The sequence below is a fragment of the Vibrio sp. Hal054 genome, from assembly GCF_037162405.1.
GTDB classification, from domain to species: domain Bacteria; phylum Pseudomonadota; class Gammaproteobacteria; order Enterobacterales; family Vibrionaceae; genus Vibrio; species Vibrio diazotrophicus.
On the sequence record NZ_JARLUT010000001.1, the window covers coordinates 1,730,143 to 1,845,485 of the forward strand.

Genomic DNA, 115,343 nt, shown 5'->3' on the forward strand with positions numbered 1-115,343 from the left:
ACCATCCTGAAGCTCCGGATCCCTATTATTGGCGCCCTGATTGGTTACATATTGCGGAAGATGCCTTGGGCTTACACCCGAAACAACCATTGGACGTCAAAGAAGGTCAGACGCCCACAGAAGAAGATGCAAAGAAAGCCATCGTTAAACATCTCAACGAAAATCAAAATTAGCCACTACTGACGACTAAGTGCGTTGATGAAAAGCCTCCTATTGCGGAGGTTTTTCTCTATCTATGAGTTCAATTTTGTGAACTACAGAACCTTTCCTTAAGATTTTTTCGCTTTCTTAAGTTTTCCTTAAGTTACTCACTGCACTATCCACCTCACAAAGACACTGCTGTCCCCTATCAACTAACTGAATGAGTAGGTGAGCATTATGACAAAACTCGCTTTTGCCTCTTTTGCTGGATTACTTTTAATTCACACTTCAGCACATGCATTCACGAATGATCCGTTCGCAGACAGTGATTCTCCAATACAGGCTTCTTCAAACGTTGAGCACACGGTCTACACCACAAACAAAACCAGCGGGTTAGATTTTTCATCAGTGGCAGCGTCAACCTTAGTCGGGTATCTAGATGAAAATAGCGATAGCGACTTCTTACCTAATGCGGTTGCTGCAATCGCTCTTTCGGCAGGGCTACAGTACACAGTCGACACCCAAGTCAACGCTATTTCAGATGTAAAAATAACCCCTTATTTTAATGGTAGCGAAACAGGCATTAGTCTTTCATTTTCATTTCAATGATCACTCTTATTCAGATCCTGATTGAACAAAACTGTTCACTGCATAATCCGGTACTCTCAAACTACTTTCGTAAACAAATTGGTAACACTTTTCTGCTTCATTTCCTGCAAAATACAATGGTCTTTTCATAAGAAAAGCGACCTTTAAGCATTAATCATCAAGCAAGTTAAATTATTTTGAAATTTTCTAAAGACCACTGTTGTCAGCGTTGGTACAGAAAGGTATAAATACGATAAATTTGACTGGTTTTACCCTCCACCTAACTTACATGGATGAGCATTATGTTTGAAAAAGTTGTCGCGGCCCCTGCTGACCCTATTCTTGGTTTGACTGAAGAGTTTAAAAAAGACCCTCGTGCTGAGAAAATTAACCTGGGCGTTGGTATTTACAAAAATGAAGCAGGTCAAACCCCTGTTTTAGCTACCGTTAAAAAAGCAGAAGCAGCTCTACTTGAATCTGAAAAAACAAAATCTTATCTAACTATCGAAGGTACTGCAGAGTACGGTTTGGCAGTACAAAAACTGCTATTCGGTGCAGACTCAGACATCGTGACTAAACAGCTAGCAAAAACAGCTCAGGCGCCGGGCGGTACTGGTGCTCTACGTGTGGCGGGTGAGTTCATCAAACGTCAGCTCGGTAATGTGAAAGTGTGGATCAGTAACCCAACTTGGGCTAACCACAACGGTGTCTTCTCTGCCGCTGGTCTAGAAGTTGCTCAATACTCTTACTATAACGCAGAAGCGAAAGACAAAGATTTCGCTGCTATGGTTGCAGACCTAGAGAAAGCTGCTGCGGGTGACGTTGTACTGTTACACGGATGCTGCCATAACCCTACGGGTATTGATCCAACAGCGGAAGAGTGGGAAACGCTAGCAAAACTTGTGGCTGATAAAGGCCTTCTTCCGATGTTTGACTTTGCATACCAAGGTTTTGCAAAAGGCGTTGAAGAAGATGCTGAAGGTTTACGTATTTTCGCTAAATACAACAGCGAAATTCTAGTCGCAAGCTCGTTCTCTAAAAACTTTGGTTTGTACAACGAGCGTGTTGGTGCATTCACTCTAGTAGCACCTTCATCTGAAGTAGCAGAAACAGCTTTCTCTCAAGTTAAAGCTATCATCCGTTCTATCTACTCTAACCCACCAGCACACGGTGCAGCAGTAGTAACGCACATTCTTAACAACGCTGAACTGCGTGCAGAATGGGAAGCGGAAGTCGCGGAAATGCGTGAACGTATTCAAGAAATGCGCGAACTGTTCGTAGCGACTCTGAAAGAGCAAGGTGTGACAGCAGACTTTAGCTTTATCGAACGTCAAAACGGTATGTTCTCTTTCTCTGGTCTAAACAAAGAGCAAGTAGCTCGTTTGAAAGAAGAGCTAGGCATCTACATCGTAGGCTCTGGCCGTATCAGCGTAGCAGGCATGACGAAGTCAAATATGCTTCCTCTATGCCAAGGTATTAAAGCAGTACTTTAATCCTTATCAGACAAGTAAAAGCCGACCATAGGGTCGGCTTTTTTGTGCAGATTTTTTGAAACTAATAATTGAACTTGACTAGGATACCCGCTTCTCGAATCGATGAGTTTCGCTCACCATCTCGGTAAGAGATGAAACCACCGAGAGCAAACTTCGGATAGAAATAGTAATCACCGCTAAGTGTGTAGATATTTTCGTCCAGCCATTTATTTCTTAGGGTCTCAGCAAACAGTGACGTTTCTAATTTTTCGGTAACAGCGTACCTTAAACCAAGGTCTACGCTATATACAAAGTCTGTTTCTTTATCGCCAGCATCTATTCTCAATGCACCAATTTTACCGTTGGTAACCAAATCCAGTTTATCAGCCAATAACCAGCGATAACCTAAACCAACTCTGAGTAGATAGTGATCAATAGTGACATTATTAGGGTGAACAAACCGAGAACCATAATCGGCACTCCAAAGAAGGTCACTATTATCAAACTTATGGTTTATTCCGATAACTGCTGCACTTGCATTGTCGCCATCAGTTGAATTAGAACGATATGAACCAGAACTGACACTTCCATATGCATAGTCGTACTGAAGCGGAGTCGCTTCAGTTAGCTCATGTGAAAAAACAGATGAAGATAGCAACACCGACGAGATAAGTACTGCCCATTTTTTCATCAACAACTCCTTGAATTTCCTGCCTCACTCAAATTAGCTTAGTCGAATCTGGCAAAAGATTTTGAGATATCGCCTTAGAATCTGCGTTCGAAGGAAAAGTCGTGTACAATTTATATTTTCTTGTGTTGACAGACTCTTACGTTCATTACGTCCACATAACGCATCTTTCAAGGAGCCTATATGGAAGCCGAGCTATCAGAAATTAAAAATTTCCTTAGCCAACACCTCCCTTTCTCTGAGTTACCAGAAGAAACTCTAGAACACATCGCTCACCATATAGAAATTGCTTACTACAGACAGGACACACCGATCATCCATCTTGGCGATCATATCCAAGACCTCTATATGATTCGCAGTGGCACGGTTGAAGTCTATCGACGTAAAGGTGAACTCTATAACCGTTTAACCGAAGGCGGACTGTTCGGCCAGATGGGGTTACTCACCAACAATAAAGTTCGTTTTCCTGTCACCGCAATTGAAGACACGCTCGTTTACTGCATACCAGAATCTGTTTTCCAGTCACTCTATGAAGACCACGATTCTTTTGCAGATTATGTAGAAGTAGAAGATAACGCTCGCCTTCGCCAAGCTGTGTCGAACAGTTCAGAACAAAATGACTTAACCACGTCAAAAGTAAAACGTATTTTGACTGGTGAAGCGCCTTACGTATTTAAAGATGCCACCATACAACAAGCAGCAATCAAAATGGCAGAGGAAAATGACTCTTCGCTATTGGTGATCGACCCTGAAATCCTCGAAGATAACGAAGACGACCAGAGCCCGGTCATCGGCATCGTCACAGAAAAAGACTTATGCCATCGAGTGTTGGCAACGGGTATTGATCATCAAGCACCTATCACTGATGTTATGACGTCAGAAGTCATGTTCTTAGATCACAACGCTTATGTTTATGAAGCGATGTTAATGATGCTTCGTTACAACGTGCATCACCTACCTGTAGTAAAAGACAAAAAGCCGATTGGCATTCTCAACATCACTGACATCATTCGTTACGAGTCCCAAAACTCGCTGTTACTGGTCAGTAGTATATTCCAACAAAACAGCGTCGAAGACTTAGCGACACTATCTAAACAGGTTAAAGATGCTTTTGTCCGGCTTGTAAATGAGGACGCCAACTCCCATATGGTCGGTACGGCAATGTCGACCATTGGTCGCAGTTTTAAACAACGTATTTTGGAGCTGGCGGAAGAGACTTTTGGCCCTCCCCTATTCCTTATTGCTTCTTGGCACTTGGCTCGATGGGAAGGGATGAACAACTCGTCGTGACCGATCAGGATAACGCCATCATTCTAGACGATAGCTACAACGAAGAAGCCCACGGCGAGTATTTTGCCAATCTAGCCAAGTTTGTGTGTGATGCTTTGGACCAGTGCGGTTACAGCTATTGTACTGGTGATATTATGGCGACCAATCCAATGTGGCGAATGACTCGTCAGGAATGGGAAGCATGCTTTGCAGATTGGATAGACAATCCGAACCCTAAAGCATTGCTGAATGCTTCCATATTCTTCGATTTAGACGGTGTTTATGGTCGTTTAAAGTGGGCAGAAATGCTCAATGGCTTCATCGTTCGGCGCGCACGCAGGAACAATCGCTTTTTGGCTTGTTTGGCACGTAATGCATTAAACCGTACGCCACCTCTCGGCTTCTTCAAGAGTTTTGTCATGGAGAAAGATGGCCGTCACAACAACTCTATCAACCTTAAGCGACGCGGTACCGCCCCTCTTGCGGATTTAATACGTGTACACGCATTAGCTGTCGGTTCTCGTGCCAAAAACTCATTTGAACGTCTCGACAACGTTATCGACGCAGGTATTTTGCCTAAAGGCAGAGGTGAAGACTTACGTGATGCACTTGAGTTCATCTCTATGGTTCGTATTCGCCACCAAGCGTTTGATGTAGAGAACGATATCGAAGCGGATAACAATATCGAACCTGAGAATCTTTCTGAATTTGAAAGACGTAACTTAAAAGATGCCTTCCAGATTCTAAGTAACGCTCAGAACTTCTTGAAATACCGCTATCAGGCCAGTAACAACTTTAAATAAGGGACACCATGAAACGTCTGTTTCAGGCGCCAAGTATTGACTGGCCCTACAAATATCAAAGTAAAAGGAACGTAGTGACTCACCCGTTGCTGCAAAGCTTTTACCAATCAGAAATGACCGATGGAAATACGCCGATTGGAGATATTGAATTCATCGCAATGGACTTCGAGACCACAGGGTTGGATTCCGATAAAGACGATATCATCACCATTGGTATTGTGCCTTTTACTCTTAACCGCATTTATCTCAATCGAGCAAAGCACTGGATAGTGCGCCCAAGACAAAAACTGGATGAGAATTCAGTAGTAATACATGGCATCACTCACAGTGACATCATCGATGCTCCAGATCTGTCTGAGATTATGGCTGAAGTGCTCGCCGAGTTGTCAGGTAAAATTATGGTGGTTCATTATCGACACATCGAACGTGAATTTCTCGATAAAGCTTTAAAGCTCAGAATCGGAGAAGGCATCGAATTCCCCGTTGTGGATACTATGGAAATTGAATCGCTGATTCAGAAAAGAACCACCAACGGATTATGGAATAAATTAAGAGGTAGGAAACCAGAGTCGGTTCGCCTTGGGCAATCAAGAACTCGCTATGGCCTGCCCGCTTACACGCCTCACCACGCCCTGACAGACGCTGTCGCTACCGCAGAACTGTTCCAAGCCCAGATTGCTTATCATTACAACCCACTCCTAACTATCAGGACACTTTGGCGTTAATGTATGGACTGATGTTTGTTGTTTGCGATAACAAACAAGCACAAAAAAGCCGACTTTTCAGTCGGCTTTTGCTTTAGGTTGTGTCACTTAACGTTTAAAGGTTTCAGTACGTAAACCCATCACTAAGCTGACACACATCAGCAATAGTACAAACGTAAATGGTAATGCAGTTGAAATCGCCCCAGCTTGCAGCGCTTGTACCGCTTCTGTACCACCAATCCAAAGCAATGCAATCGCAATCAGGCCTTCCATCATTGCCCAGAACACGCGTTGAGCGACAGGAGAGTCAAGCTTACCACCAGCGGTAATACTATCGATAACCAATGAGCCTGAATCTGAAGAGGTAATAAAGAATACCAATACCAGAATAACCGCAATCATCGACAACACAGTACCGTAAGGTAGGCTATCAAACATCTGGAACATAGCCAGAGAAACATCTGTTAAGCCATGCGAACCGAGCTCACCAACTTTGTCGACAACTTGTTCAACAGCCAAACCACCAAATACAGACATCCAAATCAGAGTAACTACAGTTGGAACAATCAGAACCGCAGTAATAAATTCACGAATTGTACGGCCTCGAGATACGCGTGCGATAAACATACCTACAAATGGTGACCATGAAATCCACCAAGCCCAGTAGAACACAGTCCAGCCTTGGAACCACGCTTCGTCTGAACGACCGTGCGGATTACTTAGCGGAAGAATGTTTTCAATGTATGACATTAACGTGGTTGGAATCGAGGCAAATGTAACGGCGTAGCCAATCAGTGCTACTAGTATCAGTAGCAGGAACGCAACAACCATGTTGATGTTAGAAATAACTTTAACACCACCATCAATACCGCGGATAACAGAAATAGTCGCCAACAGTGTTACCACGATAATGACCGTTACCTGTAGCCCAATACCAGCGTCGATACCAAACACATGGTGAATACCACTCGCGGCTTGCTGTGCACCAAGACCTAACGACGTTGCAAGACCAAACAGAGTCGCAATTACCGCCAGAATATCCACAATGTGCCCTGCCCAACCCCATGCTCGATCACCGAGTATTGGGTAAAAGATAGAACGAATAGAAAGCGGCAGCCCCTTGTTATAACAGAAGAACGCTAGAGACAGAGCCACAACACCGTAGATCGCCCAAGGGTGTAAACCCCAGTGGAACATGGTTGCACCCAGTGCAAGCTTAGCTGCTTCTGGTGAATTAGCCGCGACACCAAGTGGTGTCTCGTACCATCCGGTAAAATAAGCAACAGGCTCAGCCACACTCCAGAACATCAAGCCTATACCCATACCCGCTGCAAATAGCATAGAGAGCCATGAGATAAAGGAATGATCTGCCACAGCATCATCACCACCCAAACGAATTTTACCGTATGGAGAGACAATTAGAGCCAAGCAGAAAAGAACAAAAATGTTACCTGCCCAAATAAATAGCCAGTCAAATGATCCAATGATCTGCCACTTCAGACCGTCCAATGCGGATTTAGCTGTATCTGCGTCAACAAATAAAATCGTCAATAAAAAGAGTAATATTAAGCCGGCGCTTATACCAAATACAGAGTTGTGGACATCAAATCCCCACTTCTGAACGTTGTCTTGACCTACCGTATAGTCGGTACTGTCAATACTGTATTTATCAATACCTTTTGTCATTTGTCCTCTCTTTGAATCAATCTAAATTGAACTCAAATAACTATGAGTAAGAAGTAAGTTCTTACTGAAGTCACAAAAATTACTTTGTACTCATAACTATTAACTCAACAATAAGAGGCCTATATTGTACACATGCCCATTTACAAATCTACAAACAGCTTAAAATAAACACAATATTAATATGAAATCACGTTTGAACGACCAATGTTTCACCGCAAAACGCACAACTAATCGTTTGTGCACGAAACATTATTGCATTTTAAGCCACTTCTACATTGCCTCTTTGTAGAGATAAAAAGTATGACGTCTATGCTTTTCAATAACGTCTAACTGCGGTATTGTCGCGCTAGAAAATTACACCGCTTTTACTGGGTAGCTAACCGTGGAAAAACATGAAGAAGTTCTAGTGGCAATTCGCCAAATCATCAGAGCCATCGATCTACACTCTAAGAAGCTTAGCAAAGATGCAGGCTTAACGGGGCCACAACTTATTCTTATGCGTGCGATTCAAGAGTTAGGCGAAGTCACAATCCGAGAACTCTCCAAGCACACCAATATGAGTCAAGCCACTGCCACAACCATACTTGATCGTCTTGAGCGAAACGGTTACGTACAGCGTATTCGTAGCGTCGAAGATAAGCGGAAGGTTCATGCCCATCTCACCGAAACCGGAAAAGTATTGTTGGCCCAAGCTCCAGCACCGCTGCAAGAGAGCTTTGTTAAGCGTTTTCAAACCTTGGCAGATTGGGAACAAAGCTTATTACTCTCTTCCGTTCAAAGACTTTCTTCAATGATGAATGCGGAAAACATCGATGTCGCACCACTACTTGAAATCGGTAGTATCACTAAGAATGAAGAATAGATGATTTGATGAAAAAAGGTTGGGATATCCCAACCTTTTTTATTTTTAATTACAGACAATTAAGTACGGTTATTCCAACAGACCGTGTTGCACCGCGTACTTAGCCAGTTCCGCAGTTGAGTGAATATCCAGCTTATGTTTGATATTTTGTCGATGCGTTTCAACGGTGCGATAACTAATGCTTAGTAGCGACGCAATTTTCTTACTACTACAACCTTGAGCAACCAGCTTCAAAACGGCTTCTTCCCTACGACTCAGAGGGTTAGGCTTATTCGCAGTAGGAGTAATCTCTCCAGTGAACAGAGTTTGGGTGACCGATTCGCAAAAATAGGTAGAACCTTGATTCACCGTTTTGATCGCCTGAACCATCTTAGAAGCTGAAATTTCTTTGAGCATATAACCCACGGCTCCTGCCTGCATCACTTTCATTATGTATTCGCGATTGTCATGCATAGTCAGCATCAGCACCTTTGCATCGGGTACTTCTTCTTTGATTAAGCGAGTCGCATCAATGCCATTCATTATCGGCATGCTGACGTCCATCAATATAACGTCCGGCTGGTGTTGTTTCACCACATCCAACGCTTCAAGACCGTTACTTGCAGTGGCGACAACTTGAATTTCTGGCTCCAATTCAAGACGCGCCATAAAACCTTCCAGTACCACCTGATGGTCATCGACAATGACAACTCTAATTGGTTTTTCCATACACTAATCCATCCAATCGCAATAACACGGTAATCTCTGTGCCAAAACCAGCCTCACTGATTAACTCAAACTCACCGCCAATAAACTCGACTCGCTCACGCATATTACGTAAACCTATGCCTCGTTTGTTAAGTGCTTCTTTAACGTTAAAACCAATACCATCATCCCTCACCATCAACTGAAGCATATTACCCATTTGATGGAGAATCACCGTTACCTTCTTCGCTTGTGAGTGTTTGCGAATATTATTTAGAGACTCCTGCACAACACGATATAAGGTTGTTGCCGCTTCTGACTTCAATTTCTCTGGTTTGGTATCAAACAAGGTCTCGATTTGAATACTTGAGTGCGCCTGAAAATCTTCCAGTAGTGTCACAAGCGCGGCTTGCAAACCAATATCGTCCAATGCGCTGGGGCGTAAATTGTGCGAAATACGCCGGACTTCATTAATTGCTGTCATCAACGATTGCTGCGCTTTTTCAACATGCAAAACTAAGGCATCTCCTTGCAGTTTATGATCGAGCAGCTCTAAATGACATTTACTCGATACCAGTAACTGGTTGATGCCATCATGAAGTTCACGTGCCAAATGTTTCTTTTCATCTTCCTGAAACATCACTGTTTTGTGTGCCAGTTCTTTTAAGTTCTTATCCGCAAGACGATGTTCATGAAGGTTAATCGCCAGCGTTAGCACAATAATCACGGCCACTGTCACGGCCAGAATCACCATCACTGAGAAGAAGGTTGTCTCAATATTCTTATTTATCGCTGATTGCATCGACGCGACTTCTTGTCTTACGTCTTCAATATAAAGGCCAGTGCCAACCATCCATTGCCACTTATCCAGCCAAGCTACATAGCTAAGTTTAGGTACAATCTCTTTGGTTGAGGGCTTTTGCCATAAATACTGATGAAAACCGCCGCCTGACTGAGCCTGAAAAAGCAGTGCTTCAATCAAGAAGTCTCCTTCTTTATCCTGCAAGCGCAGTAAATCCTGGCCGATTAATTCTGGTTGGATTGGGTGAACTAAATTGACACCTTTACCATCGTAGGCAAAAAAGTATCCGTCAGAGCCATAACGAAGCTTAGTCAAAATGGCCTTCACTTCTTCTTGCGCTTGTTCTGTGGTTAAAGAATCGTTGTTATAGATATGAGCAATCGAATCCAGTGCGAGGTCCACACTGTCTTTAAGCGCTGTTTCACGCGCTTTGATTAAATTGATGCGAAAAATTTCGACTTCACGCTGACCGAGTGTTTTCGCCTGATGAATAGAGATCCAACTAATACTTGCTGTCACAAGCAGCAGGGGCAATAACGTCAGCAGTATCAGTTTGGCTTTTAGAGGCATTCCGTTTCCCAAAGATCTCTATGCAAAAATAAAAACAGCTTACTGGCCGTCGATAGTTCGACAATCAGTAAGCTGCAATACTTTAGCAACTTCTAAGGTGTGTTTGACCAAATCGTTATACAACCAAGAATTGGATCACATTCCGTAGAATTCAGGGAAGACTAAAATCGATACCAACACCAGTATTTGAATCGCAATAAATGGCATTACACCTCGATAAATATCCATAGTGGTGACCGATTTCGGGGCAACCCCTTTTAAATAGAACAGACTAAAACCAAATGGCGGAGTTAAGAAAGATGTCTGCAAGTTCATCGCAACTAAGATACCAAACCACGTCATTTCAATACCAAGTGTGCTCGCAACAGGCGCCAAAATCGGCACTATGATGAAACAGATTTCGACGAAATCGATAAAGAAGCCGAGAATCAAAATGACAATCATTGTCGCAATGAGGAAACCCCACTTGTCACCGGGAATCGCTAACATCCACTCTTCGACTAAAATGTCGCCCCCAGTGTAGGTAAACGCCATTGAGAACGCAGTCGCACCAAGCAAAATTGCGAATACCATTGCAGTCACGTTTACGGTCTCTTTAGATGCTTCGTAAACCATCTTCCAGCTAAATTGACCATAAAGCATCGCAAGAATAAGAGCACCAGCACCACCCAATGCGGCAGACTCAGTTGGAGTGGCAACACCCGCAAAAATGGAACCAAGAACCACGATAATCAGTGCTAGTGGCGGTATCACTGCTTTTAAAGCAGTAATCACTTCTTCTCTACGGGAAATCGAATCATCTCGACCAATAGGCATGGCTGCTTCTGGGTTCAATTTTGAGTAAATCAAAATGTAAACGATATAAGCGCCAACCAAGACCAAACCCGGCCACAATGCCGCTTGGAATAAGTCGCCGACAGGGACACCTAATACATCACCTAGCAAGATCAAAACGATCGAAGGTGGAATAATTTGCCCCAGCGTTCCCGACGCACAAATCGTTCCGCACGCAAGGCCTTTGTCATAATTGTATTTAAGCATAACAGGCAATGAGATAAGCCCCATAGCCACCACTGATGCACCAACAACACCGGTTGATGCGGCAAGTAGAGCACCCACTAGCACGGTTGAAATGGCAATACCACCACGCACGCCACCAAACAGGCGTCCCATAGATTCCAGCAACTGCTCAGCTAAGCGTGTTTTTTGCAGTACCAAACCCATAAATACAAACAGCGGCACGGCCATCAACACGGTGTTTTGCATGATGGATTGAATTCGATATGGCATAAAAGCAAACATTTCGATGCCTTCCGCCCATACCCCAAATATCAGTGCGATTCCTCCGAAGGTAAAAGCAACGGGGAAACCTAAAAGTAGTGCAAACAGCGCTACAAAGAACATCACGATTCCGATCATTGTTTTTTCCTTTTACTTCGAATCTTTAAAGTTGGTATGCAAAAGCTGTGGGTTCACGATTCGGTTCAGCGAGTGCAGAATCATGCCGATACCACTCATTGCCATGAAGAAGAACGCCACTGAAATTAGGCTTTTAATGATCCATCGATAAGGTAAACCGCCCGGATCACCTGAGGTTTCCCCAAGTTCATAACTCTCTTTGGCATAATCAATACCGAAGTAAGCCACCAGTAGGCAGAATGGTAGTAGCAGGATAAGAGTGCCTAATAGATCGATGACCGCTTGCGCTTTGTTCGACAGTTGCTCGTAGAAGATGTCGACTCGAACATGACCACCCGCTTTTAGCGCATAAGGAATACCAAGCATGAACACGGCAGAGAACAGGTGCCATTCGAGCTCTTGAAAGGCAATAGATACGTCATTAAACGCGTATCGCATGACAACGTCGTAAACCACGTTCGCCACAAGCAGTACGAATAGAATGCTGGATAACCAACCAAGAAAATCGCTAATACGATTAAACAGTCTTTCGATATAGATGAGACTTCTCATTCCCGACTCCATGGAATTTGCAAATATGCTCCGCTTAACCCAGTGAATCCGGAATGAGCTAGCGGAGCTTAGTTATATTTTTCTTGGGCTTCTCAGCAGCTTTAAATTAAAACTACTGTGCTTCGTTGTTTAGGTACGCACGCATAGAGATATCCGTCCACTGGCGAACATCTTTCAGATAGTTTGCTTGTGACTCTTGAATCTCTTTCGCTAGTGGATCTTTAGCTGCGTGATCTGCAAGTAGGCGACCATTTGCGTCACGAAGTGCTTTGATAACTTCAGGCGGGAAGTCTTTTACTTTTACGTCTGGATATTCAGTTTTAATTGAAACCCAGTTCTTACCACTTTCATGTACAGATTGTGCATACATGTCGTAAGCAGCCGTACGCATCGCAATACGCAAGATTTCACGTAGATCTTCAGGCAATTTTTCCCAAGTACGTTTGTTTACTAGGAACTGCAACTCAGTTGCTGGCTCATGCCAACCTGTGTAGTAGTAAGGAGCGATTTTGTGGAAACCCATACGCAGGTCAAGAGATGGGCCTACCCACTCAAGAGCGTCAATTGTGCGGCGTTCTAAAGATGTGTACAGTTCACCCGGTGCAATGTTGGTTGGTTTTGCGCCTAACTCAGCCAAAACTTCACCAGCGAAACCCGGAATACGCATTTTCAGACCTTGAAGATCTTCTAGTGAATTGATTTCTTTTTGGAACCAGCCACCCATCTGGATATCGGTATTACCGCCAGGGAATGAAAGCATGTTGTGAGGTTCATACACTTTCTCCATCAGCTCCATACCACCGCCATGATAGAACCAAGCGTACTGTTCAGGTGCAGTCATACCGAAAGGCATAGAAGTGAAATAAAGCGTATTTGGAACTTTGCCCTTCCAGTAATAAGACGCTGAGTGACCCAAGTCATACTGACCTGATTTCACCATATCGAATACACCTAACGGCGCTTTGTGTTTATTCGCAGAGTCGATGCGAATTTGCAGGCGGCCGTTTGACATCTTTTCTGCCATTGCAGCCATATTTTTTGTTGTATCACCGAAAATCGGGAAGTTCGGGCCCCAAGTTTCAGCTAGTTTTAAGCGATACACTTTCTCATCAGCAGACGCTGATGTTGACAGCAAAGCAAAGCACGCTGTAAGCGCAACCATACTCGTTGTCATAACTCGTTTTACAGATTGATGAATCAGACTCATTGTTCACGTCCTTTTGTTATTGGTCAGTGCAGTGGTACTTCAGTAGCACTTCAGTTCACTACATACTTTGGGTGAACTTTCATCAATAAAAAATGAGCATGATTACGCAAAGAAATAACATCAGCAGCGGTATATAAAACCATCGTCTTACGTAGTAATACGTAGGATATATAACATCACTGTTCTATCTAATTCTTTTAAAAGGTATTTACATAAACTGGAATATTCGGCCTCTGTGCTTCTACGTAATTACTTTCACAGACATGAAGTTTGCGTTTTGTTTTCGAAACTGTGACAGAGCGCCGTAAGTGCTATATAGAATTCTATATAGGTCTGAGAAGTGAAAATGAAAAAGCCCCGGTAATACCGAGGCCTTAGAGATTGAAGCTGCGAAGTGAACTACACCGCTTTGTAGATAACTTTGTTACCCGCTAACTGCTCTTTCACTACAAGATTTTCTTCAAGTAGTTTTTTAAGTGCGCCTGTTGCCCAAGAAGCCGCTTTTGCGTCTTCCTGACCAGCTTCTAGGCCAATAGACTTAGGATTAATGCCTTCCGCATTTTTAGCAACAATATCAAGAACCTGTTGTTGCTTAGGCGTTAATTCTACGTCAACTTTAATCGCTGCTGCTTGAGCAACAACTTTTTCAACCGCTGGTTTAGCTACTTTTTTCTCTACAACTTTCTTTTCAGCTGCAGGTTTCGCAGTTTTCGTTGCTGAAGATAGGTTCGCTACAGTCGCTTTAACACGCTTTTGCAGTTTAGCCTGCACTTTGCGCTTATGAGCAAGTCTCATCGAGTATGTCTCCATTTCACTGCTTTAATCGCAGTGGTGAAAATTTGAAGCGCGTTTTATATCAAAATTCTGCTGTCATTTGTAGCATTGAGGTCAACTTCTCCCGCAAAAATGCATCTATCGCACGTTTATGACTACAATTTATACAAGGACGTTTTTGATTATCACAGTTGCAATACTGGGGATAAACACAGTTTTATAGAGAGTGTATGTGGTTTCTATGCAGAGTATTCATATCGCCAATCATCACTTTGACTTACGTTCTCCTTATGCGAAATGGGTAGGCATTGCGGCTGCTTTATTGGCTTTGGGGTTTGTTATTTGGTCACCCAGTTGGCGACAAGCCTTAGTCGCGGTGATCGCTATTGGTGTGTTGTTGGTTGTTGGCTACTGGCTGATCAGAAAAAGCCAAGTTGGCTATACCTTTACCGCTACTCATTTTCAGCAGCATCTGTTTCGAGGCGGTTGGGTTTTGCGTTGGAATAACATCAGTAAAATCGGCATTTGTACTTTCGAGCAAGACGGATGGCATCATCCGTTGCCATGGATTGGTATCAAGCTAAGACGCTACTCTCCTTATCTTGACAGTATTTGTCCGCGTATCGCCTCTGAAATACTGCTCAGCCAGCGTGCTCTGCTCTATCTTGGCGCACGACAAAAAAATCAAGAAACGAAGTTTGAGGATATGGTGTTGGATGCTCAGCAGTACAAAGAATCTGCAACTAAAAGCTACTCAGGCTTAATGGCTATGTTGGCAAACAGAATGAAGTATCAACGCCAATATTACGATTACGACGTTTTTATCTCGGCGAATGATTTAGACAGAAGTGCGGAAGAGTTTGTAGGGCTAGCTCGGCGCTATCTTGCAGCAGCCGAGCCAAAGAATACTGATCAGTAAAGCGGCATTTCATCAGCCACGTAATGATTGTGTAATCGTTCATGACCAAATGTTGATTTAGGTCCGTGCCCCGGAATAAAAGTCACATCATTACCTAATGGCCAAAGCTTGGTTTTGATCGAGTTCAGCAAATCACCGTGATTACCCTGAGGGAAATCAGTACGACCGATACTGCCATGGAAAAGTACATCACCAACAAAAGCCAGTCGCGCTTCTTCACTGAATAAAACCACATGTCCCGGAGTATGACCCGGAGTGTGAATAACTTGAAGAGTCTGTTTACCGAAGGTCACTGTGTCACCTTCATCTAACCATCTGTTTGGCTCAAATGCTTCTGTAAGCGGGAAGCCGAACATTTGGCTTTGACCTTCTAAACCTTGTAGCCAGAAGTTATCCGCTTTATGTGGACCAACAATATCGACATTGCCAAGCTGATCGGCCAATGATTCTGTACCACCAACATGATCTAAGTGACCATGAGTAAGCACGATGTGAACCACTTTCACTCCCAGCTCATCAATCATAGCTTTCAATTGTTTGACGTCACCACCCGGATCGACAACAACGCCTTCCATGGTTTCATCACACCAAACGATTGAACAGTTTTGAGCGAAGTGAGTCACAGGGACAACTTGATATTGTAAAGACATAAAACAAACCTTGTTCGATATTCGAAATTGTTCGAACTATGCCACTAGAGCCGTAGTTTGACAAGCTACGAGCCTTGCCAGTTGCGGACTGGGCCTGTATCTATGTGTACAAAGCCACTGCGAGGATAATACCCAACGCCACCCGCTTTTAGGCTTAATGCCACTTCATGGACTTGTTTCAATGAAACGCCATCCAAACGGAAATCAAAGGCCTTACCCATCATATGGAAGCTCTTCTGCGCAACACCATTTGAGTTTTGACGAAGCATTTCATTGGTTGCCGGAGAGCGGTAACCAGAAATAATCTGTACCTCTGCCTCACTGCCGATTAAGGTTTGAATACGGGTTAATTGGTCGAATAGCCCTTTGTCCATAGGATGAACTTCGTTGCGACGAAAATCGCGGCAAATATGGTTGAGTCTTTTCAGTTCTGAACGCACATAACGATGACCATTGAAATAGCAACTTTCTAACGTTTCACCCGTGTGCAGGTTATTCAGTGCCAAAACACGAGGTTCATCTGGAAGAGAGGCTTGAGCAAGGCTTGGCGAACAAGCCGCTACCACTAAACCACTTCCAGCAAATTTCAAAAAATCACGTCGAGAAACAATCAAACCAACACCTTTACTACTGATTAAATTTCAAACAGAGGGCGAAACTTAACGGACTCGCCAGTGAAGGTCAAATGCATAATTTGTGCACAAAATCGCCTTACACGGCGATTGTGTGCATTAGTGCTTGAACATAAAGAAAAACTTTAATATGTAAATTTTGAGTAAACTTTGAAGTAAATAACATAGGCCAGCGCTTAATTGCCAACCTTTGCCTGTCATCCACGAGCTTGTGCATCGAAGCGGTAAACATCATCCCTGTACTGAAGACTTCCACCTTCATACCAAACGGTTTGGTAAATGATATGAACTGGGATTCGCTTCTTCAGCGCAATAGACTTATTGCTTGGGTTCTGTTCATCTTTCAATTTGGACTCATCAATTCCCTGAGTTTCAAAAATCTTAGCAGCAAAAATAGACGCATCCTGCACACGGATACAGCCAGAGCTGAATGCTCTTGATGGGCTGCTAAACAGATGCTTGCTTGGTGTATCGTGCAAATAAATGGCTCTGGCATTTGGCGTATTAAATTTGTACAACCCCAATGCATTTTGACGCCCTGATTGCTGACGCATTCGGTATGGGAATGTATCTGGGTCTACGCTTGTCCAATCGATCCCTTTCGGATCTAAGATTTTGTCTGAGGTCCAGCTCTTAATGATATCGATATTATGTCGGCTGAAGTAATTAGCATCCCTCTTCGCCAATGGAAGAATGTCTTCCACCATAATTTTTCTCGGAACATTCCAAGTGGGATTTAAAATCACGGAATCGAGCTTAATAGACATCAAAGGCGTCGGACGTTTAACACTACCCACGACCACTTTCGATGAAAATACGGGTTTACCTGAATACCAGTACTTCATATCAAACCCAGGAATGTTCACCACGATCACAGTGTCTTCTTCCTGTGACCATAAGCGGCTGCGCTCGGCATTCAAAGCCAGAAGAGCCAAGCGGGACTTAACAGAAAGGTTGAGCCATTTTAACGTGTCGGGACCGATGATTCCGTCAGACTTAAGACCATGCATTCGTTGAAATCGCTTAACCACTTTCACCAGACTGTTGTCATACCAGGTGACACTGTCACTCACTTGACTCATATCGATGCTCACCAGTGATAAGCGATGAATTAGCAGCTCTCTATCATCAAGCCTATCCCCCGGCTTTATTAAACCTTTTTGGTTATAGCGAGGAATGATCTCAGACTCTTTCTCAAGCAGAGTATTGTATGCAGTCATCAAAGGCTTGTATGAAGCGTCACTCGGCGTGTATGACTGAACCAGTTCACCAATACCGTTCGTCGCCACAGCAACTTCCAAAGAAACAAAGGCGTTTTCACTAGGGAGTGGTAAGTTGTATGTCAGCTTTTTGCCTTCAAAAAACCACTGTTGCCCAAGTTTTGCAGCCTGCTCAGCGTAACTCAAATACATGATAAGAGTATCAGTCGCTAACAGGTCGTATTCAAACCAAGTATTTTGCTCGCGATATTTTTGCAAATACCCTAAACGGCCATCAAATAGCGGACTAATACCTGCACGATGGATAACTTCAAGCTGCTGCTCAAACTTTTGAATGGTAGCTAAATCGATCCAAATAAGCTGAGCGTTATTTTCCTGATAAATTCGCTCAACTCTCTGCGGATACGCTAACAGTGACAAAACCGGTGAATCAGGTTCAATCCAACCTAATTCAGAAAGCCGTTTTTCTGCTGCTGAAATCGATACACTGAACAGAAGTAGCAACACTGCAAAAAAACGATTTTTCTTCATATAAAGACGCCTAACTCAACAACCTATAGATTGAGTATGGCAAAAAATGAGTCAATTGTTATGACAAAATTAAACAATTGCTGACCAGTGATTATCCCATTGCACATTTGATACACTTGTTGCCGCGCCATGAGGATATTGGTTTCTCACTACCATCCCAGCACCGGAGCTTACCTGAAACTGCTCATCATGCACAACAACACCTGAAGCATCGGGTAAAGGAGCGAGTTCAACTAAGCGATGAGTTTCCTTCGACCAAATACCGTAGCAATTCCCGACGGGAGACGTAGCCAATATCCATTTATCCGTGGCCGCTATGCTTGCAATATAGTGATTAAAATGAGCCCACTCTTCAGGTTCAGCAAGTAAAGGCTGCATTTCCCCGCCACGGGTATGCATGGCAATTAATGATGCTGTGTCTTCCGGTTGCCCACGATATTGTTGTCCGCACAACACGGTTTCACTTCCGTCATGAGCAAGGTGACGAATACTCAAATGGTGATCCGGTAATGCAACCTGCTCTAGCACTTTGCCATTCATAGACAGATAAGTAAGACTCGGCTGCATTGTCTCTATATTTAAAGGCTCTCGGCCGTTGGTATGAACGCCACCCACACCAATCGCTAAGGAGTTGTCTGGCATCATGATCACCTCATGTGGACCAATACCAAACCCTGTCAGTTCATCGGTTTTCTTGTAGCCCTTTTGAACGTCATAAACACCAATGATACCCCTACTGGTTCCTCTTTCACCTTCGGTAGCAAACAACCATAAGCCATCATTGGAATAGACGCCATGACCGTAATAGTGTCGCTGAGAACCAGACGAATTGAGCGCTATCATCTCGCCACTCTGATAGTCAAAAACCATCATGAACTCACCCGGACGACGGCCAAAAGCAACGGCTTGACTCATATGTGGATGAATAGCGACCCCATGTCCTCTGGCAGGTAAAGGCAACTGACGAATCGCTTGCCCCTGTTTATCGGCAACTACAGCGCTAAACTGGTTGCGGCTTGTCACGGCACAACCAATGAGTGCTGGTTGATTTTTATTCCCGTTGCTTGCACAACCAAACGGAAATATTGGTGTGCAAACACCGAAGAGAGCCGCTTTTAGTAGCGAGCGGCGAGTGTTATCAGTCACCATCGGTTGCATTGAATCCTATCACTACGTCTAGTTCCACAGAGACTTCGTCATGTAACAAATACTTAAGTTGTTCCATTTTGTTGTACTGAGAAAGCACGGTTCGATATCCCTCTTTTGTTTGCAACAGGTCGAACAAACTTCCCTCTTCAGGCCATGTTGCCAAAAGGTTTGCATATTGGGTTTTCACTCGTTCTGCCAAATCGACCAGTCCACGATCTCTCAGCATTTTGTCTAAACCATTACCATTAGATAAATACAGCGCTTGCATCGCTTCAATGTTGGCTTTTAGGTTGAACAGAGACGTTTTAGAGCGCCATGATTCAGAGAAATATGGGCGAGGTTTACCAATATTCGCTAAAGGACGGCTTAACTTAGACATAGAGAATTCTAACTGATTGGATAGCAGCGCTATGTATTCCGATGTCCACGTTTTCTCATCCAGTTTTGTCCAAGGGTTTGTACGCCACGCTTTTTCAATCGTGTCGGCTCTGTTTACCAGATTTTCACTGATTGCTGTTGCTGACATACATGCCTTAACCTTCGAAGTGGTCAGAGGCGATTTAGAATCGTAGAGCATCCATTCAATAGCACCAAGCCCTTGTACCGTCACACTGTTTTCTGCAATTTCGGAAGCCGTCCAAACTTTATCCTGCTTTGTAAGTGCGCCCATTTTCAGACCTGTAGTGTTTTTCTTATCTGGCCAAAATTGCACATTCCAACTTTGAGCAAGAGCGTCAGCAGGACCTCTCTCCTGACCTTGTAAAGCCATCCACGCAAGCATAGTGCTATGCCATTGCTGTTTGATCTCCCCGATATCCACGGAATCTGCCTGACAATACTCATAAAACATCTCGGCTAATGAATCGGCTTGTAAAGAAAAATGATCTGCTGCTTGATACTCCACCAAATAAGTAGCTTGGCTTACGTGTTGAGTTTGCTGCGCATGCGAAGCTGTTTGGCTTGTCTGACACGCCATTAAGCTCAGTACCAATATGCTTGGCAAAAAAAGTTTGAAGGTCATATAAACACCTAACAAAGAATGACTTTATAAAGAATTTAGAAATGCGATTAAGGATTCGCGTTCTTGCTTATTGAACTGAAGTACTTTTTCTTTGACTGGTTGAGCTTCGCCCCCGTGCCAAAGCACCGCTTCCATAAGATTTCGTGCTCGTCCATCATGTAGGAAGTACGTATGGTTATTCACTTCCTCTGTATAGCCGATGCCCCATAGCGGTGGCGTTCGCCACTCATTTCCTGATGCAAGAGCTTCAGGTCGGCCATCACTTAATCCCTCACCCATATCGTGTAATAACAAATCTGTATATGGATGAATAGTTTGTTCTGACAGTGCAGGTCTAGATTCCACTTTTGCGGTTTTAACCTCTGTTTTGTGGCAGCTATTACATCCTACTTCAGCGAACAGCTTTTTACCGTGTTGAACTTTTGGGCCATCAACGTTTCGGCGCACAGGTACCGCTAAGTGTTGCGAATAGAACTCAACGAAATCGAGTATATTATCGCTCACTTCTGGTTCACCACCGTTAGGCACTTGACGACAAAGTGTTTGGTGCACACTGCAGTTTTCTTTTGGGAATAAACGGCTGGTCAACCCTAAATCACCATTGAACGCTGCGGCATTTTGTTGCATCAACGATGGTTGCCCTGCTTTCCAGCCAAAACGTCCAACGACTTTTTTCTCTTCGCGGACATCCCAAACTCGGTTTACACGACCAGAGATTCCATCACCATTAGCGTCGTTCTCATCTTGCCAAGAAAGAATCGTCTGCTCAGGAATGGCTTCTAACAGGCCTAAACCAATCATAGGCGGAGCGACACGCGCAGAATATTGAGTCTTCGGATGTAAGGCGCCATACCCTAAATTTTGAATAGAAAGATTCGGTTTACGTAAAAGTACTGGAGTGCCATCCGCAAACTTAACCACCACTTCGTCGTAAGTAATATGAATCGAACCTTCGGCTTTTTTCCCTGGCAGGGCAAAATCTTGCAGTTGGTCACCGTAAACCGGTTCAGGTACTACACCTGCTTTGTCATATATGGCTTTTTGTGCAGCTGTTTCTGCTGGAATGCTCAAACGCACAAGCATCGAAACCGCTTGGGTATCATTGGCTTCTGGAGGGTGACCACGTCCGTCTTTGATATGACAGTTCTGACAACCATTAGTGTTGAAAAGAGGACCGAGACCATCACGAGCATCTGTTGATGAAGGAGCAGGCACCCAAGGATTACGGAAAAAACTGTTACCCACGCTAAAGTCCAAACGTTTTGCCATTGGCAAGTTTGATGCAGGCAGAGAATAAGCATTAGGGCCGGCTTTCGTTGTACTGGTACTGCCACCAGATTTCACGTCTTCAGCCACCGCATGGCAAGAGGCCAAACTCAGCAGTAGTGCTGAAAAATACGACTTCATTACGTCTTTCTCATCGTTTAAAAAGCAAGAAACCCAATCCGTCACACCTCATGTTAAAGGTCTAAAGATTGGGTATAAATGAGCTCTCTTTTTGTGGGGTGAATCTTGTTAAGAGAGCTCAGTCTGCCATCGAGATTAAAATTCGTGGTCAGCGTTATCCGGATTGAGACTATCGATACCGATAATGCCTGCTGCACGCTCAATAGAAGCCGTTTGAGCCACTAAACCATCGATAGCTTTATTGACTAATGCGTTGCCCTCAGCGTTGTCTGCAGCAATTAACTGATCAAAGTGTTGATTGTTTTGTTCTGCTGATTTCACTAACTCACCAACTTCTGCACGAGAAACTTCAAATTGAGCCAGAATGTCTTTCGCGGCCGCTGAATCTTTGTCTGCAACCAAATCATTGATGCTTGGACCAGAAATTTTAGATCCGTCTACACGTGAATATGAGCCCGTATAGACGTTGTAAATGCCTTGCTCATTAAAGTAATGAGAGTTGTGCGTATTGTCTGAGAAACAATCGTGCTCGTCTTCAGTTGAATTCGCTTCAAGCGCCACTTTCATACGCTCACCAGCTAACTCACCAAGAGATAACGAACCCATACCAAACAACATTTTACGAATGCCGTTTGTTGCTGATTCTGAAAGTAGTTCCTGACGGTAATTACCTTTTTCCGATGCTGACCACTGCTTTTCCATCCACTCAAGATCTTGAACCAAAAGCTGAACAGCCGCTTTTAGGTATTGGGCACGACGGTCACAGTTGCCGTTAGTACACGCTGCACCTTGAACGTAATCTGTATAAGGACGAGCGCCAGCGCCAGGGTTAGTGCCGTTTAGATCTTGGCCCCATAGCAAAAATTCAATTGCGTGGTACCCAGATGCAACGTTAGCTTCCGAACCACCAACTTCGTTCAGGCTGGCGATTAAATCAGGGGTAATAGTAGATGCATCAATTGTCGTTGCACCGATCGTGATCGCTTTATTACCGATAATGTTTGCACTTGCGCCTTCATTACCAAGTTCATATTGGTAATCTGTCGCAACGTAATCGATCAGACCTTCATCCAAAGGCCAAGCGTTTAGCTGCCCTTCCCAGTCATCAACAACGGCGTTACCAAAACGGAAAACTTCAGACTGTTGGTACGGTACACGCGCTGCTAACCACGCTTTTTTAACGTCTTGCAATTTTGCTTCTGACGGTGCTGATAGAAAAGTATCTACTGACTTTTCAAGACCTTTAGCTGTAGATAATGAATCAGCAAACACTGCGTGAGCAATATCTGCATAGTTTTCTACAACTTGTTGTTGAGTAACTGCGGCCATACTTGCAGCACTGGCTAAAGCTAAAGAAGCGGCGATAGATTGGACTAAAAACGATTTCACTTTCATTGAAGCATCCTTGTTGAGCAACTTTATATTGTTAGTGCTAATTATTCTCATTTGCACTACTAGTTACGCATCATACAAATTTACAATTTATTTGCAAGCTGTAACAAAAAAAACCTCACCGAAGTGAGGTTTTTTTATGCAAAAGTGATGAGCTATTAAAGTTTTAAGTCGTGCTTTCCGTGTGAGACTTTGGCTTTCAAATAGTTTTCATTGCCCGACTTGATGTGAGCTGCCGTGTTGACGACTTCAACAATCTCGATGCCATGTTGTTTTAGTTCATTGACTTTCTTAGGATTATTAGTCACTAAGCGGATCTTACTGATACCTAAAGCTTTCAACATTTGCGCAGCTTCAGTGAAATCACGTAGGTCATCGCCGAAGCCCAAATGATTGTTGGCTTCATAGGTATTCATACCTTGGCTTTGTAAACGATAAGCATCGATCTTGTTATAAAGGCCAATGCCACGGCCCTCTTGACGCAAATAGAGAATGATTCCGCCAAATTCGCCCATTTTTTCGATGGTTTCTTCTAGTTGCTCACCACAATCGCAACGCGACGAATGGAAAACATCACCAGTTAAACACTCAGAGTGCATACGAACCAATGGAATCTCTTGAGACTTATCAACGGATTTGAAGATAACAGCAACGTGCTCTTTGTCTGTTTCTAACCCTTTGAAAGAGAGGATTTCAGCATCAATGCTACTTTTAGCGCCGACTTTAAAGTCAACTCTGGCTCTTACTTCCGCCATATCTGTACTCACTTTACTCAAACATTACTTATGCACAGTCGTTAATAATTTATCTTCTTCTCATACTTAGCAAAGCGAATCGCTCTGCCACATTGAGAGTCCATGCATTCGAATCAGTTAATCTTGCCATAACTATGGGGATTGACCCGCCAGTTTTCAATGAAAAGATCATAATCTGTTTATCCACTCAAGTAACTTATAGAAACGCGCTCTGTAAGATTCATTAAGCTTTGTTGTTATAATATAACAATTTCGAAAAACGGCAATAAAAAACCCAGCTGTATTAAGCTGGGTATAAAGCACTAGATTGACTTAGCTTTTCTGAGCTTTCTTCCACACGGTGAAGTCAATCCAAATTTGTTCTAGCTCTTTCAATTCTTCCGCAGTTAATAACGATAGCGTTGATTTAGACTGAGTCGAAGTATATGGCTGCAGAGAACTAATTTGTTCATGAAAAGCTTCTTTCAATTTATAAATCATCAGTTGGTCCACTGCCTCAATCCATTAATAAGCATTAATTCTCAAAAATAATACCATTTAAAATTCAATTTTGTGACAAAAAACATATTAATGGAACTATCATCACACTTTACATTTGATTTTTTATAGGTGTTATTTTTGATCCAAAATATTCAAATAGATCAATTACCTTGGCTTTGTGATCACCTAAATGAACCAGCTAAAAAATGACGCTTTATTCATATTCACTTCACTCTAATGCCACTTCATATAAACCACTCTTTACATTTCATACATTAATAAATACTAATATTTCATTTATTAATGATTTGATATCACATAGAGTTTCAAATATACGCAAATATCGCTTTCTAAAGTGGTATCGCTGTTTTTTAGATGAAAAAAAACCGAGTATTTAATACTCGGCTTTTTATATAGTGAAGATTATTTATTCTGAATCAGATTCGCTATCAGTTTCAGAATCATCACTCTCAATTTCAACGCTATCCGCTGACTCTACTGACGAATCTAAAACTTCATCACCCTCTTCCCCTTCAGGAAGTTCAGTTTCTTCAATTTCTTCGATTCGTTGTAGCCCAACAACTTTCTCATCTTCCGCTGTACGGATAAGTGTTACACCTTGAGTGTTACGGCCAACTTGGCTCACTTCGCCAACACGAGTACGTACAAGCGTACCTGCGTTAGTAATCATCATGAACTCGTCGCCTTCTTCCACTTGAACCGCACCGATAACGAGACCGTTACGCTCTGAGACTTTGATCGACACAACACCTTGTGTTGCACGGCTCTTCGCTGGGTATTCACTTAGAACAGTACGCTTACCATAACCATTTTCCGTTACTGTCAGTATGTTACCGTCAGTCTTAGGAACGATTAGAGAAACGATTTGATCCTCGCCGTTCAGCTTCATACCACGAACACCAGCTGCAGTACGTCCCATCGCACGAACTTGTTGTTCGTTGAAGCGGACAACTTTACCTGATTGCGAGAACAACATGATGTCGTTGTTGCCGTCTGTAATATCAACGCCGATTAGAGAGTCTTCATCACGTAGGTTAAGAGCTATCAGACCGTTTGCACGCACGTTGGCGAACTGATCCAAAGACGTCTTCTTAACAGTACCGTCACCCGTTGCCATAAAGATAAATTTATCTTCACTGAACTCAGTTACAGGCAGAATCGCTGTAATACGTTCATTTTCTTCTAGCGGCAGTAAGTTAACAATTGGCTTACCACGAGCAGTACGGCTCGCTAATGGCAATTGATACGTCTTCAGACGGTATGTCTTACCACGCGTAGAGAAACATAGAATGTTGTCATGAGTGTTCGCAACGAGTAGACGTTCGATATAATCTTCGTCTTTCATGCGTGTTGCACTCTTACCACGGCCACCACGACGTTGAGATTCATAGTCGCTTAGAAGCTGATACTTCACATAGCCTTCGTGAGATAGAGTCACAACAACATCTTCACGAGCAATCAGCTCTTCCATATCAATATCATGGCTTGCAGCTGTGATTTCTGTGCGACGTGCGTCACCAAAAGCATCACGAACCGTTTCTAGCTCTTCACGGATCACTTCCATCAAGCGCTCAGTGCTGCCAAGAATATGCAGTAGCTCTGCAATTTCTTCTAGAAGCTGTTTGTATTCATCAAGAATCTTCTCGTGTTCTAGACCCGTTAAACGGTGTAAACGAAGTTCTAGAATCGCCTGAGCTTGTTGCTCAGTTAAGAAATATTGACCATCACGAATACCGTATTGAGCTTCAAGCCACTCTGGACGAGCCGCATCTGTACCAGCACGCTCAAGCATTGCCGCTACGTTGCCTAGATCCCAGCCTCGTGAAATCAAACCAACTTTAGCTTCTGCTGGTGTTGGAGCCTTACGGATCAACTCGATGATTGCATCGATATTTGCCAGTGCTAGTGCCAAACCTTCGAGGATATGAGCACGCTCACGAGCTTTACGTAATTCAAAAATAGTACGACGAGTCACCACTTCACGGCGGTGGTCTACGAAGCACTTAATCATCTCTTTCAGGTTAAACAGTTTTGGTTGGCCATGTTCAAGGGCAACCATGTTAATCCCGAAAGTGGTTTGAAGTTGAGTGTTTGCATATAGGTTGTTCAGAACAACTTCACCAACTGCATCACGTCTACATTCAATAACAATACGCATACCATCTTTATCAGATTCGTCACGTAGTGCGCTGATGCCTTCAACTTTTTTATCTTTTACTAGTTCCGCAATTTTCTCAATCAAGCGAGCTTTGTTCACTTGATACGGAATTTCAGAAACGATGATGGTTTCTTTGCCACTCTTATCTGCTTCAATATCAGCTTTAGAGCGCATGTAAACTTTACCGCGACCAGTCTTATAGGCATCAATGATACCTTTACGACCACTAATCAATGCTGCGGTTGGGAAATCTGGTCCTGGAATGTAATCCATCAACTCATCAATAGTGATGTCTTCATTTTCGATGAATGCCAAGCATCCATTCACAACTTCAGTTAAGTTGTGTGGCGGAATATTGGTCGCCATACCTACTGCGATACCTGACGAACCGTTCACAAGCAGGTTAGGAACTTTCGTTGGCAGTACAGCAGGAATCTGCTCAGTACCATCGTAGTTGTCTACGTAATCAACCGTTTCTTTATCTAAATCAGCCAACAGTTCATGGGCTATTTTAGCCATACGAACTTCGGTATAACGCATTGCCGCAGCAGAGTCGCCATCGATAGAACCGAAGTTACCTTGACCATCCGCTAGCATATAGCGCAGTGAGAACGGCTGTGCCATACGTACGATAGTATCGTATACAGCACTGTCACCATGTGGGTGATATTTACCGATTACGTCACCTACCACACGGGCAGATTTCTTATATGGTTTATTCCAATCGTTGCCCAATACGTTCATAGCAAATAGAACGCGGCGGTGTACTGGTTTTAGACCATCACGCACATCTGGAAGAGCACGACCAACGATAACTGACATCGCATAGTCTAGGTATGAACCTCGAAGCTCATCTTCAATGTTTACGGGCGTGATCTCTTTAGCTAGATCGCTCATAGAGCCTTTATCCCTCTATAGTTTGATCGGTATATCCAGACAGTGAACTATTACTATAAATAAGCCGAATAGACACTGTTTTCCAATTTCCAGATATTATTGATACTTATAAGGTGAAAAAATATAACACAACTTATAACGGTTCGGCATAACTTTCATTGCCCTTTTATCAGGTTGTGATGTTTGTTGCCTCTAAAATGTGGAGAAATTACACACTTCTCCCATATCCAACTGATAAATGGTTAATTTTTGCCCATATATTTACTAAACAATCAATTCTTGTTTAAACAAATAGAGAACAACTGGTTTGATTTACTCATAACGTTATAATGCCAACGTAACCACGGATGAGTATTAAAGGCAAATTCACTATGACGACAACTCAAAATCAAAACGTCGACCCTAACGAAATAAAAAAATTCGAGGACATGGCCTCTCGTTGGTGGGATCTAGAAGGCGAATTCAAACCTCTTCACCAGATTAACCCTCTTCGTCTCAATTATGTTCTAGACAAAGCGGATGGTCTTTTCGGCAAGAAAGTGTTGGACGTGGGCTGCGGTGGTGGCATTTTAGCGGAAAGCATGGCTCGCGAAGGTGCGGAAGTTACGGGCTTAGATATGGGCAAAGAGCCTTTGGAAGTCGCTCGTCTCCACGCGTTAGAAACTGGAACTAAGCTCACTTATATCCAGAGTACAATCGAAGACCACGCAAAAGAAAACCCACAAACCTATGATGTGGTGACTTGTATGGAAATGCTGGAACACGTTCCAGACCCGCTTTCCGTAGTTAAGTCTTGTGCTGCATTGGTCAAACCGAACGGTCACGTCTTCTTCTCTACCTTGAACCGCAACATTAAATCGTATCTTTTTGCCATTGTTGGTGCTGAGAAGCTAATGAAGATTGTCCCTGAAGGTACTCACGACCACGAGAAGTTCATTCGTCCTTCTGAGCTGCTTAAAATGGTCGATCAAACACACCTTAAAGAACAAGGTATCACTGGTTTACTTTACAACCCGCTGACTGACGCATATCGCTTAGGGAAAAATGTTGATGTGAACTACATCGTTCACACGCGTTTGTTCTGATCACAAAGTTGAGGGTTTTTTAACCCTCAACTACTTCGAGAAACATTTCATTTTTATGCACGATTTTCGTGCATTCTGTTCCATTTTGAATCAACTAAATTTGGCTCGAATTTTTAGTTAAAGATCAAGGAAATTTTTTTTGATCGGTTACGAATAAACCAATCTTGAAAGCTCGATTTTTTACAATCAACTCTGTTCTTAGATCATCAGTTAGTGGCTACTAACGTTTTTTTTCATTTTCAAAGTTATCCACAAAGTTTCCCCTAAACTGTAACTTGCATTAAAGGGGTTATAGCACTATGTTGTAACTCGAACACTGATGCACCCCTATATGTAGTGTCTAAGCCACTAGATATAGGACGAGCATAATCACAAAACCGTTAATAATTTTACAAGAATTACATATAAAAACGGTTTTAATCAGTTTTGTTAGGGAAATGAAGCAGAATGAACCAACAACTCACTGTCACAAAGCGTGATGGCCGCAAAGAAACTATTGATCTGGATAAGATCCACCGAGTGATCACATGGGCTGCTGAAGGTCTACAAAATGTCTCTGTATCACAAGTGGAACTTCGTGCTCACATCCAGTTCTACGATGGCATTACCACATCAGACATTCATGAAACGATTATTAAATCAGCAGCTGACCTGATCTCTGAAGAGAGCCCAGATTACCAATATTTGGCTGCGCGATTAGCGGTATTCCATCTACGCAAAAAAGCTTATGGTCAATATGAGCCACCAACACTATTAGAACATGTTTCTTCAATGGTTGAGAAAGGCAAATACGACAAGCACTTAATGGAAGATTACACGCGTGAAGATTTCATCAAGCTAGACAGCTTTATCGATCACCGTCGTGACTTAAACTTCTCTTATGCTGCTGTAAAACAGCTTGAAGGTAAGTACTTTGTACAGAACCGAGTGACAGGCCAAATTTATGAGAGTGCTCAGTTCCTTTACATTCTTGTAGCGGCATGTTTGTTTGCGAAGTATCCAAAAGACACTCGTTTGGATTACATCAAGCGTTTCTATGATGCGACGTCAACATTCAAGATTTCCCTACCTACACCAATTATGTCTGGTGTGCGTACGCCTACCCGCCAGTTCAGCTCATGTGTACTGATCGAGTGTGGCGACAGCTTAGATTCTATTAACGCAACAGCGAGCTCAATTGTTCGTTACGTTTCTCAACGCGCAGGTATTGGTATCAACGCTGGTCGTATTCGTGCATTGGGCTCAGAAATCCGTGGTGGTGAAGCTTTCCACACAGGTTGTATTCCATTCTACAAATACTTCCAAACAGCAGTGAAATGTTGTTCTCAAGGTGGTGTTCGTGGTGGCGCAGCAACGGTGTTTTACCCTCTATGGCACGGTGAAGCTCAGTCACTATTAGTTCTTAAGAACAACCGTGGTGTTGAAGAAAACCGTGTTCGTCATATGGACTATGGTGTTCAGCTAAACAAACTGATGTACCAACGTTTAGTGGAAGGCGGAAACATTACTCTGTTCTCACCTTCTGACGTACCTGGACTTTACGATGCGTTCTTCCAAGATCAAGACGAATTCGAACGTCTATATGTGAAGTACGAGAACGATGCTTCGATTAAGAAGACAACCGTTAAAGCTCTTGAAATGTTCACGCTACTAATGCAAGAACGTGCTTCTACAGGTCGTATTTACATTCAGAACGTTGACCACTGTAATACTCACAGCCCGTTTGATGCGAGCGTGGCTCCAGTACGTCAATCAAACCTATGTTTGGAAATTGCACTGCCAACCAAACCTTTAACTAATGTTGAAGATGACAATGGTGAAATTGCACTTTGTACTCTGTCTGCATTCAACCTAGGTTCGATTGAAAATCTAGACGATTTTGAAGAGCTAGCAGACCTAGTGGTTCGTGCACTTGATGCTTTGTTAGATTATCAAGACTACCCACTACCAGCCGCTTATAAGTCAACGATGAATCGTCGTACGCTAGGCGTAGGTGTGATTAACTACGCATACTACCTAGCGAAGAATGGCGTTAAATACTCAGACGGCAGTGCAAACGCTCTAACGCACCGTACTTTTGAAGCTATGCAATACTACTTGCTAAAAGCTTCTGTACAGCTCGCGAAAGAACACGGTAAGTGTCCTTTATTTGACGAAACAAATTACGCGAAGGGCTTGCTACCAATTGATACGTACAAGCGCGACCTAGATAAAATCTGTGATGAAGAACTTCATTATGATTGGGACGCACTACGTACAGAGATCTTGGAGCACGGTCTACGTAACTCAACTCTGACTGCACTGATGCCATCTGAGACATCTTCTCAGATTTCGAATGCAACTAACGGTATCGAACCACCTCGTGGTTACGTATCAGTAAAAGCATCAAAAGACGGCATTTTGAAGCAAGTTGTACCAGAGTTCCTAAAATACAAAGAAAACTACGAGTTGCTTTGGAACATCGGTTCTAACGATGGTTATCTACACCTAGTTGGTATCATGCAGAAGTTCGTTGACCAAGCTATTTCAGCGAACACCAACTACGACCCTAGCAATTTTGAGTCTGGCAAAGTGCCAATGAAGAAACTGCTTCAGGATCTGCTGACTGCATACAAGTTTGGTGTGAAGACGCTGTACTACCATAACACTCGTGATGGTGCGAAAGACGATCAAAAAGACGTGGTGCAGCCACAAGATGACGACTGCGCAGGTGGCGGTTGCAAGATCTAATCTGATTGACTCGAATTTTTAACTGATTTGAATGCCCTTTGACGAAGGCAAAGGGCAAAATGGATGACAGCAAATGGCTTACAGTACTTTTACTCAGAAAAAGAATAACCAACTTAAAGAACCAATGTTTCTTGGTCAGCCAGTTAACGTGGCTCGCTATGACCAACAAAAATACGACATTTTTGAAAAGTTGATCGAAAAGCAACTTTCGTTCTTCTGGCGTCCTGAAGAAGTTGACGTTTCAAGTGACCGTATTGATTACAACAAGTTACCTGATCATGAAAAGCATATTTTCATCTCGAACTTAAAGTATCAGACTCTTCTTGATTCAATCCAAGGGCGTAGTCCTAACGTTGCTCTACTTCCATTGGTTTCACTACCAGAATTGGAAACGTGGATTGAAACGTGGTCTTTCTCAGAAACAATTCACTCTCGTTCGTACACGCACATTATCCGTAACATCGTTAATGACCCTGCGGTTGTGTTTGACGATATCGTAGAAAATGAACACATCATTAAACGTGCGAAAGACATCGCGCATTACTACGACAATCTGATCCAGTTAACCAACGATTATCACCGTTACGGCGAAGGTACACACACGGTTAATGGCGAAACAATCAAAGTAAGCCTGTCTGGACTTAAGAAGCAGCTATACCTGTGCTTGATGTCTGTAAACGCGCTAGAAGCGATTCGTTTCTACGTAAGTTTTGCGTGTTCATTCGCTTTCGCAGAACGTGAGCTGATGGAAGGTAACGCGAAAATCATCAAGCTTATCGCTCGTGACGAAGCGCTGCACCTTACTGGTACTCAGCACATGATCAATCTGCTTCGCAACGGCATGGACGATTTTGAGTTCTTACAAATTGCAGAAGAGTGCAAACAAGAGTGTTTTGACTTATTTAAAGCTGCAGCAGAACAAGAAAAAGAGTGGTCTGAATACCTGTTCAAAGATGGATCTATGATTGGTCTGAACAAAGATATTCTTTCTCAATACGTTGAGTACATCACGAACATCCGTATGCAAGCTGTGGGTCTTGATGCGGCATACCCGAATGCAACCAGCAACCCTATTCCATGGATCAACGCATGGTTATCATCTGATAACGTTCAAGTTGCTCCACAGGAAGCAGAAATCAGCTCATACCTCGTTGGTCAAATCGATAACGAAGTTGGCGCAGACGATTTCGAGGGCTTTGAGCTGTAATGGCAACGGTCAAAATCAACAAAATAATCACTATTGAATCTAACCCGTCAAACACATTGCTAGAAACAATGGAACAGGCTGGGTTAGAACCGGAATACAACTGCCGAGATGGCCATTGTGGAGCGTGTCGTTGCACGCTTCTCTCCGGCGAAGTCGAATATGTTGGTTTTGCAATGGCGTATACGCAAAGCAATGAAATTTTGCCTTGCATATGTAAAGCAAAAACGCCAGTTGAACTATCCGATGTGCATTACCAGCCGAAAGCGAAACGAGCATAATCCCGCGTTATTTGTTCGCACAAGCAGGATAAATTGAAGCCAGAGCTAAGCTCTGGCTTTATTCATTCCAAATAGAATTTCATCTGCCGTTCCCATAGAAACGGATTTATGACCGATTTCCCTACCGCCATCATCATACAAAGACAAGCGATAGCCAGGATAGCTTGAATTGTTATTGTCGACTGGCGCATGACGCCAAAGTGAAACAACATCATAATCCTCACCACTACCGGTAAGTGCTTCTCCTAACACTACTTTTTGGCTTGCAATTTCGTACCACACTAAGATTTTTGATTGTGAAAACATATCCAGCCTCCTGCCGAAGTCACAGCGACGAGCTTTCAGTTTACAAACAAAATTGAGAAATTTTGGACTCATTTGTGAGACGAATTTTTACCTCTCTTAAAATCATCGGTTTAGATCTTAGACAATTTACGCATATGAAAAGAGATAATGTCGATTTCGGTAATAAGCCAATTATTCATCAGCTTATTACCATTCATCGTACGGAAAATAAAACTAGCGGAATTCAAGGTGTGCAAATCAACCCAAAACACTACTTGGAAGATACATGTCTTTAACCGTCGTCACTGAACTGTACTTGGCGAGAATAGGTTTACCTTCCAAATAACGACGCAACATATCAGCGGCAATAGTACCGATGATTTGCTTCTGTTCTCCAGAAGCATAAGCGCGGTTGAACTTCACTGTTTGTCCCCACTCTCCTTGCGGAGCAGACAAAGAAACAGTGAAATGGTCTTCATTGAGCATGCCCGTTACAAGGGAAAGATCAGTGGCGCACTTTTCTTTCGTTGCTGCCGCCAAAGCAAAAGAAGCAGCCAACGGATCCTGATGCCCCAAACCTTCCTCAGCTTTATGGCTGAGAATCCAGCTATGCCCACTAAGCTTCTCGATTTCGGCATTACTTAAAAGCCAATTGGATAGCCAACCTTTAGTTGATTGCTCAGCCAAAGCAAGCGACATCCCTTTCTCAGCCATAAGATGTCCGATATGTTCAAGCATCGGTTCATCAACACTCACAACATGTTGCTCTAAATGCGAGTAAATCATTTGTAGCAGCTTTACACGCGTATCTAAGTCATTGCGTGGGCCAAACAACTTCACTTCAATAAACGGCAAATAAGAGCGGTAACCAAGCACGTATCCTTGAGGAAGGTGAAGTTTATCCAACTTGTCGGATATACCCGACTCCGTCGTGCCAAATGTATAGAGACGACTACACTCTAAACCAGCCTGTTGTGGATACTGCTTTTTCAGATCTGGCAATATCTGTTCACTGGCCATGAGCTTAAACTCTTTTGGAACACCCGGAGTGAAGTAGAACCAGCAGTCATTGATTTGAACCTTAAAGCCGCAAGCTGTGCCTATTGGGTTATCGAGAATGATCGCTTTCTCAGGCAACATGGCTTGTTTAATGTTACTTTCCGGCATTTTGATTTTACGCTGAGCAAAAAAGGTTTCTAGCTTCTCTAGCCATTCAGGAAACAGTTTGAGTTCTTGCTCAGCGGCCAATGCTGCGCATTCCGAACTTAGATCATCGGTCGTTGGTCCTAGGCCACCGTTCACTACCACTACATCTGCGTTGAAGCTCAGCATTAATAGCTCTTCGACTAGTGAAGTTTTTGCATCCCCTACCGTTGAGCGTTTGTTTAACGCAAAACCATTTTGGAAAAACTCTCGCGATAACCAAGCTGCATTGGTATCAACGATGTCTCCATGCAACACTTCCTCACCAGTGCTTAACATTGCAACTTTGAGCATATTCTTACCTTTAATATATTTACCTAACCTATACTCGGTTATATGGCATTCACTATATCCTCTGGAATGTGTTATTTCTCCAGAAGTTTTCCGTTTATGTGCAATTTGATGTTTCCATGTTCAAGACTTTAATGGATAATTGTGACAGTGATCATTAAAAACAGTGCCTTGGAGCCTTTTGTGCTAAAGAAAACCATCACAGCCCTCACGTTATCAATGTCAGCTTGTGCAAATGCAAGCACGTACTTTGACCAACAACCTCTTGAACTTGAATACTCAGTAAACTGTGCTGATTCTTTATGTGCTTTTAATTCTCCGCTTTCTTATCAAGCACCTTCTCCGTTTTCAATGAGTCTGTCTGAACAGCAAGACTTGCAGATTGATCAGCCACTTCCTCGTTATCTGACGGTATCTAGCGAAAAAGACGCTGAATACCTAAGACAGCAAACCTATACCATTCTAGGATTGAGTGTTGCGACCGTTGCACTTATGACACTTCTTCCTGAATCTGTCACTAAATGGGATGAAGAAGATCGCGACCTTAGCGGCTTAGGCAAAAAATGGAAAGACAATGTCTCATCTGGTCCAGTATGGGACAGAGATGAACACTACCTAAACTACATCATGCACCCCTATTTTGGCGGCGTGTACTACACTGCAGCGCGTCATGCTGGTTACAACGAATTTCAGTCTTTCTTGTATTCGTTCACTATGTCCGCATTCTTCTGGGAATACGGCGTAGAAGCGTTTGCAGAAGTACCGTCCTATCAAGACCTTTTCATCACGCCATTCTTTGGTGCGGTTGTGGGTGAGATCATGTTCGAGACAGAGCAAGAAATCGTCGCCAATGGCGGTGAAGTTCTAGGTTCTGAAACCGTGGGTGATATTAGCTTGTTCTTCCTGAACCCTGTTGGTCATATTCACGGCTGGGTGAGTAATGCTTGGGGTGGCTCAGCAGAACTTCAGCTGCAAACGGACCCTTGGTATGGTAATAACGATGCTGCGAACTTTGCGCTAAGTTCAGGCGTACCTTACGACGATCAGTTCTACTCTTTGAACTTCAAAGTAACGTTCTAATCTCAATGATTGATATTTAAAAGCGCTGTATCGGCGCTTTTAAATACTCTCCCCCAACTCAATTCGGTAGCCAAGATCAATGCACTCTTGGTATTCCTTTTCGCCATTGAGTCGATTCATGATCTCTCTTGCCGCAATCAGGCCGATTTTTTCACGTGGTGTCACCACTGTGGCTAACCTTGGTGTCATAGCCTGACTAATATCGTGCCCATGGAAACCTGCGATAGAAATTTGGTTAGGAACAGAGATGTTGCGCCTTACACACTCATAAAACGCACCAATCGCTAAGTCATCGTTGGTACAAAATATGCCGTCAACCTTGGGATGTTTTTCAATTGCATCACCCAATAACTTTGCACCCAAAGTAAACGATGAGGCCGCTTCCGTTTGCAGAGCCAAAGGTTCTAAACCAGCGTCATTCATCGCCTGATTAAAACCAGACATTTTTTGACGGGTACGTTCATCCATTCGTGCGGCTAAATAGACAATCTGTTTGCATCCTTTTGCCAACATAGCCTTGGTCATATCCTTCGCGGCGGAGAAATTGTCAAAACCCACCGCTTGTTCAATTCTCGGGGAGATAGAATCCATAATTTCTACCACCGGAATAGACGCGGTTTGCAGCATTTTTTTTACTCGTTCTGTGTGAACATTTTCAGAAAGGATAATAGCGTCCACGTTATAGGAGAGTAATGAAGCCACACTCTGCTCTTCCAGCTCAGAGCTATAACCATAGTGCGCAAGCATAGTTTGGTAGCCAGCAGGCCCAGTCACTTGCTCAATACCTCGAATAACTTCTGCAAAGACTTGGTTAGTTAAAGACGGAACAAGAACGCCAATCGCATGGCTTTTCGCATTCGACAAAATATCAGGAGCACGATTGGGGATATAGCCCAGCTCCTCGACAGCTGCGAGCACTTTCTCTTGTACCGCAGGAGATACAGAATTGGGATCACGTAGACAGCGACTGACTGTCATTTTAGTCACTCCGACTAAATTCGCTACATCCTGAAGCGTCGGGCGTTTTTTCTTACTAACCATAAATAAATATTCTCTTTGTTACTGGTAACATTGTACTCAAGAGCTCAATAGAGAAATAGGTTTAATCGCACTTATTTATTTGACTCTGTTATCAAAAAAGCGCCCAGATAAAAGGCGCTTATTGATTAACGTTTAGTTTCTAGTCGAGTTTCACTTTCCCAAAGCAAATGAAACTTATCCGTAGATGGCTCATCCACCCGCGCATAAGTATGCGCACCAAAGTAATCTCGCTGCGCTTGCAGCAAATTCGCCGGAGATAGTGAGCTCGACAAAGCATCGTAGTAATTCAATGCCGAAGTCATTGCTGGCATAGCAACACCGGATAATATTGCCTGAGCACTGCAGGTTCTCCAGCCTAATACACGCTTGGAAAGCTGCTCAATGAAATCTTCGGCAAATAACAGATGCTCAAGTTCAGAATTATGCTCATATACAGCGGAAATGTTTTGCAAGAATGCAGCACGAATAATACAGCCAGAACGCCAGATTTTCGCAATGTCTGAGAAATTGAGCTGCCAGCCCTCAAGCTCTGATTTACTCTTGAGTAAGTCAAACCCTTGGGCATAAGTGACTAATTTCGCGCAATACAAACCATCCTCTAGTGCTTTCAGAGCTTGTGTCTTGTCTTCTAAACAAGTTTGCTTCACTGAAGGCAATATGGAAGAGGCTTTTACTCGACGCCCTTTGTTAGCGCTTAATGCTCGAGCAAACACAGCCTGAGCGATCGTTGTCGCAGGGCTCCCCATCTGCAACGCATTGACCGCTGTCCAAAGCCCAGTACCTTTTTGCTCCGCGACATCCAGAATCATATCCACCAACGAGTTGCCCGTTCTTGGATCGTGTTGCTTGAGTATGTCTGCACTGATTTCCATCAGATAGCTGTTAAGTGTACCTTGATTCCAAACCGTAAACACTTCACCAATTTCGGTGGCTGACATCTGCAAAACTTGGCGCATGTACTGATACGCTTCACAGATAATTTGCATATCGGCATATTCAATGCCGTTGTGCACCATCTTCACGTAATGCCCTGCCCCAGCCGGACCTAAATATGCAGCACATGCTTCGCCTGACTGATGAGAATCGATGGATAAACCGTTCGCATCTACTTTAGCGGCAATTGCAGTCCACATAGGTTCAACGTGCTTCCATGCGATAGGATCGCCACTTGCCATTAAAGATGGGCCGTGACGTGCACCTTGTTCACCGCCAGAAACAGCAGTACTGAAGAATCGCAGACGACCAGCAAACACCTCTTCTCTACGTTCAGAGTCGGTCCACAAACTGTTGCCAGTATCAATAACAATGTCTTGCGCTTCCAAGCCATTTTGCAGCAGTTGCTCGATGACTTGATCAACGATTTCGCCTGCAGGAACCGATAAGGCAATCACTCTTGGTGTTGCCAAGCAAGAGAGCAAGTCCTTTAGGTTCTGCGCTATTTTGAACTGCCCTTTATTCGGATTTAAGGAGAGTTCTTGAGCTTCTTTATCCGCTCGTAGGCAGTGGCTTTGGCTTAAGTCAAACCCCACCACTGAAAACCCGTGGTCAACCAGATTAAGCGCAAGACTTTTGCCCATCACGCCTAATCCAACCATTGCAATCTGATAACTCAAGCGCTTTCTCCTTTATTGCGAAGCCCTTGAAGCGCCTGCTCTAATACCTCTTCCATAGATGAGGATACATCAACAAAAATGGCTTCGTCAGCTTCTGGTTCAATCAAAGTATCAAACTGACTTTTCAACATCTTCTCACCATGGAAATAGTGATTTGCGCGCTGTGACAAACGAGCCCAAATCGTGTCGTAGTCACCTTGCAAATAGACAATAGCTAAGTCCTGATTGTTGTTGCGTAGAATGTCTCTGTATTCGGGTTTCAAAGCAGAACAAGCGATCACCGCAGACTCATGCTCTAAAAACAGGCTATTCAAACGTTGCAGCCAACCAATACGGTCTTCATCAGTAAGAGGAATCCCTTGTCTCATCTTTTCTACACTCTGTTCAGAGTGGTAGTCATCACCATCAAAGAATTTCAGGTTCAATGCTTTTGCGATAGCGCTGCCAACTGAGCTCTTACCGCAACCTGAAACGCCCATAACCAATATTTTCTTTGGGTCCATTGAACACACTTCCCTAGACTACTCTCACCGTAGCCGCCTTACTAAATTCAATAAAATGGGTTGCTTTTATTTCCACCACATAGCGAGCTGCGGGAAAGCAATGACCAAACCCAGAACAAAAATTTGCATGAAGATAAATGGAATCAGTGACTGGAATATCTCGCCTAAACTGATTTCTTTTGGCGCTACCGATTTAAGATAGAATGCCGCCGGACCAAATGGTGGTGATAAGAAAGAAACCTGCATGTTCAGACAGAACACGACACCAAACCAAATCGGGTCAAATCCTAGATTCGTGATAATAGGTACGAAAATTGGCATGGTTAGCAGTGCAACACCCACCCAGTCCAAGAACATACCTAGTACGAGTAGAATCACCATCATAATGAACAGTGTTGCGAATGCGCTGCCGCCAGAAAGCGTAAGAATGGTTTCTTCAACGAAGTCGATGCCGCCCATCAGGTTGTAAATCCCAACCAACGCACTCGCACCGATACCAATCCAGATGATCATCCCGCAGGTGCGCATTGTCGCCATCGCACTCTCTTGCAGCATCTTCCAGCTCATTTCTTTACGGATTACCGCGCTGATCATGATACCAACAACACCAAGAGCTGAAGCTTCAGTTACAGATGCGACACCGGTATAAATACTGCCGAGAACCACTGCCACTGATAACAGTGGGAAGAAAAGTGCTTTGAAGTAGCTTGGCTTATTGTCGTCTTCTAAATCTTCATCACTAAAATCAGGTGCCAGAGCAGGATTGATATAACAACGAATCAATACATAAGCGATGTAACAAGCCGCCAGAATAAATGCAGGGATAAATGCCGCTTTAAACAGATCACCAATCGATACACTTGCGGTCATACCGTAGATGATAAGAACGATACTTGGCGGAAGCATAGTACCTAGCGCGCCACCCGCACACGTTGTACCAATAGCAAGCTTACGGTCATAGCCCAAGCGAAGCATTTGTGGCAGAGCCAGAATACCCAACAGAACGGTTTCACCACCGATAACGCCAGACATTGATGCCAGCAAAACCGCTACCAATAGCGTTTGAACTGCTACACCACCGCGAACTTTACGCCCTACAGACTTCATTGCGTCAAACAGATCTTTCGCGATACCCGAGCGATCCAACATAGCTGCCATTAATACGAACATCGGAATGGCTAAGAAAATATAGTCCGATGCAAAGCTATACATACGGCTGGTGACCAAAGGAATCGCGTCAACACCAAACCAGCCTAGAGTAAATACGATAGCGACAAAACAGGTAACAAACGCAAGCTGCATACCGGTCAGCAATAAGCCGATCATCATGACCAGCATTAGCAAGCTGCCCCATTCAATACCAATAGAAGATAAATCAAACATCGTGTTTATTCCTTAAGGCTTGAATCTCTTGAATCATATGCAGAACAAACTGCACTACCAAAATGACCAAAGTGATAAAAATAACCGCTTTAAGCAGCGCAGGATAAGGCGGGTTGAAAGCTGAACCAGATGTTTCTAAACGCATCTCTCCCCATGGTGCAAACCATGCGCTTTCTACCGTGATATATGAGGCATAAGCCATCATTAGTGCGAACGCCAAACCGACAATGTGGTGAACCATATTGAGATAGTGTTTAGCGCGCTTTGAAACATTGTCGTAGATAAGAACCACTCGAACGTGCTTGTTCGAGGCCATTGCATACACACCACCGAACACAAACAAACACCCGCCGATAAAGGCTGCGGTTTCATGCACCCACGTCGTTGGAGCGTCAAAAACGTAGCGCATAACAACTTCGTAGAAAGAAATCGCAACAGTCAAAAGAAACAGCAAGCTAAGGGTGTTTCCGATACGTATGATTGCTCGGTCTAATGCATTCTTTGGCTGATCATCAAGGTGTGATGTAGCCTGTAGCTTATTCTCGCTCATAACGAACTCTTTTAGTGAAATGAGAGAGGGCCAAAACACCCTCTCTAAATAAAGGAAGTACTTCGATTACAGTAGGTCGTTCTTCTCTAGGAACGTAGTCACTGATTCGTAAACCTTTTGTGCATTTGGTGAACGCTCAGCAAATACTTTCCATTGTTCACGAGCGATAGAACGGAACTTCTTGCGCTCTTCATCAGACCAGTTGTGAATCGTGATGTTTGGATTCGCGTTCGCTTCTTTTACTGCCGCTTGGTCAGCAATTTTTAACTGTGTTGTAATGTCGTAAGAGAAATCACGTACAGATGTCTTGAGGATTTGTTGCAAATCTTCAGGCATCTTGTCCCATTTCTTCTGACTAATAGAGATATCGATCAGCGGTAGAGAGTGGAAGCCAGGTTGAACTGGGTGAGCCGCTACATCGTTCATACCCGCTTTTTGGTTTGTAGAGAATACTGTGTAGTCCGCTGCATCAATAACGCCTTTGCTTAGACCAGTGAATACTTCTGAACCCGGTAGGTTAACTGGAGTTGCACCTGCTGCTGCAAAAACTTGTTGAACCAGACCTTCTGGAGCACGTAGTTTCAGACCTTTCAGATCAGCAACGCTATCAAGCGGCTTTTTAGAAACGAGAGATTCAACACCCGTAGTCGATGCACCAACGAACTTAACGCCGTAAGGTTTGTAAAGCTCAGTTAGAAGCTCGTTACCACCGCCGTAGTTCATGTATTGAAGAAGTTGAGTCGTGTCAGACCAAGCGCCAACCATGTTACCTAATAGGCCGAATGCTGGATCTTGACCAGAGAAGAACTCAGTAGCAGTTACGTGGCCATCAAGAATACCCATTTTGATTGAGCTTAGAGTTTCTGTATGTTTTACCACTGCACCAACAGGTAACAAGTCAATGTCGATACGTCCACCAGACATTTTTTCAACGTTATCTGCCCATACTTGCTGAATTTGGAAATTGCGGTCACCCGATGGATCTGAAGACTGAATTTTCAGTTTGAAATCAGCCGCCATCGCTGACATGGACACTAGGCCCGTCACAGCAGTAGCGATAAGCGTTCTCGTCATAGCTTTCATTTGTCTATCCTTATTTGCTTCACGTAAATACCGGATTATATTTTTATGTTACCGGTAACCTTGAGCCTTAATGTTACCGGTAACTGTTACTAAAAGTCTATGCGGATGATCACAGGATTTAAACATTAATTAACAAACTTCTTATTTTTATAAGGAAGCCATTAACAGGTTTGGCGGGTATTGCTCTGAACAAATGTGCAGAGGGTTAAATAAATGAAATTATTAGAATATCGCGACATCAAAAAATTGACCTTGGTCAAGTCTCGAACCCATATAACGCCTAAACTCAAATAGAAAAGTGATTTTGTAATGATGTTCGGAGGCCGTATATGACTTGTACCTTTATTGTAAGTTTCGTAGGAAAAGCAACACCCTCAACAATCAAATCTTTGGCCGCTGCGACAAATGAAAAAAGTGGTAAGTGGCTCATTAGCAAAGTGAATTTTATTGAAGACCAAGTTGCTGCTGTTATCAAAATTGAAATACCAGAAGAAAATGCAGATGTCGTCAAAGAAGCATTTTATGCCACACCTGATCTGCTGGTAAAAATTGTCGATGTTGCTGAACACGTACAACTCGAAGATAAAATCTACCAACTTCGTATTGATTCTAACGACCGCTACGGCGTAGTTAACGAGATCACCCATGTTCTTGATGCACAAGAAGTGCAGATTCTGGATATGGATTGTCAGCGCGTGTTTATCGCTGGCGGCGGTGGCGTAAGCTCTAGCTTATTTACTGCAAACTTAGCTGTGCGTTTACCTGTTGAACGTCAATTGAATGATGTGGTCAGCGAGCTGGAATCTTTAAGCGAAGATACTCGTGTTATCGTTGAGTCATAAACTTATTTGAATCATAAGATTAGCTGACTTATAAAACTGAGCTGCATAAAAAAACCACCCTTTCTCTTTTAAGAAATGGGTGGTTTTTTATTGCTCGATAAGTCTTATTTAACAGACCATTGAGAAAGCGAACGTTTGAAGTCTTGGTAGCCAAACTCGTTCAATTTTTGAATGTCGCCATTACTGCGCTCGCAGTAAACAGAAGGCATCTTCAAGCCATTGAACCAGTTAAGTTTCACCATGGTGTAACCCGCACTGTCCAAGATATGAAGCTTCTGACCAATTTGTAGTGGCTGATCAAACTTAGCGATACAGAATTGATCACCAGCCAAACATGAACATGAACCAATCACGTATTCATGCTCGCCAGATTCACTGGCTTCCAGTACTGAAGCAGGCTCATTGTAGATAAGTGTATCTAGACGGTGTGCTTCGGTCGCAGAGTCAACAATCGCTGTCTTCATGCCGTTTTCGACGATATCAACAACCGTTACCACAAGGTCAGTGGTTTTAGTGATTACCGCTTCGCCTGGCTCTAGGTATAGTTGCACACCGTGTTTTTCAGAAAATGCTTTAAGCGCTAGACCCAGTTTTTCTACATCGTAACCTGGCCATGTAAAGAATACGCCGCCGCCCATGCTCACCCAATCCAGTTTGTTTAGGTATTCACCAAAACGCTCTGAAATAGCATCCAGCAGGCCGATGAAAGCATCCACATCTTTGTTTTCACAGTTCATGTGGAACATCACACCATTGATCGTATCGAATACTGAACCATCAATGTGGTCAGCCTGAACACCAAGGCGAGAGAATTTACGAGCTGGGTTAGCAAGGTCTTGACCTGCGTAGCTGACACCTGGGTTAAGGCGCAAACCGATTGACGCTTTGCCTTCCACAAGGTGACGGTATGCAGAGAGTTGAGACTGTGAGTTGAAGATCATCTTGTCGCAGATGTCTGCCACTTCTTTAACGTCATCTTCGCTGTAGCCTACGCTGTATGCGTGAGTTTCACCGCCGAAAGTCTCGTAGCCAAGCTTTACTTCAAAAGGACCAGAACTGGTTGTGCCATCTAAGTATGGCTTGATGATGTCAAATACGCCCCAAGTAGAAAAACACTTCAGCGCCAGTACCAGTTTTACACCCGAAATCTCTTTCAGACGTTTTGCAATTTCCAAATTGGCGATCAGTTTTGACTCATCAATCATAAAGTAAGGAGTTTTCAATTCACTCTTTTGCATCTTGTTTATTTCCTGCGTATTGCCTTAGCAACACTTCATCAATCGCAAAATGGAAAAAACAGCCATCACCTGAGTGACGGCTGTCTTCAACTATTAACTATCCATCTACCCTCTCATAAGAGGTGGATTATTTAAGGATATGAATCTCTGGCTGAGCTGGTTGAAGTTCAAGAACTTCCCAGTTCAAACCAATAGATGGCATAGTTTCTAGGAACGGATCCGGATTAAGCTGTTCCATGTTGAACACGCCTGAATCAGCCCATTCACCACGGAAGAATTGCAATGCAGCAGTAATCGCTGGAACACCAGTAGTGTAAGCAATTGCTTGATGCTCTACATCTTTGTAAGCCACTTCGTGGTCTGCATTGTTGTAGATAAATACACTGCGTTGCTCACCATTCTTCTTACCTTGAACCCAAGTACCGATACAGGTTAAACCAGTGTAACCCGGAGCCAAAGAGGTCGGGTCTGGTAGCATGGCTTTCAGAACTTGCAGAGGTTGCACAACCGTACCGTCTTGTAGAGTTAACGGTTCAGGGCTTAGCAAACCAATGTCACGCATGCAGTTGAAGTAGTTCAAGTAGCGGTCGCCGAAGCCCATCCAGAATTCAATGCGTTTTGCAGGAATGAATTCTTTTAGAGAACGAACTTCATCGTGTGCCATTGAGTACACTTTGAACGGACCACATTTTGGAAAATCGAATTCCAGCATACGAGTATGACAAGGAACGGTTTTCCACTCACCCTCTTCCCAATAGAAAGAATCACCTTGGATTTCAAGCATGTTCGTTTCTGGGTCAAAGTTGGTTGCGAACTTCTTACCGTGATCACCCGCGTTGATGTCCATAACGTCGATAGTGTCGATTTCATCGAACAGATGCTTCGCCGCATAGGCAGCAAACACACTAACAACACCCGGATCGAAACCAGCGCCAAGAATACCTGTGATGCCTGCTTGTTTGAACTTTTCGCGGAAAGCCCATTGCGGATCATAAGCTTCTGGTACTTGCTGACCTTCAGAGCAAAGGTCAACAGCCACCGATGTATCTAAGTAAGATACTTTTGCCTGATAACACGCTTCCATAATTGGAACATTGACCCATGGAGGACCAGCGTTAATCACTAAATCAGGCTTCACTTCTTCAATCAACGCAACTAATGAATCAACATCACTAGCGTTAACTGCACGAGCTTCTAGCTTCTTAGTAGAATCTTTTAAGTTATTTTTACCCTTAATCGATTCAATGATCTTCTCACACTTCCCGATAGAACGAGAAGCAATGGTAATATCACCCAGCACGTCGTTGTTTTGAGCTGCTTTATGCGCGACAACCCAACCAACACCGCCCGCACCAATCTGTAGAATTGACATTTATCCGTTACCTTTATTTCGCTAGCTCTGACGCTAGAGTTTCAATTTTAGCCAGTAGAGATTCGAAGTCCGAAATCTTCAAGCATGGGTTCAAGATTGTGAATTTCAAGGCAGTTTTGCCATCCACAATGGTTTCGCCTAGTACAGCGATACCACGTACCAGCGCTTCCATTCGAACTGCTTTGTTAAGCTCATCGAAATCTGTCGCTTGGCTGTCTACCGCGCGGAATAACACGGTTGACAAAGATGGTTCAGCCAAAAGCTCGAAGGCTTTATGCTGACGAACCAAATCAGCCACTTGTAGAGTTTGGTCTAACAAATGGTCGTACATTGCGCCTAGTTGTTTAGGACCGACGTTTTGCATCGTCATAAACACTTTCAAGGCATCAAAGCGTTTTGTCGTAGAGATAGACTTATCAACCAAGTTCGGCAGAGTGTCATGCTCACGGTTCAAGTAATCTGCATGGTGAAGCAGGTACTTGAAGTTATTTTTATCGTTTAGAAGTAGCGCACCACAGCTGATTGTTTGGAAGAACAATTTGTGGAAGTCTACGCTTACTGACTGTGCACGTTCTACGCCTTTCAAACGATCTTTGTGGCTGCTTAGAATCAACGCACCGCCGTATGCGCCGTCTACGTGCATCCATAGGTCGTGTTTCTCTGCAACATCAGCAATCGTCGCTAAATCATCGATAGCACCGTGGTCAGTCGTACCCGCAGTACCTACAACTGCAAATGGAATCAAACCTTCAGCTTTAGCTTGTTCAACCGCAGCTTCTAGTTTTGCTACATCCATAGTGCCGTTTGGAAGCGCGTCTACAGCAAGAATCGCTTTCTCACCAAGACCCATCCAAGATGCTGATTTTTGTACTGTGAAGTGTGACTTCTTAGAACAAATAATACGTAGTTTGTCTGCGTAATCAGGTAGACCTAGCTTCTGAATAGAGTGACCGCTTAGTTTGTCCGCAATCCAGTCACGAGCCAACATTAGACCCATCTGGTTACTTTGCGTACCACCGCTCGTTACGATACCGTCCGCTTTAGCGCCTAGCTCGTACTTCTCACACATCCAATCAACCACTTTCTGCTCAACGAATGTCGCTGCAGAAGATTGATCCCATGAATCCATTGATTGGTTTAGAGAACCAATAATCGTTTCTGCCACAACAGATGGCATCAATGGTGGTGTATGTAAGTGAGCAATACAGTCAGGGTGTTGAACCATAATTGAGTTCTTAACCACTAGCTCTGCAGTGTCTGAAATCACTTCTTTTAGTGACGCGTTCTTGTTATCAAGATCAACCGCATAAATGGCTTCTTCCAACGCTTTTGGATTCATACCAGAATATGGCGCGTTCACTTCTTCAAATACCGCTTTCATTGCAGCAGTTGTGTGATTCATTACACGTGCAAATTCTGCGCTGCCCATTGAACCTGTGTGGATGAAGTGCTTCTTCCACTCTTGGTTGCTTGGCTCTGGGTCTTTATGACCGCCACCAGCAGCAAGAATTGCTTCTTCTAGCGTACGTAATGCGAAGTCGATTTGCTCGAAAGAGATAATCAATGGCGGAAGGAAACGAATAACCGAACCGTCACGACCACCTTTCTCTACCATCAAACCACGCTCAAGAGCTGCACGTTGAATAGCCAGTGTTAGTTGCGGTGCAGATTTAGGCTCACCGAACTTGTTTAGCTCGCCGCTTGGATCTTGAATTTCAAGACCTAACATCAAACCTTTACCACGTACTTCTGCAACGCAGTTCACGCGGCTTTGAATTTTCTCTAACCCCATGCGTAGATATTGGCCCGCAATGTTTGCGTGCTCTACGAGGTTATCACGAGTGATGATTTCTAGTGCTTTAGCACCTGACACCATAGCTAGCTGGTTACCACGGAAAGTACCGGTGTGCTCACCTGGTTTCCATGTATCAAACTTTTTGTTGATAACCAGAATCGCCATTGGTAGACCGCCACCAATCGCTTTAGATAGACATAGTACGTCTGGAATAATTCCCGCTTCTTCAAACGCGAAGTTGTAGCCAGATTTACCTACACCACATTGGATCTCATCAAAGATCAATAGAATACCGTGCTCATCACAGATACGACGTAGTTCACGTAGGAAATGTGCAGGAGCTGGGATAACACCGCCTTCACCTTGAACTGGCTCAACGATAATCGCAGCAGGTTTCATGATGCCAGCTTCGTCGTCGTTCAGAAGACGTTCAATGTAACGAATGCTCGCTTTCGCTCCTTCTTCGCCACCTAGGCCAAACGGGCAACGTAGGCTGTATGGGAAAGGCATAAAGTGAACATCTGACATCAAACCAGTACGACGAGCTTTCGTGTTCAGGTTACCCATCATGCCCATAGTACCGTTAGTCATACCATGGTACGCACCACGGAACGCAAACATGGTATTACGACCAGTTGTCTGTTTAGCGAGCTTAATCGCCGCTTCAACAGCGTCTGCACCAGATGGACCACAGAACTGAATAACACAGTCGTCACCAAGTTCAGAAGGAAGAAAACCTTTTACTGCTTTAATAAAGTCAGTTTTAGATTTTGTTGGAATATCAAGTGTTTGATATGGCAAACCAGAATCAAGCTGTTGCTTAAGCGCTTGGTTAATCTCTGGATGGTTGTAACCTAAAGCCAGAGTACCCGCACCCGCCAAACAATCTAGGAAGATTTGGCCACGTGTATCTTCTACTAAACAGCCATAAGCTTGTTTAATAGCGATAGGTAGACGACGTGGGTAAGAACGAACTTCTGATTCATGCGCAGCTTGGTCAAGCAACACTTCATCCGGAGTCAGATCATACAATCCGTCTAGTACTGGAATTTGGTTAGACATAATGGTTGCGATAGTGTTATCGACTTCAAAGGCTGTACTCATCTTCATCACCTTGAAAAATAATAATTTCCGTTCATTTCCCACACGTCAGTAAAAGAGAGAAATGACAAATAGCAAAAAATTCCGAATGCATTAAGCAAATACGGAATACGGGTCATCAGATTGATGACGATTAACTAAATCAGAGGTTCAAGGTTCTGTAATGCTGCTGTCTTGATAAACAGGGCATTCTGGAAGTACAAAGCTGATTCGTGGTTGTAGTTTAAATGAAATCAATGTTGGGTATCCCATTCACATGCTGTTCCCACAGCAAGAGTATCCCGTCTATCAGTAAAAGGACTTACTGATACCTACCCTACGTAATGTCACAATCAGCCTGAATGGTCATTACGCGTATCCCCCAGAAACTCTGTCTGAGATTGGGGCGGAAATTAACATAAAACAGTGGCTTTTTGCAATATGAAATCATGTGAAAATAATGCTCTTTATTACAAATCAAACACATAATATTGAGCAAATAATTGGTACTGAATTCGAGATAAAGAAAGCCCCTGCTTGGCAGGGGCTTCTTGGGGTAAGTTCTTTCACAAAATTTATACTGTTTCTGTATTCACTTTTACAAGGCTATTTAATATATCTGCTGCTTCCATACCTGCAATATCAGCATATATGTCCTCAATGATAATTGTTTGAGACTCACTAGCTCCATGCTCCACTGTCAACACGACATCTTCGTTATCAACGGAACTGATAGTCACTTTGCCTAAAAGGTCGCTGATGTCCGTCGTTTCTGTGTCATCATCTAATATTGAGGTTAGATCAACCTTATCGACCCCAAACTCAAAGTTTTTGATGATATCAGTACTATTATCTAGAGCAGAATCAAGCCAAGTGAAGATATTAGAACGATCATCTCCTTCAAGCGTATCGTCACCAGTATCTGCATAAACGATATTGACCCCGTTTTCGACATCTAAAGTTACCTCGTAAGTAACTACGTTATCATCCTCATCTACAGGCATCGCCCCTTCAGAATCAACTACCGTGTACTCAAATGTAGGGTCATTAACAACCGCTTCTTCACCTGATATATAAGTAACAACATAATTAGAGCCAGAATTACCATCATTCGTATGTTCAGAAGGATAAAACTCTATTCGAACAATAGGGTTATCATCTGAAACAGAATAGACCCCTTCGGAGCTTTGACTTAATGAACCATTTCCGTAATTGTATGGCTCTGAAGAGGTACCATCAAGGTAGGTATATACTACGGTGGCCATATGATTGCTATTTAAGCCATCGATTCCGAAATCTACTGAGTAAAGAGGATTATCACTTAAATCAAAAATAAGGGTTTCGCCGCTACCAATACCATTACCACTATCTACACCGAAACCAATACCTTGGTTATTTTCTGAATTCCCAGGATTCGTTTCTAAAGTTACCTGACCTTTATTATCACCATGCGTACTAGTCGCAGATACTGTAACAACGGCGCCATTAACAAGTTTAAAAGAATAAACCCCAGCCCCCGCTTCTTCTACGTTATCAATACTCATTGTAAAGTCTGAAGGGTCATCAGCTTTGTAATAAATAGAATTAGGGTCGTATGCTGTCGCATCAACAGCACCATATAAGTTAGAGTCTTCTATTCTTGTGTAGCTATCACCATCTTTAACATACAAACTGCCGTATTCAGGTAGCGCTGTTAAATAAATAGACAACGTTTGGTTAGAGTATAAATCTTGGTTTGCGTCATGCTGTGAATCTGACTCAGGCTCATAGCCAGCTCTATAGGTAGGATTTTGCGAGAAGAAATCAACATCCTCGTCCGAAATATGGTCTCCCTCAGTGTTTACACCAGTTTCAAATACCACCTGAATATAATCGCTTTCACTACCAACACTTACAGTGAAGTCTTCACCTTTCGGAGCCTCGTTCACATTGCGTTCGTATAAATTAACCGTTGCATAAACGGGTTCACCATAAGTCTCGCTACCTTCTTCACCAAATACATCTCTAACAGATACAGTAATTTGGTGGTCATTATCTGCATCTTCGTAATTGGCATACAGCTCAGCAGCTAAGGCCGTAAGACTAATTTCACCTGTTTCGGGGTTAATCTCATATAAATCAAAAGTTTGATTATCTACTGTGACGGAAATATTTTCGGTGATAGCGTAGATCAAGTTTTCATTATCAACATCGGAAGCCTGAACTTTACCAATTACGTCATCTTTATCGCTATTTTCGTCGTAGTAAAAACTATATGTCGCAATAGTAGGATCTTCTCCTTCAACAGCTTCAGCTTCGTCGAAAGAGTTGCCTGGATTATATCCATCCTCAGAAGTTGCGTCGGTATAAATTGTCCCCTCAAAGACCGGAGCATCATTAGTACCATTAATTTTCACATCAACTTTGTGAGTTGCTCCTTCATCTGATGTAACTTCAAAAGATAAGGTTAATGAGTCACCAGTGTTCATGCTGTTAAAAGCATCACTTGCCTCAAACTTCCAACCACTTTCTGTATAAGTCAACGTACCGAAATCTTCCGGATTATCAAAGCCATCTGGCAAACTGAAATCACCAACTTGATTAACACTCGTAGGCGCATATGCACCGAGAACAAACTCAGGAATATCACCGGCTTCAGGCACTTGAACTGCTATATCTACCATTACTGGTGAATCTGTTTCATTAACTTCTTCTAAAACATATGAACCGCTAACTTGATTCGACTCTTCAAGATAGACAGTGGCAATTGCACTTCCACCGTTGATATCAGTCACTGTCACTTCTATGGTATGTGAGTTATCAGCTAAACCACCTTCACCTGATTCATCTTCAAAATCATTAGTGAATGCCTGAGCTCCTTCGTTGGTAAGGTAGATGTTGCCATTGCTATCGATACCATACGCATCGTAGTCAACACCATCTATAGTTACCGTAACATTGTTTGTGATTTCATAGGTCAATGTTGCGTCATCACTATCGACATCAGTAGCGGCGACTTGCCCGACGACAGCGCCAGTAGGTGAATTTTCCTGATAAGTGAAATAGTAGCTATAGTTTGTATCTCCACCTTCTTCAGAATCATCAACAAAGTAATTGTCATCTTCTGCGTCTTCAGAAGTGTATTCACTTTCAGTAAAAACCGGCAGGATATTAGGAACATCTTCTACAGCAAACGGAGTTGTCGCAATGGTTGGCGGCTCATCTTGCACCAAATCTTCATTCAAACTTTCTGTCTGACTAAGACTACTTCTGGCAAAACCTTCTGTACTAAAAGCAGTTGCAGCAATTAGGCTTGCCAGTTGCATGATAACCGTACCACTAGTGCCCAGAGCAGAACCATTAGTTCCACCAGCCGCAGTTGCCTGATCCGGATTCAATGTTGGGTCTACACCATCCTCTAATTGAGCAATGATGTTCGCAATCTCTGCATCAAAATCGAGATTAAGTGGGGTTTGACCTTCATCACCCAAAACTTCTTGAGCAGTGACTTGAGGATTAGCACCATCTCCAACGGTAACAACAACCTCACCGGGAGCAGGCTGAGCACCAGCGATAAGTTCTCGAATTTGACCTTGCCTATCAATGACCAAAGTTATGTTAGCTAACATAAACTGGCTGAGTGTACGTGCATTCATGAGCCTATTCCCTATGTGCGTATCGATAACACGTATGAGCACCCTCTATACATTTTGCTTCTTCTCAGGTGTTCACACGCCACTGCGTGAGCGGTTTTTCATGCTTTAACATTAGTAATGGCTAATTGCACATTCAACTCATTTAGTAGAGTGAAGAACCAAACATCAACTAAGGTTTCAATATATAAGGAAAATTATCATTGGTACTTTCTTGAACTAAACTCACAAAATCCTATTTTATAAACTAAGCTTGCTTAAACTAAGGCATGACCTTTGGACGCTCGCCACCTACAAAATGAAGTATCTCAATGGTCGAGTAAGAGATAATTCCATACTTAAGGAGCTTCATAGTGAAACGGAACCTTTCATTCTTAACAGGATGTTTGATACTGGCTTCCGCCTCTGCTCACGCACAAACACTCGAGCAAGCAGTGGCAATCGCTTTTTCAAATAATCCTGATATCAAGGCTAGCTACAATCAATACGTCAGTACAGTGAATGACAGCAAAGCGTCAGGAGGAAAGTATCTGCCAACTATCGACTTAGATGCAGGTATTGGGTACGAAGGTATTCGTCCGGCATCAACAAGTGGACGTGAAGATACCGACCTCACCAGAAAAGAAGCAAGCATCATCCTTAATCAATTGTTATGGGATGGTAATGGTACGCTCAACGATATGGATAGAACGGCCGCCGAAGCCGAATCCACGAGATTACAACTGTTAGATGATGCATCGAACTTGGCGCTACAGGTAACCGACGTTTATTTAAACGCAGTGAAAGCGACAGAAATTCTCGCCCTTTCGGAAAGTAACCTAGCGGTTCACATAGACATTTATCGCGACATTAAAAAGCGAGTCGACTCAGGTGTAGGCTCAACGGCAGATTTAACTCAAGTAGAAGCTCGTATTGCCAAAGCTCAAGGCAACCTGCTTGCGGCTCAAAATAACCTTTTTGATACTCATACCCAGTTTCGCCGCTTAGTAGGACAAGAGCCACTAGGGTTAATTTACCCTCGCGCCGATGAATCTAAGATTCCTTTGTCCCTGTCAGATGCGTTAGTCGAGGCATTTGATAAACACCCTGTGATCAAAATTGCCAAAACAGATGTAGATGCTGCTCGTTTCCAATACAAGCAATCTAAAGCTCCTTACTACCCCACCTTTTCCATCGAAGCTCGTCAAACATGGCGAGACGATGCCGGTGGTTATGAAGGTGATGCGGATGAAACCGTGGCGATGCTGCGGATGAGATATAACCTTTATAACGGCGGCAGCGATAGCGACCGTAGTGAAAGTTCAGCTTATCAACTGAATAAAGCAAAAGACTTACGAGATAGCGCTTATCGTCAAATCGAAGAGAGCTTACGGTTGTCTTGGAGTGCGTTGGATTTAACACTCCAGCAGAAAAACTTCCTTGCTGACCATGTAGACTCTGCGGCACAAACGGTTATTGCGTACGAAAAGCAATACGGCATTGGCCAACGAACCTTACTAGACTTATTGAACACCGAAAATGAGCTGTTTGAAGCTCGCAAAGAATACCTCGATGCTCACTATTCTGAACAGTACGCCAAGTATCGTGTGATGAACGCGACTGGCGTATTAATAGACGCGCTTTTGGTTGATGTTCCCGAAGAGTGGACCAAGGAAGTGGAGTATTAATTATGAAGAAGAACATTCTATCACTAGCAATACTCGCTGGTCTTACCCTATCGATGTCAGTTTATAGTGCTGAAGAGTACGAATACATGGCAACACCTACGGCCAACCAAATTGCCGATCTACAAGATGATGACCAAGATGGTGTAGTCAATGGTCGCGATATTTGTCCTGGAACACCTTCGGGTTCTGAAGTGGATAATGATGGCTGTGGGGAAGTAAGACGCGCACAAGACCAACGTCAACTGCGTATTTTGTTTGCCAATGACTCCTATGAGATTAACCCCGTCTTCGCCAGCCAGATTCAAACCATGGCGGATTTTTTGAAGATATACAAATCTGCATCCATTGAAATCCAAGGCTACACCAGCAAAGTGGGTACAGATGAATACAATTTGGAGCTATCGAAAAAACGGGCAGAAGCCGTTGAGCAAAAACTTCTTTCCTATGATATCAGCCCTAACCGAGTCAGAATTGTTGGGTATGGTGAAAGTCGTTTAGAGGATGAAGGCGATGATCCTGCGGCGCATGCAGTAAACCGAAAAGTCACTGCAACTGTGGTCGGTCTAAAGGAAAAAGTTGTCGAAGAATGGACCATATTCTCAACACTCCAAAAGCGCTAGGGTAATCAACATACTGGTCGCTTAATATTTAGATGTATTCAGATACAAACAGAAAAGCCCCTCAGACTGAGTCGAGGGGCTTTCTATTTTACATAAATCGATAGCTAAACTTCGATTATGCTGATTTTTTCTTTGGCAATGAAACACTCAGCAAGAAGTAACCGACGACCGCTGCCAAGGTTGAACCCATCAAGATACCAAGACGAGCATAAGTATCGAAATTCACGAAGTCAGCGCCAAACGCCAGCGATGAAATGAAGATCGACATAGTAAAACCGATACCACACAGCACAGACACGGCGAAAATATGTCTCATACCCACGCCTTCTGGTAATTTTGCAATACCAAGTTTTACCGCAACCCAGCTGAAGCTAAAGATACCTAACGGTTTACCAATAAACAGACCTAACGCTACACCTAGCGGCAGAGCTTGAGCCAGACCACTCAGTGAAACACCTTCGAGAGAAATACCTGCGTTAGCGAATGCGAACAGAGGTAAAATACCGAAAGCTACGTAGGAATGAAGACCATGTTCTAAGTGCTTAAGCGGTGAATGCTCTTTGTCTTTTCCTTTCAGTGGAATAGAGAAACCAATCACGACACCGGCTAGTGTTGCGTGAACACCGGACTTCAATACCGCTACCCAAAGAATGAAACCAACGATCAAGTAAGCGCTAATCTTGGTCACATGCTTAGCATTCATAAAAAACAGTACTGCCGTCATTAGGAAGCCAACGGCCAACGCCATAGTAGATAAGTCACCGCTGTAAAACAGTGCAATAATCACGACAACACCCAAGTCATCAATAATTGCCAAAGCAAGCAAGAACACTTTCAAACTGATTGGAACGCGACTACCCAGTAACGCCATAATACCCAAAGCAAATGCGATATCCGTTGCCGCAGGAATAGCCCAGCCTTGAATTGCCGTTTCGTTTGAAATGTTAAACATGACATAAATAAGTGCAGGGGCAAGCATACCACCTACGGCAGCAATTGCCGGGAAAATGGCAGTTTCACGCGATTTCAGAGCCCCCTCAAGCAACTCGCGTTTTACCTCAAGACCGATCAACAGGAAGAAAATAGCCATCAAGCCATCGTTGATCCAGTGTGAAACAGACATCCCCAAAATGTATGTGTGAAGACCCGCTTGGTAGAACTCATTAAGCGGAGAATTGGCAATTACCATAGCTACAGCTGCTGCAATTACCAGGATTATGCCACCAGCAGACTCCATTTTTAAAAAGTCGCGAATGATATCAGTCATTTATCGTCCTTATAATTTCGTTATGTCGATACATGAATCAGAACAGATACACAGGAGTTTAGTACTTTAGAACATTCTTGAACAATCGCTTGTAATGACTCAACACATCGGATTTTCCGAAACAAATGAACATTTCGCACATATATTCCGTATTAATTACTATTTGGTAAGTATAGGAAAGAATTAATGGTCTAAACAAAGTTAGTTATTGAAATATCTCACCTCCTGATATGGAAAAAGGAGCATTAGCTCCTTTTTAATCTTCATTTTTCACACAACAGTTAATAACCAGTTAACTGCATATAGCCATGTGCGATATCAGAACCAGTGGTATTTATTGCCCCTTCCCAGTAAGGAACGATGAAAGGCAACCAAGATTGTTTGTTCACTGGAGTTGTCTTCAGGTCGATATTGTATCTGGGTACCATGATACGCCATTCCAAAGGCATTACTCTACCTCCTTCTATGACCGTTTTATTGAGAGGCAGGATAACAATGTCTTTGTTATCTAAAACGATGGTTTTTTCTTTTGAAGATAAGGTACCAAACAGATATGGAAGCTCTTCGTCATGTCGATAACGATTTACTGACAAAGTGGTATCGTCATCCAGTTTCAAGACAAACTTGTCCCAACCCTGTTGCGTATTCGACATCAAACCTGTGCCCCACTCTTTGCTCATGAAAGCAGTGCCTTCAACGGCTATCGGGTCAGTCTCTTTCGTCAACTTCAACTGACCATAAACCTTAAGAAATGGTGCTTGCAGATTGTAAGTCGCTGTAGGTTCTGTCTCGTGTTTTGTTTGAAAGCCTTGTTCTCCGGGTAGCACGTACGGGCCATCCAAATCACTGTATAACGATAAACTAAACGTGTCCGTTTTAACATCAAGATGCCCGGGGAAAGGATTTCTACCCAGCGATCGCCAAGTCCAATCATCAATCCACATGCGCAGTGGCAAAGCACTCACTCCAGCTTGGCCAATACCACCGCGGGCAACACGCTGCTCTCGCCAAATCTTTCTGTCGGTCGATATCACCACCGATGAGAAATAAACTTGTGAATTTAACCAGCCGAGTTCCTCGACTCGCTCGTCATGAGCAATACGGAAATAGCTCCACTGAACAGAGTAAGGATGACCTTTTTTGTCACGCACATTAGCAAAAAAATGGAACCACTCATGCTGATGCTGCGGATGAAATGAAGAATCGTCCGGTAGAACGACAGGATTGTTAGGTAACACTGGCGCGAAAGCATGCTTCACATCCGCAGACAAAAGCGAGCTTAACTCACGGTTTGGTTCCACATCGTCTTCAAATTTGTAATCGCGAAAAACAATACTCGCTATTGAAACTATTGCGGCAAGGATTAAGAAACCAATCAAGTATTTGAGGCTGACTCGAACTTTCATTACAAAGCGTCCCTCAATGACTTCATCGGTGACTTACGAAGTAAACGGATAATAGGTAGAGCTCCTGCAACGATCAGCGCTAGCATCGAAAGAATGGCCGTTTTTACATAAGTTATAGGAGAAACTATCAGTTCCATTGTCCAACCAAAAGAGTGACGAATCACCACATCTATAACCAGTTTCGCCAGACCTAAGCCTAGTGGCATCGCAATCAGCATCGATATCAAACCAAAAACAAACAATTGTAATGCACCTAAGCCAACCAATTCTTTTCCAGACACCCCTAAACAACGCAGCAATGCAATGTGTTTCTGGCGAGAAAGTTCACCAGCCAATGTTGCAAAAAAGATTCCGCATACGGCGATAAGCAAAGTAATGTTGCCTAAGGTATCAGCAATCACAAATGTACGGTCAAAAACGCGCATTGCCTGACGGTGAATCGCGCTGTTATCCATGAGTCGTTCAGCATCAAGGTGGAAAGCCGAATGCAGACGACTATTCAGCTTCTCACCGACTGCGCCTTCATTCAAAACAATAGCTAAAGCGACATCACCGGTGCCTGCAAAAGCGTGTAACCAGTTCGCATGTGACATCATGACTTGGTTGTAAGGGTTACCATAATCATAATAAACACCGACAATTTGCCAGCCAGCGCCAAGAGGCTCAGAGAGATCTACCGTATCGCCCGGTTTCAGGTTCAGTTTGATGGCCATCGATTCACTGATCATGATGCCTTTAGAGTGATGCAAGTAGTACCAGTAGTTAGGAACACCCAGTTTCACCGTCAATGAGTTCGCCTCACCTTCGGAATCACCCGTGCTCACGACTTGCAAGGTACCTTTGTTGGAAGGAAATTCTCTTTCCCAACGCCACCATACGTTTTTCACTTCAGCCTGATTACTTAACCAGCCACTGATCATAGAGGCTGAGCTGTTAGTCGGATACAGATACATGTCTGCGGCTAATCGCTGATTAAGCCACTTATCAGTCGTATCTCGAAAGCTGCCCACCATAGTAACCACGCCGATATTGGCTGCCATGGCAATCATAAATGCCATAGTAGCAACACCACGATAGCTCATACTTGCCGCTGCATCGGCAAAAAACCAGCGAGCTTTTACCCAACGTAAACTGTAGGAAAAGCTATTAAACAGCTTCCAGATAACGAATGGAGTAAACAGCGCGGCACTCACTAACATTAAAGCAATAATTGTATAGCCCGATGATTGTGTTTTTGGCGCTTGATAAATGGCGATGGCAGCGACAGCTAGAGCTCCACCAATAAAGGCCTGAATACTGAATTCAGAACCGGCAAATCTTGCAAGCGACAAACGAGTACTTAAACGAATAGGCTGAGATTTTAATAAACGCACCAGCGGCCAAGCGCAAGAAGCAAAAGCACCGCACACCGCCATAAGCAAACTGTAACTGCTCCACTCCCAATCCCACTGAATCGAAAGACCTACATTCGCGTTGTACAAATCGGCCAGACTGACAGACACGGAAGGAATTAACTTGTTTGCCAATAAGAGACCTAAGCCATTACCGCAAATCCAGCTTACAAACACTAACGCAAAGAGTTCGAGCATCAGAGCCTGCGCCAGTTGCCAGCCATTCACGCCGGTTTGGCGTAACATACCAACTAAACGCTGGCGCTGTATAAGCGAAAGAGACATCGCTTGGTAGAAAATAAACAACCCGACCAAGAAAGATAGCATGCCCATCGCCGTCAGATTCATGTGGAAAGCTTTAGTAAGAGATTCCAATTCTGAACGTGTACTGCGAACCAATATCATCCCATTTGGCAAACTAGCGGCCAGTTTTTCAAGTTTGTCGTCAGGCATGGGACCGCATGCAATAACTGAAAAACCGGAACTTTTCTTCAGTTGTCGAACCAAAGACATATCAGAAACTAAACGAGTGCCACTCACCATCCCCTGACGATCAATAAGCAACGGACCAAGTTGTTCACCATCATGCAATTGAATCATATCGCCATCTTCCCAGCCTTGGTGAGCAGCTAGCTCTTGCCCAACCATAACCGGATAAGGTGGTTGCATCAGTTTTAGTGCGCTGATTTCGCTCAGTGTTTTTTTACCCATCACAGGAACAACAGCCAGCGGATCAATGCCAAGCAACGTCACGTCTGTACCGAGTTTTGTTGTAAAGCGGTAGCTGTCAAAAGGAACACATTGATGGAAACCATCACGGCGTAACTGAATATAGAAACCTTGGGGAATTTTATTGGCGACTTGTTTCGTACGAATACGGTAAGGCAAAGGGTTGGCAAAAAGCTTTTCACCACTTTCATAACTTTGACGAGCGTGTTGGTTAATCGCTGTAACACCAACAAGAAGAGAAATACCAAGAGTAAGACCAAACCAGACGAGAATGATCTGCAGAGGATAACGACGATAGTGACCGAGTAGTGCTTTAACTACGGGCCATAACATGAAGGTGTCCTCCTTGAAGACGAATACATCCTTCCATATGCTTTGCGACTTTCTCACTGTGGGTCACAAGAAACAGCGTACATTTAAGCTGTCTTGCCAGTGTAGTCAGTAGTCTCATGACCGCTTCTGCGTTACGTTCATCTAAACTACCTGTAGGTTCATCAGCTAGCAGGATTTTCGGTTCCATATATAAAGCACGTGCAATAGCAGCCCTTTGCTGCTGACCGCCCGACGCCTCTTCAGGATATCGACCTAACAGTGGCATTAGATCAAGCGCAGAAATGATCTGACGCCATAATCCGGTATCTTCTGGTAAGCCTTTTAGCTGACGGCAAAAACGGATGTTATCGGCAATATTTAGCGTAGGAAGGAGGTTAAACTGCTGGAAAATATGACCGATGTTGTTACGACGATAAGCCGTTCTTTGGAATTCTGAAGTATTGTGCATCGCGAAATCTGGGAACCAAATTTCACCGGAGTCCACAACGTCTAAGCCAGCAATAAGGTTTAACAGCGTACTTTTACCAGAACCGCTTTCGCCCATTAGAGCCAGTTGATCGCCTTGATGAATCGTCAGTTCAGCGCCCTGCAGCACAGGATGGAATTCACCACCATCTACATATCCTTTGCTCAGGTTTACCAGCTGTAACATCAATCATCACCGTAGACTAAAATTGGACTCAGAATCTACACTAATTCCCTTTCAGTAGGAAGTATTTTGCGGCGTACTTACACCGAGTTGTTGTAAAATGCAGCAACTCGGTAGACAAAATTCAACTTCCGATTAAATTTCGCATCCACTTCTTACTTCTCACGCGATAAAAGCACCCAACCCACTTCACGACCTCTTCACTTAAAAACAACAAGTAGATCCATTCAGGGCTGGCATTAAGGTAAAGCGCGGCGAAAGCAGCAAGCGGAATACCAACAACCCATTGGGCAATTAAATCCTGACCTAGACAGAACTTCACATCACCGCCGGCTCGCAGTACACCGACAATCGCCACCATGGGTATTGAACGAAGTACGATACCCAAACTCAATATCAGCATAAATTCTTCAACAAGAACTCTAGTCTCTTCCGTTAGTGCACTAAACGAATTAAGAATCGGAATTTGCAGCAGATACAACAAGCCAGACATAAAAATCGCGGTGATAAAGTTAGCACCAATCACACCAATAGCTTGGTAGTAAACTGCTTCATAATTTCGCGCGCCAAGCTGGTTACCAATTAATACTGCGGCGGCGTTAGACAACCCTATCAGCAGACTCAGTGAAATAGATTCGACCGGAGTCATGACAGATAGCGCAGCAAGGCCTTGCACACCAGTTTGTCCCATGATCGCGTGATAAACAAATAACCCGCCAGACCATGCAAGGAAGTTGAACGTAGTTGGCAGCGATAGTTTTAAAAATCGAACCACATTGTTTAGCTCGACCACTTTGCAAAGGTCTTCATAGCGGAACGCAAGTAGGTGTTTCTTGCTGTAAAGATAACCGTAGAGGCACGCGACTTCTATCGCTCCACTTAGCACCGTCGCAATAGCCGCACCCTTAATACCCAAAGCCGGAGCGCCTAATTTGCCGAAGATGAAAACCCAGTTCAGTAATACGTTCGAGGCAATACCAATCGCACTAAAGAAAGTACTGATCCCCGGCTTGTGCATCGCTCGAAGCCCGACAGCCATACTATTTGCGCTGGCAATGGCAAACATGCTTACGGAAGTAATCACCAAGTACTGGCTACCAAGTTCATTGACCATTTCTGAATCTGTGGTCAACGCCATAATGTCGTGCGGAAAGATGACAAACAGGACAACCGTAAACAAAGCAAATATCATCGACATTAGCCACGTCAAAGCTGTACTGCTTCTCAGCCCATCGCGATCACCAGCACCCCAGAATTGCGCGGAAAGCAAAGCGCCACCCGCTGAGATACCAATCAACATAATGGTGGAGACAAATGTAGCTCGCGCAGCGACACCAACGGCAGCAATTTCAGCTTCGCCTAATTGGCCAAGCATTAACACATCGACCAATCCACGGCTCGATAGCAGCAACATTTGTAAGCTGATAGGAAGCGCAATCGCAATTAAGCGACGCAAGAAATCTCCTTTTGTATGGAGCAAAACTTGGGATAACAGAGACAAACGACACCCCTAGAGACAAAGGATTGATAGAAAGAGAAAAAGTAAGCGGCTATTATACTCATTAGTGCATAATCTAACCAACATAAAGCAAGGATAATGAATGAAAAAAGTACTCGTGCTTGGCGCATCTGGCTATGTTGGTTCACAGCTATTACCCTTACTGCTCAACGAAGGTTATGAAGTCACCGCCGCGGCTCGGCACATTGACTACTTACAAGCGCGAGTAGCGCCCCATCCAAAACTGACCATCACCTATCTCGACCTTGCAGATAAAAAGGCAACGATGGACTTGGTTCCACAGTTTGATCTGGTGTTCTTCTTAGTTCATGGCATGGCTCAAGGTCATGACTTTGCAGAGTATGAACTCTCTTTAGCTAATAATTTCAAACAGGCGCTGGATATCAGTCAGGTAAAGCACGTAATTTATCTCAGTGCACTTCAGCCACAAACTGGGAATTCGGAGCACTTAAAGGCACGCCAACAGACGGGTGAAATACTGAGGAAAAGCCATGTACCAGTTACAGAACTGCGTGCTGGCGTCATTATTGGGCCGGGTTCTGCCGCTTTTGAAATCATGCGCGATTTCGTTTACAACCTGCCCGTTCTTATTACACCGAAATGGGTGGATTCAAAAGCCAACCCGATTGCATTGGAAAATTTGAATCACTACCTGCTGCAACTTGCCAAAGAACAACCGACTTCGCATCAGCTTTATCAGGCCGGAGGCCCAGATACTCTCTCCTATCGCGAGCAGTTTCAGGTCATTTGTGACCTCGCAAACAAACCGTTTCGCTTATGGTCAACATCACTGCTTACCCCGCAAATGGCCTCTTACTGGTTAGGGGTTGTTACTTCTGTTCCTTCAAATATTGGCCGTGCTCTGCTTGCAGGTTTAGAACATGACTACATAGCGGAATCAGATCAGCTAACTGCGCTTTATCCACAAACCCTGATTCCCTATCGTGATGCGGTTCGAAGCACTATCGAGCATGAAGGGACATTTGTTCGCAGCAAGGTTTGGGGCTTTGAGCCTAACGCATTAAAGAGATGGCAACCGGGTTTTGGCTATTATCCAAAACAGGCTGGCGCAACAATAGAAACAGATTTAACCAACCGTGAATTATGGAAAATCATTAAAACTATCGGCAGTAGAGATGAAGGTTACTTTTTTGCTAACACTCTTTGGCGTATCAGAGAATGGCTAGATATATTCTTTGGTGGTGGGCGACCAGTTCGACGCAGCCCCGAAGGTCCAGAGCTCAAAGTTGGAGACTATATTGATTCATGGAAAGTTATACGCTGTGAACCTAATGAATTTCTATCGCTGTTTTTCGGTATGAAAGGCCCCGGTTTAGGGCGATTAGAATTCACCATTAAAGACCATGGCGACAAGCGCGAACTGAACGTTACCGCTTGGTGGCATCCTCAAGGTTTTCTCGGCCTCATGTACTGGTTTGTAATGATGCCTGCACACCTGTTTATCTTTAACGGCATGGTTAAAGCAATAGTCAAGAAAGCGGATAGTCAGAAAAGCAAAAGTTAAACCATAACTAAAGTGTAAAAAAGGCTCTGAGATTTCTCGCAGAGCCTTTTCATAACACGATAGTAAGCCGTTATTCAGCTTTGAATGACAACGGAATTTCAGCCAGTTGTTTGCCCTGATTAGCAGGAAAAACAAGATATTCGCCGTGATATTTTACGTTCGACTTATAGTCAGTTTGCTTATGAACCATAAATCCGGCTGCGCTTGCCATTTCAACAAACTGAGCATGATTTCCACGCACAAACCAGTTCATCGGCTTCACCATTAGTTCGCCATCAAAACAAGATTCGCACTGCACTGAACATAAAGCTAACGAGTTTTGACCGTCGGTAAAGATCTGCACTTTGCCAACACCAACAAGAGGCTCAGAAGTAGAAACTTCCCAATCCGCCTGCTCCATTTGGTCTAAAAACGCTTCAATCTTTTTATCTGTGATGACGTTATTTGTTTCACTTTCAAAAAAGCTTTTATAAAAAGCTGAGATGCGTTTGAAAGTAAACAGGAGCTCTGATTGATTGCCTTTAGAGCGCCCAGCCTTTAGCCAACGAGTTAAATCATCGACTACGCAACGATCAAAGCGCTGTGCTTTAATCGCTTTAGACACCCAGTGAACAAGAAAATGGTTGTTGGCAACTGGCGCATTAACCAGCTTCCCAGATTCATGCTCAGCGGTTAATTCACCCAGTGCTGAGTTAACGACATTTTGAATTTCTAAGTAATATTCTGACACTATGCTTTTCTTCCTAATGTCCAATAAAAGGTTGCTGAAAGTACTGAACAGGCTGACATGACCAAAATCATTGGCCATGCCACACCGCTAGGCATTGCTGCTACAACAGCACCAATCACCGAACCGGTGCCAAATCTTAGCGTTCCCGCTAGTGACGATGCCGTACCCGCCATTCTTGGATAACGGCTTAATAATAGAGCCATAGAGTTACTGCCGATGGTTGAGATCGTACCTACAAACATCACTACAAATGGCACTGTACCCCACAGTCCCCAGTTCATTAGCCAGCTGATGAACAGGCCAAAGCCCGCCATTAACTGAATGAACAGACCAAAACGCAACATGGCATGAGAACCGACTTTCTTGACGAAACGTCCGTTAAGGCTGGTCATAGCAATCATTGCCACAATGTTAAGACCAAACAGATAACCGAACTCACTTGGGCTAACGCCATACAAATCAATATAAACGAATGAGCCTGCGGTCAGGAATGCAAACATACCGGCAAACGAGAACGCGCCAGAGAATATCAGCCCCATCGCAAAGCCAGCACGGCACAGCTGTACATAATTGCGAATGGTACTACGGAAATGCAGAGGTTGACGATTCTCGGCTGAAAGCGTTTCTGGAATTTTCCATAACACCATCGCAATAACAACCAAGGCAAAGCTTGCCAATACCCAGAATATCGAACGCCAGCCAAACCACACGGCTAAGTGTCCACCGATCATGGGTGCCGCTAACGGAGCCAAAGTGATCACTAGAGTGACGAATGACATCGCACGTGCGAAATCTTCGCGGTCATACATATCTCGCACAACCGCCTGAATCACTACCGCCGCTGCAGCACCAGCAAATCCTTGCGCAGTACGGACGTAAGTTAATGCATCAATACCATTGGTGGTAGCACTCACAATAGAAGCGATAGCAAATAGGGCTATACCCACTAGCATCACAGGTCGGCGACCATAACTGTCGGCCAGTGGACCATGCAGTAACTGACCAATAGCAAAACCAGCGGTGTAAGCAGTCAGCGTAATTTGCACCGCACCCGCGCTCACACCTAAATCTTTGGCTATCGCAGGCATAGCCGGTAGATACATATCAATAGCAAGAGGCGTCAATGCGCCTATCGCTCCTAATACGATAAACATTACAAAGCTGATTTTAGCGGCGTCACTAGCGGGCGACGTAGTATTCGAAGTCATATATCTCCGTTCGATGTTAGAACCAGTGCATCACGTGAATGACGCACTCAATAATAGCTTAAAGGAAGGACACGAAGTCCAAGCTACGAGAACTGTGAGGAATGTTTTCTTGTAGAGGAAGCAGAGGCTTCCTCATGATTCACTTGTATGACAAGAGCAAACAAGTAAATCCGCAATTACTTCCAGATTGAAGCAACTTCTTCTTCGGTAAGATAGCGATACTCGCCAGGTTCTAATGACTCATCCAGAACGATGTTACCTACTCGTTCACGGTGAAGCCCCACGACCTTATTACCTAGCGCTGCAAACATTCGTTTCACTTGATGATACTTACCTTCATGAATGGTCAGCAGTACTTGCTTCTCATCAATCACTTCCATTTGTGCAGGAAGTGTCAACTCGCGTTCATTACGTAGCTCAATGCCTGTTGCAAACTTCTCTTGATAGTCAGGCTGAATAGGGTCATCAAGCCAGACACGGTACAATTTGTCACATTTGTGCTTTGGTGAAGTAATACGGTGCGACCATTGACCATCATCCGTGATAAGCACTAAGCCCGTCGTATCGACATCCAATCGCCCTGCAAAATGCAAGTCACGCATATTTACTTCATCAAGCAGAACAAAAGCTGTGTGGTTGAAACCGTCTTCGTGCGAGCAAACATAACCTTGTGGCTTGTAAAGCATGATGTAACGCGGACCGCTGATTCTGATTTCACGTCCTTGCCATTCCACATCAGACTGTTCTGTTACTTTAAACGACCCGACTTTCTGAACAACACCGTCAACGGTGACTTCGCCACTTTTAAGAATTTGAGTCGACTCTTTACGCGTTGTTCCTAGCGCGTCACACAAAAATTTATCTAAACGCATGAATACCTCATCTGCTTGAAGTCGGGTATTATACGCAAGTCACTCAAATTAGTTGAGCTATTTCACAGAATTATTCGCCCAATTGCATGTATACACTTCGCCCATACCAAGCAGACTCAGTTAAAGCTGTTATTCACTACTTTCGCAAGCATTCCACACCAGCAGTCTTAGTGCTGCCAACGGGTGCGGGCAAAAGCTTGGTGATTGCAGAACTGGCAAGATTAGCGAAAGGTCGTGTTCTGGTGCTTGCTCACGTAAAAGAGCTGGTTGAGCAAAACCATGCGAAGTATGAAGGCTATGGTTTAACCGGTTCGATTTTCTCGGCGGGTTTGGGGCGAAAAGAAACCGATCAACAAGTGGTGTTTGCGTCCGTGCAATCTGTGGTGCGTAATTTAGATTCGTTTAAAAACCAATTTTCCCTACTGGTTATCGATGAGTGCCACCGCGTTCCTGACGATAAGAGCAGCAGCTATCAGAAAGTGATTGCTCATCTTCTAGAGCTAAATCCGGGAATGAAAGTGCTAGGTTTAACGGCGACACCTTATCGCTTAGGGATGGGCTGGATTTATCAGTACCATACTCGCGGACTGGTGCGTAGCGAAGAGCCACGTTTCTTCCGCGACTGCATCTTCGAGTTGCCTATACAGTATTTACTGGATGAGGGATTTTTAACTCACGCCCGTTTAATTGACGCGCCCGTTCTCAGCTATGACTTTTCACAGCTCAAACCCGCTAATACCGGACGATATAAAGAATCTGAACTGGATTTGGTCATCGAACAGTCCAAGCGAGCAACACCGCAGATCGTGGCTCAAATTATCGAGCTTTCCAAAGACAAACAAGGTGTGATGGTTTTTGCTGCCACCGTGCGTCATGCGCAAGAGATCATGGGGTTATTGCCTGAAGCTCAGTCTGCACTAGTGATTGGTGACACCCCTTCTCCAGAACGTGACCGTATTATTCAGGCATTTAAACAGCGTGAAATTAAGTATCTGGTCAACGTGTCAGTACTGACAACTGGGTTTGACGCACCACACGTAGACTTGATTGCCATTCTGAGACCGACAGAATCCGTCAGTTTGTATCAACAAATTGTTGGGCGTGGGCTTCGTTTATCTGAAGGCAAAAATGAGTGTCTCGTGCTCGACTATGCAGGTAACACCTACGATCTTTATCAACCCGAAGTTGGCGACCCTAAACCTGATTCCAGCAGCGAAATTATCACTATTCCTTGCCCCGCTTGCGGATTCAACAACAACTTCTGGGGCAAGCTTGACGCAAACGGCTTTCTCATTGAGCACTATGGACGAAAATGCCAAGGCTACTTCACCGATGAAGACACCAACGAGCGCGAGCATTGTGGATACCGCTTCAGAGCCAAGTACTGCGGTGAGTGCGGTGCAGACAACGATATCGCTGCGCGCATCTGCCACGAGTGTGATGCCACATTAGTCGACCCAGACAAAAAGCTTAAAGAAGCGTTGAACCTCAAAGATGCCTTGGTTTTCGAATGTTTAAACATGGATTTGAGTGTTCATAAAGATGATAAAGGCAAGTCGCAGTTAAGAGTGACTTATATTGGTGACAACAATGCTCAAGTTCATGAATTCTGGGCATTGACCACACCCAAACAAAAAGCCGTGTTTAAAGAACGCTTTGTTCGCCCACATTTGGCAGACAGACACCGTCCTTTCGAAGAGGCTTCGCCGTCAAAAGTGGTCGATAATCAACATCGCTTCCGTCCACCACAGTTTGTGATCGCTCGAAAATCTGGCCGCTTCTGGAAAATGCGCGACAAAATATTCGCAGATGAGCTAGTGTAACTTCCAACTCTTTAAGGACGATTGAATTCACATCCTATTCATATTGCGATTTTTATACTGCACCAATCATGACGTAACGGACGCTTCACATGCTTAATTCAAAACTCCATACCGCTACTTTGATTGCTCTTCTAACGGGCTTTTGTTCTGCAGGTGTAACCTCACTGGCCTTTGCCGAGCAGCCTGTGCTTAACGATCCCATTCAAGATACCTACAAAGAAGGGACTCAAGTCAAAATAGACGAAGATCAGGATGAAGTGTACGCCGCGGTACAAAAAGGACTGATCAAACCCTTTTCAGAACTGTACGCAGCTATAAACAATGAACTTTATGGTCGCCTTATTAAAGTCGAGCTTGAAGAAGATGACGATGAATGGATCTACGATTTAAAATTAGTTCATGAAGATAAAGTGATACGTGTTGAATACAACGCGACAACTCTTGAGCTAATGTCTATCAAAGGTAGAGACGTGCTTAGCATAATAAAAAACCGAGACGCGCAATGAAGATTCTTGTAGTTGAAGACGACCAAAAACTCAGTGAACAAATTACAACAGCACTAGAGGACGCTGGCTGGGTGCCAGAAGCTTCTTATGACGGCGAAGACGCACTATACAGAGCAACGACCGAAGAATGGGACTGTATCGTTCTTGACTTGGGTCTGCCTAAGCTAGACGGTATCTCGGTACTAAATAACCTGCGCGACCAGCAAATCAATACACCTGTTATCATTCTCAGCGCCCGCGACACACTCACTCAACGCGTCGAAGGTTTAAATGCAGGTGCGGACGATTACCTAACCAAACCCTTTGAACTGGTTGAACTGATTGCACGAATTCGTTCCCAATTACGCCGTGCTTCCGGTAACGCATCACCGGTTTTACAAGTTGGGAACTTAAGTCTCGACACCAGAAGTTCTGTTGTGATGTGGAAAGACCAACCGCTAAACCTCACTGCATTGGAATACAAAGTGATCGCTTATTTCATGCATAATCCAGATAAAGTCATCTCACGTACTGAATTAGTTGAACACATCTACAAACAAGATTTCGACCGAGACTCCAACACAATAGAAGTGTTCATTGGCCGAATTCGCAAAAAAGTGGCGCCTGATGTAATCAAAACAGTGAGAGGTTTGGGGTATCAATTGCATGCCCAATAAACACATTTCGTTAAGACACTCTCCGTTAAAACACCTTAGTATTAAAAACCGCTTACTGCTGGCTGCGATCCTTTGGCTGAGCGCCATGATACTTGCTGCCGGTTATCTTATCCCTAGCATGGTAAAAGACTACTTGGTTGAAGATGCCCAAAGTCAGTTGCGTCTTTCAATGGATGAACTCACCGCTAATTTGGACGCAGATAGTAACGGCAGACTTAGTCTTAGCCGCCGTCTTTCCGATCCCAGATTCAACCAACCCTACAGCGGTGTTTATTGGTCTATGACTATTGGTGAGAACCGTGGCGAAAACTCCATCCGCTCTCGCTCACTTTGGGACAAAACACTGATCAAAGAGCAACACGGGCACAAAACCCTTTATAAGGGAGCAAAAGGCGAAAACTTAGTTGTTCTCACTCAAAGCATCTATTTGCCTGAGTATTCTCGTCCAATACAAATCATCGTTGGTATGGATGAGTCGCCGATTCAAGAGACTCTCAAACAAGTCATTGGTCAACTTTGGATCATTCTCGCCCTGCTCTTTTCCGGCGTACTGATACTGATTAGCGCACAGATTTCTTGGTCATTATGGCCGCTTGGAAAAATGCAAAAAGAACTCGCTTTGCTGCGCAAAGGTGAACAGTCCAGTCTCAATGAAAATTATCCAAAAGAAGTTTACCCGCTGGTAAAAGATCTCAACGCACTGCTGTTCCACTATCAAGAGCTACTCGAGCGTGCACGCAACCATGCGGGAAATTTATCTCATGCCTTAAAAACTCCGCTTTCTGTGCTTAAAAACGAAGTGGCAAAACTGAGTGATGAACAGAAGCAGGCATTGCAAGAACCTATCGAACAAATCCAGCAACACATTGATTACCACCTGGGCCGTGCGCGCATGGCAGGCGCAGCAAACATACTTGCAGTGAAAACCTTACCCAGCGAGCGAGTGGATGCCATCTCAATGGCTTTTGATAAAGTTTATGCAGCGCGAGAAATCACCTTAGTCAACGAGTTGGACTCCAATCTTTGTGTGGCAGTAGAACCGACAGACTTCGATGAAATGATCGGTAACTTGCTCGAAAACAGTTACAAGTGGACAAACTCACTCATACGGGTTTACAGCGTTGCTGAAGGTAAAGAGCGGATCAATATCTGTATTGAAGATGATGGCGCAGGTATCAGTGAAGAAGATATAGAACATGCAATAAAGCGCGGAATTCGGTTAGATGAAACCGTACCGGGAACAGGTTTAGGACTCAATATAGTTAGCGAAATGGCACACAGCTATCGAGGGAAATTAGCGCTCTCAAAAGGGCAATTAGGCGGCTTAAAAGCAACCTTAACGCTACCTGTACCAACCACTTGATGAATCCTTGCTCAATAAGGGATTCATCTGGATAAGATTCACCTCAGTAGCGACTTTTTTATTGCTACATCTCTGATTGAATGATAGTATCCGCGCTCGTTTTGATAGACATACTTGATTTATCAAACGTTATTACAACACAAGGTCGCATTGTGTTGTGCATCCAATTTTTACTAATTTTGAGAGTAAATACTATGAAATTTGAAGCAGTAGTACGTACTGAACTAGGTAAAGGTGCGAGCCGCCGCCTACGTCACGCTGGCCTATTCCCTGCTATCGTTTACGGTGGTGAGGCAGCGCCTGTATCAATCACTCTAAACCACGACGAAATCATTAACCAAATGGATAAGCCTGAGTTCTACGAAGGTATCGTTCTAGTGATTGATGGTGCTGAAGTTAAGGTTAAGCCACAAGACGTACAACGTCACGTGTTTAAGCCAAAAGTTGAGCACATGGACTTCATCCGTATCTAATTCCCCACCAAGGAATTAGCTGGATAGAATCCACCTTTTGCATATATAAGATAAATCAGCCTTACCATCTGATAAGTCTAAAAATTCGAAACCCCGATGCTACCAACATCGGGGTTTCACCGTTTTGGAAGCTCCAAAAGTCAATTCATAGCACCTACGATCTACCCACTCTTCTCAACTTAAACCTCTTCTTTAATCAAATAAAACTCTGCAACCAATGACCATTTAAAAGTTATTATTTTGTTAATACCAAATATAGTGATTACTATTAGATGACGAACCGAGAGGCGATAGTCTTATTGCTCTTTAGAGATAGTGGTCATAGCTGAAGTAAGCCTCATAACAAAACTTCGCGCAGTCTAACTTTGTGGCTGCACAAATATCAGTGAAGGAAACATAAGTTATGCTCAAAGGATTACGAAACTTAACCGTGGTCATTACGCTGGCTGCTGCACCTATTGTGGTCGCTCAAACAATCACAATGACCGATTTAAACTCCAATAAAAGCGCGGGCACTATTGAACTCTCTGAGAGCAAATACGGAGTCGTATTTATTCCGAATCTTTCAGGTATCACGCCTGGGGCACATGGATTCCATGTGCATACCAATCCCTCGTGTGACAGTACACAAAAAGATGGAAAAACTTTGCTAGGCGGCGGTGCCGGCGGTCATTACGACCCCAAAGGCACAGGTAAACATGGATATCCGTGGACAGATGATAATCACTTAGGTGACTTACCCGCGTTATACGTTGGAATGGATAATAAAGCCGTCCAGCCTGTAGTCGCTCCACGTATAAAACTTTCCGACTTAAAAGGCAGAGCTCTGATGATTCACGCAGGTGGTGACAATCATTCTGATATGCCTTCTGCGCTAGGAGGTGGCGGCGCTCGTGTCGTTTGTGGTGTTATAGATTAAGGCGTTAACAACACAAAGCTTTGCAATAATCGTCGAGGTTGCGTTAGCACCCTCGACAAGTTTAAATCTTTATTGCTTCTGGCTTTGATGGCTTATATCCAACAAAACTTGGCAGATATCCTCAAATGTTGGTCGAGCCATAATTTCAGGAGCCAAACACTGAGAAACCAGTGTGTCTAAATTCTTTCTAACATCTTCAGCTAATTCATCACAGCGCGCTATCAACTCTTCCAACAAACATCCGAATGCTCTTGCCTCTAAACGTTGCAGCCTCGCCGCCTGATAAGATTCTTCTGCATCAAAAAAGGAAGCTGCACCATAGTCACTCAGCAGTGCCTCACCCGATGGAGTTGTCAGTATGTTATGAGCATACAAATCACCATGCATTACACCTTGTTGATGGAGATGATTTACAGCGTCCGCAATAGCGCCTGCAACTTTAAACAACGCTGAAGTGGAAAACTGCTTGTCTGAGGAATAAACATCACGTGTACAAGATTCAAGACTTGGCGGCTGAGCCAAGTTATTAAACTCATCAGGGATAAGTTCCATTACAAGTCCATCTGTACCGGAAGGATGATGCTGAATACGTCCAAGAGTCTGCGTTAAAGCATAATGTTGGCCAGCTTTCATAGTTGAGGCCATCTCGCACATTGGCAAACCGTCACTGGTCATTGCGCCTTTAAACAGTTTAACGGCAACCGGATGGCTAGCCTCTTCACGAGACAAACTAGCACGATAGATCAAGCCTGATGCGCCTTCACCGAGCAATTCATTCATATCTAGTTGATGCCAATTAATGCCCGCTATCGAGTTTTCTAAAGCTTGTGTTTCCAAACGCTCTGAAAAAGGATTTCCGGCATAAGCTAGCCAAGTTAACTTGGGCAAAGTGAATATCCACTCAGGCAGTACTTCAAGCTTGTTCGCTGACATGCGGATCAATTCCAAACGATGGCAGAGAGCTAAAGATTCAGGCAAAGAGGAAAGCTGGTTTCCCGCCAACATCAGTTTCTGCAGCCTAGAACATTGTCCAATGTTTTCAGGCAAGGATTGAACACGATTATCCGTCAAAATAAGCCAGCGCAGCTGAGCAGGTAAAGAGGCGGCGGGGACATCTGCAATCTGATTGGATTTAAAACCCACCATACTTAGCGAGTTGCATCGTCCTAGTACTTCGGGTAATTGTGTAAATTGATTCTGTGAACAAAAAATAACTTTGAGATTGATGAGTTGTTCCAGATCATCTGGAAGTGACGAGAGTTGATTCCCTGTCAGGTCAAGAATCTCTAACGTATCCGACAACGAGAAAATTTCGCGAGGAAACTCAGTTAAACCACAGGATAGCTTCAGTCGACGAAGGCCTTGTAACTCTCCAGAGCGCAATTGTTCAAGTGTGTGCATTATATAACTCGATCAAAAAGAAACACGCGGTAGCGGCGTTCCTAAATTCAAAAAGGGTTGGATTATAACTTAATCGCTTTGGTTACGTAACACGAAGCAAGCCATCGTAGCGAGAATCAGAACTGACTATTTTGGGTAGAGTTATACAGTAACAAGGACTAGCAATAGACTGATTTTATAACCCTACCCTTTATCAGACAGTGGTTTCACCGTTTTAGGCTATAACTAGTATCTCCCCATCCCATGGAACACTCCACCGAATAGAGCCATTAGTAACGAAATTATTAGGCTCAAAATAATGAAGGCCGGAATTGAGGCAATGGCAAACTTCACCATAAATACAACCATCGACATAAATGGCATTTTGATATCGACAACCGTCACTTCCTGTTTACCGTTTTCTTGGGACATAGCACTTTCCTTGCAATTAAAAATCAGTGATTACGTTAACGTAATCAGTTTAGTAGTTCTTTGATATAACTACGATTTTCATTTCAGTCAAAATTCAAAAAAATAAATATGGAGATGTGTTGCTTAACAATGCCACAAAGCTGGAGACACAGGAAAAAGTACCTACAAATAATACTTACTGAGAGTTTTATTGATCTATGTACCTTCTTCACGCGATAGCCGTCTCAAAGCTTACATTCTAAGTTCAGGTTTTATTGGCTACCAAAGCTCTCAGTGTTCATTTATGTATACTGGCTCAACCGTCCTTATATCTCGTTCAATAACTGCAACGCACAGAAAACTAATAGAGAGAAGCGAATGTTCAGAATACTACTCAAAATCGGAGTACTTTTTATCGTCGTCAGTGCGGCTGCCTACTTAGCAAAAATGAACTTCAGCTACTTAACCGAAATAGCACTTATCGATTACATCACCTACAGCGGTATCGTCTCATTGGCTATGGCCTTGCTTGCTTTTGATGGCAATCATCCTTCAAATCAACATTTTCTATCCATGATAGTGCACAGAGAGCTAGTGCCTAAAGTGAATGACCAACAAGATTACGTAAACCAAGTCAGTTTCTCTCTGTCTTTAGGGATAGTCGGTGTGATGTTCATTTTCATCAGTGGTGTTATGGCATAGTTAAACTGATTAAACATGTAATTCTGATTAATGCTCTGGCGATGCTGACAGTCTTTGTTCTATCCCATTATGTTGAGCAGTTTAAGACTACTCGGTTCGAAGATTTTCTATTCTATGTTGTGGTCGTAATATGGATTTTTGCAAAGCTGCTTTGGACTGGCGGTATGCACAGTAAAAATACTCGAATCGACGATGCAAAAACCGATAGCGTGTATAGTATGGTCAACGAGCACAATTTCGAACAAGAAGAGAAACAGCATTACAGACAAAATTTTCAAGCAGGTTTCGTGCTGTTTATTGCAGGATTACCAGCTTTGATTATCGCTTTAGCAATGCATTTTCTTTAGGCTCAGTGTATAACTCTCTATACATGTAAGAGGTAAGTATTACTGAGAGACCTAAGTCGTGAAAATAACCGAATTAAAACCCGATCCCCTTGTTTGCCCGTTGTGTGGTAAGCCCAACGCCTGTATCAACTTAGGCGCACTAGATATCAAGAAATCCTGTTGGTGTAACGATCCCGCAATTTCCTTTCCCGAGGAATTGCTTTCGCGAATTCCACCAGAGCTAAGAAGAAAAGCATGCGTCTGTAGTACTTGTGTATTGAACTATCATATAGAACAAAAACTAGGCTAATTCCCTACTCGTTTATAATTTGATAAAACGCAAACGCTATTAAAAAACTGTTTTTCAGGTTGTATAACAACATTATTTCTAGCACCTATAGAATGGATCACGTTGTTTTAATTAAATATAAACTCAATTACAAAACCTCATATCCGCACTATTAAAAATAAGAAATAACCTCGTTAAAAATAGGAGTAAAATAGAGTAATAATTCTAAACCACCCTTTGTAGAATGTTTTAATAAAACCACAATTTTTTAGTGTTTAATTTTAGAGAAAAATATCAATGAGAAAAGCTAAAAACGATTGTAACCAAAAGAAACAAAGTAATACACACACAACAAAACCATTTCATCCAATTGATTTGTATAAAGTTATTTGTTAAGCAACCTTAAATCAACCAAGTATTTGCTCTAAAATAATTTCTTTTTTACAAACACAAGCACTAATAAAACACTTGAAGAACAATATGCCACACACATTCATATTTCAAACGTAGATATCTCTATTTCATCAGGATTAACATTTTATCGACATGCGCTTGTGTATTGATGCATATAGGGCGAAACGTTGCAGTTATTTTATTTATCACTTAAATTTAAACAAATAATAAGAAAAATAGATCGTCAGTGTTGTATTTGCATTTTTGTCACATGAGGTGATTTATGTTCGGGATAGTAACAAAGAGCATTAGAGCCAAACTTTCTATATCAATGGGGATTGCTGTTTTATCGCTCATTATCTTATTTCTAAGTTACGGAACACTAACCAAAAAGCTAAACAAAGGCGTAGATGATTTCGGTAATCAATTCCTTCCTTCTGTTTCTTTCGTATTGAATGCAGACCGAGATTTATATCAAGCTTATGTTGCTCAACTTCATTATTTGCTTAGCCCGGGTCAAGACGATTTAAAAGACTTCAAAGACAATGCCAAGCAAGCTTATGACCGCATGATGAAGTTTAAAAAATTGATGGATGACCACCCTTTAATCACCAACAAAGTCAGTGACTTCGAAAACCGATTCAAAAAATGGGAACAGTCATCTAACGAGTTCTTCAAACTTGTTGACAGTGGCAACACCAAAGATGCTGAGGCATTACTGGGTTCAACAGTTTCTGATGATTTTCAGAGCCTACGAGATCTCTATGATATTGCCAGCCAAGAGTTAGATTTACAGGCCAACGTAGAAGTGACTGAATTCTCAGAAGAGACTTTAAAGATGGAAGTCTATATGCTGATTTTCGTTGCTTTCATCATCATTCTTACTGGTGCACTTAGCTATGTCGTTCCTAAAGTGCTGGTCAGCAGTGTCAATGATCTCACTCGACGTATCAAAGAAATCAGCGAAGGAGATGGTGACTTAACACAGCGCATCAACTCTAAACGCACCGACGAACTGGGTAAGCTGGCTTCGGCATTTGATGACTTTGTGGCTAAGCTACAAACCCTAATTTCTGAAATCTCATCAAGCAGCACGTCGTTGGAAAACAATGCAGTTCAACTTACAAATACTCACGAAAATGCTCAACGCGTAAGTAATGAACAAACGAGAAGCATTGAGCAAATTGCTGCGGCAGTGAATGAGTTCAGTGTATCCATTCGCGAAGTGGCAGAACGCACGCTAAGCACAGCGAACGAAACGGATCACACTGCCGAGCTTACCACTCAGGGTATGAAAATCATTGATAACTCGGTAGATGAGATTAACCAACTCGCAAACTCCATCAAAAAGGCCAACCAAGTGATCGAGCAGTTGGCGAGCGAATCAAACAATATCGCTACAGTACTCGAAGTGATTCGTAACATTGCAGAACAAACTAACTTGCTCGCTCTTAATGCCGCAATTGAAGCTGCACGAGCTGGTGAACAAGGCAGAGGATTCGCGGTTGTTGCTGACGAAGTTCGGTCTCTGGCAAGCAAAACACAAAAATCCACTGAAGAAATTCAGAACATGATCGACAAGTTACAAAGTGGTGTGAAAGACGCCGTGAGTTCAATCTTAGATGGTTCAAATCGTGTCGAAAAGAACGTTGAACTCTCAGTGAACATTCAGCAAATGTTCGAATCAATTCAGTCTTCTGCAACGATCGTTAGTGACATGGCAACTCAGATAGCCACTGCGACGGAGCAACAAAGTAGTGTGTCAGAAGAGTTAAGCACCAACCTAGAACACTTAAACGAGCAAAACCGAGTGAGCCAAGGTTTGTCTAACGAGATTAACGAAGTAGCGAAACTGGTAGGTAGTTCAGTTAATAAACTGTCTAAAGATGTGGGCCAATTTAAGGTCGGTTAACCCTCATTCCCGAGCATAGACAAAGGAGCACTTATCTGTGCTCCTTTTCACTTTCTCATCAATAATACTGGTAAAAAATAAGGGATTAGGAAGTATATGTACTTAGTTTCATGGTTATAATGACGTTATCTCCCATGTACTAAGGCAAAATGATGAAAGCAAACACACTCTCCCTCTGGTTATCCACTTTGGGGCTACTATTCTCAATGTTTGTTAGCGCCTCTGTTTTTGCAACCGAAGCACCGTCAGTAGAAGCAACTAAACCCGCTAAATCACCAGTTCTAGATGTTAACGTAAACTCAGTCAATGTTGAGTTAACCACCGTCGGTGAAGCCACTAAACAGTTAGCGGAAGCCATGCAAGCCTTGTCTGGCTCACTGGACACCTTAGCGAAAAGTGATGTGGAACTGTCGCCGGAGAACCAACAAAAGCTATCAGAAATGATTGGTAGTGCTACTCAGTTGACCAACTCTGTGAATACCATGCTGGAGACTATTCCTAACACGGCTCGCGAACTGCCTCAGGTTAACGACTCGTTAGCAGGAATTGCGCTTAGCCTTCAATCCATCAACAACGACGTTATCGAAATGCTGGCTCAGTATCCTGATTTTGTCAGCAACACTGAAAAGTTGTTTGATGTATCCAAAGACCAAATTCCAAGCATTTCATTGAATGTGTTGGATAACGTAATGTGGAAACTGATAATTACCCTGATTATCGTGGTGTCTATCATTCTGCTTTTGGCGGTTGGCCTGCCGGTTGCTTTCATTTACGGCGTAGTGGCTAAACCCAAAAAAGCGCTGCTGGACAAACTGGAAGCTAAGCAATAGAAGCATTTAATAAATAGGAATACTGAACACTAAGGCTGCTTCGTTATCGGTTCCATATTGCGAAGTGGCTTTTTCGGCATGAAGTACTCACAAGCCGCTCTGGTTGCAGAGGTAGGCTGCTCCCATGCACCGCACAAATCTTTTTGATTGTCAGGCGTGCGGGAAAATTGTCGGCACTGTCCACATTTGTTCATGTAAGTTGTCTCCTTCTACTTAGCGAAAACTGTGTTTACCTTAGCGGCAACCCGCCCACTCTACTTTGATCCAAAGCAGATGAAATAGGCTTTGCCTTATTGAAAGATTTCCAACTAAGTAATAGAGATAAAAAACGGTGGTCATTGACCACCGTTTGTACTTCAAGGACATCGAACTGTTATTGAGTCTGTACGACTCGTTCGATTGCCAGCATTGGAATTTGCTCGGTTTCATCAGATCCGAAAGCAACAAAACCATCGCTTGCATTCTCAAGCATCAAGCTTAAAACACCTTGCTTACGAGCCATTTCAACAAGTTCTGTCACGTCTAACTCAACCCACTGTTTCTTGTCTTTGTCACTAATGGTTAGTGCCTGATTGGTTGGCAATGCCGTACCATCAACATCATTCCATGTAACGTAACTTTCATGCCAGTCGGTGTTGTCCAGTTTAAGTAAGTTGATGATTTGCTCTGTCGCGCCGCTAACGTCACGGACATGAAGTTTCAACGTCGCTTTCTTAACTGGCGTATTCGTTAATCGTTCTAAGTTGAACTTAAGCAGTGATTTTGAAGTCTTGGTAGCGTTAGCATGTTGCGATTCTTTGTCGGTTATTTGACCAACATACAAATCCCAGCGAGAAACGATATCGAAGTTTTCATCTGCATAGCGACCGCCTTGAACTTCCGTATCCGCTGCGGCTAGCAGTTCAAATTCACTTTGACTCGCTAACACTTTCTGTTGCTGTACTAACATTGAATGACGAGACGAGTTATCAATCTTCTCATCCCAAGCAAACGTCAGTGTTTTTCCAGTATCTGCCTCACCACTTGGAGTCAGAACTGAATGCGTTACATTTCCATACTTAGCAGAAACCAGCGTCAGCTCAAGCGGAGCATAACTTTGACCTGGAGTAGACACGCTCAATATCGGCTTTTCACCGCTTTCATCAAGGATAAGCACAGATGGAAGGTTGGCTTTAACAACGGTTCCTTCACCCAGTTCTACTTCCCCTGCTTGATGGAAAACAATGCCCGTCACATTCAAACCTTTATGTACGACCGCTTGAAGTTTCTCATTGTTTGCGAGAACCGATACCGGAATGTCCGAAGCATAAACCGCGACTTGTTCGGCTTTTGTTCCCGGGACAATAATGTATTGATAGTTTTGATTTTCAGGCTTGAAACCATGACTGATCGACAAAGCAAACACTTCTTTACTTACTGATTCCGGCTTATTTGCGGTACGAATCGAGCTCCAATCACCAGTTTGTGTCTGATTGGAAAGCTTGCCATGCCAGTTTTCAGGGAACACATAACCTACGTTGTCGTGATGAACCCATTTAGTGTCAGTAAGCGCACGTTTGCCATTTTCAATCGTCTTACCATCAACCGTGACCTGCCCGTTAAGCAGAACTTGGTTAACAGATGTATTGACGTGTTCATGATTGGTTGAATAGATACCTGCACCAAGTGCAACCACTTCATTCGAGAAGCTAAACCAAGCTTTCTTGGCTTTTGTTCTTCCTTTCCCTTCACCGTACTTATAGAAATTTGGCTGAGTTGAATGGGCCGTTTCTGCATGGCGTATGTTGATATCCATATCCATTACGGTAACGCCAAACTTGCCGTTAGACACGCCACCAACAAATGACACATCCGGCTGCATGATGCGTCCCCAATCTGCGGCTTGTCCTACGTATTCAGGTGCAGTAACACCCGGTACTAGTGTCCAGTCCCAGACAGGAAAGATGTTGTGATACTCGTTACCACGTTGCAACAGGAAGGTACTACCGAATCCCAGCCAGAATCCTTTCAAGTTTTCGCCATTCCCCGCTTCGGCAGGTTCAACACGTTGCGAGTTCATACCGATACTGAACATATGCCCATCGGCAGATTTCACTGAATAGTCACTGCGCCAGAAGTGCTTAAAACCATTCAAGCCTGAACCGACATCTCCAAACTCATGGCGTTTAAAGTTTTCCGCATCCTGAGCGCGTTCTGGAGCCCATTTCGCAATCAAATCCATAGGTGTGTTTTCAGGAAGAGCCTTTGCTGCCTCCGCCATGTATTCAGTGGCTTTGACTCGGCTAATGCCTCGACTCATTGTGTTGTAGTCCCACTGTCCATGACGTTTAGACCAACGCTGTCCATCCATCATGTACGACACGAGAATCTCTGTTTTTTCTGCCGAAAACTGCCATGGTAAGCCATCCACAAAGCTCGCCCATTTGGCTGCGGCACCAAACCATACCGGACCGTAACCCGAGGTATAAAGCTGTGGACCGTGCTGATGGAACGAATAATCGTGTTGAATACCGTCTGCCGTGCTAACCGTTATAGTGTCTTCAATGTCTGAAATAGCTTTGCCGACCATTTCGGCATCTCCGGTGAGTAAACCTCTGTTTAACACTGCCAAAGCAATATCTGTTCTGTTCGCCGCTTTCGGGATCGGGCTGTTAGGGTTATTTGGCGAGTAATTTGGAGTGTCAGGCAAATAGCGAGCAATACGTTCTAATAGAGCGCCATCTAAAGCATCTTTAGCCATCACCGCACTGTAACCTATGCGTTTGGGAATACCGATGTCGTGCCACCACCAGTTCCAGCTTTTCGGATCTGCATCTAACCAATATGTGAGTGCATTACTCACCGCTTTACCCAGTTCCTGTGTCGGATTTTTATTGTACTGTGCCGCTAGGACAACTAATCGATCCAAATGCAAGCTCGGCTGCCAGCCCGGCTTTTCAACTTGTTGATAATTGACATCCACCCATGAGCCTTGCTCGGAAATCGAAGCCAAATATTCATCACTCAACTCTGCCAGATTCTTGCCCTGCTTCTTTGCTGAAGCTTCTGAACTTGCAACGAAATCAGGTATCACCCTTTGCTTCAGTGTTGCAAAATCTTGAGCGTTCGCTTTTCTCTCCTTGCGCTCAGTTGCATTATCTTGAGTCACTTGGGTAGCGTCATTTACATTCTTTTGAGCCTCAGAGGAGGAAGCACTCTCTTTACAACCCATCACCGCCATTAACGAAATAGCTAAAAGTGAATATTTAAAAGTTTTCACGTTTTATCCTTATTTATTAACCAGTTGATAAACTGGAGCGCATCATAAAAAGGAAGCTAAACCGTACGTTACTTACTCTTTGGTTTTCTGAGACAGATTATGAAAATTGGTTAGGTGTTCAATGAATAACTGCGAAGCATATTCAATCAAAATCAGTATTGCCAAGTTAGCCATGCAGAATTAGTTTGATTGCATAAAATGCGGTTTCACAGCTCACACCCTTGATGAATAATGTGTGCAAGAAAGCCCTTAATGAACATAAACTTATACGATTCGGTTAAATCTTGAACTTCTACGGAGCCTGTTATGAAATCACTCGGCGCATTGTTGCTCCTACTTCCTCTGCTCGTTGCTTGTGCTCCTGAAGATAGCTCACAAGCTCTCGGGACTTTAGAACGAGACAGAGTAACGTTCTCTGCCACCAGCAATGAAATCATCAGAGAGCTTCCAGTGAAGGAAGGTAGCCAAGTAAAAATAGGCGACATCTTGGTTAGGTTAGATAGTACCAGCCAAGAAGCGATGCTTGCCCAAGCCATTGCCCAGCAAGCAAAAGCCAATGCTTATCTGACCAAACTGACCAATGGTGAACGACCAGAAGATATCGCGGTAGCGCAAGCTAAAGTCACCTTAGCAACGGCAAAATTGACTGAAGCCAACAAAAACTATCGCCGAAAAGCAGAACTGGTGTCGAAAAATCTCATCAGCGAATCTGAAAAAGATACAGCCCTGTCTGCCAGAGATTCAGCCAGAGCCGAACTAGACTCGGCGAAAGAAGAATTTGCAAAACTCACCGCAGGTGCTCGCGTAGAAGATATTGAGCAGGCGAAAGCTGAACTTGATGCAGCGATTGCTAACTCTGCTGTGCAACAACAGAAACTCGACGAACTGACCATTGTATCTACCCGTGATGGTGTGCTTGATAATCTGCCATACAACTTAGGGGAACGGGTTTCTGTCGGCAGTATCGTTGCTGTTGTGCAAGCCGACAATTCGCCGTTTGCTCGTGTATACGTACCAGAACCCTATCGGGTTAAGTTAACACAGGGAACAAAGTTACAAGTGCATGTGGATGGTGTAGAACAAACTTACCAAGGCACTGTGCGCTGGATAGCGAATGAACCTTCATTTACGCCCTACTATGCGCTGACAGAAAATGAACGTGCGCGATTAATGTATCTGGCAGAAATTGATTTATCCGATGATGCGCAAAACTTGCCATCAGGCATTCCCGCTCAAGTAGATTTGCCCTAGGAGCGATGATGACGGAATACGCAATTCACGCAGAGCAAGTCGTTAAAAAATTTGGCGATTTTACGGCAATAGAAGGCATCAATCTAAGCGTTCCTAAAGGCAGTATATATGGTTTTTTGGGCCCAAATGGATGCGGTAAATCAACCACCATCCGAGTGCTTACTGGCTTGCTCAGCCCGACTTCTGGTTCTGTTAATGTTTTGGGCTTAGAGATCCCAAGACAATCAGAACAATTACGTTTGAAAATTGGTTATATGACGCAAAAATTTTCTCTCTACGATGAACTCACCGTTGAGGAAAATTTGCAGTTTATGGGGCAGATTTTTGGTATGAACCGAAAAGCGCTCACACAACGAACCAACGAACAATTGAAAACTTACGGCTTAGACGAACGTAGAAAGCAGCGCGTATCAAGTATGAGTGGCGGACAAAAACAACGTCTCGCTCTCGCAGCAGCCACTATGCATAATCCTGAGTTACTGTTTCTGGATGAACCGACCTCTGCTGTTGACCCTGAAAACCGCCGCGAGTTTTGGGAACAGCTATTTGATCTCTCCTCTCAAGGAACAACCATTCTAGTCACTACCCATTACATGGATGAAGCGGAACGCTGCCATAGGCTTGCGATTATGGAGTCAGGTGAAATTCGCGCTGATGACGAGCCGGAAAAGCTGATGCAGCAAATGGGCGTAAATATTGTTGAAGTAAAAGCGCCGAATCTTCGCAAACTCAAAGAATCGTTAATATCATATCCGCAAGTTCGCTCAGCAGCGCAACTTGGTGTTCGATTGCGTGTGCTTATTCATCGCGAAGTCACCCATCCAATCGAATGGCTCAAATCCGTTGAACCGAGCTTAGCCAACGCCGAACTGACAATTGCCCGCCCTAGCTTGGAAGATGTATTTGTCTCAGTCACAGGAAAAGGCCGCCAATGAATAGTCTGTTTCGAATGAAAGCTGTAATGATCAAGGAACTGCGCCAGTTATCCCGTGACCGTATCACGTTTGGCATGGTGGTCATGATTCCTCTGATTCAGTTGTTGTTATTTGGGTTTGCCATTAATACGGATGTTCGCAACATCCCCGTTGCTGTCGTCGACCAAAGTCAGAGCGCATTTGGACGTTTGCTTACAGAATCAATCAAAGCGACACAAGTGGTCACAGTAACTAAGCAGTACCCAACCGCCAAACATGCAGAGCAAGCCATTGAACAAGGTGAGGTTCGTGCGGCTTTGATCTTGCCAAAAGACTTACTTCAACGTTTGCAGCAAGGCAGAGAATTGGGACAGTGGCTGGTCGATGGTTCGGACACCATTATCGCAGGATCTATCATGGGCCTTAGAGCCATGCCGCTTACTGATTTTGATTTCAAAATCAAACCCGCAAGCACGCCCACATTTGAGGTGACTTTGCTGTATAACCCGAGTCGCCGCTCGGCTGTCAATATTGTCCCCGGTCTTTTAGGCGTCATATTGACCATGACAATGATCCTGTTTACCAGCGCCGCAATTGTACGAGAAAGAGAACGAGGCAATTTGGAACTGCTGATCACAACGCCGATACACCCTATCGAACTGATGGTTGCGAAAATTGTTCCGTATATCTTTGTTGGTCTGATTCAGGTGTTCATCATTCTCGGCTTAGGACACTACATTTTTGCAGTGCCCATTAACGGTGATATCAGCCAGATTTTATTTGGTACCTTATTGTTTATTTCCGCGAGTTTAACCCTCGGGCTGATGATTTCAACGCTGGCAAATACTCAACTTCAAGCCATGCAGATGACGGTGTTTATCCTCCTGCCTTCCATTTTGCTATCGGGTTTTATGTTTCCATATGAAGGAATGCCCGTCGCGGCGCAATGGATATCAGAAGTATTACCCGCAACCCACTTTATGCGTCTGATTCGGGGCATTGTGTTAAGAGGAGCAGATTTGACAGACCTCTGGAAAGACACGCTTTGGCTGGCAGGATTTACTTTATTAGGGCTGATTATCGCGTCTTTGAGATTCAAAAAATCCTTGGATTAGCACGAAGCATTATGTTGTGAGAATCTGTCGCAACTCATAATTGATTGAAGTTTGCATGGTGTCTCAAACAACTTTGTGAACGATTACGCATTAGAAAAAATATGGGAGGATCTGCGTTGACTAAAAAATGAGCAGATCCTAACTTTTTTAATGGTCACATCGTTTACGGAGGTCAAAATGAAACGCGCGAGTAACAGCTACCGTTTGCAGCTCATCAAAGAAGTTGCTATCAGAACACAAGCATCCAACGCGGATCCTACTGACCCAATGGCTTGCCATATACGAGCAATCATGTCCGAACAACGTAATTCTGAACCTTTTAAAGATGTGAACAGCAAATTTAGCGGAGTGCACTTCGACGCTCACGCTGGTGGCTGGGTCAGTGATCTTTGGTCTTTAAAATAGGCCACGTCTTTATTACATCGTCCTAAAACAATGATTGTTGCGGGCTCTCGGATTCGGGAGCCCCTTCGTTTAATGCTTTGTTTTGCGCTATTTTTCGGCGATAACGTTGCTTGCACAGTTTGATGACGTGAATTTGCTGCGCTGGCGTCATTTCCAACCAACCAAATCTTTCTTCACGTTTACGCATGCATCCTCGGCAATACCCTTTCTCGTCCATTGAGCAAACACCAATACAAGGACTGGGCACAGTAAAAAATTCAAGCTGCTCCATGAGTATTCCTTCTGTTCGGTGATTGATTCATCAAGCCTTATCTTAAGTCTCAACGTGGTTACTTCTAGCTTGTTTTTACAGTTATAAGTATAGAAAAGAGAAGTTTCAATCAACAAATTCTAACCAATCTGCGTGATTCAGCGATTACTGCGCAAGTTTGGCCGCTTCATGTGTATTAAAGCGGTAAACAAAGTGATTTTGATCACCTAATTTCCATCCTATCAATAAAATTCGTCGATCATTCTCACACAAGATATTTCTCTCACTGTTCAACTTCAATTTAATGGCCTAGATTTCATCGAAACGTTTCGATGAACTGTTTTTTTACCGTTACAGCGATAAAAACACCTTGTTCCAAAGACAAAACATTTGCGATTACATAGGTAAAACAATGAAAAAAAGCGCCCTACTGAATTCAGAACTCTCTTACTTGACGGCAACACTAGGTCATACCGATGAGATCACTATTTGCGATGCTGGTTTACCGATTCCGGACGAAACACAACGCATCGATTTAGCATTGACTCATGGTGTGCCGAGTTTCTTAGATACCGTTCGCGTCATTCTTTCTGAGTCTCAAATAGAAGGTGTCGTAATGGCCAGTGAGTTTTCTCAGGTTAGCCCAGAGCTTCACGCTGCTTTGCTTCAAGAGCTCAAAGACGAAGAGTCTCGCTGTGGCAAAGCCATCAATATTGCTTACGTGTCGCACGAAGAATTCAAAGTACGTACTCAAGATAGCCGTGCGGTTATCAGAACGGGCGAATGTACCCCGTACGCAAACGTCATTTTCCAAGCTGGTGTGGTTTTTTAATTCCATCTCCCACTCAACAATTGAGGAAAGAGCATGACTCAACCAATTTTAGCGCTAAGCAACATTGATAAAGCCTTCCCGGGGGTTAAAGCGCTCGACCAAGCAGGTCTGAATGTCTATCCCGGCCGCGTCATGGCGCTTATGGGCGAAAATGGCGCTGGCAAATCAACCTTGATGAAAGTGTTAACAGGCATCTACACCAAAGATGCCGGTGACATTCAATATCAAGGACAACCTGCGTCGTTTAAAGGACCACGAGATTCTCAACAAGCTGGTATCAGTATTATCCACCAAGAACTTAACCTGATCCCAGAACTGACGATTGCAGAAAACATCTTTCTCGGTCGCGAAAAAACCAGCCCTATGGGCCGCATCCTGTGGAATGAAATGTATCAGCAAGCGGATAAGTTACTCGCTCGCCTGAACGTAAAATACAGTTCTAAAACTCAGTTGGGCGCACTGAGTCTTGGCGAGCAGCAGATGGTAGAAATCGCCAAAGCGTTATCGTTCGAATCAAAAGTCATCATCATGGATGAACCTACTGATGCGCTTACAGATACTGAAACAGAGTCGTTGTTCAAAGTAATCAACGAACTGCGTGAACAAGGTTGCGGCATTGTCTATATCTCTCACCGTTTGAAAGAGATATTTGAAATTTGTGATGACGTAACGGTACTGCGTGATGGCAAGTTTATAGGCGAATGCCCTGTTACTGACATCAACGAAGATGGCCTGATTGAAATGATGGTTGGCCGTAAACTTGAAGAGCAATATCCACGTATTGACGTTAAACACGGCGACACTTGCTTAGAAGTGATTGGTTTAACAGGCTCCGGTGTTCACGACGTCAGCTTTACACTCAAAAAAGGCGAAATCCTTGGTGTTTCTGGCTTAATGGGCGCGGGTCGAACTGAATTGATGAAAGTCATTTACGGCGCTCTACCTTCAGAACGTGGCGTAATTAATTTAGATGGACGCACTATAAACCCAGTCACTCCTCAAGACGGTTTGGCTAACGGTATCGCATATATTTCTGAAGACCGTAAAGGTGACGGCCTAGTATTAGGGCTTTCAGTGAAAGAAAACATGTCGCTTTGCGCATTGGATAAGCTCTCTAAAGGTATTCAGCTGCAACACAACGATGAAGCTATTGCAGTGGAAGACTTTATCCAGCTCTTCAATATCAAAACACCTTCGAGAAATCAGATCATTGGCAATTTGTCTGGTGGTAACCAACAAAAAGTGGCTATAGCTAAAGGTTTAATGACCCGTCCAAAAGTATTGATTCTTGACGAGCCAACTCGCGGTGTTGATGTAGGCGCAAAGAAAGAAATCTATCAGTTAATCAATAAGTTCAAAGCAGAAGGCATGAGTATCATTTTGGTGTCTTCAGAAATGCCAGAAGTCTTGGGTATGAGTGACCGCATCTTGGTGATGCATGAAGGTCGAATCAGCGGAGAGTTTTCAGCTAAAGACGCCAACCAAGAAAATCTATTAGCGTGTGCCGTCGGTAAAACGGTGAACGAGGAAGCAGCATGAGTACTAACACTATGAATAAAACAAATTCTGTCAGCGAAAAGAAGTTGCTGAGTAAAGAATGGCTGATCGAACAGAAATCACTTATCGCTTTGCTGTTTCTGATCGTGGTTGTCTCTTTTTTAAATCCAAACTTTTTTACCATGGATAACCTGATGAATATTCTTCGTCAGACATCGGTAAACGCCATCATCGCCGTAGGTATGACGTTAGTTATTCTGACTGGCGGTATCGACCTGAGTGTCGGTTCTGTACTTGCTCTTTGTGGTGCTTTTGCCGCAAGCCTTATAGCTATTGAAGTTCCGGTATTAATTGCGGTACCAACAGCACTTATCGCTGGTGCTGCACTAGGGGCGATCAGTGGTTTCGTGATTGCCAAAGGTAAGGTTCAGGCGTTTATCGCAACCCTAGTTACCATGACTTTACTACGTGGTGTGACCATGGTTTACACCGACGGTCGACCAATCTCTACTGGCTTTACCGATACTGCGGATGCATTTGCATGGTTTGGTACAGGCTACATGCTAGGTATTCCAGTTCCGGTATGGTTGATGGCAATCGTATTTGCCGCAGCTTGGTACCTTCTAAATCACACTCGTTTTGGCCGCTACGTATATGCGTCAGGCGGTAACGAATCAGCGACACGTCTTTCAGGTATCAACGTAGACAAAGTCAAAATCGGCGTTTACGCAATCTGTGGTCTTCTTGCAGCTCTAGCGGGCATCATCGTGACATCACGTCTATCGTCTGCACAACCTACTGCAGGCATGGGCTATGAGCTTGATGCTATTGCAGCGGTAGTGTTAGGCGGAACAAGCCTACTGGGCGGTCGCGGTAAGATCATGGGCACACTGATTGGAGCTTTGATTATCGGCTTCCTGAACAACGCACTAAACCTGCTAGATGTGTCTTCTTACTACCAAATGATTGCAAAAGCAGTGGTTATCCTGCTTGCAGTACTTGTAGACAACAAAAACAAATAACCCGTGAAACAACAGACCTAACTTCGGTTAGGTCTCCCCCAGCATAAGGAAATTTAAATGAAAAAATTGGCAACTCTGATTTCAGCTGCACTGTTATCAACCTCTGTTTCTGTCTCTGCATACGCGCAAGATACGATGGCAATTGTCGTCTCTACGCTGAACAACCCATTCTTCGTTACGATGAAAGATGGCGCAGAAGCAAAAGCAAAAGAGCTCGGCTATAACATTATCGTTTTAGATTCACAAAACGACCCAAGTAAAGAGCTTTCAAACGTGGAAGACCTTACTGTTCGTGGTGTGAAAGCAATCCTAATCAACCCAACGGATTCAGATGCGGTATCGAACGCAATTCGCATTGCAAACAACGCTAAGATTCCAGTATTGACTCTGGACCGTGGTGCAAGCCGTGGTGACGTAGTGAGCCACATCGCATCTGACAACATTGTTGGCGGCGAAATGGCAGGTCACTTCATCATGGAAAAAGTGGGTGAGAAAGCCAAAGTTATTCAACTGGAAGGTATTGCTGGTACTTCTGCGGCGCGTGAGCGTGGTGAAGGCTTTATGAACGCAGTTAAAGGCAGCCAAATGCAGCTACTTGCTAGCCAACCAGCCGACTTCGACCGTACTAAGGGTCTGAACGTAATGGAAAACCTACTAGCAGCTAACCCAGATGTTGAAGCGGTATTTGCACAGAACGACGAAATGGCACTAGGCGCACTTCGCGCAGTTCAGGCTTCTGGTAAAAACGTAATGATTGTTGGCTTTGACGGCACAGACGACGGTATTGCAGCGGTAGAACGTGGCAAACTGGCAGCAACGGTTGCTCAACAACCAGATATGATCGGTGCGTTAGGTGTAGAAACAGCTGACAAAGTACTGAAAGGCGAAAAAGTGGAAGAGTACATCCCAGTTCCACTAAAAGTTATCACTAAGTAATTGCGTATCAATACTTAATTGCTAATCACACCCTCTCCTCACGGGGAGGGTGAAAAAAGACAGCTTTAATGTTTTAAACTTTAACGTGTTAAGTAAATAAAGACTTTAAACCTCTCTTTTTTATTCCTAAAACACTGAGGACTTCTTCTATGAATAAGTTGGTGGTATTCGGTAGTGTCAATGCAGACCACGTTCTTCAAGTACCGACTTTTCCTCGCCCAGGCGAAACACTTCACGGCCGCAATTACCAAGTTATCCCAGGTGGCAAAGGCGCAAACCAAGCTGTAGCGGCAGCTCGTTTGAAAGCCGATGTCGGTTTTATTGCTTGTGTGGGTGATGACTCGTTTGGCATTAACATTCGCGAAAGCTTCAAAGTCGATGGCATCAATGTATCAGGGGTCAAGCTACAACCAAACTGCCCTACTGGTATCGCGATGATTCAGGTCTCTGACAGCGGCGAAAACAGCATCTGTATTTCTGCCGAAGCGAATGCAAAGCTTACCGCAGAAGCCATTGAGCCGCATCTTGACCAGATACGTAATGCACAATACCTGCTTGTTCAGCTTGAAACACCGCTGGACGGTATTATTCAAGCTGCTCAAGTGGCAAAAAATGCGCAAACTCAGGTGATACTGAACCCTGCCCCTGCGCGTGAATTGCCAGATGAACTGCTTAGCTGCATCGATATCATTACTCCGAACGAAACTGAAGCTGAAATGCTGACAGGCATCACCGTCTCCGACGATGAATCGGCACAAAAAGCGGCGGATGTCCTTCACAGTAAGGGGATCGAAACCGTCATGATTACTCTCGGTGCCAAAGGCGTTTGGTTGAGTCAGAACGGTAAAGGCGTCATTATTCCGGGATTCAGAGTAAAGGCGACCGACACAACTGCAGCTGGCGATACCTTTAACGGCGCTTTTGTTACTGGCTTGTTAGAAGAAATGCCTTTAGAATCAGCAATTAAATTTGCACACGCCGCCGCCGCGATTTCTGTTACCCGCTTTGGCGCGCAGACCTCTATTCCACAACGCTCTGAGGTTGATGCATTCTTAGCTGAACAAAAAGTAGATGCATTCTTAGCTGAACAAAAGTAAAGGATACTGATGACATGGCAACAATGAAGGATTTAGCAAAACTCGCTGGAGTTTCAACATCGACTGTTAGCCATGTGATCAACAAGACCCGTTTCGTAAGCGATGAGATTGCGGAACGGGTTAACAAAGCCGCTCAAGAACTCAACTACGCTCCTTCCGCTCTAGCTCGCAGCCTTAAAATGAACCGCACCAAAACCATAGGTATGTTGATGACAACATCAACCAACCCATTCTTTGGTGAAGTGGTCAAAGGTGTCGAACGCAACTGTTACCAACAAGGTTATAACTTGATTCTGTGTAACACAGAAGGCGATCACGAGCGCATGAAAGCCTCAATCAATACCCTGCTGCAAAAACGCGTCGATGGCATTATTTTGATGTGTTCTACATTGGTGGGGGAACGCATTGATGAGTTTGAACGTTACCCAGATATCCCTGTCGTGGTGATGGATTGGGGCCCGATGCTATTTTCCAGCGATAAGATTCAGGATAACTCTCTGCTTGGTGGCTACATGGCCACCAAACATCTGATTGAGAGTGGTCATAAAGAGATCGGCTGTATTACGGGGCCTTTGAATCATCATCAGGCACAGATGCGTTATGAAGGCTACAAACGTGCGCTGCGTGAAGCTAATTTGGAAATACACCCTGAATGGGTCATGGAGTCAAACTTTGAGTGCCAAGGGGGCTACGACACGTTTATCAAGCTGATGAAGTTAAATTCGTTGCCAAGTGCTCTCTTTGTCAGTAACGACATGATGGCAATGGGTGTGATTAACGCAGCAAATGAAAACAACCTCTCCATTCCGGATGACATCTCCATCATAGGCTACGATGACATTCACATTGCCAAGTTTATGTCTCCGTCGTTAACCACCATTCATCAGCCTAAATACCGCTTAGGAAAAGCGGCTGTTGATACACTACTTAAAAAGATCAATAAGCTGAGCAATGAGCCTGAGATTATTCAACTCGAACCAACACTTATCGTTCGTAAAAGTGTTAAGCAACTTTAGGAATTGTCTTACATACGGCAATTGACAACCCAACAATATTTATACATTTCAATAAGTAACAAACAGATTGATGTGATTTGAGACTCAATCTATGACCTCATTCTGACAAAAACAGTGTTTTATTGACTATACTGAGCGGAATTTCCATATTCGGAGTGAATCATATGAAGCTGATTTCAAAATCGCTACTTGCGGCGGTAACGCTGCCTGTAATTCTAACGGCTTGTCAAAGTACTGGTGATGAAGTGCAAATTACGGCTCAAGACCTACAACACCACAACTGGGAACTTACTCAAGTTGATGGTAAAGACGTAGTGAAGAATGAACGCTTAAGAACTCCTAACTTAGAAATTGGCGAAAAAATGATTGCCAATGGTAACGCTGGCTGTAACAACTTTTTCGGCCAAGCGGAAGTGAAAGACAACAAGTTCCGTATTGAGAAAATGGGCAAAACCATGAAGATGTGTATCGGTGACATCATGGATACCGAACAAGCAGTTTCTCAAACGCTACAAGATTGGAGCGATATGACGCTAACTAAAGATTCATTGGTACTGAAAAACGATGTCCACACACTGACATTTAAACTTAGCGACCATATGAACTAAGCGTTTATAAACACATAAGCGAATCATAAAAAATAGCAGCCTCTGGCTGCTATTTTTGTTTTCGGTTTAAACGCGCATCTAAACGTCCATTAGCTAAAAACCAAGGCTTTCAGTGCTGACTCTGAATTGATATCTGCGAACTCTGGCGGGTTATCGAGACGATACTGGAAGTTCAAATCTGGAGCTTCAGCTTTCATTCCATCAATCAGAAAATCACTGCTTACCATTGGCGAGTTAACGCAAGCCAACACTTCCCCACCTTCAGTCAATAGTTCAGGAAGACGACGAAGAATTCTTTGGTAATCTTTAGTCAACGCAAAGCTGCCTTTCTGAAAAGATGGCGGGTCAATAACGATCAGATCATAAGGTCCAGCTTTTTTGATTTTCCCCCACGATTTAAAGATATCGTGTCCTAGGAAACTCACTTTACTGAGGTTGTGATCATTAATCAGATGGTTTTCTCGCCCTTTCGACAAAGAACCTTTTGCCATATCGACATTGACGACTTTATCGGCCCCACCCGCTATCGCTGCCACGGAAAATCCACAGGTGTAAGCAAACAAGTTAAGTACGTTCTTATGTTTGGCGTGTTCTCTCACCCAGTCGCGGCCTAAACGCATATCGAGGAACAAGCCAAAGTTTTGGTTTCTGCCAATATCAAGCTGATACTTCAAACCACTTTCAACCACAACAGGTCTTGAGTTCAACTCTCCCCAAAGTACTTGGGAAGGAGCTCCGTCAGCGTAACGGTGTTGAAGCAAAATACAGCTGCCGTTTCGCTGTTGCCATAAGGATGATTGCGATAACGCTTGCAAACCTTGTTCGAGTGCTTGAAGAAACTCTTCTTCCACTTCTTTGAACAAGTTTACAACCAGTTGTCCCTGTAGCCAGTCACAAGTAATTTGCTCCAAGCCTTCCCAACGTTGACCTCGACCATGAAACAGTCGACGAACTTCATCAGGGGCTTGTGTGAGCTGAGCATTAAGCTCTTCAAAAAAAACGGGTAAAGCTGAAAGTTGCATAATATTACTTTTTCACTGTTGGCCAGTTAAGTGACCAAGGTTGTAACCATAATTCGATGTTTTGACTCACCACTTCGCTGTTCCATTTCTGCCCAAGGTACTCTTTTTCTCTTGGGTCACAGAGAAACTGAAAGGTTTCGCCAGCATAAATAAACTTAAGAGCAAAGGCGTGTAAATATCCACGGTCAGCTTCATCGGAAGCGTTATAAATAGGGTCACCTACAATTGCTGAACCAATCGATTTAAGCGCTACACGAATCTGATGCGTTTTTCCTGTGTGAGGCTTACACAAAAACAATCTCTCGCCTGGCTCTGCTGCGGCTGAGAAAAATTGGGTCACCGCCGGATTCTGCTGAGTCGCAAGCAGTTTCCAAGAAGCACGACGAGAGCGCTCCATATCCCCGCTGATCAGGCCTTGTTTTTTCTTTGGCTTCTTACTGCTAAGAGCTAAATAGAATTTTTCAACATCACGATAAGCAAAGGCTTGAGAAAGTTCGCTCGCTGCTTGAGCATTACGCGCAAGCAATAATATGCCTGACGTCATCTTATCGAGTCGATGAACTAAATAAAGCTGAGAATCACCGCTGACTTTGCCAACTTCTTGTAACAGCATGGTATCGCCATCATCTTTGTGTACCGAAACATTCGGATGCTTATTGATGACGATAAAATCAGGGTGAGTAAATAGAATATCGAACATGATGCCCCTCAATAATGGACGGCCATTATACTCAACTGAGACTAAAGGTCAGTAAAACATTATGTTGCCGCCTTCAGATAGACATAAAAGGATAGAGATAAAACAAAGGCCGCTAAAAGCGGCCTTATGAAATCAAACATCTTAATGATGCGAACAGCTGATTATGCGAAGAACACTAACAGCATCAGTACCGGACATACGAAACGCACGTAAGTCGGCCAAATTTTCCAGAACCAGCTACTCTCAATTTCTGGGTAGCCTTGCTTCAGTTCATTCAATACTTGGTTGCGGTTCCAAATCCAACCTGCAAGAAGCGTAATCAGCAGTGCAATGATTGGCTGTGAGTAAACCGTCGTGAATTGAATCACCAAACCGAACAGGCTTGAGAAGTTCATAACAATCACACCAGAGGCAATCGTTACCAAACCACCAATCCAAAGTACTGCAGTATTACGGTTCTGTTTTAGCTCTTCCGTTGCACAAGAAACCGGAACTTCTAGCATTGAAATCGATGACGTCAGCGCCGCAATGATCATCAGTAAGAAGAACACCAAACCAACGATTGCACCAACAGAGCCCATGGTATCGAACATGGCTGGAAGTACAGTGAACACAAGTGTATCCGAGTTCAAAAGATCGCCAGATTCAGAGAAGATTTCAACACCGTGATTTTTAGCAACAAACATAGCAGGCAGAATCACTAGACCTGCGATAAACGCGACGCCTGTATCGATCAAAGCTACTTGAGCCGCAGTCTTTGGAATGTTGGTATCTTTCTTCAGGTATGAACCGTAAGTGGTCATTACACACACACCTAAAGATAGCGAGAAGAACGCTTGCCCCATTGCACCCACAATTAAAGAAGGCGTGAAATGAGAAAAATCAGGGATAAGGTACATCTTCAGGCCTTCCATCGAGCCTTCTTGAGTAAAGATGTAAACCGTTAGCAGAGCGAACAGAGCAAACAATACTGGCATCAAACGGGTTGACCATTTTTCGATACCATCGGCTACCCCGCTACGCACAACATACATAGTGATCGCCATGAATGACACCATCAGTACTAAATTGCGTTCAGTACCAAAACTGGTGAGCCAATGTGCCGCGCTGTCCATCCCAAGCAGAGTTAAGCCGCTGCCAAAGAACGAGCCAATCAACCAGCCTGCAACGATCGCGTAGAAAGCCAGAATCAAAGACACAACGGTTAAGCCGACAACACCAAGCAAAATAGCGCCAGCTTTACCCTTAGGCCAAACAGATTTAAACGAACTGATTGAGTTCGACTGACCATAACGGCCAATGGTGAGCTCTGCTACTAACATTGGAAATGCAAGTAGGAAAACCATAAGCAGATAAACAAAAAGAAATACCGCGCCACCATTGCTGGCCGCCTGAGTGGGGAAACCCCAAACGTTTCCTAAGCCTACAGCAGAACCTGCTGCTGCCATGATGAAGCCAAATCGAGAGGTGAACTGCCCTCTAGAGCTACTTGCCATAATTTTTATACCGATGTGTGTGTTTGCATTATATGTTTGTCGATAGCTACATTTGCGTGTAAATTTAATTTTACACAAACAAAAATATCAATAGATATCGAAGTGGTGGCAAGTAAAACAGTTTGAGAATAAAATTGGAAGCCCGAACAGACTAATTTATGGCATTCATGTCTATTTAATAGATTAAATGATGCTTTTTTGGTCTTTTTGTAAGAATTTATGCCTACATCATCTGCGCATCAAAAAGCATCCATCTACATATCTTTTACATTCATTTACGCTAATTTCTTTCTTCACATATGCTTTCGACTTAATATCAGCACTAGGTTTTTTATATATAAGTGACTCATGGATAAGGTTTATCATTTCTTAACACTTGCAGGCATTGCTCTCTACTGGTTCCTTGTGGCGGGTGTCACTATACGTGTGGTATTTAAACGCAACGCAGTTAGTGTCTCTTTGGCCTGGCTCATGGTCATTTATATCCTGCCGATACTGGGTGTGATTTGCTATTTCCTTTTCGGTGAACTGAATCTAGGACGAAAGCGCGCTGACAGAGCGAAAGAGATGTTCACTCCGTTTGGTGAGTGGTTTAAGTCCTTAAATGCCTGTCAGGCACACATGCCTGAAGCCATGGGTGCACATATTTCTAAGATTGATGAGCTGTGTAACTACCGAATGGGTATCCCAGCGTTATCGGGAAACACCTTGTCACTATTGAATTCACCCAACGAAATCCTTCACTCCATCATTGAGGATATCGAACAAGCAAAGTCCACAATACGAATCGTTTTCTACATTTGGCATCCGGGTGGATTAGCCGACTCCGTTGCTTCCGCACTCATTCAGGCGGCGAAACGAGGTGTTGATGTCAAAGTACTTTTAGATTCCGCTGGTAGCCCTCGTTTTTTCCGCAGTCATTGGGAAAAGATGATGCAAGATTCAGGTATTCAACTGATTCAAGCTCTCGAAGTGAGCCCGTGGCGTATATTCCTGCGTCGTCTCGATCTTCGCCAACATCGAAAAATCATCGTTATTGATAACAAAGTGGCTTATACCGGTTCGATGAATATGGTTGACCCTGCCTATTTCAAACAAGATTCTGGTGTCGGTCAGTGGATTGACATTATGGTTCGGGTAACAGGCCCAACAGTAAATGTACTTTCTGCCATTCATTGCTGGGACTGGGAAGTTGAAACCGGAATACGTGAACTTCCGCCACAACCTGAATGCCAGATAAACCCGCTTCTACCTCAACACCCTGTCCAGGTTGTTCCTTCCGGCCCAGGGATGCCCGAAAATCTAATTTCTCAGGTTTTAACTTTAGCTATCAACCAAGCGAACGAGTCTGTGTGCATTACGACACCTTATTTCGTGCCAAGTGCTGACCTGCTATCAACCCTAAAAATGACGGCGCAACGAGGCATTAAAGTCGACTTAATCATTCCAATGAAGAATGACTCCTTTATGGTTCAATGGGCATCTCGATCTTTTTACGGTGAACTATTGGAAGCCGGCGTCACCATCCACAAGTTTTATGGCGGCCTCCTGCACACGAAATCCGTCGTGATTGATAGAAAGTTCTGCTTGGTTGGAACTGTTAATCTGGATATGCGCAGCTTGTGGCTCAATTTCGAGGTAACACTGGCTGTGGACGACCAAGAGTTCACTGAAGAAATGTACTGGTTACAGCAAGGCTATATGGAACAATCTCAGCAAGTTGAGTACGAGAACTGGGAAAAACGTCCCCTCGGGCATCGGTTCCTCGAACGTGTCTTCTACCTGTTTAACCCACTTCTTTGATCTTTTTGCCTTTGCAGGGTTGCATTTAAACATGTCTCCATGTTTTAAATAGTCAAACGATGCATTTAACAAGGACAAACCATGGCAGAAGGAAAAAAACTACGCTTGTAACCGCTGGTCGCAATAAGAAATGGACCAACGGTGTAGTTAACCCGCCCGTTCAACGAGCTTCAACAATTGTGTTTAATAGCGTTGCGGAAAAGAATCATGCAACCGCAAACCGCGCCAACAAAACTCTGTTTTACGGACGCCGTGGCACAACAACACATTTCGCTTTTCAGGAAGCAATGAACGAGGTTGAAGGCGGTGCTGGCTGTGCGCTCTACCCTTGTGGTATGGCTGCAATAAGCAATACTATTTTGTCTTTTGTTGAGACAGGTGACCATGTTTTGATGGTGGATACCTGTTACGAACCTACTCGTGATTTCTGCGAAAAGATCCTTGCGAAGCTAGGCGTAGAAACGACTTACTTCGACCCAATGATTGGCGAAGATATCCGAACGCTCATCAAACCAAACACTAAGATGCTGTTTTTGGAATCTCCGGGTTCAATCACGATGGAAGTTCAGGATGTTCCACTGCTATCTAGCATCGCTCACGAGAATGACATTATTGTCGTGTTGGATAATACTTGGGGCGCAGGCGTGAACTTTTCACCATTCGATCATGGTGTCGATATCTCTGTTCAAGCGGCAACAAAATACATCGTTGGTCACTCAGACGTGATGTTAGGTACAGCTGTTTGTGTTGAAAAATACTGGCCTCAACTGCGTGAGCAAAGTTACCTGATGGGACAATGCGTATCGCCAGACGACGCGTATCTAGGTTTACGGGGTTTACGCACTCTTGATGTTCGCCTACGCCAGCATGCTGAAAACAGCATTAAAGTCGCTGAGTGGCTTGCAGAACGACCAGAAGTCGATCATGTTCGTCATCCGGGTTTGCCTTCTTGTCCTGGTCACGAAATTTTTAAACGTGATTTCACTGGTGGCAACGGTCTGTTTTCATTTGTGCTGAAGACAAGCTGCCCTAAAGCAACTACCGCTCTACTGGACGGAATGAAACACTTCAGCATGGGTTATTCATGGGGCGGATTTGAAAGCCTGATTTTAGCCAATGAACCAAACAGCTTTAACAGCCTGCGTACGGTTGCAAACCCTAACTTTGAAGGTACGTTGATTCGTCTGCATATTGGTCTGGAAGATGTGAACGATTTGATTGCAGATTTAGAAGCAGGCTTAGCTCGCTATAACTCCGTTATTTTGGAGCAAGCGGTTACCGCCTAGTAGTAACCATTACCCAAAAAGCAACAAAGAAAAAATGCAAAAGAGCACCTAAGTGCTCTTTCTTATTGCTACTGATTCTTACTGCAATGATCTGCTCTACCGCTTATTTTTTGGGGCAATGCTCAAGGTGATCGTTCACCATGCCAACGGCTTGCATGAGGGAGTAGCAGATGGTTTCGCCGACAAACTTAAAGCCTCGCTTCTTAAGAAACTTACTCATGGCTTTTGACTCTTCTGTAGAGACGGGCACTTGGCTCATATCCTGCCAATGGTTGATTTTAGGTTGACCACCAACAAACTGCCATAACGCTTTATCCAATGAACCAAACTCTTTCTGAAGCTCAATCGCGGCACGGGCGTTAGAAAACACAGACGCTATTTTCCCTTTATGCTTAACCACATCAAATTGGTCGATAATCTTTTGAACGTGCGATTCATCGTACTGCGCTAACTGGTTAATATCATAATCTTCAAACGCTTGGCGATAGCCTTCTCGCTTTTTCAAAATCGTTATCCAACTTAAACCAGCCTGTGCGCCTTCTAGAGTGAGAAATTCGAACAACTTAACGTCATCATGCACAGGAACACCCCATTCTGCGTCATGATACTCTCGCTCTAGTGGATTTTTCATTGCCCAAGCACACGTGTTATCTGCCTTATCTGACATGCAATTGTTCCTTGTTATTCCGCTCAATGGGTGGATTATAACTTATTGAATTCTCGATTCACTTTAAATGCGTCTGAAGTGACATACGCCTCCATATTGCGCACCCGTTTTTCTACTTTAGTTAAGTCTTCATTCAAAGTATTGAGCAGTGCACCAGGGGTTTGACCTTGCTCCCACGGCTTACTTTTCAACGTATGTTCGCGTTGTGACTTGACGCTTTGCTCGTATTGATAAGGCTGCTTCTCTAGCATCAACATGAATGCTAGGTAAGCTAATACAATCAAAAAGCCGCCACCCAATAGCCCTGCAGAGATAACCAGTATGCGAACAATCCACACCTCTAAGCCAAAATAGTTCGCCAGACCAGCGCACACGCCACCTATCTTGCCATTTACTGGGTCGCGATATAATTCTCGGCTAGTCATAGTTGCGTCTCCAATTTGGAGATTCCGCATCCAGAATCCGCTCAAGTGTTTCTATTCGCGATTGCAAACCACTCGCTTTTTCCGAAAGCTGTTGCAGCGTTTCATAGTCTTCTGAAGAAAGCCCGCTGCCTACTTTTCGTTTACTGCGATAGTGTAGAAGCAGCCACAGTGGGGCGACAAAAATCAGAAAGACAATGAGTGGTCCAGCAAAAAATACTGAGGTCATAGTCTACTCCTATTATTTATTTTATTGTTCTACTGCTGATCTTGTTTCATTTGCTGTTTAAGTTTTGCCAGTTCTTGCTCAATTTCATCCTGAGCTTGAAGTTCTGCAAACTCTTGGTCAAGAGACTTACCTTGAGCAGACTGAGCGTAAAGATCCGCTTCTGCTTCTAACTCATCCACTTTACGTGAGTATTGCTCAAACTTCGACATTGCTTCTTCGGTACGGCTGGTATGCAAGTGACGTTGCACATTACGACGATTCACCGCCGATTGAGAGCGAATAGCCAACGCCTGTTGCTTCGCGCGAGTCTCAGTGATTTTGCTTTCTAACTTAGTGATTTCGCCAGTGAGTTTATCAATGGTTTCTTCTACTAAGGTTTGTTCCGTGTGTAAGCTTTTCAGAACTGATTGCAACTTCTGCTTTTCAATCAAAGCTGCGCGAGCCAAATCGTCACGCTGCTTGTTCAATGCCAGCGTAGCTTTGTTTTGCCAGTCTTCGATTTGATCATCGATACTTGCTACTTTACGTGCGAGTTCTTTTTTATCTGCTATCGCTTTGGCGGAATTAGTACGAACTTCCACCAACGTATCTTCCATCTCTTGAATAATGAGACGAATCATTTTTTCAGGATCTTCCGCTTTATCCAGCAAAGCGCTGATATTGGAATTTACGATGTCTGCAAAACGAGAAAAAATGCCCATATTTGACTCCTTAGTTATCCATTCGCTGTTCAAACCTGTCACAGCCTAGTTACGTCATGTGTACTCCAAGTTCCATGCCAATTTTCATGGCTTTATTTTTCAGTAGCTTACATTGAATTACTAAAAAGACAGGACTATGCTATAAACGATTTAACCAACAGTTGGTAAATTTCACCAACTATTTCATCCGTTACTTAGCGAAACAGATGCGGTGACCGATAACGTCTTGTTATGGATAGAGAGAGATAACTGTGCAACAAAATTTAATTGGGGAATCCCCAGCGTTTCACGCCGTTCTGGATAAAGTCTCTCGTTTAGCACCGATTGAGCGTCCCGTTCTTATCGTTGGCGAGCGCGGTACAGGTAAAGAACTTATCGCCCAGCGTTTGCACTATCTTTCAAAACGTTGGGACCAACCGTTAATCTCACTTAACTGTTCAACACTTAGCGAAGGCTTAATCGATTCCGAGCTTTTCGGCCACGAGTCTGGCTCGTTCACGGGTTCGAAAGGCAGGCACCAAGGTCGCTTTGAACGCGCTGAAGGCGGTACGTTGTTTCTTGACGAACTCGCCACTGCACCATTGTCGGTACAGGAAAAATTGTTGCGGGTCATCGAATACGGACAATATGAACGTGTCGGCGGTAGTCAAGCCCTAAACGCCAATGTACGCTTAGTGTGTGCGACCAATGCAGACTTACCAAAGCTTGCCCAAGAGGGCGATTTTAGAGCTGACCTGCTCGATAGGTTAGCATTTGATGTTATTCACCTTCCGCCGCTTCGGGAGCGCAAAGAAGACATTGGCCTACTCGCTGAGTATTTCGCTATTCGTATGTGCCGAGAACTCGAACTGCCTTTCTTTGCTGGCTTTACACCTCGAGCAATACAAAGTCTTACGGAATATCCATGGCCCGGCAATATTCGAGAGCTTAAAAACGTGGTAGAACGAGTTGTATATCAACACGATACTGCTGACTCCCCTATCGATTCATTGATTTTTGATCCGTTCCAAAAACATTGGCAAGAAGAAACTCAAGAACCTTCTGCGACACTCAACAAGCAAGAAGAAAACCAAGCTGAGCTTGCATTCCCGATGGATTTCAAACAGTGGCAGGAACAACAAGATAAATATGTCATTAATGAATCGCTGAAATTTGCCAAATTTAATCAAAGACAAGCCGCTAAGTCGCTCGGATTAAGCTATCATCAATTTCGAGGGCTGATGAGAAAGTATCAACTCACAAAAAATGAATAACCCTATATTTTCTACGTAGAATAACTATGTATTCAAATCAGTGCCTTGCCTAAGAGGGAATTAATTCTCGCTGAACAAGCATCGTGAGGTTACTTGGGTATACGCAGTAACCTTTTTCTTGGTTTAACACCCGAAAGAATGGTAAATTAGCAGGATTTTGAGGCAAACGTGATTGCTACTTTTAGCGCTTATCGACAACAGATCGCTTTCTACTTTAATGGAATAGTTACTTTGCTTCGTTTCCCACACTGTTTTTCTATATGAACACTTTATTACGAATCACGCTCGGATTATGCGGACTAAGCCTTCTTGCTGGCTGTGGAGAAGAAATTGATCATACAAAAATCCGCCAAAGCGGTTTTGTTTATTGTGGTCAAGGCAGCCCTAGTACCTTTAATCCTCAATTAGTCGATAGTGGTATTACTTCTGAAGCATTAAGTCCGCAGTTGTACGATACGCTGTTGAAGCTTGATCCGGATACACACGCTCCCATCCCAAACATTGCGACGAAATGGCAAGTCAGCGAAGACGGGACAGAATATACGTTTAGTTTACATACTGGTGTTAATTTCCATACTACTTCTTGGTTCACCCCTACTCGTACAATGAATGCCAAAGATGTAGTCTTCAGCTTTAAGCGCATCATTGATCCGACGCATCCTTACCACTACGTAAGCAATGGCAACTATCCTTGGTTTGCAGGTATTAACTTTCGCAGTCTTTTGAAAAGTGTCACCGCCGTTGATGACCAAACAGTAAAGTTCACTCTTAGCCGTCCTGACAATAGCTTTTTATCAAACATTTCAACCACTCATGCGGTTATTTTGTCAGAAGAATATGGGCAGCAACTGCAGATTAAAGACGAAAAACACAATATCGACGATTTTCCAGTTGGTACCGGACCTTTCCTCCTTGATGAGTTTAAAGTCAACGATTTAGTTCGTTTGCGTCGCCATGATGGATATTGGAATAGCCCTGCTATTATGAAGCAGGTGGTGTTCGATATTTCACAACGTGGTACAGGCACGTTAGCCAAACTTCTACGTAACGAATGTGATGTGTTGAGCTTCCCAATTTCCAGCCAAATACCTGTTATTCAAAAGCAAGGCAATATCGATCTTTCGATTAAGCCAGCGATGAACGTGGCTTTTATTGCTGTTAACACCTCGCATCCAGCGCTGAATGATGTACGTGTGCGTAAGGCGTTAAACTTTGCTATCAACCGTCAAAACATCCTTGATTCTGTGTATTACGGCACTGGCAGTATTGCTTACAACATTTTGCCACCAAGTTCATGGGCTTATCAGAAAGACGATATCCAAATCCGTTATGACCGTAATTACGCGCTTGGTTTGTTAAGAGATGCTGGTTATGCCAATGGCCTTGAATTGTCGATGTCTGTGCCAATTGAGCCTCGTTCTTATAACCCGAGCCCCCGTAAAATGGCAGAAATGATTCAGTCGAATCTTGCGGACGTTGGCGTCACTCTACACCTGATTACTGAAAGTAATGTCAACCGTTCTCAGTTGGCGGAGAAGAGTCACATTGACCTGTTTCTAAGAGGCTGGACAGGTGATACCGGTGACCCAGATAATTTCTTGCGCCCACTGCTTTCATGTGGAGCAAACCGTGCAGGGCTTAATGCGTCTATGTGGTGTAACAGTGATTTCGATTTCTTACTCGATTTGGCGTTAGAAGTTGATCGACCTCGATATCGACTCAATCTTTATAAACAGGCACAAACCATTTTGAACCAAGAGTTTCCTGTCATTCCGATTGCGCACGGAATGCAATTTAAAGCATATAACAAAACGTTAACTGGTTTTCGTTTAAGCCCGTTCAGTGTAGAACCGTTTAATAACGTGAAGAGGATTACCGAATAATGTTTATCTATACGGTACGTCGCTTCAACCTGTTTATCATCACTCTACTGATCCTGACTTTGGTGGGTTACAGCCTGATGCGTCTTGAACCCCAATCGCCTTGGGCAATTCAGGATTTCTGGCACGGTTGGTGGATGTATTTAGGCGAGCTTTCTAAATTCAATTTCGGCACAACGAAGAGTGGTGTTGATATTGCCTCCGAGTTAGTTAAAGTCTTCCCGGCAACACTTGAACTATGTTTGATTGCCTTTTTACTTTCTCTCTTTATTGGTTTACCGATTGGTACCATTGCTGGTATGAAGCAAGGCAAGTGGATTGATACTGTTATCTCCTTTACTTCGATGATGGGTTACTCGGCTCCGCTGTATTGGATAGCACTGATGATGATCATGATCTTCTCGCTGCATTATGGCATGTTCCCTGTCTCAGGACGCTACGACCTATTGTATGAAGTAGAACCAGTTACTGGCTTTATTCTTATTGATGCGTTCTTCGCCAAAGGCGTTAATAGCGCCAACATCCTGCATAGCGTATTTCAACACATGATATTGCCTTGTTTTGTGCTGGCACTAGCTCCGACCACTCAGGTTATTCGCTTGATGCGTTCTTCTGTTGCAGATGTCATGTCCCAGAACTACGTCCGTGCAGCTCGAATTAAAGGTTTGTCCTATTACAAAATCATTACTCAACACGTATTGCGTAATGCGATTCCGCCTATTATTCCAAAATTCGGTGTTCAGCTATCGAGCATGCTGACTTTAGCTATCATCACTGAATCGATTTTCAACTGGCCAGGCATTGGTCGTTGGTTGCTTGATGCATTGTCAAACAAAGACTACATGTCTATTCAGGCGGGAGTAATTGCTGTGGGTTCTTTAGTATTAACCGCGAATATCCTATCGGATTTGATCGGCGCGATGATCAACCCTCTGGTGAGAAAGGAATGGTATGCTAACAAATAATATTTATCAGGAAGAGCACATTCCCACTCAGTTTGAACGTTTTTGGCGTAGCTACAGAGCCAATAGCCTCGCTATGTTTGGACTCTGGAGCTTGGGTTTAATTATCCTCATCACGCTCATCTCTCCTTGGTTAATGCCTCATGATCCGCACGGTCAAAGTGGCCACCTTTTAATGCCACCTTCTTGGGACCCGTCAGGTTCAGTTGAGTATTTCCTAGGCACAGATGACTTAGGTCGCGATATCTTGTCACGTCTTATTGACGGTTCTCAGCTCACTTTTGGTGCTTCGGTCATCATTACCTTTATTGCTGCATTTGTTGGCTGCCTTATCGGTATCCTTGCGGGAATGACGAAAGGCCTGCTGTCCAGTATTCTGAACCACCTGCTAGACACAGTAATGTCAATCCCATCACTGCTGCTGGCGATTATTTTCGTTGCTTTCCTTGGCTTTGGTGAGTTCAACGTATTGCTGGCTATCTGTCTCGCTCTGATTCCAAGGTTCGTACGTTCCGTTTATATCGCCGTGCACAGTGAAGTAGAGAAAGATTACATCATGGCAGCCCGTCTTGATGGCGCGAGCGACGTGTACCTGTTATGGCATTCAATTTTGCCCAATACGCTGCCAATGCTTGCTCAAGAAGTTACTATGGCGCTGTCTATTGCTATTCTTGATATAACAGCATTAGGTTTCTTGGGCCTTGGAGCACAAGCGCCAAGTACTGAATGGGGTGCTATTCTGGGTGACTCTGTAGAACTTATCTACCTTGCGCCTTGGACAGTGACCCTACCCGGCCTCGCGATCATGTATACCGTCGTAATGATCAACCTTGTCGGTGAAGGCGCACGCCAAGCATTAAATGCAGGAGTCGAATAATGCCATTATTAGATATTCGTCATCTGACTATTGAAATTGATACCCCACAAGGCCTCGTTAAAGCGGTAGACCGCATGAGCCTCACCCTTAACGAAGGTGAAATTCGTGGCCTAGTGGGAGAATCCGGCTCTGGTAAGAGTTTGGTCGCGAAAGCGATTGTCGGTGTTTGTAAAGACAACTGGCGAATTACCGCAGACCGCATGCGTCTGGGGAATATTGATTTACTGCAACTGACACCACGAGAAAGACGTCGTGTCATTGCCCGCGATATAGCGATGATTTTTCAAGAGCCATCAACCTGTCTGGACCCTTCTGAAGAGGTGGGCAAGCAGTTGATAGAATCTATCCCGACACGCACATTTGAAGGCAAATGGTGGCAACGCTTCACTTGGCGTCACAAGCAAGCAGTTGCGTTGCTGCACAAAGTAGGCATCAAAGATCATAAGCGTCTGATGGGAAGCTACCCATATGAACTGACCGATGGTGAATGTCAAAAAGTTATGATCGCGATGGCGATTGCCGCCAAACCTAAGCTGCTTATTGCGGATGAACCAACCAACGACTTAGACCCAATCACGCAGTCGCAGATTTTGCGTTTATTGAGTCGTATGAATCAGGTCAACAATACCTCGATTCTGCTTGTTGGCCATGACTTAACCACTATTACTCAATGGGCGAATCGCATTACCGTAATGTACTGTGGTCAATCGGTCGAGTCTGCTGATACCAACAAAATTCTCACTGAGCCAAAACACCCTTATACATCAGCATTGCTAAAAGCGATGCCGGATTTCAGTGACTGGATTCCGCATAAACAGAAGCTGCATTCTCTGCCCGGTTCCATTCCTCCGTTGCAGCATTTACCAATTGGCTGTCGTTTGGGTCCTCGCTGCCCATACGCAAAGAAACAATGTGTTGAAGTACCGAGAAGTCAGATCATTAAGAACCATAAGTTTGCCTGTCACTTCCCTCTTAACGTAGAGCAAAAATCATGAGCGTTTCACTATTAGAAGTCAGTGACCTTAAAAAGAACTTTGTAACGCGCTCTGGTCTTTTCCGTAAGAAAGTACAAGAAGCGGTTAAACCTGTCAGTTTCACTCTTGAAGCGGGTCAAACCATCGGCTTTATCGGGCAAAATGGTTCCGGTAAATCCACTCTTGCACGTATGCTGGCGGGAATGATTGAACCGACAGGTGGAGAAATTCGCGTTAACGGCGAATTGCTGGAGCACAAAGATTATTCAACACGCTGTAAGCTGATACGAATGATCTTCCAAGACCCGAACACGTCGCTCAACCCTCGTATCCAAATAGGTCGCATTTTGGAAGGCCCGCTAAAGCGGAATACCAGTATGCCACCGGAAGCGCGAGAAAAACGCGTCAAAGAGACATTGCTCCGAGTTGGCTTACTGCCGGAGCACGCCTACTTTTATCCGCAGATGCTAGCAACAGGTCAGAAGCAACGGGTGTGTCTTGCGCGAGCTCTGATCTTGCAGCCTTCTATCATCATCGCGGATGAAGCTTTGAATGGTTTGGATATGGCTATGCGATCTCAGATCATCAACTTGTTCTTAGAGCTGCAAGAAGAGATGGGTGTATCGTTTATCTACGTATCACAACATATCGGTGTGATTAAACACATCACAGATAAAGTGATGGTCATGCACGAAGGCGAAGTGGTTGAATCCGGAAATACGCTGGAGGTGTTGTCTGAACCACAGCACCCTATTACTCAACGTATGATTGAGAGCCATTTCAATAAGGCACCATGCTTCAAATAGGCCGAGTTTATATCGTCTTATCGTCTCTTCTGGTGCTGCTCGTCAGCACCAAAGTTATTGCTCAGAATAACTGGCAAGACACTTCATTCGTAGAACGGGCCTTTATTCATGTGGCTCTGAGAAATGAGTATTCAGCGGGTAAGAAACCATTAGTAAAGTGGCAACAACCCATCAAAATCTGGATTCAGCATAAAGTCGGTGATCAAGCCTTGCATGACGAGCTGGCCGATGCGCATATCAAACATCTTAATCAAATCATTGGCCACCCTATCTACCGAGTACAAACACGCCAAGAAGCCAACGTAGTTTGGATTTTCACCCAACAGAAAAACTGGGGTGAAGATGTTGAGCGTGAGATGGGTAAAGAGTCTGCCAAACATATGTTTGGCGCCGTATGCCAAGCTGGCTACAAAACAAACCCGAAGACCCATGAGATTATCTCTGCAACTGTGGTCATCCCTGTAGACCAAGCACGCAGCCACGGAAAACTCCTAGCTTGTATTGTCGAGGAAATTACGCAAACTCTAGGTTTGCCTAACGACTCTGAATTCGCCTACCCTTCGATTTTCAACGATAAAACACCCGAAGATTTGCTCTCACCTCTGGATATAGTTTTGCTGAAGTTACTCTATGAGCCAGAGTTAAAAACCGGTATGACCGAATCACAGGCTCGCCCTGTGCTCAGAAAATTAATAAAACAGTATCAACAAAAAAGGCCTGCTAAAGCAGGCCCTTAAAGAATCTCAGTCATCACCACTCTATCAGTGGTTTCGCTAATTAGCGACGAGCGTTCTGCTTGTCGAGTTCAAAATCAAACTCGTCAGGAAACAGCACAACACCCTCTTCGTTTTCGTTTGGAAAAACAACCACTGACAAGTCATCTTGTTCTAGGCCGCTTGTCCAACGACTGCGCCATTTGTTGTATGAAATCGCTTCGGCTTCACACTCACTCCATTCGCCAGTTGCCCAAGCTTCAGCAAACTCACGATTTGGCCATACTGGCACGCAATCGTCATCTTCAGTATTGAGCATCACACAACCGTGTTCGTCTTTTAGAATCCACACTTGCTGATTCGCTACAATTTCCTTAATGCAGTATTTAAAGCGCTGCTCTTGGTCGTACTGATTAATTGTCGCGATTTGTTCCGCGGTTAACGCATTGGACATATTAGCCTCCAAACAAAACGCCCACAGCAGTTTCTAAGCTATGGGCGTTAAAACCTTTATTAGGCTGGGCATCATACCCGAAATCAGCGATTAAGCTAGCTCAGCCTGTAGCCAAGGCCAGCCTTGCTTCTTACGGCTTAGAGTATTTTCCATCATCAATACTCCGTCTGACAGATGCTTCGCCAGTTTCTCTGACCACTCACCTTTAAACAACAAACGGGTTTGTGCTGTAGTGATGTCAGTCAGCATTAGAGCTGCAAACGCAAGGTTCTCTTGTTCGCAACGACGCTCCAAATCCGCTTCTAGCGCATCAATCATAGTGGCAACTTGCTCTAATGTCGCTAGTTCAATTTGACCAACGACAACATCACGGCCATTAAATGGGTAAGCTTTAAGGTCTTTCTCAACCAATTGAGCCGCAGATAAACCTTCAATGTCTGTTTTAGCAATCAGAAGAGCTTGGATAAATGCATCTAGATCTTCGATTTCAGCCAGAACAGCCAGTTCAGCAACTGCGTCTTTGTCTTTTTGAGTACAAGTAGGAGAAGCAAAACCAACCGTGTCTGAAAGAATCGCAGAGATCATAAGCGTTGCTGTTTGCTTGGTGATTGGAGCATTTTCCATTTTGAATAGGTTAAACAAAATAGTGCTAGTACAGCCTACAGGCCAAATCCATGCTTCCAGTGGATTCACTGTCATCACATCACCCAAACGGTGGTGATCGACAATACCTAGAATTTCTGCCTCATTTAAGTCATCAGGCGCTTGCGCTAAGTCGGTGTAGTCAACTAACCATACTTTTTCACCAGCTACACTAGTACGTAATTCAGGCTGTTCAGCGCCTGCGGTAGTCAAGATGTGCTGAGTTTCACGGTTGATTTCGCCTTGGCGTACCGCTTTCGCTTCTAAACCACGTGCTTTCAACAGTTCGGCAGCCACTAATGCGCTACAAATACTATCACTGTCTGGATTCTTATGACCGACTACTAAAATCATCATTGTTCCTATTATTCTGACCCTTGAGGGTAAACAACACATAAAGATGAGTACTGTACTTATTTTGCGGAACTCTTCATGGAGCTAAATCAATAAAGAGTGACTAACTCATCGATTTTTTGCTTGTTGGAATTGAGGGTTAAGTAATAATTGGCAAAAGGATTTCAAAGAATAACAACGATTAAACGGGAGAAAACGTGAATAGCACGCTTGATATCGCATGGTGGCAATTAGCCCTTTTTAGTTCAGTGCTCATCATTCCCGTTATGGTGAGTAGAATTTATCAACTGGGTATTAGTAAAGAGATCTTCATTTCCGTAGGTCGAATGACCGTACAACTGATACTCGTCGGTATGTATCTGGAATATCTGTTTAAGTTCAACAGTATTTGGGTCAATCTTGTTTGGCTCTCTTTAATGATACTTGTCGGAGCCAGTTCTATCGTTTCAAAAACTCGCCTGCCGACGAACAAGCTACTTGTGCCGATTGTTTTGGGTTTAGCGGCAGGGCTGTTTCCTATCGTGATCATTCTCTGTTTCGGCATTGTTCAACCATCACCTTGGTATAGCGCGCAGTATCTGATCCCGTTAGCCGGAATGCTTTTAGGAAATAGTCTCAGCGGAAACATCGTTGCTTTACAGAACTTATTCACCGCTTTTGAAGAACGAAAAAGTGAATACGAAGCCGCAATCTCATTAGGTGCATCGCCTCAATATGCTTCGCGGGATTTTGTGAGAAATGCGCTACGGAAAGCCAATGCTCCCATCCTTGCTTCAATGGCAACGACGGGCTTAGTGACACTACCGGGTATGATGACGGGACAAATCCTGGGTGGGGCTTCTCCCCTTGTCGCAATCAAATATCAATTGATGATCATGATTGCCATATTTGTAATGATGACAATTTCTCTCACTTTATCTATTCATTTAACGTTAAAGGCTACTTTTACTAAAGAAGGTCGAGTAAATGTGACATTTCGTGACTAGAAATTGATATTTAGTACAAAATATCACCTTTATGTAACAACCTAAAATAGTGCATTTGTCGCACGTAATTTGTGCACAATTGTCGAAAAAATCATTCAGTTGCGTTTACACACGGTATTTAAAACAGGTTATCCACAGAAATTGTGGATAAGGTGAATAACGAGTTTTGTTGCGCAACAAAAGCTTGAGATAGAAATCATGAAAAAAGCGGCATTTCTGCCGCTTTTCTTATTTGAATAACTGTCAATGTCAGTGATGCAGCCTAGTCTTTTAGATAGATCAACCAGTACCACATACCAACGAACACACCACCACCAACAACGTTACCCAGTGTTACCGGAATTAGGTTATTGATGATGAAGTCCATCATGTTGAGGTCAGCGTAGTCTGCAATATTCGCCCCTGTCATCTGCCAAAAAGCTTCCGGAGCGAAATTCTTAATCCCAATCGCCATCGGTACTTGGAACATGTTGGCAATACAGTGTTCAAAACCCGAAGATACAAACATAGCAACAGGTAGTACCAACACCATGACCTTATCTGTCAGTGATCGGGCGCTGAACGTCATCCATACCGCTAGACAAACAAGAATGTTACACATCAACCCCAAAGAAAATGCCTGAATAAAAGTATGGTGGAGTTTATGTTGTGAGATAGCCATGGCATTTAGACCAAGTTGACCACCGTCTTCCATGTATTGGCGTGTGGACAACATAATAGCGACTAATAAAACAGAACCTGCGAGGTTACCCAGATAAACAACTGTCCAGTTTTTCATCAACTGGCGCCATGAGATTTTCCCGCTGGCTTTTGCAACCAAAGTAAGGACTGTACTGGTAAAAAGCTCACCGCCTGTAATGACCACAAGAATAAGGCCTAAGCTAAACGCTATACCGCCCAATAATTTCGTAACGCCATAAGGTAGATCGTGAGCGCCAGTTGTCACTACGGTGTAAAACACAAATGCAATACCAATATGAATACCCGCAGAAATGGCTAGAAGAAAAGATTTGTATGCGGCTTTGGTTGCTTTACCAACCCCAGTCTCAGCGGCACGTTCAGCCATTTGAGGTGGGAGCAACGAATCGAATTGACTATGTTCCATAATTAAAAAGTTACATTTTGATACAATGAGAGCTCGCGATAATCGCTCCAAAACCACGAATATTCAAGGGCTATTTTTACGTTAACTAAAAATGTTTATTTCGGGAGCAATTCGAAAGACCTAATTAACAAATTAAATTCTGTTTAAGAATAAAAAACAGAATTTTAATAACACTGAGTAATTTATTGAAGCCTTATGCGACAAAGGTTGTGAAGATTTTGTTATGTGTAAAAAACGCCCATATTGGTTCTAGATAACACTTCTGTTTTGAGGTTATTGCGTCTTTTTAAGGCTGAGCCTATTGTGAAACTAACTTAACGAGTAAGAAGGGTGTGTAATGAAATTTTCCCAACAACACTTAGATGAATTAAATCTTCTTGTCCAATTTGACATCAGCAGTGCTGCAACGGGTATTAAGGTACATAGCGAGGCGGGAGAAGCCATACAAGCTGCCGCAAAACGACTCTATGATAAAGGGCTATGCACATTGCCTGACGGTGGATACCTAACTGATGAAGGTATCGAAATGGCTGAAAACGCTGATCGTATTTTAAGAGTACTAACTGCATAAACATCCTTAAGACAATAAAGAAAGAGCGCCAATGGCGCTCTTTTTGTTTTTACTGATCTAAGTCCAGTTAGCTTGCATCACTTTGTGCCGCACTCTCGATCTGCAAGGCAGAGGGTTCACTTAACGAAGTGTTTTCTACTGGCGTTGAAGTACTTACGGGAACTTCAACTTCGCTTGCTGTTTTGTTTTCTGGCGTAACCTGAAGTTGTTTTAAAGAAGCCACCAACTCATCCATACGGCGAATATACTGCTCATCACGCGTTTTCTGTTGCTGAAGTTGCTGCTCTCTGGCTGAGGCTTGTGCAAGAGCCTCAACTTGCTTCTTGTTGTCCGCTTCTAACGTCTCGACTTTGAGCGTTAACGCACTTAACTGTTCTTTTAGGGCATTGGTTTTGTCAGCAGCAACGAGACCTTCTACGCTGGTCAGTATGCGTTCTGCCTGTTCACGCAACATAGTGTCACGATAGTCTGAACCGTCGATTTTCTGAGAGATAGCAAACAAGTTGTTTTCCATTTCCAGCACTATAGGCTCGAACTTGTTGTCTTCAATAGCTGCCAACAATTTTACCTGATGCGCCACTTGAGCGACGTGTTTTAATTCGAACTCCACTCGCTTAACAGCATTTTGAACACTTTGCGTATCTCTTGGGTTAGTAGAAACGACATTCGTCGCTAGAGTAATCTCTCCTTCTACTCGGTCAAAAGTTAACGGAGCAACGCGAGACAATCCTTCTTTCTTAAGTACTGCTGCTTGCTTCTCTAAAGGTTCGATATAGATTTTGTGGTTAACCTTAACCTCTAGTAGCTTCGCTTTAGCTAGGAATTTCACTTGTTTTTCCTGCGCCGACTCCAGCTTGTCATCACGTACATCGATAAACAAACTGCGATAGTCCGCATCTACTTTCTTGTAGTCAGAAGGGAAATAACTAACGGTTGCAATACTATCTAAATAAACCATTTGTGCGATTGCGTCGGCTAATGCGTTATCCGCTTTCAGCTTAAATCCCTGAAGCTCGCGATACGAGGTATCAACCTTAGCAATGTTCTCTTCAAAGACTTGTTTATAGCTCTTGCTTGAAAACAGCGAGTAGTCTTTTTTAATCAATGCAGGTTCAGATTCGATTTGTTTATAAACCTCTGTCGAACCTAACCATGCATCCGCTAGCTGGCGGAAATGGGTTGGTGAATACAAGGCTAAGTTATCGCTGTCTTTTAGTATTTCCAACCAACTTTGGTATACCTGATCGACCTCAGCAAACTGAGTTTCTACGGATTGTTCAACATGATTTGTTTCTTGGGTAAGAGAAACGGGTTCCGATGTACTTTGACATCCGGCAAGCGTAAAGACGACTACTGAAGCCAATAGTGTCATTCTAATATTTGTCATTGATTAGACCTTATTATTTTTACAACTGAATAGTGTCAACCTGCATCACTACCTTTACCTTAACGAAAGCAAGATGTCTTAAAGAAAAGACAGTGTGCTATGGCACTTTAATTCATAGACCAAAATAATAAAACACAAACTTTTCATAAATATAGATTACAGAATGAACACCTAAATTGGTGCCTGATAAAAAACAAATATCATCTATGCTGATGCCTTAGTTTCTACTAGCCAAACATCCTCGATAAAGCCCTCTTTTAGATTACCGCCATAAAATTTAAATATTCTTTAAAAACCACAAAAACATATGAATTTAATTGGAAACTGAAATGGTAATTAACGTTGTAATAGTGGCATACAGATTATTAGTCCAAGAGGATAAAATCATGTTAGTTTCACGGTTATCAGAAGAATTCATAACTCAAAAAGCAAAAGAAAACTGGCTCTCATATTGGAAATACTTTAGTAAAAGTAGCCACGAAAAATGCTCAGTACCTAACTGTGCCAAAAACCACAACCAAGCCATTTTTGTTGCTGACCCTAATGATCAGGAAGAGTCGATCTACGTGGTTCCGCTCTGCGCAGAGCACGGTAACAAAGAAAGCAGCCAATTAGAAATCCTAGACAACGTTGAACTTGTCCCTATCGGATTTACTTTATAGCGATTACCCATCAAATAATAAACGAAGTACTCCAAAGGATTACGATATGCTCGTGAACAATATATTAGATAGTGAATCAAATCTGATAAATGAATTCTCCGATTCAAAAAATAAGTTAAAAAATACATTTTGTGCAGAAGTAAATTGTACGAATAAATATACGCGTCAGGTTCTGGTTAAGAGCAAAAGCCCAAGCGATTCAAATAGCCAAGCTGACGATGTATTTCAGATACCTCTTTGCCAGCATCACTACGAAAACTTCCACAACCCAATTGAGCTGGAAAATGATATCGAAGTAGTTCCAATAGGTTTTGATCAACACTGATTTGATTGTAGGGAATTGTTGGTGGGCAATGGGAGATGTTTTCCATTGCCTTTTTTTATTGAATAGCTAATGCGTAGGTCAGCGGTTAAGTAAGTTTAGCTGCGCGATCAACCAAGTTGCAGCCAGCAAATCGGCGCTTCCGCCTGGGCTTAGATTTTTTTCTACCAGTTGTTTATCGTAATCCTGCATTCGCTGTTCAAAATCATCATCATGAATATTACAGCTTGCCAGCAGAGATTTAGACTGTGCTTTTACATATTCAAGTCCTTCAAGACCGCCTCGGTGAACCAAGTTTGAATCTTCATTGCACGACATGATCGTCAACAAGGTCTTAAACATCGCTTGCTCTTCAGACGAACCTTTATCGATTGCGAGTTCATAAGTTGGCAATGCGCAGTCGAAAATCATAGGGTAGCCGTTTGCTGCCTCCCCTCTTATTCCGGCTAATCCATAACGGCGGTATATTTGTTCTCCTGCCGTAACGGGAATTTTGTTTGAATGCTCAAGCTCATCGGTAACCAACTGAGCACAGCACTCTTTGATTACCGATTGAATTCGGGAAGATGCAAAGGTGGATTCTTTTCTATATAGCCAGCCAACTGCGCCACAAATCAAACCAAGCGTAAAAATCATACCTTTATGGGTATTTACACCTGCAGTCGCGGCGAACATTGCTCTCTCAGCTTCTATACCGATTTTTCGAAGGTTAGGAAGGAGATTTGCGGGCGAAGTGATGTATTGATCGTAGCCAGATTTAACAAACTTCAGCATGTAGGGGCGTAGGCTATTTGCACTTGCAATAAAGGTATCAATGTTCATATCGCTATGAGCGCCAGTGGATACACAGTCAACCAAGCCTGGTTTTGGCGTCAGATGAACTTCAAGCATCATCGCATGATAGGCCAAATTCCCCACCAGTTCGCAAATATTGAGTTCAAATGTCCCATAATCTGTTCTCTGATATAAACAACAGTCGCTCAAAAGCCAACGTAAAGAATTAGTGGTATTCATGAATAATCTCACTCAATTTGTCAATCAGGGCTGGAAGTGGATGAACTCGGTTACGAGCACATAATTTTGCGTCTTTGCCACAAATGAAACACCGTCTTCTTGCCAATCCGAGCTGGTCACGAGAAAGCACCACGCCTTGTGAATCAAAAACATCGATATCGAATAAACGACCTAACGGATGCGTATCTTCCACCTCAATCATCAGACGCT

105 protein-coding genes and 2 pseudogenes (2 of these 107 only partly in view) are annotated in these 115,343 nt (G+C 43.6%); 51 read left to right on the forward strand and 56 right to left on the reverse strand.

Annotated features, from left to right (window positions below; all coding sequences use genetic code 11):
- The 3 genes from P4S58_RS08030 to P4S58_RS08040 form a co-directional block, all read left to right on the forward strand.
- Positions 1-173, forward strand: partial view of a hypothetical protein gene (locus P4S58_RS08030; protein ID WP_042487649.1) — the 3' portion only. It extends 64 nt beyond the left edge of the window; 173 of the gene's 237 nt are visible here — the last part of the coding sequence; the start codon falls outside the window, past its left edge; it ends in the stop codon at positions 171-173.
- Between the two features lie 205 nt (positions 174-378).
- Positions 379-750, forward strand: coding sequence for a hypothetical protein (locus P4S58_RS08035; RefSeq protein WP_337163511.1), 372 nt, complete (start codon positions 379-381; stop codon positions 748-750).
- Between the two features lie 281 nt (positions 751-1,031).
- Complete coding sequence (locus tag P4S58_RS08040) at positions 1,032-2,222, forward strand: amino acid aminotransferase (protein ID WP_042487656.1); 1,191 nt, start codon at positions 1,032-1,034, stop codon at positions 2,220-2,222.
- 61 nt (positions 2,223-2,283) lie between these two features.
- Here P4S58_RS08040 and P4S58_RS08045 read toward each other — a convergent pair whose 3' ends face one another.
- The gene (locus tag P4S58_RS08045) at positions 2,284-2,892 is read right to left on the reverse strand and encodes an Ail and OmpX (RefSeq protein ID WP_102963376.1); all 609 of its coding nucleotides are present in this window, start codon (positions 2,890-2,892) and stop codon (positions 2,284-2,286) included.
- A gap of 180 nt (positions 2,893-3,072) precedes the next feature.
- On the opposite strand from P4S58_RS08045, the pseudogene P4S58_RS08050 reads away from it, so the two are divergent.
- Both P4S58_RS08050 and P4S58_RS08055 read left to right on the forward strand, forming a co-directional pair.
- Positions 3,073-4,961, forward strand: a pseudogene (locus P4S58_RS08050) (DUF294 nucleotidyltransferase-like domain-containing protein).
- An 8-nt stretch (positions 4,962-4,969) separates the two neighbouring features.
- Entirely contained in the window at positions 4,970-5,686 is a 717-nt protein-coding gene (locus P4S58_RS08055; protein ID WP_102968205.1) for a 3'-5' exonuclease, read from the forward strand.
- An 87-nt stretch (positions 5,687-5,773) separates the two neighbouring features.
- Here P4S58_RS08055 and P4S58_RS08060 read toward each other — a convergent pair whose 3' ends face one another.
- Positions 5,774-7,351 carry a BCCT family transporter gene (locus P4S58_RS08060; protein WP_102965914.1) on the reverse strand — a complete coding sequence of 526 codons (1,578 nt, stop codon included), beginning with the start codon at positions 7,349-7,351 and terminating at the stop codon, positions 5,774-5,776.
- A gap of 382 nt (positions 7,352-7,733) precedes the next feature.
- On the opposite strand from P4S58_RS08060, the gene P4S58_RS08065 reads away from it, so the two are divergent.
- A complete protein-coding gene (locus P4S58_RS08065) occupies positions 7,734-8,213 on the forward strand; it encodes a MarR family winged helix-turn-helix transcriptional regulator (RefSeq protein ID WP_042487668.1) in 480 nt (159 codons plus the stop codon).
- Between the two features lie 69 nt (positions 8,214-8,282).
- Here the strand turns inward: P4S58_RS08065 and P4S58_RS08070 are convergent, their stop codons facing one another.
- The 6 genes from P4S58_RS08070 to P4S58_RS08095 form a co-directional block, all read right to left on the reverse strand.
- Positions 8,283-8,921, reverse strand: a complete 639-nt coding sequence (locus tag P4S58_RS08070; RefSeq protein WP_042487670.1) for a response regulator — start codon at positions 8,919-8,921, stop codon at positions 8,283-8,285.
- Positions 8,905-10,269, reverse strand: coding sequence for a cache domain-containing protein (locus P4S58_RS08075; RefSeq protein ID WP_042487673.1), 1,365 nt, complete (start codon positions 10,267-10,269; stop codon positions 8,905-8,907). Before P4S58_RS08075 ends, P4S58_RS08070 begins: the two co-directional genes overlap by 17 nt.
- A gap of 135 nt (positions 10,270-10,404) precedes the next feature.
- Positions 10,405-11,688: a TRAP transporter large permease gene (locus P4S58_RS08080; protein WP_042487676.1), complete on the reverse strand. Its 1,284-nt coding sequence runs from the start codon at positions 11,686-11,688 to the stop codon at positions 10,405-10,407.
- A 12-nt stretch (positions 11,689-11,700) separates the two neighbouring features.
- A complete protein-coding gene (locus P4S58_RS08085; RefSeq protein WP_042487680.1) occupies positions 11,701-12,240 on the reverse strand; it encodes a TRAP transporter small permease subunit in 540 nt (179 codons plus the stop codon).
- Positions 12,241-12,352: 112 nt separating this feature from the next.
- Positions 12,353-13,447, reverse strand: a complete 1,095-nt coding sequence (locus tag P4S58_RS08090; RefSeq protein WP_042487682.1) for a TRAP transporter substrate-binding protein — start codon at positions 13,445-13,447, stop codon at positions 12,353-12,355.
- Positions 13,448-13,846: 399 nt separating this feature from the next.
- Positions 13,847-14,242: a MarR family transcriptional regulator gene (locus P4S58_RS08095; RefSeq protein ID WP_102965916.1), complete on the reverse strand. Its 396-nt coding sequence runs from the start codon at positions 14,240-14,242 to the stop codon at positions 13,847-13,849.
- A gap of 220 nt (positions 14,243-14,462) precedes the next feature.
- Here P4S58_RS08095 and P4S58_RS08100 point away from each other — a divergent pair, with 220 nt between their 5' ends.
- On the forward strand, positions 14,463-15,140 hold the full coding sequence (locus tag P4S58_RS08100) for a DUF2982 domain-containing protein (protein ID WP_042487841.1): 678 nt from the start codon (positions 14,463-14,465) through the stop codon (positions 15,138-15,140).
- Here P4S58_RS08100 and P4S58_RS08105 read toward each other — a convergent pair.
- The 10 genes from P4S58_RS08105 to gyrA all read right to left on the reverse strand — a co-directional run bounded on the left by P4S58_RS08105 (position 15,134) and on the right by gyrA (position 27,453).
- Positions 15,134-15,790 carry an MBL fold metallo-hydrolase gene (locus tag P4S58_RS08105; protein ID WP_102953084.1) on the reverse strand — a complete coding sequence of 219 codons (657 nt, stop codon included), beginning with the start codon at positions 15,788-15,790 and terminating at the stop codon, positions 15,134-15,136. The two genes, P4S58_RS08100 and P4S58_RS08105, sit on opposite strands and share 7 nt — an antisense overlap.
- Positions 15,791-15,855: 65 nt before the next feature.
- On the reverse strand, positions 15,856-16,404 hold the full coding sequence (locus P4S58_RS08110) for a YcbK family protein (protein ID WP_337163519.1): 549 nt from the start codon (positions 16,402-16,404) through the stop codon (positions 15,856-15,858).
- 215 nt (positions 16,405-16,619) lie between these two features.
- On the reverse strand, positions 16,620-18,173 hold the full coding sequence (locus P4S58_RS08115) for a L,D-transpeptidase family protein (protein WP_337163521.1): 1,554 nt from the start codon (positions 18,171-18,173) through the stop codon (positions 16,620-16,622).
- Positions 18,174-18,242: 69 nt separating this feature from the next.
- Entirely contained in the window at positions 18,243-19,331 is a 1,089-nt protein-coding gene (locus P4S58_RS08120) for a DUF1513 domain-containing protein (RefSeq protein WP_337163523.1), read from the reverse strand.
- Positions 19,312-20,343 carry an imelysin family protein gene (locus P4S58_RS08125; RefSeq protein ID WP_102953080.1) on the reverse strand — a complete coding sequence of 344 codons (1,032 nt, stop codon included), beginning with the start codon at positions 20,341-20,343 and terminating at the stop codon, positions 19,312-19,314. The genes P4S58_RS08120 and P4S58_RS08125 overlap by 20 nt, the downstream gene beginning before the upstream one ends.
- Before the next feature lie 24 nt (positions 20,344-20,367).
- Positions 20,368-21,750, reverse strand: coding sequence for a di-heme oxidoreductase family protein (locus P4S58_RS08130; protein ID WP_102953079.1), 1,383 nt, complete (start codon positions 21,748-21,750; stop codon positions 20,368-20,370).
- A gap of 135 nt (positions 21,751-21,885) precedes the next feature.
- Positions 21,886-23,145 carry an imelysin family protein gene (locus tag P4S58_RS08135; RefSeq protein WP_337163524.1) on the reverse strand — a complete coding sequence of 420 codons (1,260 nt, stop codon included), beginning with the start codon at positions 23,143-23,145 and terminating at the stop codon, positions 21,886-21,888.
- A gap of 155 nt (positions 23,146-23,300) precedes the next feature.
- Positions 23,301-23,897, reverse strand: a complete 597-nt coding sequence (locus P4S58_RS08140) for a GTP cyclohydrolase II (RefSeq protein WP_102942464.1) — start codon at positions 23,895-23,897, stop codon at positions 23,301-23,303.
- 312 nt (positions 23,898-24,209) lie between these two features.
- Positions 24,210-24,389 (reverse strand): hypothetical protein, encoded by a 180-nt coding sequence (locus P4S58_RS08145; RefSeq protein WP_337163526.1) that lies wholly within the window; start codon positions 24,387-24,389, stop codon positions 24,210-24,212.
- A 415-nt stretch (positions 24,390-24,804) separates the two neighbouring features.
- Positions 24,805-27,453, reverse strand: coding sequence for a DNA topoisomerase (ATP-hydrolyzing) subunit A (gene gyrA, locus P4S58_RS08150; protein ID WP_102965923.1), 2,649 nt, complete (start codon positions 27,451-27,453; stop codon positions 24,805-24,807).
- Positions 27,454-27,824: 371 nt separating this feature from the next.
- On the opposite strand from gyrA, the gene ubiG reads away from it, so the two are divergent.
- The 4 genes from ubiG to yfaE all read left to right on the forward strand — a co-directional run bounded on the left by ubiG (position 27,825) and on the right by yfaE (position 32,753).
- Positions 27,825-28,538 carry a bifunctional 2-polyprenyl-6-hydroxyphenol methylase/3-demethylubiquinol 3-O-methyltransferase UbiG gene (gene ubiG, locus P4S58_RS08155; protein WP_269348985.1) on the forward strand — a complete coding sequence of 238 codons (714 nt, stop codon included), beginning with the start codon at positions 27,825-27,827 and terminating at the stop codon, positions 28,536-28,538.
- A 447-nt stretch (positions 28,539-28,985) separates the two neighbouring features.
- On the forward strand, positions 28,986-31,268 hold the full coding sequence (gene nrdA / locus P4S58_RS08160; RefSeq protein ID WP_337163529.1) for a class 1a ribonucleoside-diphosphate reductase subunit alpha: 2,283 nt from the start codon (positions 28,986-28,988) through the stop codon (positions 31,266-31,268).
- A 73-nt stretch (positions 31,269-31,341) separates the two neighbouring features.
- On the forward strand, positions 31,342-32,475 hold the full coding sequence (gene nrdB / locus P4S58_RS08165) for a class Ia ribonucleoside-diphosphate reductase subunit beta (RefSeq protein ID WP_042487730.1): 1,134 nt from the start codon (positions 31,342-31,344) through the stop codon (positions 32,473-32,475).
- Positions 32,475-32,753, forward strand: coding sequence for a class I ribonucleotide reductase maintenance protein YfaE (yfaE, locus tag P4S58_RS08170; protein WP_102953075.1), 279 nt, complete (start codon positions 32,475-32,477; stop codon positions 32,751-32,753). Before nrdB ends, yfaE begins: the two co-directional genes overlap by 1 nt.
- 45 nt (positions 32,754-32,798) lie before the next feature.
- Here yfaE and P4S58_RS08175 read toward each other — a convergent pair whose 3' ends face one another.
- Complete coding sequence (locus P4S58_RS08175; RefSeq protein ID WP_102953074.1) at positions 32,799-33,059, reverse strand: 30S ribosomal protein S6 modification protein; 261 nt, start codon at positions 33,057-33,059, stop codon at positions 32,799-32,801.
- Between the two features lie 237 nt (positions 33,060-33,296).
- A complete protein-coding gene (locus tag P4S58_RS08180; protein ID WP_337163532.1) occupies positions 33,297-34,535 on the reverse strand; it encodes a CinA family nicotinamide mononucleotide deamidase-related protein in 1,239 nt (412 codons plus the stop codon).
- Between the two features lie 141 nt (positions 34,536-34,676).
- Between P4S58_RS08180 and P4S58_RS08185 the strand changes: the two genes are divergently transcribed.
- Positions 34,677-35,612, forward strand: a complete 936-nt coding sequence (locus P4S58_RS08185; protein ID WP_373279348.1) for a DUF3943 domain-containing protein — start codon at positions 34,677-34,679, stop codon at positions 35,610-35,612.
- A gap of 39 nt (positions 35,613-35,651) precedes the next feature.
- Here P4S58_RS08185 and gntR read toward each other — a convergent pair whose 3' ends face one another.
- The 6 genes from gntR to P4S58_RS08215 form a co-directional block, all read right to left on the reverse strand.
- A complete protein-coding gene (gene gntR, locus P4S58_RS08190; RefSeq protein WP_102953072.1) occupies positions 35,652-36,653 on the reverse strand; it encodes a gluconate operon transcriptional repressor GntR in 1,002 nt (333 codons plus the stop codon).
- A 125-nt stretch (positions 36,654-36,778) separates the two neighbouring features.
- Positions 36,779-38,248, reverse strand: coding sequence for an NADP-dependent phosphogluconate dehydrogenase (gene gndA / locus P4S58_RS08195; protein ID WP_337164539.1), 1,470 nt, complete (start codon positions 38,246-38,248; stop codon positions 36,779-36,781).
- A gap of 14 nt (positions 38,249-38,262) precedes the next feature.
- Positions 38,263-38,769: a gluconokinase gene (locus P4S58_RS08200; RefSeq protein ID WP_102965926.1), complete on the reverse strand. Its 507-nt coding sequence runs from the start codon at positions 38,767-38,769 to the stop codon at positions 38,263-38,265.
- A 66-nt stretch (positions 38,770-38,835) separates the two neighbouring features.
- Positions 38,836-40,152, reverse strand: a complete 1,317-nt coding sequence (locus P4S58_RS08205; protein ID WP_102942454.1) for a TRAP transporter large permease — start codon at positions 40,150-40,152, stop codon at positions 38,836-38,838.
- The gene (locus tag P4S58_RS08210; RefSeq protein WP_337163536.1) at positions 40,145-40,702 is read right to left on the reverse strand and encodes a TRAP transporter small permease subunit; all 558 of its coding nucleotides are present in this window, start codon (positions 40,700-40,702) and stop codon (positions 40,145-40,147) included. Before P4S58_RS08210 ends, P4S58_RS08205 begins: the two co-directional genes overlap by 8 nt.
- 66 nt (positions 40,703-40,768) lie before the next feature.
- Complete coding sequence (locus tag P4S58_RS08215) at positions 40,769-41,785, reverse strand: TRAP transporter substrate-binding protein (protein ID WP_102953070.1); 1,017 nt, start codon at positions 41,783-41,785, stop codon at positions 40,769-40,771.
- 329 nt (positions 41,786-42,114) lie between these two features.
- On the opposite strand from P4S58_RS08215, the gene P4S58_RS08220 reads away from it, so the two are divergent.
- The gene (locus tag P4S58_RS08220) at positions 42,115-42,627 is read left to right on the forward strand and encodes a glycine cleavage system protein R (protein WP_102985995.1); all 513 of its coding nucleotides are present in this window, start codon (positions 42,115-42,117) and stop codon (positions 42,625-42,627) included.
- Positions 42,628-42,731: 104 nt separating this feature from the next.
- Here P4S58_RS08220 and nspC read toward each other — a convergent pair whose 3' ends face one another.
- The 4 genes from nspC to P4S58_RS08240 all read right to left on the reverse strand — a co-directional run bounded on the left by nspC (position 42,732) and on the right by P4S58_RS08240 (position 51,747).
- A complete protein-coding gene (nspC, locus tag P4S58_RS08225; protein WP_102953069.1) occupies positions 42,732-43,865 on the reverse strand; it encodes a carboxynorspermidine decarboxylase in 1,134 nt (377 codons plus the stop codon).
- A gap of 127 nt (positions 43,866-43,992) precedes the next feature.
- Positions 43,993-45,237, reverse strand: a complete 1,245-nt coding sequence (locus P4S58_RS08230; RefSeq protein WP_337163538.1) for a carboxynorspermidine synthase — start codon at positions 45,235-45,237, stop codon at positions 43,993-43,995.
- A 13-nt stretch (positions 45,238-45,250) separates the two neighbouring features.
- Complete coding sequence (locus tag P4S58_RS08235) at positions 45,251-48,136, reverse strand: pyridoxal phosphate-dependent class III aminotransferase (RefSeq protein WP_102968193.1); 2,886 nt, start codon at positions 48,134-48,136, stop codon at positions 45,251-45,253.
- Between the two features lie 551 nt (positions 48,137-48,687).
- Positions 48,688-51,747, reverse strand: a complete 3,060-nt coding sequence (locus P4S58_RS08240) for a VCBS domain-containing protein (RefSeq protein WP_337163540.1) — start codon at positions 51,745-51,747, stop codon at positions 48,688-48,690.
- 350 nt (positions 51,748-52,097) lie between these two features.
- Here P4S58_RS08240 and P4S58_RS08245 point away from each other — a divergent pair, with 350 nt between their 5' ends.
- Positions 52,098-53,411: a TolC family outer membrane protein gene (locus P4S58_RS08245; protein ID WP_042487766.1), complete on the forward strand. Its 1,314-nt coding sequence runs from the start codon at positions 52,098-52,100 to the stop codon at positions 53,409-53,411.
- A gap of 53 nt (positions 53,412-53,464) precedes the next feature.
- Entirely contained in the window at positions 53,465-54,031 is a 567-nt protein-coding gene (locus tag P4S58_RS08250; protein WP_373279351.1) for an OmpA family protein, read from the forward strand.
- Between the two features lie 115 nt (positions 54,032-54,146).
- On the opposite strand, the gene nhaA is transcribed toward P4S58_RS08250, so the two are convergent.
- The 5 genes from nhaA to P4S58_RS08275 all read right to left on the reverse strand — a co-directional run bounded on the left by nhaA (position 54,147) and on the right by P4S58_RS08275 (position 61,307).
- Complete coding sequence (gene nhaA / locus P4S58_RS08255) at positions 54,147-55,298, reverse strand: Na+/H+ antiporter NhaA (protein ID WP_042487769.1); 1,152 nt, start codon at positions 55,296-55,298, stop codon at positions 54,147-54,149.
- Positions 55,299-55,579: 281 nt separating this feature from the next.
- The gene (locus tag P4S58_RS08260; protein WP_337163544.1) at positions 55,580-56,704 is read right to left on the reverse strand and encodes a lipocalin-like domain-containing protein; all 1,125 of its coding nucleotides are present in this window, start codon (positions 56,702-56,704) and stop codon (positions 55,580-55,582) included.
- Positions 56,704-59,157: an ABC transporter permease gene (locus P4S58_RS08265; protein WP_337163546.1), complete on the reverse strand. Its 2,454-nt coding sequence runs from the start codon at positions 59,155-59,157 to the stop codon at positions 56,704-56,706. The genes P4S58_RS08260 and P4S58_RS08265 overlap by 1 nt, the downstream gene beginning before the upstream one ends.
- Positions 59,138-59,809, reverse strand: coding sequence for an ABC transporter ATP-binding protein (locus P4S58_RS08270; RefSeq protein ID WP_042487774.1), 672 nt, complete (start codon positions 59,807-59,809; stop codon positions 59,138-59,140). The genes P4S58_RS08265 and P4S58_RS08270 overlap by 20 nt, the downstream gene beginning before the upstream one ends.
- 121 nt (positions 59,810-59,930) lie before the next feature.
- Complete coding sequence (locus P4S58_RS08275; RefSeq protein ID WP_337163547.1) at positions 59,931-61,307, reverse strand: MATE family efflux transporter; 1,377 nt, start codon at positions 61,305-61,307, stop codon at positions 59,931-59,933.
- A 100-nt stretch (positions 61,308-61,407) separates the two neighbouring features.
- Here P4S58_RS08275 and P4S58_RS08280 point away from each other — a divergent pair, with 100 nt between their 5' ends.
- Positions 61,408-62,850: a DUF2867 domain-containing protein gene (locus tag P4S58_RS08280; protein WP_337163548.1), complete on the forward strand. Its 1,443-nt coding sequence runs from the start codon at positions 61,408-61,410 to the stop codon at positions 62,848-62,850.
- 70 nt (positions 62,851-62,920) lie between these two features.
- Here P4S58_RS08280 and P4S58_RS08285 read toward each other — a convergent pair whose 3' ends face one another.
- The 3 genes from P4S58_RS08285 to rsuA all read right to left on the reverse strand — a co-directional run bounded on the left by P4S58_RS08285 (position 62,921) and on the right by rsuA (position 65,660).
- Positions 62,921-63,580, reverse strand: coding sequence for a DUF2913 family protein (locus P4S58_RS08285; RefSeq protein ID WP_042487779.1), 660 nt, complete (start codon positions 63,578-63,580; stop codon positions 62,921-62,923).
- A complete protein-coding gene (locus P4S58_RS08290) occupies positions 63,580-64,788 on the reverse strand; it encodes a Bcr/CflA family multidrug efflux MFS transporter (protein WP_102968187.1) in 1,209 nt (402 codons plus the stop codon). Before P4S58_RS08290 ends, P4S58_RS08285 begins: the two co-directional genes overlap by 1 nt.
- A gap of 176 nt (positions 64,789-64,964) precedes the next feature.
- On the reverse strand, positions 64,965-65,660 hold the full coding sequence (rsuA, locus tag P4S58_RS08295) for a 16S rRNA pseudouridine(516) synthase RsuA (RefSeq protein ID WP_337163550.1): 696 nt from the start codon (positions 65,658-65,660) through the stop codon (positions 64,965-64,967).
- Between the two features lie 86 nt (positions 65,661-65,746).
- On the opposite strand from rsuA, the gene P4S58_RS08300 reads away from it, so the two are divergent.
- The 6 genes from P4S58_RS08300 (at position 65,747) to P4S58_RS08325 (ending at position 71,400) form a co-directional block, all read left to right on the forward strand.
- A complete protein-coding gene (locus P4S58_RS08300; protein ID WP_337163552.1) occupies positions 65,747-67,483 on the forward strand; it encodes a DEAD/DEAH box helicase in 1,737 nt (578 codons plus the stop codon).
- Positions 67,484-67,572: 89 nt separating this feature from the next.
- A complete protein-coding gene (locus P4S58_RS08305) occupies positions 67,573-67,989 on the forward strand; it encodes a PepSY domain-containing protein (protein WP_337163554.1) in 417 nt (138 codons plus the stop codon).
- Entirely contained in the window at positions 67,986-68,645 is a 660-nt protein-coding gene (locus P4S58_RS08310) for a response regulator transcription factor (protein WP_042487797.1), read from the forward strand. Before P4S58_RS08305 ends, P4S58_RS08310 begins: the two co-directional genes overlap by 4 nt.
- Positions 68,646-68,649: 4 nt before the next feature.
- Positions 68,650-70,008, forward strand: coding sequence for an ATP-binding protein (locus P4S58_RS08315; RefSeq protein WP_443089018.1), 1,359 nt, complete (start codon positions 68,650-68,652; stop codon positions 70,006-70,008).
- 194 nt (positions 70,009-70,202) lie between these two features.
- The gene (rplY, locus tag P4S58_RS08320; RefSeq protein WP_042487803.1) at positions 70,203-70,481 is read left to right on the forward strand and encodes a 50S ribosomal protein L25; all 279 of its coding nucleotides are present in this window, start codon (positions 70,203-70,205) and stop codon (positions 70,479-70,481) included.
- 403 nt (positions 70,482-70,884) lie between these two features.
- Positions 70,885-71,400 carry a superoxide dismutase family protein gene (locus P4S58_RS08325; protein WP_337163557.1) on the forward strand — a complete coding sequence of 172 codons (516 nt, stop codon included), beginning with the start codon at positions 70,885-70,887 and terminating at the stop codon, positions 71,398-71,400.
- Positions 71,401-71,469: 69 nt separating this feature from the next.
- Here P4S58_RS08325 and P4S58_RS08330 read toward each other — a convergent pair whose 3' ends face one another.
- Positions 71,470-72,801 carry a leucine-rich repeat-containing protein kinase family protein gene (locus P4S58_RS08330; protein ID WP_337163559.1) on the reverse strand — a complete coding sequence of 444 codons (1,332 nt, stop codon included), beginning with the start codon at positions 72,799-72,801 and terminating at the stop codon, positions 71,470-71,472.
- Between the two features lie 225 nt (positions 72,802-73,026).
- Entirely contained in the window at positions 73,027-73,212 is a 186-nt protein-coding gene (locus P4S58_RS08335) for a hypothetical protein (protein ID WP_042482150.1), read from the reverse strand.
- A gap of 357 nt (positions 73,213-73,569) precedes the next feature.
- Here P4S58_RS08335 and P4S58_RS08340 point away from each other — a divergent pair, with 357 nt between their 5' ends.
- The 5 genes from P4S58_RS08340 (at position 73,570) to P4S58_RS08360 (ending at position 77,643) form a co-directional block, all read left to right on the forward strand.
- Positions 73,570-73,893 carry a hypothetical protein gene (locus P4S58_RS08340; protein WP_337163562.1) on the forward strand — a complete coding sequence of 108 codons (324 nt, stop codon included), beginning with the start codon at positions 73,570-73,572 and terminating at the stop codon, positions 73,891-73,893.
- Positions 73,890-74,240, forward strand: a complete 351-nt coding sequence (locus P4S58_RS08345) for a hypothetical protein (RefSeq protein ID WP_337164541.1) — start codon at positions 73,890-73,892, stop codon at positions 74,238-74,240. Before P4S58_RS08340 ends, P4S58_RS08345 begins: the two co-directional genes overlap by 4 nt.
- A gap of 58 nt (positions 74,241-74,298) precedes the next feature.
- Positions 74,299-74,529, forward strand: coding sequence for a cysteine-rich CWC family protein (locus P4S58_RS08350; RefSeq protein WP_102953054.1), 231 nt, complete (start codon positions 74,299-74,301; stop codon positions 74,527-74,529).
- Positions 74,530-75,184: 655 nt separating this feature from the next.
- Complete coding sequence (locus P4S58_RS08355) at positions 75,185-76,813, forward strand: methyl-accepting chemotaxis protein (RefSeq protein WP_337163565.1); 1,629 nt, start codon at positions 75,185-75,187, stop codon at positions 76,811-76,813.
- Between the two features lie 152 nt (positions 76,814-76,965).
- Entirely contained in the window at positions 76,966-77,643 is a 678-nt protein-coding gene (locus P4S58_RS08360; protein ID WP_337163567.1) for a hypothetical protein, read from the forward strand.
- A 29-nt stretch (positions 77,644-77,672) separates the two neighbouring features.
- Here the strand turns inward: P4S58_RS08360 and P4S58_RS08365 are convergent, their stop codons facing one another.
- Together P4S58_RS08365 and P4S58_RS08370 are read right to left on the reverse strand one after the other, a co-directional pair.
- Positions 77,673-77,837 carry a hypothetical protein gene (locus P4S58_RS08365; RefSeq protein ID WP_167828594.1) on the reverse strand — a complete coding sequence of 55 codons (165 nt, stop codon included), beginning with the start codon at positions 77,835-77,837 and terminating at the stop codon, positions 77,673-77,675.
- Positions 77,838-78,016: 179 nt separating this feature from the next.
- Positions 78,017-80,902: a polysaccharide lyase family 8 super-sandwich domain-containing protein gene (locus tag P4S58_RS08370; protein WP_337163571.1), complete on the reverse strand. Its 2,886-nt coding sequence runs from the start codon at positions 80,900-80,902 to the stop codon at positions 78,017-78,019.
- A gap of 306 nt (positions 80,903-81,208) precedes the next feature.
- Here P4S58_RS08370 and P4S58_RS08375 point away from each other — a divergent pair, with 306 nt between their 5' ends.
- The 4 genes from P4S58_RS08375 to P4S58_RS08390 all read left to right on the forward strand — a co-directional run bounded on the left by P4S58_RS08375 (position 81,209) and on the right by P4S58_RS08390 (position 84,587).
- A complete protein-coding gene (locus P4S58_RS08375) occupies positions 81,209-82,153 on the forward strand; it encodes an HlyD family secretion protein (protein ID WP_337163573.1) in 945 nt (314 codons plus the stop codon).
- Positions 82,154-82,161: 8 nt separating this feature from the next.
- The gene (locus tag P4S58_RS08380) at positions 82,162-83,088 is read left to right on the forward strand and encodes an ABC transporter ATP-binding protein (protein ID WP_042482138.1); all 927 of its coding nucleotides are present in this window, start codon (positions 82,162-82,164) and stop codon (positions 83,086-83,088) included.
- Entirely contained in the window at positions 83,085-84,182 is a 1,098-nt protein-coding gene (locus P4S58_RS08385) for an ABC transporter permease (RefSeq protein ID WP_102969401.1), read from the forward strand. The genes P4S58_RS08380 and P4S58_RS08385 overlap by 4 nt, the downstream gene beginning before the upstream one ends.
- 177 nt (positions 84,183-84,359) lie before the next feature.
- Positions 84,360-84,587: a hypothetical protein gene (locus P4S58_RS08390; protein WP_042482134.1), complete on the forward strand. Its 228-nt coding sequence runs from the start codon at positions 84,360-84,362 to the stop codon at positions 84,585-84,587.
- Between the two features lie 22 nt (positions 84,588-84,609).
- Here the strand turns inward: P4S58_RS08390 and P4S58_RS08395 are convergent, their stop codons facing one another.
- Positions 84,610-84,858, reverse strand: coding sequence for a DUF1289 domain-containing protein (locus tag P4S58_RS08395; RefSeq protein WP_102969400.1), 249 nt, complete (start codon positions 84,856-84,858; stop codon positions 84,610-84,612).
- A 391-nt stretch (positions 84,859-85,249) separates the two neighbouring features.
- Here P4S58_RS08395 and rbsD point away from each other — a divergent pair, with 391 nt between their 5' ends.
- From rbsD to P4S58_RS08430, 7 genes are all read left to right on the forward strand, one after another.
- Positions 85,250-85,669, forward strand: a complete 420-nt coding sequence (rbsD, locus tag P4S58_RS08400; RefSeq protein ID WP_042482130.1) for a D-ribose pyranase — start codon at positions 85,250-85,252, stop codon at positions 85,667-85,669.
- A 33-nt stretch (positions 85,670-85,702) separates the two neighbouring features.
- The gene (rbsA, locus tag P4S58_RS08405; RefSeq protein ID WP_042482128.1) at positions 85,703-87,208 is read left to right on the forward strand and encodes a ribose ABC transporter ATP-binding protein RbsA; all 1,506 of its coding nucleotides are present in this window, start codon (positions 85,703-85,705) and stop codon (positions 87,206-87,208) included.
- Complete coding sequence (gene rbsC / locus P4S58_RS08410; RefSeq protein WP_042482126.1) at positions 87,205-88,188, forward strand: ribose ABC transporter permease; 984 nt, start codon at positions 87,205-87,207, stop codon at positions 88,186-88,188. Before rbsA ends, rbsC begins: the two co-directional genes overlap by 4 nt.
- 57 nt (positions 88,189-88,245) lie before the next feature.
- Positions 88,246-89,124, forward strand: a complete 879-nt coding sequence (gene rbsB / locus P4S58_RS08415; RefSeq protein ID WP_102941729.1) for a ribose ABC transporter substrate-binding protein RbsB — start codon at positions 88,246-88,248, stop codon at positions 89,122-89,124.
- Between the two features lie 149 nt (positions 89,125-89,273).
- On the forward strand, positions 89,274-90,221 hold the full coding sequence (gene rbsK / locus P4S58_RS08420) for a ribokinase (RefSeq protein ID WP_337163583.1): 948 nt from the start codon (positions 89,274-89,276) through the stop codon (positions 90,219-90,221).
- A gap of 14 nt (positions 90,222-90,235) precedes the next feature.
- Entirely contained in the window at positions 90,236-91,237 is a 1,002-nt protein-coding gene (locus P4S58_RS08425) for a substrate-binding domain-containing protein (protein ID WP_042482120.1), read from the forward strand.
- A 164-nt stretch (positions 91,238-91,401) separates the two neighbouring features.
- Positions 91,402-91,845 (forward strand): META domain-containing protein, encoded by a 444-nt coding sequence (locus tag P4S58_RS08430; protein WP_042482118.1) that lies wholly within the window; start codon positions 91,402-91,404, stop codon positions 91,843-91,845.
- 89 nt (positions 91,846-91,934) lie between these two features.
- Here the strand turns inward: P4S58_RS08430 and P4S58_RS08435 are convergent, their stop codons facing one another.
- The 3 genes from P4S58_RS08435 to P4S58_RS08445 form a co-directional block, all read right to left on the reverse strand.
- Positions 91,935-92,867 carry a class I SAM-dependent methyltransferase gene (locus P4S58_RS08435; protein WP_102969396.1) on the reverse strand — a complete coding sequence of 311 codons (933 nt, stop codon included), beginning with the start codon at positions 92,865-92,867 and terminating at the stop codon, positions 91,935-91,937.
- A 4-nt stretch (positions 92,868-92,871) separates the two neighbouring features.
- The gene (locus P4S58_RS08440; RefSeq protein ID WP_337163587.1) at positions 92,872-93,567 is read right to left on the reverse strand and encodes a TIGR01621 family pseudouridine synthase; all 696 of its coding nucleotides are present in this window, start codon (positions 93,565-93,567) and stop codon (positions 92,872-92,874) included.
- A gap of 161 nt (positions 93,568-93,728) precedes the next feature.
- On the reverse strand, positions 93,729-95,063 hold the full coding sequence (locus tag P4S58_RS08445; RefSeq protein ID WP_337163589.1) for a sodium-dependent transporter: 1,335 nt from the start codon (positions 95,061-95,063) through the stop codon (positions 93,729-93,731).
- A 348-nt stretch (positions 95,064-95,411) separates the two neighbouring features.
- On the opposite strand from P4S58_RS08445, the gene cls reads away from it, so the two are divergent.
- Together cls and P4S58_RS08455 are read left to right on the forward strand one after the other, a co-directional pair.
- The gene (gene cls / locus P4S58_RS08450; RefSeq protein WP_337163591.1) at positions 95,412-96,866 is read left to right on the forward strand and encodes a cardiolipin synthase; all 1,455 of its coding nucleotides are present in this window, start codon (positions 95,412-95,414) and stop codon (positions 96,864-96,866) included.
- 59 nt (positions 96,867-96,925) lie between these two features.
- Positions 96,926-98,152, forward strand: coding sequence for a cystathionine beta-lyase (locus P4S58_RS08455; RefSeq protein ID WP_337163593.1), 1,227 nt, complete (start codon positions 96,926-96,928; stop codon positions 98,150-98,152).
- Positions 98,153-98,255: 103 nt separating this feature from the next.
- Here the strand turns inward: P4S58_RS08455 and P4S58_RS08460 are convergent, their stop codons facing one another.
- From P4S58_RS08460 to pspA, 4 genes are read right to left on the reverse strand one after another with little or no spacing between them, the layout of a single operon-like run.
- Positions 98,256-98,819, reverse strand: a complete 564-nt coding sequence (locus P4S58_RS08460; protein WP_102986027.1) for a DNA-3-methyladenine glycosylase I — start codon at positions 98,817-98,819, stop codon at positions 98,256-98,258.
- A gap of 35 nt (positions 98,820-98,854) precedes the next feature.
- The gene (gene pspC, locus P4S58_RS08465) at positions 98,855-99,244 is read right to left on the reverse strand and encodes an envelope stress response membrane protein PspC (protein ID WP_337163594.1); all 390 of its coding nucleotides are present in this window, start codon (positions 99,242-99,244) and stop codon (positions 98,855-98,857) included.
- Positions 99,237-99,470, reverse strand: coding sequence for an envelope stress response membrane protein PspB (gene pspB, locus P4S58_RS08470; RefSeq protein ID WP_042482097.1), 234 nt, complete (start codon positions 99,468-99,470; stop codon positions 99,237-99,239). The genes pspC and pspB overlap by 8 nt, the downstream gene beginning before the upstream one ends.
- A gap of 29 nt (positions 99,471-99,499) precedes the next feature.
- Positions 99,500-100,171, reverse strand: a complete 672-nt coding sequence (gene pspA, locus P4S58_RS08475) for a phage shock protein PspA (RefSeq protein ID WP_102953034.1) — start codon at positions 100,169-100,171, stop codon at positions 99,500-99,502.
- A 251-nt stretch (positions 100,172-100,422) separates the two neighbouring features.
- Here pspA and pspF point away from each other — a divergent pair, with 251 nt between their 5' ends.
- From pspF to P4S58_RS08510, 7 genes and pseudogenes are all read left to right on the forward strand, one after another.
- The gene (gene pspF, locus P4S58_RS08480) at positions 100,423-101,424 is read left to right on the forward strand and encodes a phage shock protein operon transcriptional activator (protein ID WP_337163595.1); all 1,002 of its coding nucleotides are present in this window, start codon (positions 100,423-100,425) and stop codon (positions 101,422-101,424) included.
- 260 nt (positions 101,425-101,684) lie between these two features.
- A complete protein-coding gene (gene sapA, locus P4S58_RS08485; RefSeq protein ID WP_337163597.1) occupies positions 101,685-103,307 on the forward strand; it encodes an ABC transporter substrate-binding protein SapA in 1,623 nt (540 codons plus the stop codon).
- Positions 103,307-104,269 carry an ABC transporter permease gene (locus P4S58_RS08490; protein ID WP_337163599.1) on the forward strand — a complete coding sequence of 321 codons (963 nt, stop codon included), beginning with the start codon at positions 103,307-103,309 and terminating at the stop codon, positions 104,267-104,269. The genes sapA and P4S58_RS08490 overlap by 1 nt, the downstream gene beginning before the upstream one ends.
- A complete protein-coding gene (locus P4S58_RS08495) occupies positions 104,256-105,143 on the forward strand; it encodes an ABC transporter permease subunit (RefSeq protein ID WP_042482087.1) in 888 nt (295 codons plus the stop codon). The genes P4S58_RS08490 and P4S58_RS08495 overlap by 14 nt, the downstream gene beginning before the upstream one ends.
- Positions 105,143-106,138 (forward strand): peptide ABC transporter ATP-binding protein, encoded by a 996-nt coding sequence (locus P4S58_RS08500; protein ID WP_042482085.1) that lies wholly within the window; start codon positions 105,143-105,145, stop codon positions 106,136-106,138. Before P4S58_RS08495 ends, P4S58_RS08500 begins: the two co-directional genes overlap by 1 nt.
- Entirely contained in the window at positions 106,135-106,923 is a 789-nt protein-coding gene (locus tag P4S58_RS08505; RefSeq protein WP_042482082.1) for a peptide ABC transporter ATP-binding protein, read from the forward strand. The genes P4S58_RS08500 and P4S58_RS08505 overlap by 4 nt, the downstream gene beginning before the upstream one ends.
- A pseudogene (locus tag P4S58_RS08510) lies at positions 106,911-107,700 on the forward strand (DUF2927 domain-containing protein). Before P4S58_RS08505 ends, P4S58_RS08510 begins: the two are co-directional and overlap by 13 nt.
- On the opposite strand, the gene P4S58_RS08515 reads toward P4S58_RS08510, so the two are convergent.
- Together P4S58_RS08515 and P4S58_RS08520 are read right to left on the reverse strand one after the other, a co-directional pair.
- The gene (locus P4S58_RS08515; protein ID WP_042482078.1) at positions 107,701-108,090 is read right to left on the reverse strand and encodes a DUF2750 domain-containing protein; all 390 of its coding nucleotides are present in this window, start codon (positions 108,088-108,090) and stop codon (positions 107,701-107,703) included.
- 90 nt (positions 108,091-108,180) lie between these two features.
- The gene (locus P4S58_RS08520; RefSeq protein WP_337163600.1) at positions 108,181-109,086 is read right to left on the reverse strand and encodes a manganese-dependent inorganic pyrophosphatase; all 906 of its coding nucleotides are present in this window, start codon (positions 109,084-109,086) and stop codon (positions 108,181-108,183) included.
- A gap of 197 nt (positions 109,087-109,283) precedes the next feature.
- Here P4S58_RS08520 and P4S58_RS08525 point away from each other — a divergent pair, with 197 nt between their 5' ends.
- A complete protein-coding gene (locus P4S58_RS08525) occupies positions 109,284-110,072 on the forward strand; it encodes an ABC transporter permease (protein WP_337163601.1) in 789 nt (262 codons plus the stop codon).
- A gap of 262 nt (positions 110,073-110,334) precedes the next feature.
- On the opposite strand, the gene focA is transcribed toward P4S58_RS08525, so the two are convergent.
- Positions 110,335-111,177, reverse strand: coding sequence for a formate transporter FocA (gene focA / locus P4S58_RS08530; protein ID WP_042482072.1), 843 nt, complete (start codon positions 111,175-111,177; stop codon positions 110,335-110,337).
- A gap of 337 nt (positions 111,178-111,514) precedes the next feature.
- Between focA and P4S58_RS08535 the strand changes: the two genes are divergently transcribed.
- Positions 111,515-111,748: a TIGR02647 family protein gene (locus P4S58_RS08535; protein ID WP_042482070.1), complete on the forward strand. Its 234-nt coding sequence runs from the start codon at positions 111,515-111,517 to the stop codon at positions 111,746-111,748.
- A gap of 67 nt (positions 111,749-111,815) precedes the next feature.
- Here the strand turns inward: P4S58_RS08535 and P4S58_RS08540 are convergent, their stop codons facing one another.
- Positions 111,816-113,135, reverse strand: coding sequence for a DNA repair protein (locus P4S58_RS08540; RefSeq protein WP_102953025.1), 1,320 nt, complete (start codon positions 113,133-113,135; stop codon positions 111,816-111,818).
- 386 nt (positions 113,136-113,521) lie between these two features.
- On the opposite strand from P4S58_RS08540, the gene P4S58_RS08545 reads away from it, so the two are divergent.
- Complete coding sequence (locus P4S58_RS08545; RefSeq protein WP_146029330.1) at positions 113,522-113,797, forward strand: hypothetical protein; 276 nt, start codon at positions 113,522-113,524, stop codon at positions 113,795-113,797.
- Positions 113,798-113,843: 46 nt separating this feature from the next.
- A complete protein-coding gene (locus tag P4S58_RS08550) occupies positions 113,844-114,122 on the forward strand; it encodes a hypothetical protein (protein WP_042482066.1) in 279 nt (92 codons plus the stop codon).
- 78 nt (positions 114,123-114,200) lie between these two features.
- Here P4S58_RS08550 and citG read toward each other — a convergent pair whose 3' ends face one another.
- Both citG and citX read right to left on the reverse strand, forming a co-directional pair.
- A complete protein-coding gene (gene citG, locus P4S58_RS08555) occupies positions 114,201-115,133 on the reverse strand; it encodes a triphosphoribosyl-dephospho-CoA synthase CitG (protein WP_337163606.1) in 933 nt (310 codons plus the stop codon).
- Positions 115,120-115,343, reverse strand: partial view of a citrate lyase holo-[acyl-carrier protein] synthase gene (gene citX / locus P4S58_RS08560; RefSeq protein WP_042482063.1) — the 3' portion only. Its footprint extends 298 nt past the window's final position; only the last 224 of its 522 coding nucleotides appear in the window; its start codon lies beyond the right edge, outside the window; the stop codon is at positions 115,120-115,122. Before citX ends, citG begins: the two co-directional genes overlap by 14 nt.

Bases quoted from the DNA above. Each gene is read 5' to 3' on its own strand.
- P4S58_RS08035 (WP_337163511.1), top strand. From the start codon at position 379: ATGACAAAACTCGCTTTTGCCTCTTTTGCTGGATTACTTTTAATTCAC.
- P4S58_RS08040 (WP_042487656.1), top strand. From the start codon at position 1,032: ATGTTTGAAAAAGTTGTCGCGGCCCCTGCTGACCCTATTCTTGGTTTG.
- P4S58_RS08045 (WP_102963376.1), bottom strand. From the start codon at position 2,892: ATGAAAAAATGGGCAGTACTTATCTCGTCGGTGTTGCTATCTTCATCT.
- P4S58_RS08055 (WP_102968205.1), top strand. From the start codon at position 4,970: ATGAAACGTCTGTTTCAGGCGCCAAGTATTGACTGGCCCTACAAATAT.
- P4S58_RS08060 (WP_102965914.1), bottom strand. From the start codon at position 7,351: ATGACAAAAGGTATTGATAAATACAGTATTGACAGTACCGACTATACG.
- P4S58_RS08070 (WP_042487670.1), bottom strand. From the start codon at position 8,921: ATGGAAAAACCAATTAGAGTTGTCATTGTCGATGACCATCAGGTGGTA.
- P4S58_RS08075 (WP_042487673.1), bottom strand. From the start codon at position 10,269: ATGCCTCTAAAAGCCAAACTGATACTGCTGACGTTATTGCCCCTGCTG.
- P4S58_RS08080 (WP_042487676.1), bottom strand. From the start codon at position 11,688: ATGATCGGAATCGTGATGTTCTTTGTAGCGCTGTTTGCACTACTTTTA.
- P4S58_RS08085 (WP_042487680.1), bottom strand. From the start codon at position 12,240: ATGAGAAGTCTCATCTATATCGAAAGACTGTTTAATCGTATTAGCGAT.
- P4S58_RS08090 (WP_042487682.1), bottom strand. From the start codon at position 13,447: ATGAGTCTGATTCATCAATCTGTAAAACGAGTTATGACAACGAGTATG.
- P4S58_RS08095 (WP_102965916.1), bottom strand. From the start codon at position 14,242: ATGAGACTTGCTCATAAGCGCAAAGTGCAGGCTAAACTGCAAAAGCGT.
- P4S58_RS08100 (WP_042487841.1), top strand. From the start codon at position 14,463: ATGCAGAGTATTCATATCGCCAATCATCACTTTGACTTACGTTCTCCT.
- P4S58_RS08105 (WP_102953084.1), bottom strand. From the start codon at position 15,790: ATGTCTTTACAATATCAAGTTGTCCCTGTGACTCACTTCGCTCAAAAC.
- P4S58_RS08115 (WP_337163521.1), bottom strand. From the start codon at position 18,173: ATGAAGAAAAATCGTTTTTTTGCAGTGTTGCTACTTCTGTTCAGTGTA.
- P4S58_RS08120 (WP_337163523.1), bottom strand. From the start codon at position 19,331: ATGCAACCGATGGTGACTGATAACACTCGCCGCTCGCTACTAAAAGCG.
- P4S58_RS08125 (WP_102953080.1), bottom strand. From the start codon at position 20,343: ATGACCTTCAAACTTTTTTTGCCAAGCATATTGGTACTGAGCTTAATG.
- P4S58_RS08130 (WP_102953079.1), bottom strand. From the start codon at position 21,750: ATGAAGTCGTATTTTTCAGCACTACTGCTGAGTTTGGCCTCTTGCCAT.
- P4S58_RS08135 (WP_337163524.1), bottom strand. From the start codon at position 23,145: ATGAAAGTGAAATCGTTTTTAGTCCAATCTATCGCCGCTTCTTTAGCT.
- P4S58_RS08140 (WP_102942464.1), bottom strand. From the start codon at position 23,897: ATGGCGGAAGTAAGAGCCAGAGTTGACTTTAAAGTCGGCGCTAAAAGT.
- gyrA (WP_102965923.1), bottom strand. From the start codon at position 27,453: ATGAGCGATCTAGCTAAAGAGATCACGCCCGTAAACATTGAAGATGAG.
- ubiG (WP_269348985.1), top strand. From the start codon at position 27,825: ATGACGACAACTCAAAATCAAAACGTCGACCCTAACGAAATAAAAAAA.
- nrdA (WP_337163529.1), top strand. From the start codon at position 28,986: ATGAACCAACAACTCACTGTCACAAAGCGTGATGGCCGCAAAGAAACT.
- nrdB (WP_042487730.1), top strand. From the start codon at position 31,342: ATGGCTTACAGTACTTTTACTCAGAAAAAGAATAACCAACTTAAAGAA.
- yfaE (WP_102953075.1), top strand. From the start codon at position 32,475: ATGGCAACGGTCAAAATCAACAAAATAATCACTATTGAATCTAACCCG.
- P4S58_RS08175 (WP_102953074.1), bottom strand. From the start codon at position 33,059: ATGTTTTCACAATCAAAAATCTTAGTGTGGTACGAAATTGCAAGCCAA.
- P4S58_RS08180 (WP_337163532.1), bottom strand. From the start codon at position 34,535: ATGCTCAAAGTTGCAATGTTAAGCACTGGTGAGGAAGTGTTGCATGGA.
- gntR (WP_102953072.1), bottom strand. From the start codon at position 36,653: ATGGTTAGTAAGAAAAAACGCCCGACGCTTCAGGATGTAGCGAATTTA.
- gndA (WP_337164539.1), bottom strand. From the start codon at position 38,248: ATGGTTGGATTAGGCGTGATGGGCAAAAGTCTTGCGCTTAATCTGGTT.
- P4S58_RS08200 (WP_102965926.1), bottom strand. From the start codon at position 38,769: ATGGACCCAAAGAAAATATTGGTTATGGGCGTTTCAGGTTGCGGTAAG.
- P4S58_RS08205 (WP_102942454.1), bottom strand. From the start codon at position 40,152: ATGTTTGATTTATCTTCTATTGGTATTGAATGGGGCAGCTTGCTAATG.
- P4S58_RS08210 (WP_337163536.1), bottom strand. From the start codon at position 40,702: ATGAGCGAGAATAAGCTACAGGCTACATCACACCTTGATGATCAGCCA.
- P4S58_RS08215 (WP_102953070.1), bottom strand. From the start codon at position 41,785: ATGAAAGCTATGACGAGAACGCTTATCGCTACTGCTGTGACGGGCCTA.
- P4S58_RS08220 (WP_102985995.1), top strand. From the start codon at position 42,115: ATGACTTGTACCTTTATTGTAAGTTTCGTAGGAAAAGCAACACCCTCA.
- nspC (WP_102953069.1), bottom strand. From the start codon at position 43,865: ATGCAAAAGAGTGAATTGAAAACTCCTTACTTTATGATTGATGAGTCA.
- P4S58_RS08230 (WP_337163538.1), bottom strand. From the start codon at position 45,237: ATGTCAATTCTACAGATTGGTGCGGGCGGTGTTGGTTGGGTTGTCGCG.
- P4S58_RS08235 (WP_102968193.1), bottom strand. From the start codon at position 48,136: ATGAGTACAGCCTTTGAAGTCGATAACACTATCGCAACCATTATGTCT.
- P4S58_RS08240 (WP_337163540.1), bottom strand. From the start codon at position 51,747: ATGAATGCACGTACACTCAGCCAGTTTATGTTAGCTAACATAACTTTG.
- P4S58_RS08250 (WP_373279351.1), top strand. From the start codon at position 53,465: ATGTCAGTTTATAGTGCTGAAGAGTACGAATACATGGCAACACCTACG.
- nhaA (WP_042487769.1), bottom strand. From the start codon at position 55,298: ATGACTGATATCATTCGCGACTTTTTAAAAATGGAGTCTGCTGGTGGC.
- P4S58_RS08260 (WP_337163544.1), bottom strand. From the start codon at position 56,704: ATGAAAGTTCGAGTCAGCCTCAAATACTTGATTGGTTTCTTAATCCTT.
- P4S58_RS08265 (WP_337163546.1), bottom strand. From the start codon at position 59,157: ATGTTATGGCCCGTAGTTAAAGCACTACTCGGTCACTATCGTCGTTAT.
- P4S58_RS08270 (WP_042487774.1), bottom strand. From the start codon at position 59,809: ATGTTACAGCTGGTAAACCTGAGCAAAGGATATGTAGATGGTGGTGAA.
- P4S58_RS08280 (WP_337163548.1), top strand. From the start codon at position 61,408: ATGAAAAAAGTACTCGTGCTTGGCGCATCTGGCTATGTTGGTTCACAG.
- P4S58_RS08290 (WP_102968187.1), bottom strand. From the start codon at position 64,788: ATGACTTCGAATACTACGTCGCCCGCTAGTGACGCCGCTAAAATCAGC.
- rsuA (WP_337163550.1), bottom strand. From the start codon at position 65,660: ATGCGTTTAGATAAATTTTTGTGTGACGCGCTAGGAACAACGCGTAAA.
- P4S58_RS08300 (WP_337163552.1), top strand. From the start codon at position 65,747: ATGTATACACTTCGCCCATACCAAGCAGACTCAGTTAAAGCTGTTATT.
- P4S58_RS08305 (WP_337163554.1), top strand. From the start codon at position 67,573: ATGCTTAATTCAAAACTCCATACCGCTACTTTGATTGCTCTTCTAACG.
- P4S58_RS08310 (WP_042487797.1), top strand. From the start codon at position 67,986: ATGAAGATTCTTGTAGTTGAAGACGACCAAAAACTCAGTGAACAAATT.
- rplY (WP_042487803.1), top strand. From the start codon at position 70,203: ATGAAATTTGAAGCAGTAGTACGTACTGAACTAGGTAAAGGTGCGAGC.
- P4S58_RS08325 (WP_337163557.1), top strand. From the start codon at position 70,885: ATGCTCAAAGGATTACGAAACTTAACCGTGGTCATTACGCTGGCTGCT.
- P4S58_RS08330 (WP_337163559.1), bottom strand. From the start codon at position 72,801: ATGCACACACTTGAACAATTGCGCTCTGGAGAGTTACAAGGCCTTCGT.
- P4S58_RS08335 (WP_042482150.1), bottom strand. From the start codon at position 73,212: ATGTCCCAAGAAAACGGTAAACAGGAAGTGACGGTTGTCGATATCAAA.
- P4S58_RS08340 (WP_337163562.1), top strand. From the start codon at position 73,570: ATGTTCAGAATACTACTCAAAATCGGAGTACTTTTTATCGTCGTCAGT.
- P4S58_RS08355 (WP_337163565.1), top strand. From the start codon at position 75,185: ATGTTCGGGATAGTAACAAAGAGCATTAGAGCCAAACTTTCTATATCA.
- P4S58_RS08360 (WP_337163567.1), top strand. From the start codon at position 76,966: ATGAAAGCAAACACACTCTCCCTCTGGTTATCCACTTTGGGGCTACTA.
- P4S58_RS08365 (WP_167828594.1), bottom strand. From the start codon at position 77,837: ATGAACAAATGTGGACAGTGCCGACAATTTTCCCGCACGCCTGACAAT.
- P4S58_RS08375 (WP_337163573.1), top strand. From the start codon at position 81,209: ATGAAATCACTCGGCGCATTGTTGCTCCTACTTCCTCTGCTCGTTGCT.
- P4S58_RS08380 (WP_042482138.1), top strand. From the start codon at position 82,162: ATGACGGAATACGCAATTCACGCAGAGCAAGTCGTTAAAAAATTTGGC.
- P4S58_RS08385 (WP_102969401.1), top strand. From the start codon at position 83,085: ATGAATAGTCTGTTTCGAATGAAAGCTGTAATGATCAAGGAACTGCGC.
- P4S58_RS08390 (WP_042482134.1), top strand. From the start codon at position 84,360: ATGAAACGCGCGAGTAACAGCTACCGTTTGCAGCTCATCAAAGAAGTT.
- P4S58_RS08395 (WP_102969400.1), bottom strand. From the start codon at position 84,858: ATGGAGCAGCTTGAATTTTTTACTGTGCCCAGTCCTTGTATTGGTGTT.
- rbsD (WP_042482130.1), top strand. From the start codon at position 85,250: ATGAAAAAAAGCGCCCTACTGAATTCAGAACTCTCTTACTTGACGGCA.
- rbsA (WP_042482128.1), top strand. From the start codon at position 85,703: ATGACTCAACCAATTTTAGCGCTAAGCAACATTGATAAAGCCTTCCCG.
- rbsC (WP_042482126.1), top strand. From the start codon at position 87,205: ATGAGTACTAACACTATGAATAAAACAAATTCTGTCAGCGAAAAGAAG.
- rbsB (WP_102941729.1), top strand. From the start codon at position 88,246: ATGAAAAAATTGGCAACTCTGATTTCAGCTGCACTGTTATCAACCTCT.
- rbsK (WP_337163583.1), top strand. From the start codon at position 89,274: ATGAATAAGTTGGTGGTATTCGGTAGTGTCAATGCAGACCACGTTCTT.
- P4S58_RS08425 (WP_042482120.1), top strand. From the start codon at position 90,236: ATGGCAACAATGAAGGATTTAGCAAAACTCGCTGGAGTTTCAACATCG.
- P4S58_RS08430 (WP_042482118.1), top strand. From the start codon at position 91,402: ATGAAGCTGATTTCAAAATCGCTACTTGCGGCGGTAACGCTGCCTGTA.
- P4S58_RS08435 (WP_102969396.1), bottom strand. From the start codon at position 92,867: ATGCAACTTTCAGCTTTACCCGTTTTTTTTGAAGAGCTTAATGCTCAG.
- P4S58_RS08440 (WP_337163587.1), bottom strand. From the start codon at position 93,567: ATGTTCGATATTCTATTTACTCACCCTGATTTTATCGTCATCAATAAG.
- P4S58_RS08445 (WP_337163589.1), bottom strand. From the start codon at position 95,063: ATGGCAAGTAGCTCTAGAGGGCAGTTCACCTCTCGATTTGGCTTCATC.
- cls (WP_337163591.1), top strand. From the start codon at position 95,412: ATGGATAAGGTTTATCATTTCTTAACACTTGCAGGCATTGCTCTCTAC.
- P4S58_RS08455 (WP_337163593.1), top strand. From the start codon at position 96,926: ATGCATTTAACAAGGACAAACCATGGCAGAAGGAAAAAAACTACGCTT.
- P4S58_RS08460 (WP_102986027.1), bottom strand. From the start codon at position 98,819: ATGTCAGATAAGGCAGATAACACGTGTGCTTGGGCAATGAAAAATCCA.
- pspC (WP_337163594.1), bottom strand. From the start codon at position 99,244: ATGACTAGCCGAGAATTATATCGCGACCCAGTAAATGGCAAGATAGGT.
- pspB (WP_042482097.1), bottom strand. From the start codon at position 99,470: ATGACCTCAGTATTTTTTGCTGGACCACTCATTGTCTTTCTGATTTTT.
- pspA (WP_102953034.1), bottom strand. From the start codon at position 100,171: ATGGGCATTTTTTCTCGTTTTGCAGACATCGTAAATTCCAATATCAGC.
- sapA (WP_337163597.1), top strand. From the start codon at position 101,685: ATGAACACTTTATTACGAATCACGCTCGGATTATGCGGACTAAGCCTT.
- P4S58_RS08490 (WP_337163599.1), top strand. From the start codon at position 103,307: ATGTTTATCTATACGGTACGTCGCTTCAACCTGTTTATCATCACTCTA.
- P4S58_RS08495 (WP_042482087.1), top strand. From the start codon at position 104,256: ATGCTAACAAATAATATTTATCAGGAAGAGCACATTCCCACTCAGTTT.
- P4S58_RS08500 (WP_042482085.1), top strand. From the start codon at position 105,143: ATGCCATTATTAGATATTCGTCATCTGACTATTGAAATTGATACCCCA.
- P4S58_RS08505 (WP_042482082.1), top strand. From the start codon at position 106,135: ATGAGCGTTTCACTATTAGAAGTCAGTGACCTTAAAAAGAACTTTGTA.
- P4S58_RS08515 (WP_042482078.1), bottom strand. From the start codon at position 108,090: ATGTCCAATGCGTTAACCGCGGAACAAATCGCGACAATTAATCAGTAC.
- P4S58_RS08520 (WP_337163600.1), bottom strand. From the start codon at position 109,086: ATGATTTTAGTAGTCGGTCATAAGAATCCAGACAGTGATAGTATTTGT.
- focA (WP_042482072.1), bottom strand. From the start codon at position 111,177: ATGGAACATAGTCAATTCGATTCGTTGCTCCCACCTCAAATGGCTGAA.
- P4S58_RS08535 (WP_042482070.1), top strand. From the start codon at position 111,515: ATGAAATTTTCCCAACAACACTTAGATGAATTAAATCTTCTTGTCCAA.
- P4S58_RS08540 (WP_102953025.1), bottom strand. From the start codon at position 113,135: ATGACAAATATTAGAATGACACTATTGGCTTCAGTAGTCGTCTTTACG.
- P4S58_RS08545 (WP_146029330.1), top strand. From the start codon at position 113,522: ATGTTAGTTTCACGGTTATCAGAAGAATTCATAACTCAAAAAGCAAAA.
- P4S58_RS08550 (WP_042482066.1), top strand. From the start codon at position 113,844: ATGCTCGTGAACAATATATTAGATAGTGAATCAAATCTGATAAATGAA.
- citG (WP_337163606.1), bottom strand. From the start codon at position 115,133: ATGAATACCACTAATTCTTTACGTTGGCTTTTGAGCGACTGTTGTTTA.